Genomic DNA, 113,459 nt, shown 5'->3' with positions numbered 1-113,459 from the left:
CGACTCACCGCCGCTGGGGTGACGCCAGCGCAAAGCGCTGCTGCAGTAAAACTCCCCTCTTCAGCGGCGAGGCAAAAAAGCTCGATGCTGCCAAGCTGAAGGTCATCAAAGTGGCGCTTGACCATTAGTTACACCAAGTATCAACTGAAGTGTAAAATCCTACATTTATCTAAACTCCTAGCACAAATATAGTTCCCCCAACTACGACGGCAGGTACTTGCCGGAGTCGGCCTCATGGCATGAGTTGTTTCGACTGGTGGGCAGGTGCTGATCAAGCTTCTTGCGAATATGGTGCATTGTCTCGCTGGGCCAGCGGCAAGGGTCTGCAACGCCACCTCGCACATGCCGCTGAACCAATGCGGACGTGAAAACGATCAGAAATTACCGGGTTTCCCGAGTCTGACGAGTCCTTCCCGAAGGCCGTTACGGCTGCGGTACTTCTCTTTTGCTACCTGCGAGGAATGCTCACATGCGACTCGACATTGAACACTTACGAACGGCTCTGTCTGCCTATCCGCGAATCGCTCTGCTGGAAAGCGCAACCCCGATCCAGAAACTGTCACGGCTCAGTGCCCTGCCAACGATGAGGGGGTGCAACCTCTACGTAAAACGAGACGACCTCACCGGATTGGGCGGTGGTGGCAACAAACTGCGCAAGCTCGAGTTTCTGCTAGGTGAGGCGATCGCTGCTGGAGCAGATACCTTGGTGACCTGGGGCGGGCTGCAATCCAATCATGCCCGACTGACCGCTGCAGTCGCCGCCCGCCACGGCCTCGCCTGCGAGCTGATTCTGACCCAATCGCCAATCCGCGACGATGAAGACTACCGACTGAACGGCAACGTGCTACTCGATACACTGTTCGGCGCCGGCGTCCATCAACTGCCCGTGGGGGAGGCTGCCGAACCCTACGCGCTGGAGTTGGTCGAGCAATTGCAGCGTCAAGGCCGCAGGACCTTCGTAATGCCTCTCGGTGGCTCCAGTGCGCGCGGGAGCCTGGGCTATGCGGCTTGCGCCGCCGAGATTCTCGGGCAGGCCGACACCTTTGGCCTGCAGTTCGAGCGGATCATTATTCCCAATGGCAGCAGCGGCACCCACTCAGGCCTGTTGGCAGGGCTCACTATCGCCGGCTCATCAACCCAGGTGCAGGGCTATTCCGTGCTAGGCCCGGTGGGGCCAACGCTTGACGTGACCCGGGAAAAAACCCAGGCCGTCCTGAAGCTACTTGGTAGCACTGCGGAGTTGCCCACTGAGGCGCTGCAAATCGACGACTCTCAACGAGGAAGTGCTTACGGCGCCCCGACCGATAGCATGCTGGCGGCAACCAGAACCCTTGCCTCCCAGGAGGGGCTGCTAATCGACCCAGTCTATGGTGGCAAGGCCTTCGCGGGTTTGCTGGAATCCGTCACCCGTGGTGATCACTCTGCCGGCAGCAACCTGCTGTTCATCATGACTGGTGGATTACCTGGGATCTTTGCCTATAGAACCGCCTACAGCTGACAAGCATCGCCCCAGTTAACATGCTGGCGTCATCCTGCCCAAGCCCTTCATCGACTACACCCCGAGGATCTGGAGAGCCTGTTAGATACAAACCCTACAGATCCGGGCGGAACATTCGTTCGCAGCTAGCGTAGATGGGGCCGATGGCGAATTCAGGTGATCGCTATTTATTCAACAAAATCTGCCAAGTGTAGCCGCTGGTACAGTCAAAATAGTCGCCAGTCTGCCAGGGTCAGCTACTTTCGCTTGAAGGCCTTCCAACGAGCCTCGCGTTCGCCAAGGAAGCGATTGCTTATCGACGCTTCGAGGTCCTTGCGTTCCACGGAGACGCCACAGTGAGGGCAAACGTTGGCCACTCCAACGTCATGACCACAATCGCGATGCACGAAACGTACTGCTAATCCCTCATCCCCATTCTTGCACCACTTTTCGCCCCAGGCTCGCAACGCGTAAATCACCGGATAGAAGTCCCCTCCCTTGCCGGTGAGGTGGTATTCGTAGCGCAGCGGCTTTTCGCTGTAAGGCCGACGTTCGACCAGACCGTCGGCTTCCAGCGCTTTCAGGCGCGAGGTCAGCATCTGCGGCGTAGCCCCGGTCTGGATCTGCATTTCCTCGAAGCGTGTCGCGCCCATGTACAGCTCGCGAAGAACCAGAATCGTCCATTTGTCACCTACCACATCCACCGAGCGTGCAACCGGGCACACCGTACTATTCGTCTTGTCCTGCATCGTCATCACGCTGTTTGTCCCACTATAACTATGTTTTTCACAGTAACACTGTCACGCCTGCCAAGCCTCAAGAAACCAGATATGAGACCGATAAATCCGCTGTTACTATGTTTTTCATAGTGTCATGAGTCATACTGAGGTTCACGCCGCCGCAAGGGCAAATTGAAGCAGATGTCCGTGCAGGCAGAAAACCTCTCACTCCAACATCCTTTCAACTGGAACACTGCCATGACTCATCCTGTGTATTCCCCTGCGCGAACCGGCCTGCTACTAGTCGATCCCTATAACGATTTCCTGTCCGAGGGCGGTAAGCTGTTCCCCATGCTGAAAGGCGTCGCGGATGACGTTCATCTGCTCGACAACCTACGCACCTGCCTCGCCGCCGCTCGGGAACACAGCTTCCAGGTGTTCTACGTACCGCATCGGCGCTGGCAGGTCGGCGACTACGATCACTGGGATCACCCCAACCCGACCCAACGCTTGATCCAGCAACGCCATACCTTCGCCAAAGGTACCTGGGGCGGTGAATGGCATCCCGACTTCGTACCGCAACAGGGCGACATCATCATCCAGGAGCACTGGGGTCAGAGTGGGTTCGCCAATACCGACCTCGACTTCCGGCTCAAGCAGCAAGGCATCACGCATGTGATCGTTGTTGGTCTGCTGGCAAACACTTGTATCGAATCGACGGCGCGCTTCGCCATGGAGCTCGGCTATCACGTCACTCTGGTACGCGATGCGACAGCGGCATTCAACAAGGAAATGATGCACGCGGCGCACGAACTGAACGGGCCGACTTTTGCCCACAGTATCGTCGACACCCAAGGGCTTCTACTGGCCCTACTAAAGCAGTAAAGGGGCCACGCCATGCCTGTCTCATCCGCAGCCCCGCAAGCAATCTCCAGTCGCCTTGTCGCCCTGATGGCCTTCTGCTGCGCCCTTGCCGTATCGACAATCTACTATCATCAGCCATTGCTGCCCCAGATAGCTGCGTCGTTTGGCTTGGCGCCAACACACGCTGGCCTGATCGCCACGTTGACACAGCTCGGCTATGCGGCGGGCCTGCTGCTAATCGTGCCACTCGCCGATTGCCGGCAGCCACGCCAGATCGCGCTGCTGGCCATTGCTGTGAATGCCGTTGCTTTGATCGTCTGCGCCGCCGCGCCGAGCTTCACGCTGCTGTGCGTGAGCTGCGTCGTGGTTGGCGTGACCGCTATTACCGCACAGATCATCATTCCAGTACTCTCGGGATTGGCCACACTGACTGAACGCGGGCGGATAGTCGGCGGCCTGCTCAGTGGTCTCTCGGCAGGCCTTCTGCTGGCACGCACAATAGGAGGGGTAGTCGGTGCATACACCGGATGGCGAGTCGTCTTCATAATGGCTTCGCTCACCGATGTACTACTGCTGATAATTGTTGCCAGGAGCCTGCCCGCTACCGCGAACTTGACCGCTATCCCATATGCCGGGCTCATGCGGTCGCTGGGCAGCTTGGTCCTTGAGGAACGAGTATTGCGCTACTGCGCAGCGGGCGGGCTTATGACGTTCGCTGGGTTCAGCGCGCTATGGGCCAGCCTCGCCGCGCTGCTGGCACAGCCACCTTACGAGTTCGACTCTGCCACCATCGGCTTGTTTGGTCTGGTCGCATTGCTGGGCATTGCCCTGTCGCCATGTATCGGTGTCCTGGCTGATCGCCTGGGCGCACGTACCATGGTTCTCGCCGGGGCGGTAGCCCTCACTGTGGGATTTGCGTTCATCGCTGCAGGCGGACAAAGCCTCGGCTCCCTGATCGTCGGCATGGTGCTGCTCGACTTTGGCAATCGTGCCGGCCTGATTGCCAACCAGGCACGCGTATTCACCTTACGCCCTGAGGCCCGAAGCCGACTCAATACCGTGTTCATGGGAGCGTACTTCCTGGGTGGAGCCGTCGGTGCTGCACTAGGGAACTACGGAGTGCACCAGTCTGGCTGGATAGGTCTTGCCGTAGTTGGCACCTTGCTTGCTCTTGGGGCCACGGTGATCAATGTTCTTTCTCCCCGTGAGCCGAGCTCAACGCCCGCAGAGGCTCGCTCATAAGCCAACTGCTCACTATGCGCTTAAAACAAAAGGACAGGCGGCAACGGTATCGCACTCTCTGGGATCCCACGCCGGACGACGGCGCGACCGCCCTTACTAATGCCGATTCACATACCGAGTTGCTTGCCGAATATGCGCTGACGAACCTGGCAAGCATTTCGGACAGGCTCTCATTCAAACTCATTACATCATGTTACTAGTTATATTCTATAACACGCATTTATTGCGAAATAGTTAAGGCTTACATTGCAATCCATCGCCTAGCCCATCCTGTTGATGGGCGGCCACTGGAGAGTAGTTATGCCTTTCGTCAGCGTCCGCATTACCCGCGACGGCATCACTTCCGAGCAGAAAGCTCAGGTGATTGCCGAAATCACAGAAACACTGGAGCGCGTCCTTAACAAACGCCCTGACCTGACCCATATCGTGATTGAAGAAGTCGACACCGATAACTGGGGTTACGCAGGCATCACCACCACCCAATACCGAAAGCAACTAGTTGAAGCGGAGGTTAAGTCATGACTTCCACCGTCAGCATCGATTTCGTCTCTGACGTGGTCTGTCCTTGGTGCGCACTGGGCGCAACGGCACTGGAGCAAGCGATCAAAAACGTGGCAGGTGAAGTGTCGGTGAAACTGACCTACAAGCCTTTCGAGTTAAACCCGGACATGCCGGCCGAAGGCGAGGACGCGGTCCAGCACATGATACGTAAATACGGACGCAGTGCTGAGGAAGTCACAGCGAGAAACCAGATGGTGATTGCCCGCGGTCAGGCCATTGGATTCCGGTTCGATCTGGAGAAGCGTAGCCACTTCTACAACACCTTCGATGCTCACCGATTGTTGTACTGGGCGTTGCAGGAGGGGCGGCAGATCGAGCTCAAGAAGGTCCTGTTTGCTGCTTATTTCACCGACGGTCAGAACCCAAGCGATCGTCAGACGCTGGTGCGTCTAGCCGCTAACGCGGGGTTGAATTCGGCCCGTGCACTTGAGGTATTGGCGTCAGAAGTGTTTGCCAAGGAGGTGCTTGAGCTTGAAAAGTTTTACCGCCAGCGCGGCATCACTTCGGTTCCGGCCATGATCCTCGACGGTCGTCAGCTGGTGTCCGGCGCGCAATCGATCGAGGACTACGAAAAAATTCTGAGACACATGGCGCAGGCACCCGCCCAAGCCTGATTAGTCCCTTTCAACCCATATATCTAGTAGAGGTCCATCATGGGCAATTCGAAAAAAGTCATTGTTATTACTGGCGCATCTCAAGGTCTCGGCGCGGGTATAGCTAAGGCCTTCCGTGATCTCGATTATCGGGTGGTTGCCACCTCGCGCTCAATCAAACCCTCCACCGACCCTGACATCCTCACCGTGGCGGGCGACATCAGCGACCCGGCTGTTGCTCAACAAGTCATCAGTGAAACGATTGCACGTTTTGGCCGCATCGACACTCTGGTCAATAATGCCGGTATATTCATTGCCAAACCGTTCACCTCTTATAGCGCTGAAGACTACGCCAATGTGCTGGCGGTGAATCTGAACGGCTTCTTCTATATCAGCCAACTCGCGATCACCGAGATGGAGAAACAAGGCAAAGGGCACATCGTCAACATCACCACCAGCTTGGTCGATCATGCCATCGACGGTGTACCGTCGGTCCTGGCTTCGCTGACCAAAGGTGGGCTGAACGCGGCGACCAAATCCCTGGCCATCGAATACGCCAAGCGCGGCATCCGGGTGAACGCGGTCTCCCCAGGCATCATCAAAACACCGATGCACGGCGAAGAAACCCACGACGCACTTGGAAGTTTGCACCCGATCGGACACATGGGCGAGATCAGCGACATTGCGCAGGCGGTAGTGTATCTAGAGAGCGCCAACTTTGTTACGGGTGAAATCCTCCACGTCGATGGCGGTCAGAGCGCGGGGCACTGAAGACTGACCTATTCGCACCGCCGTCGATCAATACCGACGGCGTTTTCCTCGGAGAGCGCACCATGAACACCCACGTTCACAAGATTTTTCTGATCACCGGGGTGAGTTCAGGCTTCGGCCTGGCCTTTTCTCAAGCAGTGCTAGCAGCGGGACATACTGTGGTTGGTACGGTACGGCGTGAGTCCGAGCGTACTGCGTTCGAAGCGCTAGACACCGATCGCGCCAAGGCCGTCGTGCTCGACGTCACCGATTACCAGGCGATAGAGCCGCTGGTGGCTGAGATCCTAGGAAATGTGGGCCGGATAGACGTGTTGGTGAACAACGCGGGTTATGGCCATGAGGGAATTCTTGAGGAGTCACCGCTAACGGAGATGCAACGCCAGTTCGCCACCAACGTGTTCGGCGCGGTGGCAATGATCAAGGCGGTTCTGCCAGGTATGCGTGAGCGGCGCAACGGACATATTGTCAACATCACCTCCATGGCCGGTTTTATCACCTTACCGGGCATCGCCTACTACAGCGGTAGCAAATTCGCCCTTGAAGGCATCAGCGAAGCACTGGCCAAAGAAGTGGAACACTTGGGTATCCATGTGACTGCCATGGCCCCAGGCTCGTTTCGTACCGAATGGGCGGGGCGCTCGATGATCCGTTCAGTTCGCACCTTGAGTGACTACGACTCTGTGTTCGATCCGCTTCGCAAGACGCGTGAAGAGAAAAGTGGCAAACAGACGGGCGATCCGCACAAGGCGGCGCAGGCCTTATTGGCTCTGGTGGCTGCTGAGAAGCCTCCCATTCATCTATTGCTCGGTCAGGATGCGTTGAGACTGGTGCGCGAAAAAATCGCGCGTCTTCAAACGGAAATAGCCGCCTGGGAGCGTCTTTCAGAATCAACTGACTTTGACTGACAATTCGGTGCGGGTGCCTTGTTCGACGATGCGTCCATCGTCCATGACGATGAGCATGTCCATCGCCGCAATCGTGGACAGCCGATGGGCGATGGCGATCAGGGTCTTGCCATTTCATCGAGGCTTTCCTGGATGGCTACTTCGACCTCTGAACCCCACGCACTGGTGGCCTCGTCAAGCAGCAGGATCGGGGCTACTTCATGCAGAACGAGCCCATGGTCCAACAAGCGATTCAGAACCTCTCGTTCTACCCGATGCCAATCGGTTCGGCGGGAGTGTCGATGATTGATGCACGCGACATCGCTGACGTCGCCGTGGCGGAGTTATTGCGACCTGACAGGCTCCAGACCCTCATCGGCCACCCGCTACGCACCTATGAAGACTTCGTGCGCGAGGCCGTTGCCGGGGTTTAAGCGGCTACGGCAAAAAAGGGGGTGGATTAGCCAATTGCCCCCTGGCGCGGCGAACTCCTCAGTAAAGTGTGCTCGCAATGCGCCCTGACAGGGCCTTGTCGTAAGCGTCGCCATCTACTTTCGAGGGGCAGATACGTTTGAATACCTCGCCTGCCGTGGGCAGTGCGCTGCGTTCGATCTGCCGCGTCACATCCCACAGCCCCGCCCTGATCACAGCCCTGCTGCACTGGAAATAAACGCTGGCTACGGTGATCTCCAGCACCGTTCGAGGAAGCTGCCCATTTACCGCGAACCGAGCCAGCAGTGCTGGCTCGACCGATATCCTGGCTGTGCCGTTCACGCGCAAGGTTTCCCCTATGCCAGGCACGAGAAAGAGCAGCGCAACCCGGGGGTCCTCAACGATGTTGCGCAGCGAATCGATGCGGTTGTTGCCGCGGCGGTCGGGTAAATACAGGGTCTTGCTGTCGTGGACATGAACGAACCCGGTCGCGTCGCCCCTCGGTGAGGCATCCAGCCCTCCGGGGCCTGAGGAAGCGAGGATCACAAAGGAGGCAGCCTCTATGAAGGGCTGGTAAACCGGATGGATATGATCGACTTCCTTGAGGATCGAGGGCGCCGCGACGGGGCCGTAAAGGCTTTCCAGCGCTTGTGTGGTCGTGATGTAGGCGCTGCTGTCGTTGTCGCGTTCCATGCTCATCTCCTTTGTAGATGTCTAAAAATCACATTCAGTTGATCGCTTCCTGCTCACCCGTTCCGACCAAGTGAGCAGCGGTAGGTTTGGCCAGGAGCAGGTTTGCTGGATTATTCATCGCTCGGTTATGCCCTGGGTTTAGAGCTTGCAACCGGAACGGCAGCTTTTACCGGCTCTAGATTTAACGCAAACACACTCACCAACACGATAACAGCCCCAATAATGACCATCACTGACGGGCGCTCGGCCAGCACCAAAGAAGCCATCAACATCGCGGTGGGCGGTATCAGGTAAAGCGCCATGGAGGCGCGGCTTACATTGCTATGCGCCAGCACGTAAGCCCATGCGAGGTACGCCAGCGCGCTGGGAAAAATACCCAATATCAGCACCGCCAGGTTCACCGAAACAGAAGCGTGTTGTGCTTCAATTAGCAGGCCCGGCGCGAAAATAAATAGCAGGACTGTGCCCGACCAGACGGTGTAGCAAACCATGGTCAATCCATCATATCGCTGGGCATGACGTTTCTGGAGAGAGAAATACAGACTCCAGGACAGCGCCGCCAGCAGGATCAAGAGTCCATGGGCGTTCATATCACCCAAGCCACGATCCCCCGCCACGACCACGGCAGCGCCAAACAAGCCGCACACTACGCACCCCCACTGCCAACCACTGACTCTGTCCTTGAAGAAAAAATGTGCGAGTAAAGCGCTGAACAAAGGCGTGGACTGGGCGAGCACACTGGCGGCCCCGGCACTGACACCACGCTGACCGTAATTGAGCGCAATGTGGTGCAAGCTCACAGCAAAGAAACCCAGCACCGCCAGCAATGGCAGGTCCCTGAGACGCGGCCGGGAAATACCCTTGACCATCGCGACCAGGGCCATGAACACCGAAGCGATGAGAAACCGCATCAGCGCCAAGTGACCCGGCTCGTAAGCCTGCAAGCCGATGCGAATGCCAATCGGAGAATAGGCCCAGCAAAAAATCACGAACGTCGTCGCGAGGATAATTCTCGCACCGGGTTTGCTGGAGGAACCGTCGAACGACACACAACGCGTTTCCATTTAGAAGTCCCTGCCCCATTGAGCGTCTGCCGATTTGCCTCGAAGTATCGAAACCACCCCACATCAGCACAAGTGACTTAAACTCAACCCACCATTCACTTTGGGTGAGCTATGGAACTGTCCCAACTGCGCATGCTCAAGACGGTCTGCGACACCGGCAGCATCGCCCGTGCTGCCGAAGTGCTGCACTGTGTGCCGTCCAACATCACTGCGCGCCTCAAGTCCCTGGAGCGGGAGCTCGGCACGCCGTTGTTCTTCCGCGAAGGTCGCGGACTGCGAGTCAGCCCGGCGGGTGAAGTGTTTGTGGGGTACGCGACAAAAATACTGAACCTGACAGAAGAGGCCCACCGCGCAATAGCCCCTGACAGCGCGCCGAGCGGCCCGTTGCGCATTGGCGCGATCGAGTCCAGCGCCACGGGGCGTCTGCCCCAGTTGCTGGCCAAATACCACGCGCAGTACCCGCAAGTATCCCTGGAACTGAGCACGGGCACCTGGGCTCAGCTGCTGGACGATGTCCAGCATCACCGGCTCGATGGCGTGATCGTAGCGGTGGACATGGAGCGACCTGGACTCAAACGAGCCGTGATGTACCGCGAAGACCTGGTGCTCATCGCCTCCGAGTCTCACGGTCCACTGCGCAGTGCGGCAGATTTGCGAGGCAAAGCGATCTTCATGTGGCCCACGGGCTGTCCGTACCGCTTGGCGCTGGAGCAATGGCTGCTACGCCATGAGCAAACGCAGCCGATCATCAGCATCTCCAGCTACGGCGCCATCGTCGGCTGCGTCAGTGCAGGTGCAGGTGTCTCGCTGGTGCCCCGTGGGATCTATGAGCAATACCGCCAGGGGGCTGGTTGGACGGGGTATGAATTCCCTGAGCTGGCGGGGATCGATAACCTTTTTTATTGGCATGAAAACACCGGTCGGCATCCTGCCAGGGAGGCGTTTTTGGGGATGCTGCAAACGGAGTTCGAAGGCTAGCTGCACCGCCCTTCCATTGTGGCGAGGGGATTTAGCGAAACGTCGTACCGCACCGCTGGGCGGCGAAGCAGCCCCAAGAATATTGTAGGTGATCGACTGGTAAACCGAGATGTAAGCTTTAGTCGCATGTAAGCCCAAACCGAACGATGACAGGGAGTCTATTTTGGAATTAGCACCACGATTCGCCCTCCATGAAACCACCCATTGGATCGTCAACCACCACTTGGCATCCGCCCTGCCCGGCTACCTCATGCTCGGTTCCAAGGTTCACGTAAACTCATTGGCACAATTGCCGGACGCGGCGCTCGCAGAGCTGGGTGGTCTGATGGCAAACATCCAGCGCACTCTCGAAACACACCTGAACCCAAAATGGCTTTATATCAGCCGATTCGGCCACGATCCCCGCTACCCCATCCACTTCCATTTCATCCCGGTTTACGACTGGGTCGAGGAACTGTTTTGGAAAGATGCGCGGTACAGGCTTCTGGAGACCTTTGGGACACTAGAGAACGCCCAGACGTTGACCGATGGCGCAGAGCTAACGTTATTCATTTGGCGTGAATTCGGCGAAAGCCCTACACCTCCGGCAATCCAAGGGCCTTCGATCAGCCAGGTAATTGAACGGTTGCGGGAGGCGTTCAAGACTCGGCCGACACCAAACCTTCCTCCAGCGCAATGGCCATGATGTCTGTTGCTGATACGTTGACCCAGGTTGAAACATCAACCTCGCCCCGCGACGCAAGCCAGCGTCCGGCCATTTGATAACCCAACGAGTAACCGAGCCATTTGGGCTTGTCGCCGAAACCAAAGAACCACTCGTTGTGATCGTAATACCTTGATTCGAGAGCCTGGAGTCCGACCGGTGAGTTTGAAAGATCAGCCAACGCTATGGCACGTTCCCAAGGCTCCGGATCGCTACCGAGCAAATGCCGAACAAATTGACCGGCAAGCCCTTCGCTGACCAGAGCCTCGCCCAAAGTCCAACCATAGCCAGGACCACCCATGCGCAGGCAATGATGAACCTCATGAATAACATGTCGACGCAACGCGCCGGTGCATAGGCTGGAAAGGAAATTGGGATTATCGGGATCAAGGGTCATGGAAAACATGGAACTGCGATACGCCCGCCCTACCAGACCCATTTCCGGAATGGTTTCGCCCGGTAGCCTCTGAATCAGAACATCGAGCCTCGGCGGGGGCATCAGGCGAGCAACGGCCTCGTACGCGGCATCAAATTCGTCAGTCAACTCGCGGCGAAACTCGGCCAGGCTCCCAGAGGCTTCCAGCCAGTGCAGCGTCCATTTCTCCATAACCCTCTCCTTTAATCACAGTACTGGCTCGATAGATCCATGCCGCTCGCGACAGTAAATTTCCCTAGGGCAGCTGTCCAGTGTCGACAGATTCGATCGCCCCTCTGTCTGTAGGCCCTCTCTGGCAAAAAACTATCGCGATTCCTACAAAGCTCTCGGAACCCGGAGCCTTGTCCGTCGAGCGCGGGGAAACCTATAGTCATTCCGTCGCCCAGAATGGCGATCAGGTTTGGCGACCTGTGAATCGGATCAGCCCTTTAACCTGATCGGAGCAATCCCATGCAAAGATACATCCCCATTACCGGCATCGACTGCACGCCTGCCTCTCTACTCATCGATACTCAAGCCCCGCTGGACGTCTTGCACGCAACCGCTGATTACCGCATCCGTGTGGTGACTCAAGTACTGGAAAACATCGCGTTCCGATCCGAGATCGCCAGCGAAACAGTGGTGCTTTCGGACTTGGCGCAACTTCTGGTAATTCCGTTGCGTGATGGGTGTGATTTGCTGGAAGTGATTGGTCGACGGCTTCAGTCGCAGGTTGAACATTGACAGAGTTTCGGGCGCTTAAAGCGCCCGTTTCTGCTTAGCTGGCCGATGAGTTCTGCACGGACTTCCCCCGTGGCATGCATTCGACCATACCTGCCATTTACATCGGATTTGACCACCTATGATTGGCAGAGAATGGCTATGTGCAGACGTTGGTCAAGGTCTGCATTCGGCCGATTCTGTTGAAAAAGTCGGATTTTCAAATGGCCTGAACTCAGGCGCGACCACCACCGGAGAACCTACTCACCACATAGAGTGGTTTTTCGGCCCTTCGTTGACCTTTGCTGCTCTGCTATTGGGTTAATTTGAGGTTTCTTGCTTGGTGCAGGCGCAACTATCCCGTGACTGGTGGCCCTTGAGATGAAAATTTGGCCAGCCGTCGCAGGTTCTGCACCGCAGCGGCCAGCGTGAACTCATCCGTCGCGCCACTCATGCCACGTAGCCGCAGGCGATCCAATTTCAGGATGCGCTTGAGGTGGGCAAACAACATTTCGACCTTTTTACGTTCGTGGCGAGATCGCTGATATGCCGGCGTTGCGGCAATGCGCCGAGCCACATCGCGAGCGGCTTCATGGACGCTGCGAGCGATCTTGCGAATCGAAGTGTTCGGGCAACACTTGGCTTTCATCGGACATGTCGCGCAGTCGGTCTGTCTGGATCGGAAGATGATGGTGTTGGCTTTGGTGACGTGCGAACGCTCGTTCTTGAAGGCTCGCCATTCGCTGCGTAATACGTTGCCGGCTGGGCAGCGGTATTCCTCAGCCTCTTCATTCCAGTGGAAATCGTTACTCGAAAAGCTGTCGTTCTTGCGCTCGGCTTTGTCCCACACCGGCACATGCGGTTCGATGTCTTTTTCCTCCACCATCCAGGCCAGCATCGGCGCTGTGCCGTAAGCGGTGTCGCCAATGAGGCGCTCCGGCTTGATGTCGAACTGCGCCTCGACCCGATTGATCATCGTCTTGGTGCTCTCGACTTCTGCGGTTCGATGAGCCGGTGTGGGCTCGACATCCACGATGACACCGTGCTCGGTATCGATCAGATAATTCGTGGAGTAAGCGTAGAACGCTGGGCCGCCTGGAGCAGCGGTCCAGCGGGCTTGAGGATCCGTCAGCGACAGGCGCTTCGGTAGCGTTTCGGCCAAAGCCTCTTCATCGAGGGCTTCAAGGTACTCACGCACGGCGCGGGTGCTCAGGGCCGGATCGCTCCAGTTGACTGGCTCATCACCCGGTACGCCCCGCTGCCGACTCGCATCCGCTTTGATGATGCTGGCGTCCACGGCAAAGCCTTCGCCTTTAACTAGGCCTGCGTCCATGCAGCGACGCAGCACTTCATTGAACAACCAGCGAAACAGATCACTGTCCCGAAAACGGCCGTGTCTATTTTTGGAAAAGGTCGAGTGGTTGGGGACTTCATCTTCAAGGCTTAACCGGCAGAACCAGCGATACGCCAGGTTCAAATGGGCCTCTTCGCACAGCCGGCGCTCTGAGCGAATGCCGTAGCAATAGCCCACGATCAGCATACGAATCATCAGTTCTGGATCAATCGACGGACGCCCAATCGGGCTGTAGAAATCGGCGAGGTAATGGCGCAGGTCGCTCAGATCGAGACATTGATCAATGCTGCGCAGAAGGTGATTGGCGGGGATGCGATCTTCAAGGTTGAACGAGTAAAACAGTCGCTCCTGCCCACTCGATAACTGTCCCATCATCCTCTGTGATCCCCCGCCGGCCAATGAAGCAATTTTGCCGCAGGTCAAACAGGGGGAGCTACTTTTTCAACAGAATCGGCCAAAAGCGGACATTAGCTCAAATAAAACTAGCGCAGAAACTACCGTGCTCTGCGCTAGCGATAGATGAGTACTCTAAGATGAAGCTACCGGACTCTCGGATAAATCTTCGAATTCCTCTTCGTCGATAAAATCAACTTCGGGAAATTCTTCTTGTGCTTCCTGTTCCTTGAGATGCCTCAAATACTGCACTCCAAATGGCTTAATCTGAGTGAGCATTTTATCTATCCGCACACAGCCCCTTGTCCCCCCACGATTAATAGCGACTTCACGATATTCAGAGATTTTAACGACGAGTTCAGCGTCCCCCCAAACATTACCCGCATGAAAAGCAATAAACAGTGCAGCGCTTCGGTTATGATTGATAGGGTCGCCGACGTCACCTAAAACAACAGCTTGTATGCGTGCTATTTGTTGAGTAGATAACGTCGGCTTCCAAGTATCACGTTGAATGCCGATACAACTATGCAAAGCAAATGAAAACAAATTAGATTTTTCTTCAAAATTCTGCTCGAAGTAGTTGACCAAGAAAAAATTCAGAAAATGTTCACTTACACTATCCACTGTATCAGCATGGTGGAGATTGAGGCTCCACGTCCACAGGGCAACATGTGCGATAGCAGGGTTATCGCTAAATAACAGCGATTCGAGCTTGTGCAAAATTCGCGACCCTATCACTCCATTATTTTCAACCTTACGAACTGAGCCATACCATAAAACTCCAACTGCTGTCATAAGGCCCAAGCAAACCTTTTCACTGTCGGAGTCGTTCAACAAATTATGTATTTCGTCCTGCCCATCTGCACTAAGCCAGTAACTGGTCGGTCGCCTATACGCAGCAAAACAAGCATAGCTATTCCTAACCCAAGCATCTTTTGGAGTGTCTAGGTTTTTGTAAAGCAACCAAGCTTGATGCAAAAGTTCACTAGCGTATGGACCACGGCATAACGCTCTCCAATCTAATCTTGATTTGCACCCTCGGGCAAAATAGGTAATTAAACTTAATGCTTCAGTTAGAGTCTCAGGCCCTGCTTCGGCTTCCTCAATAAGGCTCTGTACCAATCTAGCGGCTGCTCCTGGCAGCACATTTGGATGGCTTAGCCACTCCTGTTTCCCGGCAAACCCCTTTCCCGCATCCATTCTGCGCTTCAGAAGATTAGCTTTATGCACCAATGCTTTGATAATTGAATCAGCTCGCTTACCTGCCAGTACAGCTGTCATTGGTATAACTTCTTTCCATTCGTCAGAAATCAGCCGACTAGTTAAAGGTTTTATCAAGGGCGATTTAGAGTCATAGCCGTCGTAATTACCATCTACAATTGCCAGAGCTGTCAGATACTCTTGAAAGGTTAGATGCCTGAACTGATAAAACGGTACCGCCCGCCCATTTTCAACCTGTCGGCCAGCTTCCAGCAATAAGCTTGAACGTAGTTCTACTCTTTTCAAAAACTGGTAAGGAGTGTCTTTCGCATAGCGCTTGATTTGGGGAACATTTTCGCGTGCTTTCTCAAGCAGCTGAAGAAGCTCTTGCTCGGTTGCGGTTTGTTGTCCCGCCCGCATAAGCTCAAATGCTATATACGAGAGCTGGGGGATTGCCTCTTTAGTGTCCAGGGCGTCATGCCCCTTAATATTCCACGTATCGAGAAGCACTTCCACGGCACGACTATAAAGACGGACCCTATCAGGTGGAAGCCTTCCAGCCCCATGCTTAACCACCAAGAGCATTGTCAGTAAAAGTGGGTTTTCAGCGAGTCTTCTCAACCCCATGTTTGTCGTGAGTATTTTGCCTAGCGAACTTGCTTCCTCCAGCGCTTCTGGTGAATTGCCAACCATCAGCTTATGCCAATGACTGCACAATAACATTATTGCGTCGGAACTGAGAGGCGCCACTCGCCACTGTTCACAATAAGTGGCCAGATATGGAGCGACCAAACTGAATCCAGCCTCGCGACTTGTTACGACCAACTTTGTTTCTGGAAACTGATCCAAAAAAGATCGTAAGTTTTCAACGAATATAGTTCGATCGCCATCATCATGAATCTCATCTAACCCATCAATCAAAAGCAAAACCTTCCCCTGCTTAAATAATGGAATTAGCGCAGAGTGCAATCCATCGAGATCTGGCTGGCCTGTAATATCCGAAAGACTTTTTAGCAAGGTTGCAATAGGGAGCTTGATATAATCCCGCCATTCCCGACACTTAATTAATACGGGAACCAACCCTACATCAGGTAAATTATCATCGCTCTTCAATCTTCTGTCTGGACTTGCATATGCAACAGCAAGCCTCTTCAGCAGCAAGCTTTTCCCTCCACCAGGAAGAGCTAAAAGGGCCACTCCTTTAGTTTTGTTAAAAATATCACCAAACGACTGGGGCTCTTTATTTTTCCTCTTCCAATTAATAAGTTTGCTTTGGCGCGAGGGGTCATCCAAAGAAATATCTGGAGGACAAGGGAGTAATTCAAGTGGCACAAATAATTTTTCAAGGTCAAATCGACGTTGAGCCGTCTCCATATCTGCGCTTACGCCTTCAATGGTCATTTGACCACAATCCCTTATCAGAAACTCTTTATAGCTATCAAGAAGTTTTCGATGCTTTTCGGGCTTGTCTGTTTTCTTTATTTTTGCCTTCGAACTGGGAGCTGGGTTTGTTGATTTGTGAAATAAGCCAGACAGAAATAATGGTAGCTCTGAATGCGCACCGCCGTAACTCAAAGGATCAACAAAACCGTGCCAATTCGGATCTGCATGTCTACCTAAAAATTGCTGATTATTAACCAGTGCATAGTGCTGAAGAGTAGATGCTCCGAACTGTACTTTTAGCCAATCTATCAAAGCACTGAAATTCGGGTCGGAAAATGTATCCCCGCATCCGATAAACAATAACCGCTTGAAGGCACCCAAGTGCCTCTGAAAAATATCTCTAGTTTCGCTACTCAATGTTCTTTCGTAGTCTCTAATTCCTAACACACAAGACTCTGGATGTTGCCAATGACCATGTAAATGCAAAATACCTTGCTCTTCTCCCCTCATCCACTCCGTCGTTTTTCGTATATCAGAAATAACTATTGGCGGAAGACCTGTCACAACTTCTAATAAAGAGTCATAATTTAGAGTGCATATTGGAATGCCCATATTCGATATGGATGCTACAGCTTGCAACATATCGTTATTTTTTGGAGCTACGCCTTTAAAAGATTCATTCAACCATCGAGCATAAAGCTCACCTGTGGGAGCGCCTAGCTTCCGACCCACAAACTCCGCCGCGCTTAAGACATCATCAATATCGCTCGAGTGAAGTTGGTCACTCCAAGACTCAATTTGAGCCTCGGTGATTTTTCCCTTACTCCACCAAATGCAAACCCGCTCTCAATAAGCCCTGTCCATGAAAGCTGTTTGTATTCATTGTTTGTTAATGAAATGCTAACGCCTGTGCCTACGACAACAATTAGTTCACCCTTTGCTATTGATTCTTGGATGCTTTTAACTGCGGAGTCATTTTTCATTATTTTTTTCTTCAACTGGGTCAATTTATTAAAATCCATTTAAAGAGCTTAAGAGCCGAACTCTCTGCTCAACCGCTGGACCGGTGGGTGATCGAGCATACGCGCATAATCTAAACTGAGAAAATACGACCTTTACCTCCCAGTGAAGTTATCATCGCGCGCAAAACGGTGTAGCACAATATTTGTTATGGCCTATGGCCACTGCTGAGGCAGCAGATACGTTTGAACCTCTTCAAAAACTAGCTTCATCGGAGTGACAGCTTTTGGCCGAAAACAGACAAAGGCCCACCCCACCGACCGATCTACTCCACAACCCCATTAAAAACAACAGTCCCATCCCCCTCCTTCTTAACCGTCAACCTATTCCCCTCCACCACAACCTCAACCAACTCAGAACACCCAGCCACCTCCCGCTTCCCATCAACACGCTCGACCTTGGCATCAAAACTAAAAACATAAGTAGACGCCGGGCAAGCATTCCCACCCTCCCCCGTGGAAACAACCACCACATACCGGCTCGGCCCAAACGTATAAGCCTTTTCAATCGCCACATACCCGGTGTACTCAGCCTCCTCGACAATTGCCTCCATGACATTCACCACCCCAGCGCGCGTTTGATAATTCAGCGCGGTCCCCGTCCCTTGGGTCTGGGTCGTGAAAGGCCCGGCACGCTCGGCGGTGACGGGCAAGGTTTCATAGGCAACACCGGGGGGCGCTGGGGGCGCTGGGGGCGCGATTTGAGTCGTGACGGTGGGTTTTGCAACGAGGTTTTGTTGGGGTTCAGGAAGATCGCATAGGCCGTTTTTGCAAATGAAATCCCCTTGGCAATCGATATCTTCCGAGCACTGGTTGGTTTCTTCGAAGGTGCTCTGGTTGGCTTTGGCGTAGCCGACGACGGCCAGTGCAAGGAGGGTGCAGACGAACAGACGCTTCATCGGTGAAGTCCTTTTCTTGGATGGTGATCAGATGATAACTGCAAACCTTCCGGGTTTGTCTCTGGTCACTTTCGATTTTGCAGTGTCGGGTGGTCCAACTTTGCTTTGAATACTAGCCTTGCAAACGTGCGCACAAGGAAGTCGAGAAAACCATGACTAACCGCGATCAACTCCATCGAGATGGTTACGCTCTGCTCCGTCAAGCGATCCCAACCGAATGGCTGGAAGACCTGCGTGCCGCGTTCGATGCTGGTGTTAGGCCGTCGGACCAATGGCCCGTGCCGCGTGGCATGGACTGGCGTCATTCGCTGTTGGACGATGATGCGAAGGTTCAGGCTGTGTGTCGTCTGCCCCAGGTGCTGGCGGTCGCGGGGGAGTTGATCGAGGAGCGATTCTTTCTGTCGCAGGTGGAGGGGCGCGAGCCTCTTGCCGGTGGCGGCCATCAACCGCTGCACCGCGACTTGTCGGCCCAACGGCCAGGCGACATTGCCATGGCCCTGGCTTTTTTTGACGACTATGGCCCTGAGAACGGTGCGACGCGTATCGTGCCTGGCAGCCATCGGCCCGAGCCGGGAGCGCCGCCATTCGATTTCACCAACGAATCACGCTCCGTACAGCTTTCAGGTTGCGCCGGTGACATCCTGGTGTTCGATGTGGACTTGGTGCATGCGGGCAGCCTGAACTCGGTGGGTTCGCACCGTCGTTCGATTTTGATCAGTTATTTTTCGGAGCAGTTGTACGCTTCACACTTGGAAACCGTGGGGCTGCGTAATGTTCGTATGGCCACGAGTGAGCGGTTCGAGCCTTTGGATTTTGGCTTCGGTCTACGCTCGCCTAGGTAAAGATGCAATCATTTGCGCATGACACACCGCCAGAATTTCATCGGCCAGCGCCGAGTCGTCAGGACAGGCGCGCGATAGCATGATCGCGCCGACCGCGTGCGCCAGCAGGTCGATCATTTTCCCCCTCGCCTCACCCGGCGCCGCATCCGGCCCGGTCGGGTATTTTTCGCCGAGTGTTTGCAACATGCGCTCGATGCCTTCAGCGAATGCCGCCTTCAAATCGTCCGACTGACGTGCCGCGTCACCGCACAACGCTGCCATGGTGCAACCCGTGGCGCGCCCGTCGCGATGGTCCCGTGACACATACACATCAATGAAGTCCTTCACGCTCAATGCGTCGACGCCGATCAGTGACTGCTCAAGACTCTTCGCCGAGGCTTCGGCCATCAGGTCAGCCTTCGAACCGAAATGTTTGTAGAAACCACCATGGGTGAAGCCGGCGGCGGCCATCAGGTCGGCCACGCCGACCCCGTCAAAACCGCGCTCGCGAAATACGACTGAGGCTGTTTCGACGATGTGCTCCCGATTTGCCTGGGCCTGGGCTTTGGTCACGCGCATGTTTCGATACCTCGTTACCGCTGGAAATTCATCGACTGATCATACATTGATGTTGATCATAATCAAAACCGTTGACAGTTTAGATTTCGATCATCATCATAATTTCCAACGATCTGACCAGCTACCAACGGACACGGAACAACCTCCCATGAGCGACCTGAATCTGTTTACCGCCTATACCCTTGGCCCAAGCACTGGCTGATCGAGCCTGACTTTTTCTCGTGCATCAATCCCAATCCATGTTTCTCACAAAGAGCTGACATCATGACTACTCGCCCTACCGTTCTCATCACTGGCGCTTCCACCGGCATTGGCGCGGTTTACGCTGAGCGTTTCGCCCAACGCGGACATGATCTGGTGTTGGTCGCCCGCGATCACTCGCGCCTGGAAACGCTCGCCGCGAAGTTGCGTGGCGAGCACAACGTCGCCGTTGAAGTGCTGCAGGCCGACCTGACTCAACTCAGTGACCTGCACAGCGTCGAAGCGCGCCTGCGGGATGATGCGCGCATCGGCATCCTCGTCAACAATGCCGGCGCCGCACAGTCCGGCACCTTCATCGAGCAAAGCACCGACAGCGTTGCACAACTGGTGGCCCTCAACACCACCGCACTGGTGCGGCTCGCCAGCGCCATCGCGCCACGCTTGGCCAAAGCAGGTGAAGGCGCGATCATCAACATCGGCTCGGTGGTGGGTCTGGCGCCTGAGTTCGGCATGACGGTCTATGGTGCGACCAAGGCGTTCGTGCTGTTCCTGTCCCAAGGCCTGAGCCTGGAACTGTCGCCTCAGGGTGTCTATGTGCAAGCCGTACTGCCCGCCGCCACCCGCACGGAAATTTGGGATCGCGCCGGGGTCGACATCAACACTTTGAGCGAAATCATGGAAGTGGGTGATCTGGTCGACGCCGCACTGGTGGGCTTCGACCGTCGCGAACCGGTGACCATTCCTCCGCTGCATGAAGGCGAGCGCTGGGATGCCCTGCAAACCGCGCGTCAGGGTCTTTTGTCGCAGATCAGGCAGTCCGCCGTGGCGCAGCGCTATTTGACTCAAGACTGACCCATGCCGACAGGTCGGCCTCGCCCCACTCTCATTCCCCCGACAAGAGCAGCTGCAACATGAAGGCATTTTTTATCGACCGCTACGGCAAGCAGAACGGAATGATTGGCGAAGTGCCCGACCCTGTGGTCGGTGTGCATGACGTTCTGGTTCAGGTGCATGCAACCAGCGTGAACCCGTTGGACTCGAAGATCAGAACGGGGGAATTCAAACTGATCCTGCCCTATACATTTCCATTGGTATTGGGCAATGACCTGGCCGGAGTGGTTGTTAGCACGGGTTCGGCGGTGAAGCGATTCAAGCCAGGCGACGAAGTCTATGCACGTCCTCCAGAGGCCCGGATCGGGACGTTTGCTGAACTGATCGCCGTGAACGAAAACGCGCTCGCGCTGAAACCCTCCAATCTCGACATGGCCGAAGCGGCTGCCATCCCCTTGGCGGGTTTGACGGCCTGGCAGGTGCTGGTTGAGACCGCCCAACTGAAAAAAGGCCAGAAAGTGTTGATTCATGCTGGATCCGGTGGCGTCGGCACGCTTGCTATCCAGCTCGCCAAACACCTCGGCGCCTTCGTTGCGACCACCACCAGTACGGCGAATGTTCAATGGGTGAAAGCACTCGGGGCGGATGTGGTCATCGATTACAAACAGCAGGATTTTGCAAAGGAGTTGCGCGATTTCGACGTGGTGTTGAACAGCCTCGGCGCCGATGTACTGGAGAAATCGATCAAGGTGCTCAAACCTGGCGGACAGCTCATTTCCCTTTCAGGGCCGCCGACCGCGCAATTTGCTCAAGAACAAGGCCTGTCCTGGGTGCTGGGGCAAGTCATGCGCCTGCTGAGCAGCGGTATTCGCAGAAAAGCCCGCAGACATGGGGTGAGCTATGCATTTTTGTTCATGCGTGCCAACGGGATACAACTGCAGAAAATCACCTCGCTTATCGAGGCTGGGGTCATCAAACCGGTCATCGATCGCTCCTTCCCTTTTGCATCGACCGCAGAGGCCTTGCGCTACGTCGAGCAGGGCAGATCAAAAGGCAAAGTCACCATAACAATCAAATAAGCGCACGACAAAAGATGTCAGTAGATGATGTGTATACCGCCAAGTACCCGACTGCGGCGCCTGAACCAGAGGAGCCGCCAGCGCACGACAAGTCCATAGAAGAGCAGTTGCCACCGGAACCCGCGCGGGTAGAAAAGCCGATCATCTTTTGGCGTGGTTTGATGCTTGAGCAGTAATGGCTTGACGCCGCAGGCAGGCGTTAGGCCAATCACGAGACCGAAGCCAAGAACATTTAGCCGTCTTCAGCCCCCTGCCGCAGGACTTGCAGCATCTGTCCAACCACAAAGGTTTCGACCGCACCTTCACCAGCCCCCCTCTCAAAAGCGGCGCAACAAACCGATGCATCGCCATCGCAGATGCGGTAAACGGCAATGACACTGCCAGGCCCGCAGCCTGTGTGTCCGCAGAGGGAAAATCCGCCGTCAATCGCACCCTGCATCACACCCAGGCCATAGCCAGGCGTGATCCATGGGCGTCCGGGAATCGGGCCGCCCAATGCTCGTACTGCCTGCATTTCCTGGAGCAGGCCCTTGGAGAAAAGATCGGCAGAAAGGAGTCGGTCCAGCAATAGCGCTGCTTGCGAAATCGGGCCGATCAGCAAGCCATGATAGACCCAGGCGGGGTCATATTTTGAGGCGCTTCCAAGAGGGGTCGCTTGTAGGTCTGCTCGCGTTTTAGCGAAGCGAACGTTCGACAGGCCCAGGGGAGTTAGCACGCGTTGACTCACTGCTTCATCGAGCGTCAGATCTGTCAGCCGTTCAATGAGCCGGCCGATGAGCAAGTAGCCCACATTCGAGTAGCGCCAAGCGGTTCCAGGGGTGTATCGAAGTCGAGTGCCGTCAAGGCGTTGCATCATTTCATCGGCCGACCAGGCTGATTCACTGTTCGTAACGGCGGCGTGATACTCCGCAAGTTCGCCATAATCGGCGAGTCCTGCCTCATGCCGTAGCAGCTGGCGTAGCGTGAAAGGCTGATCAGCAAGGGGGTCGTCCAATCCAATCAGCCCATCACGCACCAACGATAGAGCCGTCCCAGCCAGGACAGTTTTCGTAAAACTCCACCAGGGGACCGTCAGTTCAGATGGGGCAGGCGTTTGTGGTTGACCATTTGATATGAGCGAACTGAGCATTGGCTTCCCTGGAATGTTGGGTGGATCGATGCCTCGACTAGATATCTCAGTAGCCAGTCCACAAAATGATCGTTCCAGACTATTTCCCCCTCATACCTACTCCACCGCCTCAGCCACGCCCTGATCCTCCCCCAGAAATCCGCCACTCTGGTGATGCCACAACCGCGCATAGGTGCCGTTTTTCCCGAGCAATTCGGTGTGGGTGCCTTGTTCGATGATGCGTCCATCATCCATGACGATCAGCCTGTCCATCGCCGCAATCGTGGACAATCGATGGGCGATGGCGATCACGGTCTTGCCCTGCATCATTTCATCGAGGCTTTCCTGGATGGCGACTTCGACCTCTGAATCCAGGGCGCTGGTGGCCTCGTCAAGCAGCAGGATCGGGGCATTTTTGAGCATTACCCGGGCAATGGCGACGCGTTGACGCTGGCCGCCCGAAAGCTTGATACCCCGCTCGCCCACCAGGGTGTCGTAGCCGCTGTGGCCTTGCTTGTCGCTCAGTTGGCTGATGAACCCATCGGCTTGGGCACTGGCCGCGGCGCTGCGGATTTGCTCGTCGGTGGCATCGGGGCGTCCATAGGCGATGTTGTCGCGAATGGAGCGGTGCAGCAGCGAAGTATCCTGAGTCACCATGCCGATGGCACTGCGCAGACTGTCCTGGGTGACGTGCGCGATGTTCTGCCCGTCGATGCGAATCTCACCCTTGTCCACGTCGTAAAAGCGCAGCAGCAGGTTGATCAGCGTGGATTTACCGGCACCGGAGCGGCCCACCAACCCGATCTTTCCGCCCGGGCGAATGCTCAGGCTCAGGCCATCGAGCACCTGGCGTTCGCCGTTGTAATTGAAGCTCACATTGTCGAAAGTCACCGCGCCGCCCGTGGTGACCAGCTCGCTGGCGTCCGGGGCATCCTGCACCTTGGGGCCGCAGGCCAGGGTCGCCATGCCATCCTGCACGGTGCCGATGCTCTCGAACAGCGAGGTCATTTGCCACATGATCCAGTGCGACATGCCATTTATGCGCAACGCCATGGCAATAATCGCCGCGACCGCACCCGCGCCCACTTGACCTTGGTGCCATAGCCATAGGGCATAACCGCCTGCCCCCATGATCAACCCGACCACCAATGCCTGATTGACGATCTCGAACTGGCTGACCAGGCGCATCTGGCGAAAGCCGGTCTGCTTGAAATCCTCCATGGCAGCGCGCGCGAAGTGGGCTTCACGTTTGGAGTGGGAGAACAGCTTTACCGTGGTGATGTTGGTGTAGGCGTCTGAGATACGCCCGGTCATTGATGACCGCGCATGGGCCTGCTCCTGCCCTACTTTCTCAAGGCGGGGCACGAAGTAGCGCATGGCAAGACCGAACAACGCCACCCAGACAATGAACGGCAGCATCAGCTTCAAGTCAAAGCCGCCGGCCAGCGCGATGATCGCGATGAAGTACACCCCGATCCCCGGAGCGATCTCGATAATGGTGAATAACACCTCGCGCACCGACAGCGCCGTCTGCATCACCTTGGTGGTGACCCGGCCGGAGAACTCATCGGAGAAGAACGAAAGGCTTTGCCGCAGCATCAGCCGGTGAAAATCCCAGCGCAACCGCAACGGCAGATTGATCGCCAATATCTGGTGCTGCACCATCGTGCGCATCGCTACCAGCCCAATGCTCGTCACCAGCACCACACCGATGCCCCACAGCACGCGACTTTCCTGTCGGGCCGCATCGCCGCCTGCCTGCCAGATCGACAGCATGTCCACGACCTGCCCGAGAAAAGAAAACAGCCAGGCTTCGTAAATCGACACAGCGGCACTGAGCAGCGCGAGCGCGAGAATGTAACCGCGAGCGCCCCGCGTGCAGGCCCACAGGAACCGCGCCAGACCTTCAGGTGGCGGAGGTGCCTCGTCGGGCGGAAAAGGGTCGAGCCGTTGTTCAAATGCGTGAAGCATGGTGATCTCCAAAACCATCTGGTAAAGAGATTCTGGCATTTAAAGGTTGCTTTGAGGGGTTTGGGTGGAGGAAAGGTTGTTCGCCCGGCACAACGAGGGCTCGATCCAAGAAACACAACCCTCGGCGACACGCATGAGTACAAGCTATATCCTACCTCCTGCCCTCCAAGCAATAACGCCTCCCTCAATGGACTTACCGGAGACCTCTGTGCAACGCTCAACCCTTTTCCTCGCCTCCCTGCTGCTAACCGCTTGCGCCAGCCACCAGACGCCGGCCGATAAACAAGCCGCCCTGCTCGCTCAACCGTTGACGCCCAACAGCCTGATGCGCGAGGGCGACGTCATCAACTTCCAGGTGTTTGCACCCCGCGAACCGAATTTGCCGTTCTGGCAAACTGTTCAGTTTTCGGCGGCCTGCTCGAAACCGCAGGTCACCCTGGTTTATTCGTTCATGCTCCGGCGCTCCTACTCCAGCAATACCGCCCAGTATGCCCCGGCGACTGCGTTGCCCGCGCGCTATCACAGCTCGCTGATGAACAACCGGGATTTCACGCAGGCGTGTAAAAGGCTACCCATCCCGGACTGGCGCCAAGTGGCGAAGGGCGAAGGTGAACGGTGGTTGTTGCTCGATAACAGCAGTTTGCAAAAAAATGGCAAACAGGTGCAGTTCTGGATGGCGTACGACGAGCCGAAGACACGTCTCAACCCGATTAGCAACGCACCTTTCACACAGATCCGTGAGCAGTACACGATGGACTGTGCAGCACGAAATGCCAAGCTGTTGGCCCGTTATTACCTCAATTCCAATAACGAAGTAACTGACGGAAAAGTCGAGATGTTTCCCGAGGCCAAGGTTATTGCGGCGGCCGACGAGGATCAGTTGAAGGTGTTTGAACTCGTGTGCAGCGCGACGACAAGCATTGCCGGTCTGCCGGCGCTCAAGTCGCGCACCAAGGCACCGGTGGCGGCTGACGCGCTGCCCGACATCAACCCAGGTGTGTTGAAGAGTATCGAGCAACTGCACATGCCGCCGCCGGCCAAGACGCTGACCTATATAGAGCTGGCAGGCACCGGCAGTAATGCTGAAAAAAGCTGGCCAGAACGCACTGAGTACTTCCTGTCGACCGACCCCGCGACCCAGCAGCTCAACATTGTTCACAAAAGCGAATACCTCAATGGCCGCCAGATCAACTGGCGCGGCCTGATCAGGCTTTCAGGCCGAGAGCAGGCCACCCGCTCGGAAAACACCGTAGTCGTCAACAGCCTGAGCTTTCGGGGTGATTGGCAGCACATGCCTGTGGGCAGTCAGTTGAGTTATACCCAACGGGGCAGCATCACTAGCGATCGGCTTGGAACCATGGGCGATGAGCCGAAAACCGTCGACTGCACCGTCGACAGTGAAGGCCCCGCCAAACGTTTGAACCCAGGCTTGAGCGGCAACGCCAAGGCGTTGAGCTGCCATCGTCAACAGCGCCCAAGCACAACCCCCGTGCCGCTGGAGCATTATTACTATTTGGTTGACTATGGTTTCTTCTATCACGCCAGCACGGACAAAAAGGACTTCATGTCCATCAACATGCGCGTGCAGAGTGTAAAGTGAGGATGTGACGAGCGAGCTTCGTTTATTGCCCGACGGGCCGCTCATACCGCCGCTGAATCCGCTCCACCTCGCCAGAACGCCGCAACTGCTCCAAAGCCTTGGCCCACGCGGCCACCACCTCATCGTCAGAGTCAAGGCTGAAGGCGATGTACAGCGATGACCGATAGAGTTCGATGGGGATTTTGCGCAGTGTGCCCGGTGCGATATTCAACTGGCGGCTGTAGTAAGCCACCCCGGCATCGGTGTCACCTACGATGATCTTGGTCCGCCCGGCGAGCAGCATGCGGTAGAGCAGCTTGCTCTCGGTAGCACTTTTGTCCAGGTTGTTGAAGCCCAGCGACTGCAGCATCTGCGGCACCAGGCCGGCATGTCGCGTGGTGATCTGCGGGGCGTGCAGCAGTTGTTCCAGGGAATTCACCGGCGGCGTACTGGCCAACTGATAGGCATGAATGGACTCTTCCACGATCGGCCCGACCCACTTGTACAACGGCTCGCGCTCCGCCGTGCGAAACAGCGAGAACATGATGGTCTTGCTTCGGGTCCTCAGTACCTGGGTGGCGCGCATGCTGGGCTGCAACAGCACCTCGAAGTCATCCCCGGTCAGTGCCATGATGGCTCGCACGATTTCAGTGGTCATGCCGGTGAGCTGGTTGTTCTCCTGATAGTTGTACGGGGCCCATTCTTCGGTGACCACCTGATACGGCTCGGCCCTGGCAACGCCAGTACCGAGCAGCAGACAGAGCAGCGCTGCGACAGGTGTCGATTGTTTCACGGGTTCTCCTGATGGGCAGCCTGGTGTTTATGGGGGACCTGATAAGCATAGCCTTAAACACGCACCAAACAGTTGGTGCGCCCCCTTCAGCGGAGATAAATCCCCTCGCCACGGGCTCACCCAAGCGCGTCACTGCGCCCAGCCATTAGCCACAACGATGCGTCGTATAACCGAGGCAGGCGTTCCCCCCGCACCGCCGTCGACTTATCTTTGCTCCAGCGATCAATGAGGTTCGCGCTGCCCAGGATTCCTGCCATGCACACCCAATCCATTTTCCATCGCACAACATTGCTAGCTGCCCTTTTTCTCACGGCTGCGATCTACCCCCTGACTTCCACCGCAACGCCAATAGAAGCCTCGCGATCACACAAATCCCAGCTGCCGGGCGTCTATCGATTCCAAGTGGGTGAGGTACAGGTCAGCGCACTGAGCGACGGTACGCTACCGCTTAATCTTCACCCGCTGCTGCGGGGCATCAGCACCGGGCAAATAGACGCGCTTTTGCAAAAAGGCTTCGTCCGTAACCCGGTGGAAACCTCGATCAACGCCTACGTGATCGACACCGGTTCTCATCTGGTACTGGTGGATACAGGCGCCGGCGAACTGTTCGGCAATGTAGCCGGCAAACTGCCCCAGAGCCTGGCCGCCGCTGGCTATCGGCCGGAGCAGATCAGCGACATTCTGATCACCCACATTCACACCGATCATTCCGGCGGGCTGACGCGGGATGGGCAGATGCTATTCCCCAACGCGACCATTCACGTGGGTCAGGCCGATGTGGATTTCTTCCTGGATCCGGCCAACCTGAGCAGCGGACTCCAACCCAAGCACCTGGAAGAAGCGCGCAAGACGATTGGCCCCTACCTTGAGGCGGGCAAGGTCAAGACGTTCACCGCAAAGACCACCCTCCTCCCCGGCATCACCGCCATCCCGACACCGGGCCACACGCCGGGCCATAGCTTCTACAGGGTCGAGAGTCAGGGCCAAAGCCTCGATTTCTGGGGGGATATCCTGCACGTCGGCCTGATCCAGTTCGCCCGGCCCGAGGTGACCATCAGTTTTGACGTCAATCAGGACAACGCACGAGCCCAGCGGCTGCGTCAGTTCGAAACCTCAGCCGATGAAATGCGCCTGTCTGCGGTCGCGCATTTGCCCTTCCCCGGTATCGGCCATATTCGACGCGAAGCCGGAAAGTATGAGTGGGTGCCGGCCCAGTATCGCAATCGCGACTGAAACGCTTGATCTTGTGGGAGCGAGCCTGCTCGCGATGGCGGCGGCACATTCAACATCTTTGCTGACTGATACACCGCTTTCGCGAGCAAGCTCGCTCCCACAGGGGATTTGCGGTGAATGAAGATTCTGCGGCTGGCGGCGATCAAGGGTGGGAGCGAGCTTGCTCGCGATGGCGGCGGCACATTCAACATCTTTGCTGACTGATACACCGATTTCGCGAGCAGGCCCGCTCCCACAGGGGATCTGCAGTGAATGAAGATTCTGCGGCTGGCGGTGATCAAGGGTGGGAGCGAGCCTGCTCGCGAAGACGGCGGCACAGTCCCCATCGGCGCTGACTGACACTCCGCTTTCGCGAGAAGGCTCGCTCCCACAGGGGATATGCGACGAATGAAGAATCTGCGGCTGGCGGCGATCAAGGGTGGGAGCGAGCGTGCTCGCGATGGCGGCGGCACATTCAACATCTGTGCTGACTGATACACCGCTTTCGCGAGCCGGCCCGCTCCCACAGGGGATCTGCGGTGACTGAAGATTCTGCGGCTGGCGGTGATCAAGGGTGGGAGCGAGCCTGCTCGCGAAGACGGCGGCACATTCCCCATCGGCGCTGACTGACACTCCGCTTTCGCGAGCAGGCTCGCTCCCACAGGGGATTTGCGACGAATGACGACTCTGCGGCTGGCGCCGATCAAGAGGGGGAGCGAGCTTGCTCGCGATGGCGGCGGCACATTCAACATCTTTGCTGACTGATACACCGATTGCGCGAGCAGGCCCGCTCCCACAGGGGATCTGCGGTGACTGAAGATTCTGCGGCTGGCGGTGATCAAGGGTGGGAGCGAGCCGGCTCGCGAAGACGGCGGCACATTCCCCATCGGCGCTGACTGACACTCCGCTTTCGCGAGCAGGCTCGCTCCCACAGGGGATTTGCGACGAATGAAGACTCTGCGGCTGGCGCCGATCAAGAGTGGGAGCGAGCTTGCTCGCGATGGCGGCGGCACATTCAACATCTTTGCTGACTGACACACCGCTTTCGCGAGCAGGCTCGCTCCCACAGGGGATCTGCGGTGAATGTAGATTCTGCGGCTGGCGGCGATCAAGAGTGGGAGCGAGCTTGCTCGCGAAGGCGGCGGCCCATTCCCCATCGGCGCGGACGGACACTCCGCTTTCGCGAGCAAGCCCGCTCCCACCGGGGATTTGCGGTGAATGAAGATTCGGCGGCTGGCGGCGATCAAGAGTGGGAGCGAGCGTGCTCGCGATGGCGGCGGCACATTCCCCATCTTCGCTGACGGACACACCGCTTTCGCGAGCAGGCACGCTCCCACAGGGGATCTGCGGTGAATGAAGATTCTGCGGCGGGCGGCGATCAAGGGTGGGAGCGAGCCTGCTCGCGATGGCGGCGGCCCATTCCCCATCGGCGCTGACGGACACTCCGCTTTCGCGAGCAAGCCCGCTCCCACAGGGGATTTGCGGTGAATGAAGATTCTGCGGCTGTCGGTGATCAAGGGTGGGAGCGAGCTTGCTCGCGAAGGCGGTGGCACATTCCCCATCGGCGCTGACTGACACTCCGCTTTCGCGAGCAAGCCCGCTCCCACAGGGGAGTTGCGGTGAATGAATCTTCTGCGGCTGGCGGCGATCAAGGGTGGGAGCGAGCCTGCTCGCGATGGCGGCGGCACATTCAACATCTGGGCTGACTGACACACCGCTTTCGCGAGCAAGCCCGCTCCCACAGGGGAGTTGCGGTGAATGAATCTTCTGCGGCTGGCGGCGATCAAGGGTGGGAGCGAGCCTGCTCGCGATGGCGGCGGCACATTCAACATCTGTGCTGACTGATACACCGATTTCGCGAGCAGGCTCGCTCCCACCTGCGCAACGCTATACAGACCGGCACCTTGTTTGATTTCATGCCCGCACAGCAGCCTGTCTGATGGCGCTGATCGGGAGATGAAGATGAACTACACAGATTTCGACGGAGCGTTGCTGCTGGCACTCAAGGCGCTGCTGCAAGAACGCAATGTCACGCGTGCCGCTGCCCAGTTGGGCATCAGCCAACCGGCTCTGTCGGCACGGCTGGCGCGTCTGCGGGATATCCTGGCGGATCCGTTGTTCGTCCCGGCGGCGAACGGTCGTGGCGTGGTCCCCACACCCCGGGCGCAGGCACTGGAGCAAGAGTTGCTGCAAGTGCTCGAAGGGCTCAAACGCCTGGTCAGTCAACCGGAACGCTTCGATCCGGCCACCACGACCCGCACCTTCGTCATCGCCTTGTTCGAAACGCCGGCGGCCGTTCTGGCGCCGGATCTCTGCGCCCGTCTGAAGCATGAGGCAAAGCATGCAAAGCTGGCGTTCATCCATCCCCCACGCGACGTGTTCGAGCGTCTTGAGCAAGGCCAGATCGATCTTCTGATCACCGTGCCAGGCGCGCTTCGCGACGACCTCATGCAGCGACCTCTTTGGGAGGATGGCTTCCTGACCGCCCAGCGCAAGGGCCATCCTCGCGGCACGGGACCACTTGATCTCGAGACGTTTTGCGCCCTTGATCATGTGCTCGTGTCCTCGGAAGGCGGGCGTTTTGCCGGGGTGGTCGACGAGGCACTGGTGGAGATCAACCAGGTTCGCAACGTCGCCTTCTCCATTCAGAATTACGCACTGGCGCCGCTGCTCGTTGCGTCCACCGATACCCTGTGCACACTGCCCTCGCGCTTCCTCTGCCAGTACCGCGACCGGTTGGACCTGTTCGAACCACCCCTCGAGCTGACGGCGCTGCGCCTGGTGCTGGCCTGGCACCCGCGCAATAACAAGGATGCCGGCCATCAATGGCTGCGCCGCCAGGTCTATCTCAGCGCGGAACTGGAGCCCGCTTGAGTGCTCCAGCGTAGGGGGTCCATCCAAGCGCGCCGCAACCATCGGTTATGCGTATAGCAGCTATCGATAGCGCAGCGGTTCTCGGTAGCAGCCTCTCTCTCTAATCTGCCCACCAACGCGATCGACGGCGGTCGCGACAGGTCAAACCGACCCCTATGGAGAGAGACGATGAACACACTCAACCGCACCATGGCCATCGCGACGCTGGCACTGGCAACCCTCAGCGCAGAAGCTGCCTCCCCCGCCCAGACCGCTGCGAGCATGTCCGCCGTCGGCAGCATGATCCAGTCCGCCAGCTATATCACCACTCGGGATGGCGTGCAGCTGTACTACAAGGATTGGGGTCCACGGGATGGCCAGGTAGTCACCTTCAGTCACGGCTGGCCGCTGAACGCCGACAGCTGGGAAGCGCAGATGATGTTCCTCGCCTCGAAGGGTTATCGCGTCGTTGCCCACGACCGTCGCGGTCATGGCCGCTCCAGCCAGCCGTGGGAAGGCAACGATATGGATCACTACGCCGACGATCTGGCGGCGGTGATTGAAGCGTTGGACTTGAAGGATGTCACCCTGGTGGGTTTCTCGACGGGGGGCGGCGAAGTGGCTCGCTACATCGGTCGCCATGGTACAAGCCGGGTGAAGAAGGCCGTGCTGGTTTCCGCCGTCCCACCGCTGATGCTCAAGACCCAAACCAACCCCGGCGGTCTGCCCATCGAGGTGTTCGACGGGCTGCGCAAGGCGTCCCTGGAGAACCGCTCACAGCTTTACCTGGACATCGCCTCCGGTCCATTCTTCGGTTTCAACCGCGAGGGTGCCAAGCCATCCCAAGGGCTGATCCAGTCGTTCTGGGTGCAGGGCATGCAGGCGGGCAGCAAGAACACCTATGAATCGATCGCGGCCTTCTCGGCGACCGATTTTCGCGACGACCTGAAGAAGTTCGATGTGCCGACGCTGGTCGTTCATGGAGACGATGATCAGATTGTTCCCATTGATGCTTCCGGTCGGGCCTCGGCGGCGCTGATCAAGGGTGCACGTCTGATCGTCTACCCCGGCGCGCCCCATGGCCTGACCGATACGCACAAGGACCGGCTGAACCAGGATCTGCTGACGTTTCTTCAGGAATAAAACAATGACATGCACTGCATGACCTGTGTGGGAGCGAGCCTGCTCGCGATAGCGTCGGAAAATTCACGAGGCCAGGCGACCTAGCGCCATCGCGAGCAGGCTCGCTCCCACCTTTGTCCAGGGGCGCCCAGATTCTGCGCTCACTTTGCAGAGCCCTTCTCAGGAAGGGCTTTTGCGTTCTACGCCTCTCACGTCAAACGGCTTGTGGTCGGCACGCTTATCAATTCATGTGAACCTAGCCGTCCTGCAACCCTCGGATATTCAAGACGTACCAAGGGTGATCCACATGACAATCGAAGACACTTTATTACGTCAACGCAAGGTACTTGCCGAGTTCGGCGAGCTAGCCCTGGTTTCAGACGATTTTGAACACATCCTCGACGAGGCGTGTCGTCTGGTCGGCGAAGCACTGGAAACCCATTTGGCGAAGTTCATGTCGCTGGAAGACGACGGTGTCACTTTCCTGGTGCGCAACGGTGTGGGCTGGTTGCCGGGGGTCGTTGGCGAAGTCCGGGTTCAGGCATTGGAAGGCACCCCGGAACGGTATTCCCTGGACTCCGGCGGCGCCGTCATTTCCACGGACATTGCGACAGAAACACGCTTTCACTATCACGACTTCCAAACGCGCAACGGCGTCCAGGCGTTCGTCAATGTGCTGGTATACGGCGCCACCGAGACGCGGCCCTTCGGCATCTTCGAAGTCGACAGCCGCAGCCCCCGGCAGTTTAGCGAGAGCGACATCGACTTTCTGCGCGTCTACAGCAACCTGCTGGGTGCGGCGTTGAAACGCGCCAAAACCATGCAGGCCATGCGCCTGACTGAAGAAAAATTGCGTGAAAGCGAAAGACACTATCGAATCGCCGCGCAGCTTAATCCACTCTGGCCCTGGACGGCCGACAGCCATGGCGCGGTGACATCGCTGGATCAACGCTGGTATGAATACACCGCACGGTCGCCGGAACAGACACTGGGGCGCCAGTGGTTGAACGCAACGCACCCCGATGACCGCATATCATTTGCCCGGTTGTGGAATCAGTCGCTGGCGAGTTTGCAACCCTTCGACGCACAGATCCAGTTGCGAAAATCCACGGGGGAATATCGATGGTTCAGAATCCGCGCGTTTTGTAGCCTGGATCCCGAGGGACGATGCGAGCGCTGGTATGGCACCGTCGAAGACATCAACGAGCGGGTGCAACTGGAGGCGGCGCTCAGGGACTGGAACGACCTGCTCGAAGACCGGATTGCAACCCGTACCCAGCAGCTTGAAGCCGAACAACAGGAGCGTGCGCTGGCCGAGTCGAAACTGCGGCAAAGTCAGAAGATGGAAGCGGTAGGCCAACTGACGGGGGGTATTGCCCACGACTTCAACAACCTGCTGGCTGGCATCAGTGGCAGCCTTGAGCTGATGCAACGGCACATCGACCGTCAACGCTACGACGAACTGTCTCGCTACAACTCCGTCGCCCTGACCTCAGCGACACGCGCAGCCGCACTGACCCAGCGCCTGCTGGCATTTTCCAGGCAGCAATCGCTAGAACCGGAAGTTCTCGAACCGCGCAAAGTGGTGGCCGGCCTGGAAGAAATGATCCGACGCTCCGTGGGCCCGAGCATTCATGTCGAATGCGCTTTCAGGGGGCATGATCCGATCAAATGCGACCCCAATGGACTGGAGAACGCCCTGCTCAATCTGGCCATCAACGCCCGGGATGCGATGCCCGGTGGCGGAACCTTGAAACTTGACGTGCAACGCTGCGTTATCGACGCGACATCTTCCAGCGAAAAAATGATGCCGCCGGGCCCATATGTGGCGATCTCGGTCACCGACTCGGGCACGGGGATCAGCGCCGACATCCTGTCTCGGGTGTTCGATCCGTTCTTCACCACCAAGCGCATTGGCGAAGGATCCGGCCTGGGCCTGTCGATGATCTACGGGTTTGCCCAGCAATCCGGAGGGCAGGTGAAGATTCAGAGCAGCGTCGGCGTGGGTACGACCGTGACAATGTATTTTCCGGTTGTCAGCCAGTCCCCCATCAGGGTGAAAAGCGCGCATCTGGATGACACCGCACCCTTGCAGCCCGGCGCCAACGAAACCATTCTGGTGGTGGATGACGAAGCGGCGATTCGCCAGTTGGTCTCGGAATTCCTGACTGAAACCGGCTATCACGTCATCGATGCGCTGGACAGCGTCTCTGCCCTCAAGCAGGCCGATAAGACCGAGCATATCGATTTATTGCTGACAGATATCGGCCTGCCGGGAACCATGAATGGCATCAGCCTGGCGAATGAAATGAAGGCCAGATATCCCTCGCTGAAAGTGTTGTTCATCACCGGATTTGCCGAGGGGAAAAATCTGGTTTCGGTCGACACCACGACCCACGTACTGGCCAAACCTTTCAGCTTGACTGACCTGGGCCGACGGGTGAGTGCGTTGATTCACGCCAGTGAGGACAGCGCTGGATGACGGGGCCCCTTTTCCTTTGAATCAGTGCCGCAACAGTTTGCGCAACGGAATCTCGTCCTTGCGTACAGAGGGTACCGTTCGGTGGCTACAAGCGTTCCGGCAATGGCCGTGAGTATGGTCTCCATGGGTTTGAGGAGTACCTGGAGATCAAGGCGATTGTGGGCTTTGGCTAAGACCCGCTACCGCGCCTACTCCTCGGAGCGCCCCTTACCCTCACGATCATGCGGGTAGTGCCTGGTGAACGGAAACGCCGGCAACCAGGACTCACGGCGCACGGTCCAGCTTTCGTAGGTGGGCATCAGTTGATCCGGGGCATCCAGCGTTCCCAGGTTCACTTCCACCTCGTCGCCGCTACGGGCAAACACCGACGAGCCGCAGCGCGGGCAGAAGAAGCGCCCGGCGTAGTCCCGGGTTTCGCCCTCGATCGTCACGGCATCCTGGGGGAACACAGCGGAGGCGTAGAAGAGCGCCCCGTGATGCTTGCGACAGTCGAGGCAGTGGCAAAGACCAACCCGGTATGGGCGGCCCATGGCTTGGATGCGAACGTTGCCGCACAGGCAACCGCCGGTGAATCGGTCCATGGTGCGTCTCCTCTGCAGTCATGCGATCGGGTTTCATAACCCGGACCGGTCGATAACAGGCGCATGCTGCGCCATCAACTCCACGACCCATTCGATAAATACCCGCAACTTGGCGCTGATGTGTCGGTTAGGAGGATAGGCCACGTAGAGCGGCATCGGGTCGAGGCGCCAGTCTTCGAACAGGCGCACCAACTCACCTCGCGCCTGGTGGGATCTGGACATGTACTCGGGTAGCCAGAGCACACCCAACCCCGCCAGACCGGCCGCGAGGTAGGCGTTGCCATCATCGACGGCCAGTGCGTAGCGTCCTTTGATGTGCAAATGCTCGCCGTGGTTGTGCATGGCGTAAGGGAGCGGTTTGCCGGTGCGCGCCCAGAGGAAGCCGACGATGCGATGCTGGGAATCTTCCAGTTCTCGCGGATGCGCAGGCGTGCCCACGCGCTGCAGATAGCTCGGTGCGGCAAACACGCCAAGAGCCAGGTCGCCGACGCGCCGGGCGATCAGCGACTGGTCCGTCAGCTCGCCGCCGCGCACCACGCAATCGACGTTTTCATCGAGCATGTCGACGATGCGGTCGCTTGCGCCCATGTCGATCTGAATGTCCGGGTATCGCGCGTAAAATTGCGGCAATGCCGGCACCAGGATCATGGTTGCCAGCGGGCTTGGCACGTCCACTCGCAGTCGCCCTCTGGGCAGTGCCTGAGCGCCGGACAGGCTGGTCTCGGCATCGTCCATGTCGGCCAGCAGGCGAATCACCCGCTCGTAATAAGCGGCGCCGTCAGCGGTGACGTTGACCTTGCGCGTGGTGCGGTTGAGCAACTTGACGCGCAGCCGGGCCTCCAGTTGCTGCACCAGTTGGGTCACGGTGGTCTTGCTCATATGCAGTGTTTCGGCGGCTTTGGTGAAGCTGCCCGCCTCCACCACTCGAACGAATGCCTGCATCGCGTCGAAACGATCCATTACTGCCCCGGTGTCCGTCAGATTGTTTGGATTTTACAAACAGTGATCGCCAAGGTTGCTCGTTTATCGTCCGCGCACAAGCCCCTAGAGTGTTTTCAACATTGAATCCGACCCTTTGATGGAGGCACCCATGACACAGCGCGATGTAGTTTTCCCCGCCGGACGCCAGGCACTTTATGAGCGTAATCGCTATTCGCCGGCGATTCGTTCCAATGGCTTTTTATTCGTATCGGGGCAAGTCGGCAGCACCGAAGACGGCTCGCCAGAACCCGAACTGGAGGATCAGGTTCGGCGGGCGTTCAACAACCTGAAGGCGATTCTCGCCGCCGCCGATTGCACCTTTGATGATGTGGTTGACGTCACCGTGTTCATCGTCGATCCAGAATCGACATTCGAAACGATCTGGAAAGTGGTGCCCGAATTCTGGGGCAGCGCACCGCATCCAACACTCACGGCGGTGGGGGTGACGTGGCTGTATGGTTTTCAGTTCGAGATCAAGGTGATTGCCAGGTTGCCTGAAGCCGCACAGGGATGAGCTGACTGGCGGTGGGTCAGGTTGCAGCCATGTTGAATGTGCCGCCGTCTTCGCGAGCAGGCTCGCTCCCACAGGGGGTTGTGTTGACCCACCCATCGAGACCGACACAGATCCAATGTGGGAGCGAGCCTGCTCGCGATAGCGGACTGTCAGGCTGCGCCGCTCAACCTTTCAACGCTGCTTCAATGGCCGCGATGTCGATCTTTGTCATCTCCATCATGGCTTCGAACGCGCGCTTGGCGGCTGCCTGATCGGGATTGGCTATCGCGGCAGTCAGCACGCGCGGGGTGATCTGCCAGGACAGGCCCCACTTGTCCTTGCACCAGCCGCAGGCACTGGCCTGGCCACCATTGCCGATAATCGCCTCCCACAAACGGTCCGTTTCGGCCTGGTCATCGGTCGCGACCTGGAACGAAAAGGCTTCGTTGTGCTGGAACGCCGGGCCTCCGTTCAGCCCCAGGCAGGGAATGCCCATTACCGTGAACTCGACCGTCAGCACATCGCCCTGCTTGCCCATCGGGTAGTCACCGGGGGCGTGATGAACAGCCTGCACCGCACTGTCCGGGAACGTCGCGGCGTAGAACTGCGCAGCCTCCAGCGCAGCACCGTCGTACCAGAGACAAATCGTGTTTTTGTTATTCATCCGATCTCTCCGAGAGATAACTGGACGGTAAAGTCTAGCAGTCTCTGCGTCGGCGCAAGGCTAGCGGACCAGTGGACTCATCCGCTCCCCATGACTGACCATCCAGCGAATCATGCTCGCCAGAGGCACCCGGTAATTCTGGATGTCGCACGCGCCAACCTGGTCATGGCTGTACAACTCCAGGTAACGGCTGAGCAGTAAATGTCGGCCATCCTCCGTCAACTGCAACTCGATCTCCCGGCAATGCAGAATGCCTTGCTCAAGGTTTTTCACTCGCCGGTGCAGAACCAATACTGGGTTACTCATCAACGGTCTCTCCCTCCGGGCAAGCGGCGTCGTCCCCCGCCACCGCGCCCAACTTGCCCTGGGCGACAAAATCGGCGCGCCGCTGCGCTACCGCGTCACGAAGCGCCACGTAGTAATCCGGCCGGGCCCGCAACTTGTCCGTCAGCGGGAGCGCCTCGGCACGACCATCAACGACCCCGCCTACGGTATTGATCGTGCCTAACGTATCGACCGTATCGCTGTTGCTGCCGAACGGATCGACCGCAGAACTCAGCAGTTTGCCGGTTGCGTCGCGCAGGCTGGACGTTCCCAGCAGCGGCAGTTCGACGATCGGCCCGGGAGCGATGTTCCAGACGCCGAACGTCTGGCCGAAATCGGCCTTGTGGCGTTCGATACCCAGTTTGCCCGACACATCGATCAGCCCGACGATGCCTGCGGTGGTGTTGATGACGAAGCGACCCAGGGTGTTGACCGAGCGTTGAGCGTTGCCTTGCAGCAGATCGTTGATGAAGACCTTGGGCTCACCGAAGTTCGCGACGAAGTTATGCACCCCCGTCTGCACCACATCCGGAAGCTTGAGATAACCACGGGCAACCGGGGCCAGCGCATAGTCATCGACAGTCCGGTTGAAAGCGAAGATGCCCCGGTTGACGGGCTCTGCCGGATCATCGACGGTGTAGCTCGCACGTTCACAACTGCCAGGGGTTGCAGCGGGCGTGCTGGTGCAGCCGCTGGCGAATGCCACGAGTCCTACGACAACAGTGCAACGAACAAACAGCGGAGCGGGCTTGGTGATCGGCATACAAGGCTATCTCGGCGAGGAATTGGGGCGATACCGGTCAGTTTGGGAAGACACCGCCGTACACAGCTCTGGTGGCGAGGGTTGTGTTGGGTTGGCCGTCGTTTAACTGACTGACATCGGGTGATCCTGCCCCTGATTCTTTGCCTGAAGATTTCCACAACATTGCCCGTCGGCAACTTTATTACCGAGTTGAAATATATGACGCAGGCCCCGGATTGACCCTAGTATCCCCTTCTGTATTCATTGCCCTGCGTGCCCACTGTGAGCCATCTATTACTGGTGGACGACGACCTCGAAGTCCTCGCCCTCTTGCGCAAATTCCTCGAGCAACATGGCTATAGCGTCGAAGTGGCCGCCGACGGTGCCGCCCTGTGGCAGGCGGTGGCGCGTCGCTTGCCGGACCTGATCATCCTCGACGTCATGTTGCCGGGAGACAGTGGACTGGTGCTCTGCCAGCGACTGCGGGCCGAACATACGGTCGGCATCATCATGCTCACGGCCATGGGTGAGCTGAGTGATCGCGTCGTCGGTCTTGAGCTGGGGGCGGATGATTACCTGACCAAGCCGTTCGATGCGCGCGAGCTGCTGGCCCGGGTGCGCGCCGTGCTCAGGCGCACCGGCGAAGCCAGGGGCACATTGAACAACAATTCGCGCCTGATTCTGGAATTCGAAAATTGGCAACTGGACGTCACCCGCCGCGAGTTGCGCTCACCGGACAAAGTCATGATCCCGCTGTCCACCGGCGAATTTGAGTTGCTGCTGGTCTTTGCCGAACACCCGCGCCGGGTGCTCACTCGCCAGCAACTGCTGGACCTGGCCCGCGGCGAAACGTACGACGCGTTCGATCGCAGTATCGACGTCCAGGTCAGCCGGCTGCGCCGCAAGCTGGAGAGCGATATCACTGGTCCATCGATGATCCGCACCATTCGCAACAGCGGCTATCTTTTCAGCCCCCATGTGGTGAAGCGATGAAGCCCCGGCACTCAGCTTTCCATCGGCCACGCGATACGGTAGCCCGCTGGATTGCCCTGACCACCATGCTCGCCATGCTGACTTTACTGGCCCTGAACGAGCTGTTCGGCCTGTTGGCTGGAACCTGGGCGCGCCCTCCCCTGATGGAGACCGGACTGATGGAGAAGGTCGCCGCGATCACTCGCATCATTGACTCGGTGGCGCCGGGACAACGGCCCGATATCGCCAGGGCGGCCAGCGACCAGGCGTTCGCCGCGCAATGGTTGCCCCGTCGTGAAGACGCGCGATTGCCGGTGATCGACGACCCGCAGTTCAGTGAGGGCTCGGCGTTCCTGCGCAAGCAACTGGGCAGGCCCGAGGCCAGGATAGAGGCCTTCGAGCCCGGCGATTGGCCCGCCGATCAGCCAGACAGACGTTACGCGGTCCTCATCCAATTGGCCGACCATTCCTGGGTGGAATTTTCCGTATTCTCTCGCAGTTGGGGCCTGAAAGAGTGGATGCGCAACCTGATCATTATCGGGCTGATTCTTCTATCGACGTTTATCGTCGCCCTGATTGCCACACGGCATCTGGCGACACCGCTGGAACGCTTTGCCGAAGGCGCCAGGCGCTTTGGTGTGGACTTCAAGGCGCCGCCCATCCCGGTGGTCGGGCCTCACGAAATCCGTCAGGCGATCCTCGCGTTCAACGCCATGCAGGCCCAGCTGCAGCACTTCGTCCAGGACCGCACGCAAATGCTCGCGGCCATCTCCCACGACCTGCGCGCGCCCCTGACCCGCATGCGCCTGCGTGGAGAATTCATCGACGACGCCGAACAGCAATCGAGGCTGTTCAGGGACGTGGATGAAATGCAGGCAATGGTCAATAGTGCGCTGGAATTCTTCCGCGACGAAGCTCGACTCGAACACGCCACCGCGTTCGACCTGGCCGAACTGCTGCACACGGTCGTCGACGACTTCAAGGATGCCGGCACCGAGGTTTCATTCGAGGGCGCTCATCGTTTCGTTTACATGGGCCGGCCCATCGGGATCAAGCGAGCCCTGGTCAACCTGATCGACAATGCGAGCAAATATGGCAGCGAGCCGGGTGTTCAGCTCAAGGCGTTCATGGACCGTGTCGAAATTCGCGTCCACGACCGCGGGCCTGGTATCGCCCCGCAGTTCCATGAGCAAGTCTTCGCGCCCTTCTTTCGCATCGAAGGCTCGCGCAACAAGAACACCGGCGGTGTCGGGCTGGGGCTGTCGGCAGCGCGGGCGACGGTGCTGGAGCATGGCGGGACGCTGACCCTCAGGAATCGGCGGGGCGGCGGCCTGGAGGTCAAGGTCTCACTGCCGCTCAATTGACCTCGGCACCATACGCCGGCAAACAATGTTCTAAACAACACGCGCCTTCCTCGGTAGGATGTCCGGCCTTTTGACCAGGACCGGCCTCCCGGAATTGCCCTGATGATTCTGATCATTTACGCCCACCCCTACCCTGACCAATCACGGGTCAACCAGCAAATGCTCCAGCGCGCATCCAGCCATCCGGACGTGGTCATACGGTCCCTCTACGATCTTTATCCGGACTTCGACATCGACGTCGAGGCCGAACAACGCGCCATCGAACAGTGCCAACTGCTCGTCCTCCAACACCCGATGTATTGGTACAGCATGCCGCCGCTGCTGAAATTGTGGATCGATAAAGTGTTCACCCATGGCTGGGCCTATGGCAGAGACGCCACAGCCCTCAAAGACAAGCCTCTGCTGTGGGCCGTCTCCACGGGTGGCAACCACGATCATTTCCAGATCGGCGCCTACCCGGGCTTCCAGGTGCTGGCCCAGCCCCTCCACGCAACGGCCGTCTACTGCCACATGCGCTGGTTGGAGCCGGTCGTGGTACACGGCGCGTATGCGGGCGCGTCCGAAACCCTGGATGCACAAATCGAACACTACAGCGCACGCCTGGCCTCCTGGAAGGAAGATTGATATGGAGACTCACAGCCTGATTGAACTGCTTATCTACCTGGGTTCGGCAGTGTTGATCGTGCCGATTGCCGTCAGGTTGGGCCTGGGCCCGGTGTTGGGTTATCTGCTGGCCGGGTGCGTGATCGGCCCGTGGGGACTCAAGCTCGTTACTGACGTAAAGGCGATTCTGGAATTCGCCGAAATCGGCGTCGTCCTGATGCTGTTCGTCATCGGGCTCGAGCTCGATCCCAAGCGGCTCTGGGCATTGCGCAGGATGGTGTTCGGTGGCGGCGCCTTGCAGATGCTCGCCTGTGGCGGGGCAATCGCGGTGTTCTGCGCGGCCCTGGGGCTGAATTGGACGGCCGCGTTGCTGGTCGGCCTGACCCTGAGCCTGTCCTCCACGGCCATCGCCATGCAAGCCATGAACGAGCGCAACCTGACGTCGACCGCCGTCGGGCGCAGCAGCTTCGCCGTCCTGCTGTTCCAGGACATCGCGGCCATTCCGCTGGTTGCCATGATTCCGTTGTTGGCGGCCCACGGCGACACGCCGTCCGGCACCGCCCTGGTGCTTTCGATTATCAAGATCGTCGTGGCCATCAGCGTCGTCGTGCTGTTGGGACGCTACGTGACACGCCCGCTGCTGCGCTTCGCCGCGCGCTCGGGTCTACGTGAGATCTTCAGCGCCGTGGCGCTGTTTCTGGTGTTCGGCTTCGGGTTTCTGCTGGAAGAGGCCGGCTTGTCGATGGCCATGGGCGCGTTCCTCGCCGGGGTGCTGCTGGCCAGTTCTGAATACCGCCATGCCCTGGAAAGCGACATCGAACCGTTCAAAGGCTTGCTGCTGGGGTTGTTTTTTATCGGCGTCGGCATGTCGATCGATTTCGGCACGCTGATCAATGCACCGCTGAAGGTCATGACCCTGACCCTGGGTTTCATTCTGATCAAATTGCTGGTGATCAAGGCCGTCAGCCGTTTGCTGAACGTCCCTGCCGGCCAACGCTCATGGCAAGCGGTGTTGCTCGGCCAGGGCAGCGAGTTCGCCTTCGTGGTGTTCGGCGCCGCCACGCTGGCCGGCATTCTGACCGACCAGTGGGGCAAGAGCCTGACGCTGGCGGTGGCCCTGTCCATGTGCCTGACGCCGTTGCTGATCCTGCTGCTGGATCGAATAGAGTCCGCCACCAAGAAAGACCGCCAGGAATCCGACCTCGTCGATCAGCAGAACCCACGGGTGATCATCGCCGGGTTCGGCCGCTTCGGACAGATCGCCGGGCGTCTCTTGATGTCCTGCGGCGTCGAGGTGGTGGTGTTGGACCATGACCCCGACAACATCGAGACGCTGCGCAAATTCGGCGTAAAAGTGTTCTACGGCGACGCCACTCGCCTCGATCTGCTCCACGCGGCCGGCGCCGGCCAGGCGGTGGTGCTGATCAATGCGATTGACGACCAGCAGGACAACCTGACGCTGACCCGACTGGCCCAGGAGCACTTCCCCGCGTTGAAACTGATCGTCCGTGCGCGGGACATGGGGCACCTGATCACCCTGCGGCAGATGGGCGTAGAGACCGCCGAGCGGGAAACCTTCGAGAGCGCGCTGGCATTGGGCCGAAATGCGCTGGTGCAGATGGGCGTCGGGGCTTACGAAGCGCGCGAGCGCGCGGATCAGTTCCGTCGTTTGAATCTGCACATGCTGGAGGAAATCGTCGCCCAGCCGGAAGACGACCTCAAGTTCAGGCACGACGCCTACCAGCGCGCCAACGCGTTGCTCACCGAAATGTTCAACGAAGACCGTGCGCGCCCCGTCGACAATTGGCCTGACCATCATCGAAACGAAACGGATGAGGCGCGCAGCTGATCCGTCCCCCGGCGTCACACCCGCCCGAACTGGCGCCGGTACTCCACCGGCGTCAGCCCAGTCAGTGCCTTGAACATCCGTTGCAGGTTGGAACTGCTGCTGAAACCCAGCTCGGCGCCGATGCTGGCGAGGGATAATGATGTCAGCGTCAGGCGTTCGCTGACCTGGTTCAGCTTGATGCTCCGGGCGTACGCTGCGACGGTCTGGCCCGTTTCGCTGCCGACCTTGCGCGCGAGCGTGCGTTCGGACATGGCGAGCCGCTCCGCCAGCGCCTTGACCGTGATGTGCTCCGCTGGCATTTGCTCGATCAGCCCATGCAACCGACGCAGCAACCCATCGGGCTGCTGGACCAGGGCGATCCCTTGGAACGCCGCGTGAGACACCGCTGGGCGCGCAAGCACCATGAGCCGGGTAATGTCGCGCAGCACATCACGGCTGACGCTCTGTTCGATCAATTTTTCCGCGATGGGCAAATAACCATTCACCCCCGAAGCGGTGGCGGTTCGCTCATTGAACACGCAGTTCTGATCGCTTTGCCAACGGACTTTTCGATACTGCGCTTGCATCGCCTGAGCCAGCCACCACGTCACCGTCGCGCCCTGCCCGTCCAGTTGCCTGCAGGCGGCCAGCAGGCAGACGCCTGTGCAGTAAGCCCAGAGCTGAAGGTGTCGGGGACGTTTCGACAGTGCTTTCAACAGTTGGGTCTGCCCGGTAAGTACCGCGTTTACCTGCTCGGCCGATTCGGCCCAGAAACCGGGAACCAGGACGGCGTCGAGTTCGCAGCTGCCCAGGGCCGCCTGCGCTTGCAGGCTTATGCCATGTGCACAGGTTACCGGGCCTGCTTGCAGTGCGACATAAGTCGCCTCGAACAACACCCGGCCGCTTCGGCGGTTGGCCGCATGCAGCAGATCGGCGAACGCAAACAGGCCGGCAGGCATGCAACCGGGAAACAAGAGTAGACCGACACGGAGTTTTTTGGGCATGGCTTGAAATGAATCAATGATGTCAGATTCGGCCATTATGCCCATCACCGCAGATCGACACCATGAAGCGCTCGCCCAAAAAAGGAACGCTCCATGAAAATTCAGCAAGTTCGTAACGCCACGATCATCCTTGAATCCGGCCCGTATCGCGTGCTCGTCGATCCGATGCTGGCCGGCAAAGGCATGCTGCCGCCGCTTCGGTTGTTCGGCGCCACCCAGCGCAATCCGCTGGTGGAACTGCCAGCCGCTACGACTGGCGACCTGGAGACCGTGACTCACTGCCTGATCACGCACTGCCAGAAAGGCCATTTCGATCATCTGGACCGAGCGGCCAAGCGGTGGTTGAGGGAAAAACAGATCCCGGTGATCTGCACGCCTCATGATGCCCCCTACCTCGCCAAGCGGGGCTTGAATGTCCAGCCGCTTGCCAAGGAACACCAACAGCCCGGCGCATTTTTGGGCGGCACGATCCGTACAGTCAGATGCACCCATGGGCAGGGCCTGGTGGGCAAGCTGATGGAACACGGCGTCGGTTACCTGATCGAGCTGCCTGGCGAACCCAGCGTCTACCTCACCGGCGACACCCTGCTTAGCCCCGCCGTGCGCGAGTTCGTCTTGCACCATCAACCGCAGGTCAGCGTGGTGCCGGCAGGCGGGGCCAGGTTCGATTTAGGCGGCGACATCATCATGGGCATCGAGGAAACCCTTGAGTTCGCCCGCTTGTCTCGCGGAACCGTGGTCGCCAATCACCTCGAAGCGCTCAGCCACTGCCCGACGACGCGCAAGGCACTGCGCGACGCCGCCGCGATGGCCGGCCTCGAAGGTCGGATACGGGTACCGGAAGATGGCGAGACGGTGGTGTTCCAGCCTGCCTGAACCAACCCGTCCAACTCGGTCAGCATCTGCACTGGAATCCTCCGCTCGCTTGCCGTGAGGTTTTCCCGCAGGTGCGCCACTGACGACGTACCGGGAATCAACAGGATGTTTGGCGCGCGTTGCAGCAGCCACGCCAACGCCACGTACAACGGCGACGCCTCCAGGCGCGCCGCTACGCTCGAAAGAGCTTCCGACTGCAGCGGCACGCATCGACCCTGGCGTCCATGAGCAGAAAGGAAATCACGAAAGGCTCGACGATGGACGGTAAACTGGCCGCGCAAGGGCCGCTTGCGTCGCGACCGCCCCATTACCCTTTCCTGAACAAGAGGCTTTCATGGCAAACCAAGACATCACGTTCATCCCCGACCCGGACGCGGACTCCATCTCTTCCGACGTCGCCGGCTTCGGCGGCCTGCTGGTTTCCACCCAGATCCCCACTCGCCCTGACGGCAGCCTGGAACTGGGTGACATCACCTTGCAAAGCGAATGCACATTGCAGGCACTCAAGACTGCCCTGGAAGGCGCCGGCAGTTCCATGGACCGGGTCTTGCACCTGACCATCTACCTCACCGACATGGCCGACCGTGCGGCCTTCAACGAGGTGTATCAGCGTTTCTTCGCCAAACCCTGGCCGGTACGCGCCGCAGTGGGCGTGGCGGCGCTGGCGGTTGAAGGAATGCGAGTGGAAGTGACTGCGATGGCGGCCAAAGGCTGAGGTTACGGCTGTTTTTGATCGTTCCCACGCTCTGCGTGGGAATGCATCCCGTGACGCTCTGCGTCACCTTCCAGAAGCGGAACGCGGAGCGTCCCTGGCGACGTTCCTACGCAGGAGCGTGGGAACGATCGATAATCCAAAGTGCCCTTTATGGCGAGGGAGCTTGCTCCCGCTCGGCGGCGCAGCCGTCGCAAACTCAGGTTCTTGATGAGCTCAAACCCGCCGGACCTGTCCCAAATGTGCGATTTCCACGAAAACAGTCATTTGCGCACCTAGCCCAAGCCTCGGCGCCTGTCTAAAGTGCGGCGTTTTCCACCCTCGCGGGCGTATTTATGAATCTCTGGTTCCGACTGTTGCTCATGCTGTTTCGTCGTCCCTGGCGCAAGCCGACCGGCCCCCTGGATACCACCGTGGTGCGCATGCGGGTGTGGCCGTTGGACCTGGACCTCAACCGCCATGTCACCAATGGCCGCTATTTCACCCTGGCCGACGTAGGGCGTATGGATTACGTGCTGCGCAGCGGCGCCTACAAAGTGGCCTTGCGCAACCGGGCAGTGCCGATCGTGGGGGATGTGTGGGGTAAGTTTCGCCGGGAGCTGAAGCTGTTCGAAGCGTTCGAAGTGCACACCCGCCTGCTGGGCTGGGACGAGAAGTGGACCTTCATGGAACACCGCTTCCTGAGCCAGGGGCGCGTGGTGGGCGTGGTGATGATGCGCGGCCTGTTCCGTTCGGCCCAAGGCACGATTGCACCGGGAGAGTTTATTCGCGCACTGGGGTTGGCCGAACACTCACCGGCCATGCCCGAATGGCTCAGCGCCTGGTCGCAAAGCTGCGATGACATGAGCCTTGGGCTTCGGGAGGAGGAAAGTGCTCGTACTGTTGACTAGCAGTGACTGGATCAGATCGATCCGCGCCAGCCGGCACTGCACATCCCTCCCCCACAACAGCGTGAGTCTTACTGAACGGTTTTCAGCTTGACCACATCACCGGACACCTTGGTGGTGTAACCGGTCAGGACCCAGGCCCAGAACCAGTCTTCCTGCACTTGGGTGTTGATCATGGCATCGCCGCCCTTGGCCAGGATCGCGGCATTCTGAGCGCGCACGAAACGGTTGTTCTGGCGGATCGGGATCATGCCGAACAGCAGCAGGCCGGTGGCCTTCGCTTCACTGTGGCCGACCACGGTGTATTGGCTGCTGTCGTACTGCTTGGTTTTCATCGGGGTGCCGGTGCAACCCGCCAAGGCCAGGCCAACCAGTGCGCAGGCGACAATTTTGCTGAGGTGGTTCATTGAATACTCCATGAGAAAACGCCCGGGATCCATCTCTCGGGCGGCGCGTACTCTAACCGATCAGCGTCAAATTGACATCACTGCGCTCAACCGGCCGCAAGGCTCAGCGCAGAGCCATTCGTCAGTTGCCTCTGCAGCTAAACAGGCCCCCGTCGATACCATGGACACTGTGCCACGGAAGGTAATCTTGCCCATTCCGGCTGATGAGTAATGGCCGGTTCCGTCGGAGCATTGACCATGATCGATTTGACTGTCTGGAACATCACCCTGCCCGTGCAGACCCCGGCGCAAGTCGTGGCGACCAAGGCCATGCCGACGCTGCAGAACAAGTATTTCAACCGCTCCGGCGAGCGGATTGTCTTCTGGGCGCCGGTGACCGGCTCCCACACCGGTAAAAGTGACTATCCGCGCTCCGAATTGCGCGAAACCACCAAAGACGGCAAGTTGCGCAACTGGCGTTACAACAGCGGCGTCAATACCCTCAAAGGTACTTTGGCGGTGAACCAGGTCCCTTCCGAGGGCCGTGTAGTCGTGGCGCAGATCCACGCCAAGGATGCCCCTACGCCGCTGTTGAAACTGGTGTATCGCTACGCCAAGGGCACCGGCAACATCGATGTGGAATATCGGGTAAAACCCAAGGACAAGAAGAGCCCGGTGATCTATACCGTGCCGAAAGTGGCACTGAACAAAACCTTCAGCTACTCCCTGCAGATGGACAAGCAAGGCAAGCTCACGGTGCTGATCAACAACGTTGGCAAGCAGGTGAAGCTGGACCGCGCCTGGCATGGCTACAACTTTTACTTCAAGGCCGGCGTCTACACCCTGGACAACGTCGGTTCTTCCAGCGAAGGCGGGAAAGTGACCTACACCAAACTGGACGTCAGCCATAAATGACTGACGTCCAGCCCCTCAGGCCTTTGAAGCGGCCACGACCGCCTGCCGGCCGTTGAAGGTAAACAGGAAGCAGACGAACACCAGCAGCGCAAAACCGGCTGGGAACAACCAGATGCTCTTCCACTCGTGGCCGCCGTCCACGGCATAGTGATCGGTCACCTGCCCCGCCACCCAGAAGCCGATCAGCATGCCCACGCCATAGGTCGCCAACGTAATCAGCCCCTGGGCCGAGCTGCGAAAACGCTCCGGCGCCTTGGCATCGGTGTAGATCTGCCCCGAGACAAAAAAGAAGTCATAGCAGATGCCGTGCAGGGCGATACCGGTGAAGAGCATGAACGCCAGGTCGCCGTTATTGCCGTAAGCGAACAGCACGTAACGCAGCGCCCAGGCCAGCATGCCTACCAGCAGCGCCAACTTGATGCCGAAGCGCTGGATGAACAGCGGCAACAGCAACATGAACAGCACTTCGGAGACTTGCCCGATGGCCATTTTTGCCGTGGGATTGGTCATGCCGGTTTCGGCCAGGAACGGGTTGGCGTTCTGGTAATAGAAGGCCAGGGGGATGCAGATCAGGATCGAGGCGATGAAGAACACCAGGTAGCTGCGATCCTTCAACAGGCCCAAGGCATCCAGGCCCAGCAGCTGTTTGACGCCACCTGCGCTCGCTTGCGCCTTGAGCGGTGCGGTGGCCGGCAACGTGAAGCTGTAGAGTCCCAAGACCAGCGAGGCGATGCCGGCCATCAGGAAAGTATTGCGCAAGCCGCCCGCCGAGATCGCTTCGCGCGAATCCCAGGCAAACACAAAGCTGATCACCACGCCGGCGACGATCCAGCCGATCGTGCCCCACACCCGGATACGGGAGAACTCCTGCGCCGGGTCGCGCATCTGGCGGAACGCCACGGAATTGACCAGGGCCAGGGTCGGCATGTAGATCACCATGTACGCCAGCACGTACGGGTAGAACACGCTGAAATCCGCCGCCGCATACAGCTGATACAACAACACCGCGCCCAACAGATGCAGCACCGCCAGGATGCGTTCGGCATTGAAGTAGCGGTCGGCGATCAGGCCGATCACGAAGGGGGCAATGATCGCTCCCCAGGACTGGGTGGAGAACGCCATGCCGATCTGCCCACCGCTGGCGCCCAGGGTGCTGGACAGAAAGGTCCCCAGGGTGACGAACCAGCCACCCCAGATAAAGAACTGCAGAAACATCATCACGCTCAAGCGTGCGTTCATCGTGGTCATGACAGTCACCGTTTTATTGTTGTTCTTGTGAAGAAAAATGCTCAGGAACGCTGTTGTGGCGAGCCGCTGTGGGAGCAAGGCTGGCCCGCGATGGCCGCGCCGCGGTCCAACCGTTGAATCGCGTTTTCGTTCATCGCGGGCCAGCCTTGCTCCCACAATGAGTTTCCTCGCCATAGGGTTTTGGGTTGGGCCGGTTACCTCAACAGGCCCAACAACCGCCGGTTGGAATCTTCATCGGCCGTTACCCCGGCAAAATCGTCAAACGCCTTTCGGGTCTTGCTGATCATGTGTCGCTCAATGAACGCCGCGCCTTCTGCGGCGCCCTGTTGCGAGTCCTTCAGGCAACACTCCCACTCCAACACCGCCCAGCCGCTGAAATCGTATTGGGTCAGTTTGCTGAAGATCGATTTGAAATCGATCTGGCCATCGCCCAGCGAACGGAACCGCCCGGGACGATCAACCCAGCCCTGATAGCCGCCGTACACGCCGGAACGAGCGTCGGGCCGGAACTCGGCGTCCTTGACGTGGAACATGCGGATGCGCTCGTGATAGCGATCGATGAAGCCCAGGTAGTCCATCTGCTGCAGGAGCAGATGGCTGGGGTCGTAGAGAATCGCTGCCCGAGGGTGATGATCGACGGCCTGCAAAAAGCGCTCGAACGAGGCGCCATCGTGCAGGTCCTCACCCGGATGGATCTCGTAGCACAGGTCCACGCCGGCTGCGTCGAAGCAGTCCAGAATGGGCAACCAGCGTCGGGCCAGTTCGGCGAATCCCTGCTCCACCAGGCCAGAGGGGCGTTGCGGCCACGGGTACAGGTACGGCCACAACAGCGCACCGGAAAACGTCGCATGGGCGGTGAGGCCCAGTCGCTGGCTGGCGCGGGCGGCGAGCTTCAATTGCTCTATCGCCCATTCGGTCCGAGCCTGGGGCTGACCGCGCAGATGGGCCGGGGCGAAGTCGTCGAACAGTGCGTCGAACGCCGGATGCACCGCCACCAACTGGCCTTGCAGGTGCGTCGACAACTCACTGATCTGGACACCGGCCTGGGCGCAAATGGCCTTGAGTTCGTCGCAGTATTCCTGGCTCTCGGCGGCGCGGGCCAGGTCGATGTATTGCGTGCCCGACGTCGGCAGCTGGATGGCCTTGTAACCTTGTGCTGCCGCCCATTGGGCGATGTTCGCCAGGGTGTCGAACGGCGCGTCGGCGGACATGAACTGCGCCAGGAAAATACCTGGGCCACGCAGGCCTGTCGGTGTTTGGGCAATGGGATTCAAGGCGGGGCTCTCCTGATTCATTGTGTGCAGGCCAGTGCGGTCCACTTGGTATCGCCGCGATGGTTGGCAATGGCCGCTTCGATAAAGGCCATGCCCCGCAGACCGGTTTCGATGCCGGGTACGCCGGGGGCGTCTGGCCCTGGCGCGGCGGCCCGTATGGCACGGGCAAAATCGCCATAGAGGTTGGCCATGGCTTCCAGATAACCTTCAGGATGCCCGGCCGGCAGCCGCATCCGTTGGCGGGCGGCCTCACACAGCCAGGACTGGCCCACACCGGACCGCAAGACTCGCAGGGGTTGGTCGAGGGGACGATGGATCAGGCTGGCCGGTTCTTCCTGGCGCCATTCCAAGCCACCCTTATCGCCATACAGGCGGATTTTCAGCGGGTTCTCTTCACCTGCGCAGACCTGACTGGCAATCAGCACGCCGCTGGCGCCACCGGCCATGCGCAACAGCATCGCCGCGTCGTCGTCCAGTTGCCGACCCGGGATGTGGGTGCCCAACGCCGCGCATATCTGCTCGATGGGTTGGTCGGCGACGAACTCCGCCAGGGAAAACGCATGGGTGCCGATGTCGCCAATGCAACCACCCAACCCTGACTGTTGAGGATCGTCGCGCCAGCCGGCCTGTTTGTTGCCTTGCCCGGCGACGTCCTGACTGAGCCAGCCCTGGGGGTATTCGACCAGCACTTTGCGCACCGCACCGATCACGCCGGTGCGCACCATCTCCCGGGCCTGCCAGACCATCGGATAACCCAGGTAGGTGTGAGCCAGGCCGTAGAGCCGGCCGCTGCTTTGAAGCACTTGCTTGAGGGCCAGCAACTCACGCAGGTTCATAGCGGCGGGCTTTTCACTGAACACATGAAAACCCGCCTTCAGCGCCTGGTTGGCGATGGGGGCGTGCAGATGATTAGGAGTGACGATGACCAGCAGTTCCATGCGCAAGTGGGCCGGCAGCGCCGCTTCGCTGTCGAGCATGCCTTGCCAATCGCTGTAGCAACGGGACGCGGCCAGCCCCAGGGCCGCGCCAGTCTGCTGATTGTTGTGCGCATCGCGGCTGAACGCACCGCACACCAGTTCAAAACCACCGTCCAAACCCGCGGCCTGACGGTGGGCCTGGCCGATGAAAGCGCCCTCTCCACCGCCGACAAAGCCCATTCTTATTTTGGCTGCTACAGGATTCATCGCGACTCTCTTATGCTGGGACTGATGACGATGTAACCGGTTACATCATGGCGGAAATCTAGGCTCAGTTTTGCGGCATGTCAAACCCGTTGGCACATGCATGAGCATTTGTGCGACGCGCAACCTGCGGTAAGCTCCCCAACCGTGCCGGCATTCCTGGCGCCGAATCGAGGTGATTTTGTCCAATATCCGTGAAGTAGCCCGGCTGGCCGGAGTTTCGGTGGCCACGGTTTCCAGAACGCTGAAATCTCCCGAACGGGTGCTGCCCCAGACTCGCGACAAGGTTAACGCGGCGGTGGAACAGGCCGGTTATCGGCCCAACCTGATGGCCGTGCAGTTTCGCTCCCGGAGAACCGGCAACCTGGTGATTCTGGTCCCGACCATCGCCAACACCTTTTTCGCCCGGGTCATCAGCGGGGCCCAGCAGGCTGCGCAGGCGGCCGGTTATCGACTGCTGTTGTGCGACACCCAGGGTCAGGAAGAGATCGAGCGCGAATTTGCCGCCCTCGTCTACGCGCACCAAGCCGACGGGGTGATCCAGTTGCGCGCGAGCAACCCTTTCGAATCGCTTCCCGCGGGCGCCGAATCCTTGCCGCTGGTCAACGCCTGCGAAGTGGTCAAAGGCGCCCCCTACCCGACCATCAGCCTCGACAACCGGGCCGCCGCCCAGGCCATGACCGAACACCTGATCGGACTCGGCCACCGGCGCATCGGCATCATCAAAGGGCCGCGAAGCAGTCCCCTGACCCTGGACCGCGTAGCCGGTTATCAGGATGCACTGCACCAGGCCGGTATCGCCGCAGACCCTGGCCTGATATGTCACGGCGACTTCACGTTGAAGGCCGGTTACGACGGGGCCGGCGCGATGCTGGAGCTGGCCGAGCGCCCCAGCGCGCTGTTTTGTGAAAACGACGAGATGGCCATTGGCGCGCTCAAGCGCATCAAGCAAATGGGGTTGCGGGTGCCCGAGGACATTTCACTGGTGGGTTTTGATGACATTCCTTTCGCCGCCTACTGTGATCCGCCGCTGACCACTCTCTCACAACCTGCCGAAACCTTCGGCCAGCGGGCGGTGCAAATGCTGATCGCCCTGATCGAGAAAACACCGCTTGCCGAACGGCATGTCGTGCTGCCGTTCGAGTTGACCGTACGCGGCAGCAGCGCTGCGCCAGGCCCGGCGTTTAACAAGGATGCTTGAAAAAAACGACGCCCATCACCTTTTGATGCGCTATTGACTCGCCACCTGCCGGTCCGTTTCGACTACAGTGGCACTACTCTGCATAAAGCCATAACAAGACGGAGAGTTTCCCATGCGAGTCAACAAGCGCTTCACCCTTCTGGCCGCCGCGGCAGCACTGGTGGTCACGACCACAGCCCAGGCAGCACCGGTGTACATCAACATCCTGACGGGGGGCACCAGCGGGGTTTACTACCCGATCGGGGTCGGCCTGTCGCAGATTTACAGCAACGGGATCGAAGGCTCCAAGACGTCGGTACAGGCCACCAAGGCCTCGGTGGAAAACCTCAACCTGCTGCAGGCCGGTCGCGGTGAGCTGGCGCTGGCGCTGGGCGACTCGGTGGCGGACGCCAAGAACGGCGTGGAAGATGCCGGTTTCAAAGCCCCTCTGACCAAACTGCGGGCCATCGCCGGCGCCTACCCCAACTACATCCAGATCGTTGCCAGCCAGGAGTCGGGTATCAAGACCCTGGCCGACCTCAAGGGTAAATCCATCTCCGTGGGGGCGGCCAAATCCGGTACCGAGCTCAACGCGCGGGCCATCCTCAAGGCCGCAGGGTTGAGCTACAGCGACATGAAGGTCCAGTACCTGCCGTTCGCCGAATCGGTAGACCTGATCAAGAACCGTCAACTGGATGCCACGCTCCAGTCCTCCGGGCTTGGGATGGCGGCCATTCGTGACCTGGCCTCGACCATGGCGCTCAACTACGTGTCGATCCCGGCAGACGTGGTGGCGAAGATCGGCAACCCGGCCTACCAGAGCGCAAATATCCCGGCCAATACCTACGACGGCCAGGCCGAAGCCGTGCCGACCGTGGCCATCACCAACATCCTGGTCACCCGCGCGGACGTCTCGGACGAGGTGGCCTACCAGATGACCAAGCTGATGTTCGATAACCTCACCCGCCTGGGCAACGCCCATTCGGCGGCCAAGGACATCAAGCTGGAAAATGCCGCGAAGAACCTGCCTATCCCTCTGCATCCCGGTGCCGAGCGCTACTACAAGGAAGTCGGCGCGCTGTAGACCGACCCGGTGCAGCGGCGATGATCGCCGTTGCACCCTCCTGGTTCGCACCTTCGATGTAGACAAGAGGCTTTCAGTTAATGAGTGAAATTCAGCACGGTCTTCCCTCCGACCCACGAGACTGGCCCAAGACGCTGTTCTACGTGGCCCTGCTGTTTTCTGTATTCCAGATCATCACCGCCGCCTTCTCCCCCATTTCCAGCCAGGTGCTGCGTGCCGTGCACGTGGGTTTCCTGTTGTGGGTAGTGTTCCTCAGTTACCCCGCCTATGGCGCAAGCCGCCCCTGGCAACCTCTGGCATGGCTGTTGTCCCTGGCCGGCGTGGCCACGGCGGTGTATCAGTGGGTGTTCGAAGCCGACCTGATCCAGCGCTCCGGGGATCTGACGTCCACGGACCTCATCATCGGTATCATTTTGATCGTGCTGGTGTTCGAAGCGGCCCGACGGGTGATGGGGATTGCCCTGCCGCTGATTTGCGGGCTGTTCCTGGCCTATGGGCTGTTCGGAGAATACCTGCCAGGCGACCTGGCCCATCGCGGCTACGGCTTCGATCAGATCGTCAATCAGTTATCCTTCGGCACCGAAGGCCTGTACGGCACGCCCACCTACGTATCGGCCACCTACATTTTCCTGTTCATTCTGTTCGGTTCCTTTCTTGAAAAGGCCGGAATGATCAAGCTGTTCACCGACTTTGCCATGGGCCTGTTCGGCCACAAGCTCGGCGGCCCGGCCAAAGTGGCGGTTGCCTCCTCTGCCTTGATGGGCACCATTACCGGTTCGGGCATCGCCAACGTGGTGACCACCGGGCAATTCACCATCCCGCTGATGAAACGCTTCGGCTACAAGGCCGCGTTTGCCGGCGGCGTGGAAGCCACCTCGAGCATGGGCAGTCAGTTGATGCCGCCGATCATGGGCGCCGTGGCGTTCATCATGGCCGAGACCATCAACGTGCCATTCGTTGAGATCGCCAAAGCAGCGCTGATTCCCGCGTGCCTGTACTTCGGCTCGGTGTTCTGGATGGTTCACCTGGAAGCCAAGCGCTCCAACCTCAAGGGCTTGCCCAAAGACCAATGCCCCAGCGCGCTGGGCGCCGTCAAAGAGAACTGGTATCTGCTGATCCCACTCGCCGTGCTGATCTACCTGCTGTTCTCCGGTCGCACGCCGCTCTTTTCCGGCATGGTCGGACTGGCACTCACCGCCATCGTGATTCTCGGCTCGGCGATCATTTTGCGGGTGTCGAGCTTCGCAATGCGCTGCGCTTTCTGGATTGCCCTGGGCATCCTGTGCGTGGGCTTTTTCCAGTTAGGCATCGGCGTCATATTCGCGGTGATCGCGGTGTTGGTGGCGATCTGCTGGTTCATCAAAGGCGCACGGGAAACCCTGACGGTTTGTCTGCACGCACTGGTGGACGGCGCACGACATGCGGTGCCGGTGGGGATTGCCTGCGCCCTGGTAGGGATCATCATCGGCGTGGTGTCGTTGACCGGTGTGGCGTCGACCTTCGCCGGCTACATCCTGGCCATCGGCAAGGACAACCTGCTGCTTTCGCTGATCCTGACCATGCTCACCTGCCTGGTGCTGGGCATGGGCATCCCGACCATTCCCAATTACATCATCACCAGTTCGATCGCCGCGCCCGCCCTGCTGGAACTGGGCGTGCCACTGATCGTGTCGCACATGTTCGTGTTCTATTTCGGCATCCTCGCCGACCTGACGCCGCCGGTCGCGCTGGCCTGCTTCGCCGCTGCGCCCATTGCCAGGGAAACGGGGCTGAAAATCAGCTTCTGGGCGGTGCGCATCGCCCTTGCCGGTTTCGTCATTCCATTCATGGCGGTCTATAACCCGGCGCTGATGCTCCAGGGCGACAGCCTATGGATGACTGCTTACATGCTGATCAAAACGATGCTCGCGGTCGGGCTGTGGGGCATGGCGTCCACCGGCTACCTGCAACAGAAAATGCCGATCTGGGAACGCCTGATGTGCTTTGCCGCCGGGGCGTTGCTAGTCGTGGCGCTGCCGCTGACCGATGAGATCGGCTTCGTGGTGGGGGCTCTGCTGATCTTTCAACACGTGTGGCGCTCGCGGCGCACCGGACGGGCCTTGGCGTGATCGGTTTGTGCCTGGGCCTGGCCGGTGCGGTCTGGGCCCAGCTTCCTGTCACTGATTTCACCCTGGCGTGGAATCACACCATCGAGAAAATCCGCTGGGAGGAAGATTACCGCGTGACTGAACAAGGCCTGGTTCTGGGCGAAGCCAGGGTCAAGGGCAACGGCGCCGGCATGGAAGTTCCGGACGGTGCCCGGTTGAAAAACGGCAGCTGGCACTATCAGCGCCAGTTGCCGCCCCTGCAACCGCTGAAACTGGGGCGAACACCCGAAGCGGGTGATTACCAGTTGTGCGTCGACGGGGCTTGCCAGCCGATGAGCCATTGGCTCGGACCGCCCAAGGCAAGTCAGCCAACGGTGGAGTTGTGGAGTTGCGGATAACCAGGTCCCCTGGTCCAAACAGAACTCTGTGGCGAGGTTTTTTTGTGGGAGCAAGCCTTGCTCCCACAACTAACCCCCTCACCACAATCAAACCCAGGGTCTGAAGGTCAGTCACTCAGGCAAACGTCGCCCCACGGGTATTCACAAACAGTGCATACAACGAGTGGCTGCCGGCCATGAACAGGCGATTACCCTCCCGTCCGCCGAAGCAGACGTTAGGGCAACGCTCCGGCAGGGAGATGTGGCCGATAGCCTTGCCCTCGGGGTTGAACACCCGCACACCGTCGAGCTTTTCCAGGTCGGCCTTGGGATCGCCATTACCGCCCCACCCGCACCAGAGGTTGCCACTCTCGTCGCATTTGAGCCCATCGATGGCCGCGTAATCCAAGCCTTCGATGTGCTTGCGCCGTTCGCCCAGGGTGCCATCGTCCTTGACCGTGATCGCCCACACCAGGCGGTTCGGCTTGGCCCGGCCTTCGACCACGTAGAGGATCTTCTCGTCTGGCGAAAAGCACAGGCCGTTGGGCCCTGCCATGTCGTCGATCACTCGGGTGACCTTGCCGGTTTCACCGTCGATGCGATACACCGCGTGGGGCTGGGCAGGGGCGACTTTATGCCCTTCGTAGTTGTTGCCGGTCTGGAACGGTGGATCGGTGAACCAGACAGAACCGTCGCGCTTGCAGGCGATGTCGTTGGGCGAGTTGAAAGGCTTGCCCTCGAAACTGTCCGCCAGCACGGTGATGGTGCCGTTGTGCTCGGTGCGGGTGACGCGCCGGCCTTCAGTCGACGTGGTGGAGCCTTCGCAGACCAGCAAGCGCCCTTGGCGATCGCGGCACAGGCCGTTGGAAAAGTTGGAGTTCTCGCGGTAAACCGACAGGCTGTCGGTGACTTCATCCCAGCGCATGATGCGGTTGTTGGGAATGTCACTGACCAGCAAATAACGACCGTCGCCCACCCACACCGGCCCTTCCGCCCAGCGCAGGCCACTGGCGAGCTTTTCAACACTGGCGTTGAACAGCCGCAGGTCCATGAAGCTGGGGTCGAGGATCTTGATCAGTGGGTCAGGGTAGCGCTGGCTCAAGGGTTCTGCCTGAGTCAGCCCGGGCAGGTTGCCCAGGGTTGCGGCGGCGGCCGAAACCACCAAGGATTTTTTCAGGAATACCCGGCGGCCCTGATGGGCAGTCGTTGCAGGTTGCGAAGCATCCATCGTGCGTCTCCGTTAATTATTATTGGACGGCGACGACAGTTTTACTCCGTGATAGGACATCGTACAAGTATGCGCTCTGCCCTGCGCAAGAAAAAATTCAGTTGCCGTGGAGCGGGATCCGTACGGTGAAGGTGGTGCCCGATCTGGCCTTGGAATGAACCTCGATAGTGCCCTTATGGGCGGATACGATGGCGGACGCGATGTGCAGGCCCAGCCCGAGCCCAGCCGCAGAGCCATACTGCATGTCACCGCTGCGCAATTGCCGGACCATCGGGTTGAAGATGCTGGCAATGGCGTCCTTCTCGATAAGCTTGCCCTGGTTGTTGATGGCAATCACCGCCGTATCCTCTTCGGTACTCAACGAAACAGTAATCGGCGCACCCTCGCTGCCATGCTGGACGGCATTGCCAATCAGGTTGGCGAACACTTGCTCCATACGCGCCTGGTCAAACAGGCCTTCAAGGGCGCCCGTCGTTTCAAAGATGATTCTGCTTTCCGGATGATAGGCCCGCGCCTCTTCCACCATGCCCTCGCAGGCCGCTACCAGGTCACCGTTGAAGCGCTGCACCGGAATGCCCGCCCCCAGTTGGGTACGGGTAAAGTCCAGCAGATCGCCGACAATCTTGTTGGCCCGTTTGACGCTGGTGTAGATGCGCGAAGAGATCTTGGTGGCTTTGGCGGGCAAGTCGCCTGCCCGCAGCAGCACTTCGGAACTCAGCAGGATCGCGCCCAGGGGGCTGCGCAAGTCATGCCCCAGAATCCCGAGGAAGATATTGCGGCCCGCATCGACGGCGCCCGAATAGCTGACCACGGACTCCGCCAGGGCCTGGTCTACGGCCTCGTTGAAGCGGATCACGTCGGACACCACTTGCTCGTGGTCCAGTTGGGTCTGCGGCATCCAGAGCATCAGCACGCTGGTGCGCAGCGCCCGGTATTCCGAAACCATCTGCTCCACCGTAAACCCCGAGGACTGGCGAATGACCGCATGGGTTTCGGCTGCAGTTTCAGCCTCTGCCGCCGGCGCATCGCCTTGGGATTTGGCGATCTGCTCCTTGACGGTTTGCGAAGTGCGCAGGTCAGCGGCAATGGTGCGCAGCATCTGCTCGGCGTGATCGCGCAGAGCCACCGAATCCATGCCATGGGAGGCGGGTGTGATGGTTTTGGCGAAGTCTTCCCACGCCTGAAGAATCGGCTCGATATTGTCGAGGATGAAATCAGCCAGGCGCATGGGTTGCTCCGCAGGAAGGAATAATCGAGGGTTAGTATCGCAACAACGCAAGGGACTGCCGGCCTCGGTTCCATTGTTGTACAGCAAACCCAGGGCGATAGGGGATTCATCGTGGCGCGCGCGCAGCTGACGCCGCACTGCATAGGCGCTTGAATGAACAGCCTTGCGCCAAAATAGGGCACTTGTCTCTTGCAACGCTATACGGTACAAATCCCTTTTGATGTTGTACGACAACCTATAACTATATTTGCCGTTCCGAAGCGTCTTGCTTCGGCGGCCTGCCTTTGAGACCCCCTGCCATGACCCGCTCCACGGCTGCACCTGACACCCCCACTCCGCTCCCTCGGCACCTCGCCGTGCTGGTTCTGCTATGCATGGGATGTGCCTTCGCCGGCAACCATGTCGCCGCCAGGGCAGCATTTGATGACGGTGCCGGGGTCTTGCTGGCGATCCTGCTGCGCTCGGGCGGCACCTTGCTGGTGCTGGCCGCAATGGTGCTCTGGCAACGCCAGAACCTGCGCCTGCCGCAGGGGGTCTGGCGCTGGCAATTGGCTCTGGGGCTGTTGATTGCCGCCCAGAGTCTGTGCCTGTATTCCGCCGTGGCTCGGGTCCCGGTCGCCCTGGCGCTGTTGGTGGGCAATGTCTTTCCGATCCTCTTGGCGTTGCTGACCTGGGCACTCGGCGGGCCACGCCCGACCGCGCGCACTGCCGCGTTGATGGGCATGATTCTGGTTGGCCTGGTGTTCGTGCTGGAAGTACCGGCCCGGCTGTCGTCGCAAGAAAGCGTCGGCCCGCAGTGGTTGCTCGGCGTGGGCCTGGCCTTCTGTGCCGCCTGCGTGTTCGCCTGCGCGCTATGGATCACCGACCACAAACTGTCCCAGGTGCGCGGTTCGGTCCGCAGCCTGCTGACCATTTTCATCGTGTTCAGCAGCGTCAACCTCGCCGGCCTGACCGGCGCCCTTCCCGGTGGCTTCGACCTGCCGGCCAGCAGCACCGGCTGGTTTGCCCTGGCGACCCTGGTGGTGCTCTATGGCACCGGGTTTATCGTGCTGTTCATTTCCGTGCCCCGCCTGGACATGCCGCGCAACGCCCCGGTGATGAACATCGAACCGCTGGCGACCCTGCTGATCGGCTGGCTGGTGCTGGACCAGATGCTCAACCCGGGCCAGGTGATTGGCGGCGCGATTGTGGTCACTGGCATCGTATTGCTGACGTATCGCAAGGTCGAGCGCATCAAGGCGCCGGTTGCAGAAGCCGCTGGACGCAGCTGAAACACATCAGCATCCATCCCCGCTGTATGGGAGCAAAAGCTGCTCCCACACACGCTTCAGGCCGGCCGACGCACCGCCCTCACCTTCGCGCTATTGCCACCGCCGCAAAAGAACCGCTCGCCGCCGTCTGACTCAAGCCCCGACACGCCAATCCCCGGCGGCATGGTCACGCTTTCCAGCACTTCTGCGGTTTGCGGGTCGATGCGCCGCAGATCGCTTTCATCGTTTTCCCAGGTGCCGTGCCAGAGTTCGCCGTCGACCCAGGTCACGCCCGTGACGAAGCGGTTGGATTCGAGGGTGCGCAGGATCTTGCCAGTGGAGGGATCGATCTGGAGGATTTTGCGCGCCTTGTACTGGCCGACCCAGAGTGATCCTTCGGCCCAGGCCAGTCCTGAATCATCACCACTATTGGGCGCCGCAATGGTAGCCAGTACCTGGCCGTTGCGCGGGTCGATCTTGCGAATGGTGTCTCCGGCGATCTGGAACAGGTGTTCACCGTCAAAAGCCGTTCCGGCGTTTGCCGGAACGTCCAGCGAACGCAACGTCTGGCCGCTGGCCGGATCGAGGGCATGCAGCTTGTCGCCGGAAGCGAACCAGACGAGCTCGCCGTCATGACTGACACCATGCACGCAATCGACGCCGGGAAAAGGGCCGTATTCACGCAGGATCTGCGCATCTGAACGTTTCATCTTGCAAGCCTCCTCGTTGGGGTGTGACTGCATCCTAACCATCGGGCAGCAGCGCGGTGAGTAACAATACCGTCGTGAATCCGGGCAGCGGTGGCGCCAGCCAGCGACAGGCCCGCCCACGCCCGACCGCCTGCACCTTGCCCGACGCGGCCAGCGTGTCGAGGGCTCGTTGCACGGTGCGCTGGCTGGCCTCCAGGGCCAGCGCCAGGGCGGAACTGGACCAGGATTGGCCATCGGCCAGCAACGCCAGCACTGCGGCGTGGGGCTCTTCTACAGGACGCGCCAGCACCACCACTTCGCCGCCCTTGCGCGGCATCAGGGCAAACCCACGCTGGGTCGCCGTCACCTCGGCCAGCGGGCGCAGCGCCACCCGCAAGCGGCCGACTTCGACCCGCAGTCGGGCGCGATGGGAATCATCCGTCAGTTTCAAGCCAAAGGCCTGGGCAACGAGGGTTTCCCTGGACACATCGGCAGGCCAGGCTTGAGCCAATTGCCTGGCGAGGGTGAACAACACCGGGCGCCTGGCAAGGGAGATCCGCAGGCTCGCCCTGTTCACGCCATTGCGACATGCGTCCACCACCAACGCGTCGCTGGACAGGAGTGCTTCAACCTCCTCAAGGGTCAGCAAGCGCTCCTCGCCCCCTGCAATCAGACGCGCCGCCGGAGCCTGCAGGACGCGCCAGGCGCTTTCGACTTCGGCAGTCAGCGCGCCAATGCCGGCTTGTCGCGCAGCCTGGGTGGCACGTTCAAGTGCCGCTCGTGCGGTTTTCGTTTGTAACCGCCGCATGGCGATGCCCGCCACCACCAGTTCGCAAGCGGCTCTGGACGGCGGTGGAAGACAGCCCGGGTCAAGGTCAACCAGCCTCGCCTCGGCCTCGTCGAGATGGCCTAGCAGCAGTAAGCGGCGGATTTCGATTGAGCGTGCGTGGGCGACGTTCGTCCGGTCGCCCTGGCGTTCAAGCACGGCCCGCGCAGCCTCCAGGCGCTTCACCGGCCAAGCCAGATCACGGGACGCCAGGGCGATCTCCCCTTCGGCCACCACGCACCGCGCCTGTGCCACGGCCTCCCGGGGCCCGAAGGCCCGAGCCGCCCGCCGCATCAGCACCCTGGCCCGCTCCAGTTCGCCCAACTGCGCCATGGCAATGCCGCGAAGCGCCAAGGCTGGGGCATCGTCACGCAGGGAAACGCGATTGAGCGCGGCCACCGGATCCCCCGCCGCCAGTGCTCGTGCTGCGGCGCTGATCAACGCATCCGATGCCATCGTCCGGTTTCCCTCGCCACAGGTTTGGGTGTCGCGATCAGAGACGGATTTCCCCCGCCGGCAGCACATCGATCCGCGACACCGCGCTGCTCAGGCGTCCCAGCCGGTTGTTGTGGTTGGCAATGATCTGCTCGGCCGCCATGCTGCCGTTGTCCACGGTGGAATGGGCGTCCGCGGCCAACACCACGTCATAACCCAGGGCATGGGCCTGGCGTACGGTGGCGTTGACGCAATAGTCGGTTTGCAATCCGCAGATCACCACGCGATCAATCATCCGCGCTTGCAGCAGCGACAGCAGGTCGGTTTGGTAGAAGGCGTCCGGCGTGGTCTTGCGTACTCGCAGGTCATCCGGTGCGGTCAACAGGCCATCGGCCAGTTGCCAGGCGCTGGAACCATAAGTCAGCGACCCCTCCAGCTCTTCGTGCTGGATCAGGATCACCGGCAAGCCGACGGCCCTGGCCCTGGCGCTGAGCTCGTTGATTGTCCGGATCATGCGTGGGCTGTCGAAACACTCCTCTTGGCCGCTGCACAGCGCGCTCTGGACATCGATGATCAGCAATGCGGTGTTCATGACGTTCCTCTTCAAAACGTGTTGGATCCCGACAACAGATTAACAACCTGGCGATCATTCCCTGTCGCGGATCGCTTCAAAACACTAGGCAGTATGGCCCGGTTTGCGTAGTACGCCTGTTCGCCGTCGCTTGGGTGACGCAAAAGCCAGGTTTGAGATAGGCTCGTGCGGCTCATCCCCCACCGCACAAGGACATTGCCGATGACGCTACGAATCGAACGTACGGACACCCCCACCGCAGAAGACCGCGAGGCGATCCTCGTCCCGCTGCGCGCCTACAACACGGCCATGACCGGCGGGACGGTGCCTGAGTTGGTCGCCTGGCTGGTGCGCGACGAACACAGCGGCGAAACCGTGGGCGGGCTCTACGGTCGAGTGTTCTTTCAATGGTTTTATATCGAGTTGCTGGTGGTGCCGGAACAGGCCCGTGGCCAGGGCACCGGTTCGACGTTGATGCAGATGGCCGAAGACTTTGCCCAAGAGAAAAACTGCGTGGGCATGTGGCTGGACACCTTCGACTTCCAGGCGCCCGCGTTCTACAGGCAACTCGGCTTCACGGAAATCGGCCAGATCGACGATTACCCGCCGGGCCACCAGCGCTTCTTCTTCCAGAAGCGCCTGAGCCAGACCGAGTGAAATACAGGCTCTTGTGGACTTACTCGCGATAGCGGTGGGTCAACTGCGGTGATGTGGGCTGTGCCGGCCTCATCGCGAGCAGGCTCGCTCCCATATGGGTTGCGAGTGTTCACAGGATCTGCAAACGACACAAAAACCTGTGGGAGCGAGCCTGCTCGCGATAGCAGTGCAAGTGGTCTACAGACAAGTCGCCAACGCCGCCAACCGACGCTTGGCAACAAAGTCGTCATGCCGGGCGTAGTAGTTCAGCGCCGTGCCGGAAGCGCTGGTTTGCAGATCCACAAACGACTCGGCCGAGCGGGTGTACACGGTCATGCCACCCGTCTTGCCGGGTTGCAGATAGGCACCGGCATCGACGCCAAACACAGCTTCGTCCTGCCAGGAAAACTGCACACACTCGGCCACCACCTGCTGCGGCTTGTCCGAAGTCAATGTCTTATAGGGTGCTTGAGTACGGGCCTGGTTCATCGCCGAACCCGCGCAGCCAACCAGCAACGTTGCGGCCACGGCCACCATCAGCATTCGCATTGCGTTCACTCATAGAGAAAAAAACCGACTGTAGCACTGCGGCCTGGGCCTTCATGCTGCTTTACTGAAATTTATACGCGACACCGGGCGATGATTCGCGCAACCTGTCGCGCCATTGCCACTTGCCCGCGCGGAACAACCCATGACACCCAATGCCGAGTTCTACAAACCCAGCACCGAATACGCTGACAAACTGATCAGCCAGATCGGCCAGACCCCGGCCTGGATCGCCAAGCGAATCGGCGTCACCGATAAGCGGATTCGCTACATCCTCGACGGCGAACGCACCGTCAAGGGCGAAACCACGCCGATACAGATGACCTACACCGAACAGTTCGCCCTCGAATGCCTGGCCGCTGCGGCCAAGGCCAGCAAGAAACAACCCCCGGCACCCAAGGAGTGACCATGGCGGCAACCGAACAGCAACATGAACGAGCGCTGGAAAAATTTCTCGATGCACGCCCCGACCTGCGCGTCGAGCTGGACAACCTCAACCCGCTGTTGGCCCAGGCCAAGGGCGAGACCGCCGCGCAATATCGCGCCGAGCGCTTGCATGAAGCATTCGAAGCCGAGGCTGAGCACCAGGGCCTGTTCGCTTGGGAACTGACCCTGCAACTGACCGCCACCTCGCCCCAGGACTATGAAAACCAGCGCATGGAAGTCCACAAGGAGGTGGCGCAGATGGCAGGGATGGAGTGGGCGGAGTATTGCGAGTTGAATGGTCTCAAAAACCAAGGCTGAGTACTTCCTGTGGCGCTCGCCCCTTTCCTGGCAATCGCCCCCCCGTCCATAAAGCTTTATCATGGCCGCAGTTTTGCTGATCGGGTCTGTCATGAAGTTTGCCATCGCGTTGTTTTCCGCCGCCCATGCGCCCTCCTCGCGCCGCGCCCTGTTGTTTGCCCAAGCCGCGCTGGCCGGTGGGCATGAAATCGTGCGGCTGTTCTTCTATCAGGATGGCGTCTATAACGCTGCCGACAGCCTCGTAACGCCCCAGGATGAACAGGATCTGCCCCGACAGTGGCGCGCCTTTGTCAGCGACAACCAGCTCGACGGCGTGGTTTGCATCGCAGCGGCGTTGCGCCGAGGCGTGCTGAACGATGAAGAGGCCCAGCGCTACCAGCGTTCGGCGGTCAGCGTCGGCGCCCCTTGGGCCTTGTCCGGCCTGGGCCAGTTGCACGATGCGATCCAGGACGCCGACCGCTTGATCTGTTTTGGAGGCGCGTAATGGCCAAATCCTTGTTACTCATCAGCCGCCAGGCTCCCTGGTCGGGCCCCGGGGCCCGGGAAGCGCTGGACATCGTGCTGGCCGGCGGCGCGTTCGACCTGCCCATCGGCCTGCTGTTTCTCGACGACGGCGTCTTTCAGCTCGCCAACGGCCAGAACGCCAAGGCGCTCCAGCAAAAGAACCTGAGCGCGAACTTGCAGGCGTTGCCCATGTTTGGCGTCGAGGACCTCTACGTTTGCGCCGACAGTGTCGCCGAACGTGGCGTCGCAACCGCTGCCCTGGCGTTGGACGAGCTGAAAATACTCAGCGCGCCGCAGATCGCCGCGCTCATTGATCGTTATGACCAGGTGATCACCCTCTGATGTCGACTTTGCATGTGTTGTCTCATTCCCCCTTCGGCGATAGCCGCTTCGCCAGCTGCCTGCGGGTACTGGGCGAGCAGGACGCACTGCTGCTGTGCGGCGACGCGACATACGCCTTGCGAGCCGCCACGGTGCCGTTTGCAGAACTGCAGCGCAGAGGCCTGAAGCTCTTCGTGCTTGGCGAAGACGCACAAGCCCGGGCACTGGACATTCCGCAATGGGCCGAGGCCATCGACTACACGGCGTTCGTCGCGCTGTCGCTCCACCATGACAAGGTCAACACCTGGTTATGAACGTGCTGAACGTGGGCCAACGCGCCATTGCGCTGGACAAGGACGGCTACCTGGCCGATCTCAATGACTGGTCGGCCGAAGTCGCCACGGCCCTGGCGGCCGCCGAAGACATCCAGTTGGGCCCCGAGCACTGGGAAGTCCTCGAACTGCTGCGCGGCTTCTATAACGAATTCCAGCTCTCCCCCGCGACCCGGCCGCTGATCAAGTACACGGCGCTGAAACTGGGCGCCGACAAGGGCAACAGCCTGCACCTGAACCGATTGTTCAAAGGCACCCCCGCCAAACTCGCCGCCAAGCTGGCGGGCCTGCCCAAACCGACGAACTGCTTATGACCGACTTCCCACCGCTGACCCTTGAGACCCCGGCCGAACATCCGTTCGCCCAATTCGTGCGCATCCTCGGCAAAGGCAAGCGCGGCGCCCGTGACCTGACCCGCGAAGAAGCGCGGCAAGCCATGGGCATGGTGCTGGACGAGCAAGTCGAGGACACCCAGCTCGGCGCCTTCCTGATGCTATTGCGGCACAAGGAAGAAAGCGCCGAAGAAATGACCGGTTTTACCCAAGCCTTGCGTGAGCGCCTGCAGACCCCGGCGTTGGCGGTGGATCTGGACTGGCCGACCTACGCCGGCAAGAAGCGTCATTTACCGTGGTACCTGCTGGCGGCCAAATGCCTCGGGCAGAACGGTGTGCGGATTTTCATGCATGGCGGCGGCGCGCATACGGCGGGCCGGCTTTACACCGAGCAACTGCTTGGCTTCCTGAACATCCCTCTGTGCCGCGACTGGGAGCAAGTTGGCGCAGCGCTGGACGACGGTGGCCTGGCCTTCATGCCATTGGTGGACTGGGCACCGCAGATGCAACGGATGATCGACCTGCGCAACACCCTGGGCTTGCGTTCGCCGATCCATTCCCTGGCGCGGATCCTCAACCCCCTGGGCGCCCGTTGCGGGCTGCAAAGCATTTTCCATCCGGGCTACCAGGCGGTCCACCGCGATGCCAGCGGTTTGCTGGGAGACACCACCATCGTGATCAAGGGCGACGGTGGCGAGATCGAGATCAACCCGGACGCCGACAGCCACCTGTATGGCACCCGCGACGGTGTGAGCTGGGATGAGGAATGGCCGCGACTGGCCGAACAGCGCCACGTCAAACCGCAAAGCCTCGACCCTGAGCACCTCAAAGCCATCTGGCGAGGCGATGTGGAAGACAGCTACCCGCAACTGGCGCTGATCGCCACCATGGCCCTGGCCTTGCGCGGCCTGGGTCTGGCTCGGGAAGACGCGTTAGAGCAAGCCCGCCAATACTGGGCCGCGCGGGATCGATCGATTTAACCGATCATCAACGCCCAACCTTTGCGCTTTTTGTTCGAACCTATGGGAATAGACTCCTCTCCAACGTTTATTGGTAGAGGAGATCGAGATGGGTTTGTTAGTCGAAGGTCGCTGGCAGGACCAGTGGTATGAAAGCAAGGACGGCACCTTCCAGCGTGAACAGGCGCAACGCCGCCATTGGATCACCGCCGACGGCAGCGCCGGCCCCACGGGCGACAGCGGGTTTGCCGCCGAGTCCGGGCGCTACCATTTGTATGTATCCCTGGCCTGCCCCTGGGCCCACCGGACGCTGATCTATCGCAAGCTCAAAGGCCTGCAAGACCTGATCGATGTCTCGGTGGTCAGCTACCTGATGCTGGAAAACGGCTGGACCTTCGACAAGCGCCATGGCTCCACTGGCGACAAACTCGATCACCTGGATTTCCTGCACCAGCGCTACACCGCCGATACGCCGCACTACACCGGTCGCGTCACCGTGCCAGCGCTGTGGGACAAACGGCAACAACGCATCGTCAACAACGAATCAGCGGAAATCATCCGCATGTTCAACAGCGCCTTCGACGGCTTGACCGGAAACGACCTGGACCTCTACCCCGAGCACCTGCGCAACGATATCGATGCATTGAACGAACGCATTTACCCGGCAGTGAACAATGGCGTGTACCGCGCCGGGTTCGCCACCACTCAGGCGGCCTACGAAGAAGCGTTCGATGGTTTGTTCACTGAGCTGGACCGCTTGGAAGCATTGCTGCAAACCCGACGCTACCTGGCCGGTGAATACCTGACCGAAGCCGATATCCGCCTGTTCACCACCATCATCCGCTTTGACGCGGTGTATTTCGGCCATTTCAAATGCAACCTGCGGCGCATTGCGGATTATCCGAACCTGTCGAACTGGTTGCGGGAGTTGTACCAGTGGCCGGGGATTGCCGAGACTGTGGACTTCACCCATATCCAGCGCCATTACTACGGCAGCCACAAGACCATCAACCCCAACGGAATCGTGCCCAAGGGGCCGGAGCAGGACTTCAGGGTTGCCCATGATCGGGAGCGGTTGAGTGGGAAAGGGATTTGGCGGGGGGTTGAGAACTGATCCAGGATCTTTGTTGATTCTGAAGGCCAATCGCGAGCAGGCTCGCTCCCATATGTGATCGTTGTTCAACCATGAATCTGCGGTTGTACACGATCACGGTGGGAGCGAGCCTGCTCGCGATTGGAGCGACACGGTCTGTCTAGACCTGCCCCTGAGCCCCTTCAAACCACGCCAGTTTCTCGCGCAGTTGCACCACTTCCCCAACGATCACCAGGGTCGGTGCATGAACCTCATGCTCGGCCACCATTTTCGGCAAATCTGCCAGGGTGCCGGTGAACACCCTCTGGTTGGAGGTGGTGCCTTGCTGGATCAGCGCCGCCGGTGTGTCCGCCGCGCGACCGTGCTTGATCAACTCGTCGCAGATGATCGGCAGCCCCACCAACCCCATGTAGAACACCAACGTCTGCGCCGGCGACACCAAGTCCGCCCACGGCAAGTCACTGGTGCCGTCCTTCAGATGACCGGTGATGAATCGCACCGACTGGGCATAATCGCGATGGGTCAGCGGGATCCCGGCGTAGGCCGCGCAGCCGCTGGCGGCGGTGATGCCCGGAACCACCTGGAACGGGATGCCATGGGCCGCCAATTCTTCGATTTCTTCACCGCCACGACCGAAGATGAACGGATCACCGCCCTTCAATCGCACCACCCGCTTGCCTTGCCGGGCCAGATCGACCAACTGCTGGTTGATCTGCTCCTGGGGCACCGCGTGCTCTGAGCGACGCTTGCCGACGTAGATCCGCTCGGCGTCACGCCGGCACAGCTCAAGGATCGCCGGAGCCACCAGACGGTCGTAAAGCACCACGTCCGCCTGCTGCATCAGGCGCAAGGCGCGGAAGGTCAGCAGGTCCGGATCACCAGGGCCTGCGCCCACCAGATAGACTTCACCCGGTGCATTCGGCGCCTGGCCTGCAATCTTTTCACGCAACAGGCGCTCGGCCTCGGCGCCCTGCCCGGCCAACTGCCGGTCAGCGATCGGCCCCTGGAACACCTCTTCCCAGAACGCCCGGCGTTGCTGCACATCCGGGAACAGCCCTTTGACCTGGCTGCGAAAACGCGCCGCCAGCCCGGCCAGTTGCCCGTAGGTCGAAGGAATCCAGGTTTCCAGCTTGGCCCGGATCAACCGCGCCAGCACCGGCGCATCGCCGCCGCTGGACACCGCGATCACCAGCGGCGAGCGGTCGACAATCGCCGGGAAGATCACGCTGCACAGGGCCGGTGCGTCCACCACGTTGACCGGCACGCAACGCTTGTGGGCGTCGGCCGACACCTGGGCGTTGAGCGATTCGTCGTCGGTGGCGGCGATGATCAGGCCACAGCCGTCCAGGTCCGCTTCCACGTAGCCACGCAGGATGCATTCACCGCCGCTGCCACTGACCAGTTCCCGCAACTGCGGTTCGATATCGGGTGCGACCACCCGCAACAACGCGCCGGCATCGGCCAACAGGCGAGACTTGCGCAAGGCAATCTCGCCGCCGCCGACCACCAGCACGCGACTGCCGCGCAGGTTGTGGAACAGTGGCAAATAGTCCATTTAGCCGATGACCTCGATGCCGCCCATGTAGGGCTTCAACACCTCGGGCACACGGATCGAACCGTCGGCCTGCTGGTAGTTTTCCAGGACCGCCACCAGGGTGCGGCCCACGGCCAGGCCGGAGCCATTGAGAGTGTGGACCAGCTCCGGCTTGCCGGTTTCCGGGTTGCGGAAACGCGCCTGCATGCGGCGGGCCTGGAAGTCGCCACAGTTGGAGCACGAAGAAATCTCGCGGTACTTGTCCTGGCTCGGGATCCAGACTTCCAGGTCGTAAGTCTTCACCGCACTGAAGCCCATGTCGCCAGTGCACAGCGCCAGGGTCCGATACGGCAGCTCCAGCAGTTGCAAGACTTTCTCGGCGTTGGCGGTCAGGCTTTCCAGCGCTTGCATGGACACCGAGGGCTCGACGATCTGCACCATCTCGACCTTGTCGAACTGATGCTGACGGATCATGCCCCGGGTATCACGGCCCGACGCCCCGGCTTCACTGCGGAAACACGGTGTGTGGGCGACGAACTTGATGGGCAGTTGCTTGGCGTCGACGATCTCGCCCGCGACGATGTTGGTCAGCGACACTTCGGCGGTAGGGATCAGGTACAGGTCGGCCTCGCCTTCGCGGCTGATCTTGAACAGGTCTTCCTCGAACTTCGGCAACTGGCCAGTGCCCTGCAAGGCTGGCGCCTGAACCAGGTAAGGCGTGTAGGCTTCTTCGTAGCCGTGCTCGGTGACGTGCAGGTTGATCATGAACTGCGCCAGGGCGCGATGCAGACGGGCAATCGGCCCGCGCAACAAGGCAAAACGGGCGCCCGACAGCTTGGCGGCGGTTTCGAAATCGAGCCAGCCGAACTTCTCGCCCAGGGCGACGTGGTCCTGCACCGGGAAATCGAAGACTTTGGGCGTGCCCCAACGGCGCACTTCGACGTTGCCGTCTTCATCTTCACCGACCGGGACCGATTCATGCGGCAGGTTGGGGATACCCAGCAGGATCGAATCCAGTTCGGTCTGGATCGCGTCCAGCTCGACCTTGCCGGCACTCAACTCACCCGCCATGCGCTCGACATCGGCCATCAGCGGTGCGATGTCTTCGCCGCGCTGCTTGGCCTGACCGATGGATTTGGAGCGCGCGTTACGTTCAGCCTGCAGGGCTTCGGTGCGGGTCTGGACGGTCTTGCGCTGTTCTTCCAGCGCTTCGATGCGCGCGACGTCCAGGGCGAAGCCACGGGATGCCAGGCGGTCCGCTACGTCCTGAAGGTTGCTACGTAACAGTTTGGAATCGAGCATGTCGGTCTCTCGTTATCAAAGTTTGGTCAGGGACAGGCCGGCCCAGGTGGCGAGCAGCCCGCCGAATACGCTGATGGCCGCGTAGCCCAGGGCCAGCGGCACCTGCCCGCTTTCCAGCAGGCGCACCGTATCCAGTGAAAAGGATGAAAAAGTCGTCAGGCCGCCAAGAAAGCCGACCAACAGCCCCGCGCGCACCTCGATGGGCACCTCGGGGCGAATCAAAAACAGACCGTATAGAACGCCGATCAGCAGACAGCCCACGATATTAACGGCCAGCGTGGCGGTATAGAAGTGCCGCGGCCAATTTGCGTTGACCCAATTGCCAGTCGCAAAGCGCAACAACGTGCCGGCAACGCCACCAGCAGAGACTGCGAGGATCAAGGGGATCAAGGTTTTCTCCGCTGTCGTGGACTCAGACGGTCCAGTTGTGCCAAATGATTGAGTTTCTCGCCAATCTTCAGTTCAAGGCCACGGGGCACCGGCTGATAGAACGGCTGGGGTTCGAGTTCTTCGGGAAAATAGTCTTCACCGGCGGCATAGGCGTCCGGTTCGTCGTGAGCGTAACGGTATTCATCGCCATAGCCCAATTGCTTCATCAGTTTGGTCGGCGCGTTGCGCAGGTGCAGCGGCACTTCCAGGGAGCCATGCTCGGTGGCGCTGCGCATCGCGGCCTTGAAGCCCATGTACACCGCATTGCTCTTTGGCGCGCAAGCCAGGTAGGTGATGGCCTGGGCCACGGCGAGTTCGCCTTCCGGGCTGCCGAGGCGCTCCTGCACATCCCAGGCGGCCAGGCACAGGCTCAGGGCGCGGGGATCGGCATTGCCGATGTCTTCGCTGGCCATGCGTACCACTCGACGCGCCAGGTACAGCGGATCGCAGCCGCCGTCGATCATGCGCGCAAACCAGTACAAGGCCGCGTCGGGGTTGGAGCCACGGATGGATTTGTGCAGCGCCGAAATCTGGTCGTAGAACGCCTCACCGCCCTTGTCGAAGCGTCTACGGGTATCGCCCAACAGGCTTTGCAGCAGTTCGACGCCAATCTCGCTGTTGTCTTCGGCCAGGTCCGAGGCGTTTTCCAGCAGGTTGAGCAAGCGCCGGCCATCGCCATCGGCGGCCGAAAACAGGATCTGGAAGCCTTCGTCGCTGAGGCTCAACTGGCGTTTGCCCAGGCCGCGTTCCTCGGTCAGCGCCCGGTGCACCAACTTGCGCATCGCCGCCTCGTCGAGGCTCTTGAGCACATAGACCCGCGCCCGGGACAGCAAGGCGTTATTGAGTTCGAACGAAGGGTTTTCGGTGGTCGCGCCAATGAAGATCAGCGTCCCGTCTTCGACGTAGGGCAGGAACGCGTCCTGCTGCGACTTGTTGAAACGGTGCACTTCATCGACAAACAGGATGGTGCGCTTGCCGTATTGCCCGGCCTGCTGCTTGGCGACTTCCACCGCCTGGCGGATTTCCTTGACCCCGGCCAGCACCGCCGAAACCGTTTCGAAATGGGCATCCGAGACTTCGGCCAGCAACCGCGCCAGGGTGGTCTTGCCCACGCCCGGCGGGCCCCAGAAAATCATCGAGTGCAACACACCCTGCTCCAAGGCCTCGCGCAGAGGCTTGCCGCGGGCGAGCACATGTTCCTGGCCGACGTACTCATCCAGGTTGGTCGCGCGCAGGCGGGCGGCCAATGGCTGGGCAATCGGGGCGCTTCGAAACAGGTCCATCACTACTTATGCAACCTCCGCTGGGTCCTGGTGCCGATCCTCTCTACCGGAGCAGATCTGTGGGAGCATCTGTGGGAGCAAGGCTTGCCCGCGATACAGACACCTCGGTGCGTCTGGTAGACCGAGGCGATGCAATCGCGGGCAAGCCTTGCTCCCACAAGCCTTGCTCCCACAGGCCATTTCCGACAGGGGCTTTATGTTTACTCCTGGATCACGTCCGCACCCTTGGGGATGTCGAACTTGAACTTGGACGCAGCGATCGGCTCGTTGGCCTTGACCCCGGTGAACAGGATATTGGTGCGCTGACCGACACTGTCGATCAGTTGCATGTCGTTGACCAGACCGTTGCGAAAGGACAGGCGCAGGCTGTCGAACAGGCTGTCCCGGGTCTTGGGCTTGAGGGTGAAGTCAATCACGCCACCGGCCTCTTTGGAGCTTATGTCGAAACTCTGGCTGATCTTGGAAACATCGCCGGAGAGCAGCAACGCCGGCGTCTGGGTCAGGCGCTGATCCAGGGTCTTGATGGTGACCTGTTCCAGGTCCGGGTCCCACAGCGAGACTTTCTTGCCATCGGAAACCATCAGTTGTTCAGCCGGTGCATCGGTGTGCCAATAGAACAGGCCCGGACGCTGCAAGGCCATCTCACCGGCGGTTTCCTGCAACTGGGTACCACTGCCGTCGAGGGTCAGTTGGGAGAAGCGAGCGGTCAGGGTCTGGGAACGTTCCAGCAACTGGGTCAGGCGGGCCACGTCCTTTTCATCGGCATGGGCCGACAAGGTGGTCAGGGCCAGTACGGGCAACAGCAACATGCGAATCAGGCGCATGGGAGTCCTCTTGAAGTCGTGGGAGGTCGAGCGGCGTGTCGCCAGGCCGCTCAGGTCATTAATCGCGCATCGGGCCCGGCGCCAGTACTTCGCGCGAGCCGTTGGTGTTCATCGCCGTCACGACCCCGGCCATTTCCATGGCCTCGATCATGCGTGCGGCACGGTTGTAGCCGATCTTGAGCTTGCGCTGAACGGCGGAAATCGAGGCCCGGCGGCTTTCCAGGACAAACTGCACCGCTTCGTCATAGAGCGCATCGGTTTCGGCATCGTCATCGCCACCACCGCTGCTGCCCTCAAAGCCGCTGCCGGCCTCCTCGACACCATTGAGGATGTCGTCGTTGTATTCAGGGGCGCCACGCAGTTTCCAGGCTTCAACGACCCGGTGCACTTCATCGTCGGACACGAACGCACCGTGCACACGAATCGGCAGGCTGGTGCCCGGCGGCATGTAGAGCATGTCACCGTGGCCCAGCAACTGCTCGGCGCCACCCTGGTCGATGATGGTCCGCGAGTCGATCTTGCTCGACACCTGGAACGCCATGCGGGTCGGAATGTTGGCCTTGATCAGGCCGGTGATCACGTCCACCGACGGCCGCTGCGTCGCGAGAATCAGGTGGATACCAGCGGCACGGGCCTTCTGGGCGATCCGGGCGATCAGTTCTTCGACCTTTTTGCCGACGATCATCATCATGTCGGCGAATTCGTCCACCACCACCACGATGGTCGGCAGCTTGTGCAGCAGCGGCGCTTCGTCGTGGATGTTCTCGCGGTGGTACAGCGGGTCGCTCAACGGCGTACCGGCCTCTTCGGCCTCCTTGACCTTGGCATTGAAGCCCGACAGGTTACGCACGCCCATCTTTGCCATCAGCTTGTAGCGGCGCTCCATCTCGGCAACGCTCCAGCGCAGGGCGTTGGCGGCGTCCTTCATGTCGGTCACCACCGGGCACAGCAGGTGCGGAATGCCTTCATAGATCGACAGCTCGAGCATTTTCGGGTCGATCATGATCAGCTTGGCGTCTTCCGGGCCGGACTTGAACAGGATCGACAGGATCATCGCGTTCACACCCACCGACTTACCGGAACCGGTGGTACCGGCCACCAGCAGGTGCGGCATTTTCGCCAGGTCAGTGATGACAGGCTTGCCGCCGATGTCATGGCCCAGGGCCAGGGTGACCGGCGACTTGTGGTTGTCGTATTCAGGGGTGGAGAGCACTTCGGAGAAGCGCACGATCTGCCGGTCTTCGTTGGGAATCTCGATGCCCACGGTGGTCTTGCCGGGAATCACTTCCACTACCCGCACGCTGGTCACGGCCAGAGAACGTGCCAGGTCCTTGGCCAGGTTGGCGATACGGCTGACCTTCACGCCGGCGGCCGGCTGGATTTCGTAACGGGTAATCACCGGGCCCGGGTGGATCGAATCCACCGAAACCTCGACGCCGAACTCCTTGAGCTTGATTTCCAGCAGGTGACCGACGGCCGCCAGGGATTCGGGGGAATAGTTGAGCTGTTTCTTTTCGGCCGGATCCAGGATCGAGATCGGCGGCAAGGTGCCTTCCACTGCACTGTCGACGAACAGCGGCGCCTGTTTCTCTTTCTGCACGCGCTTGCTCTGCTCCGGCGCCTTGGCCGGAGCCATGGTGATGACCGGCGGCACCTGTTTCTCGCGCTCGGACATGTGCTTGCTCAGGGCCTGTTCACGTTCGATCAGGCGTTCCTTGACCTTGGCCTGCTCGCGCTTGTCCGTGACGGTCGGGGCCACCACGTCGTGGACGCGGTCATCCACCTCGCGCAGTTGCGCCACCAGTTGCTTGCGCTCGGTGCGCGCCGCCCACCAGCGATTCATCGCTCCCTGGATCAGCTCGATCAGGTCCAGGGTGATCTTGCCGGTGACATCCATCACCTTGAACCATGACAAATCGGTGAACACCGTCAGGCCGAACAGGAACAGGGCGATGAACAGCAGCGTACTGCCCTGGATGTTCAGGGCGTTTTTGGCCAGCTCGCCAAGACTTTCCCCCAGCGCACCGCCCGCTCCGGCCGGCAGGCCGGTGGGTGCGTGAAAATGGATATGGGCCAGCGCGGCGCCCGACAGCACCAGGAACACCAGGCCGATCAGGCGCCAGGAAAACAGCCAGCCACTCCACTGCCAGGGCTCGTGGCGTTGACGGAAAATCTGATAGGCCTTGATCGCCAGCAAAAGCGGAAAGATGTAGGCGAAATAGCCCAGCACCATGAACAGGATGTCAGCGCTGTAGGAACCGGCCGGACCGCCGAAATTCTGCACATCGTCGATCTTGCTGTTGTGGCTCCAGCCCGGATCGTCCTTGCCATAGGTCAGCAAGGCCATCATCAGGAACAGGCACAAGGCGCCGATGGCGATCAACGCACCTTCCTTGAGCCGGTAGTGCAATTGCTGGCGCCAGAGCGGAACGACTGTTTTAGGTGCTGCGGTGGATTTCTTCAAAACGCTTCTTTTCCTGCGCCAAAGGCGCGTCCATCTGTTGAATGACTATAAAAAACTGCTCATCACGAGCAGGCAAAAAAGTGAATGTGCACAACCGGTACTACTTTTACCACTGTGACGTGCATCCAGAAAACCGCAGGTGTTGCCGAAGATTTTGATCTTTTGCCTCTCCTGCGTTCAAAACTCAAGCATTGTACGGGTTTGTCAGCCCCAAGGCATTGCCCGCACGATGGGCTACAGCATAGCCAAAAACCAGCTGTGTTGGCGTCAATTGGAGCATGCATTCTCTTTCGTGACAAAGGCTTATGAGGTGTTTTTATGAGCGAAGTGAAGCATTCACGCCTGATCATTCTCGGTTCCGGCCCTGCGGGATACAGCGCCGCTGTCTATGCCGCCCGTGCCAACCTCAAACCCGTTGTCATTACTGGCCTGCAGGCCGGTGGCCAGCTCACTACCACCGTCGAAGTCGACAACTGGCCCGGCGATGTCACGGACTTGACCGGTCCGGTGCTGATGGAACGCATGCAACGCCACGCCGAGCGCTTCGACACGCAGATCGTCTACGACCATATCCACACCGCCAAGTTGCAACAGCGCCCTTTCGAACTCATCGGCGACAGCGGCACCTACACCTGCGACGCGCTGATCATCGCCACCGGCGCTTCAGCCCAATACCTGGGCCTGGCCTCAGAGCAGACCTTCGCCGGCAGGGGCGTTTCCGCCTGCGCAACCTGCGACGGATTCTTTTACCGCAATCAGGTAGTGGCGGTGGTCGGTGGTGGCAATACGGCGGTTGAGGAGGCTTTGTACCTGTCCAACATCGCCCGCGAGGTACACCTGATTCACCGCCGGGACAAACTGCGCGCAGAGAAAATACTGCAGGACAAGCTGTTCGAAAAAGCCCGCCACGGCAATGTGAAACTGCACTGGAAGCAGAATCTGGATGAAGTGCTGGGTGACGCCAGCGGCGTCACCGGCGCGCGTCTGCGCCAAAGTGAGACCGGCCAGACCAGCACCTTGTCCCTGGCCGGCGTGTTTATCGCTATCGGCCATCAACCCAACACCGAGCTGTTCCAGGGCCAACTGACAATGCGCGACGGCTACCTGATCGTCCGCGGCGGCAGCGAGGGCAATGCCACTGCAACCGATATCGAAGGCGTGTTCGCCGCCGGCGACGTGGCCGATCACGTGTATCGACAGGCCATTACATCGGCCGGCGCCGGTTGCATGGCCGCACTCGACGCCGAGAAGTATCTCGATGACATTCCGGTGGTTTGACGGTTAACCTTTAGGCGGCCTCTTGTCTGCGCACAAGACCCGCCCTCCCCTTCTGCAAGCCCGGATGACCATGCTGACTTGGCTACAACGCAACACGTTCGATTTTCCGCCACTGGCCAAAGCCCTGAGCGACCCCAATGGCTTGCTGGCCGCCGGTGGCGACCTGTCCGCCGATCGGCTGATCCGGGCCTATCGCCACGGCTGTTTCCCGTGGTTCTCCGAAGGCCAGCCGATCTTGTGGTGGTCACCGGATCCACGCACCGTATTGTTTCCCGACGAACTGCATGTATCGCGCAGCCTCGGCAAGCTCCTGCGCAAGCAACGCTATGCCGTGACGTTCGACAAGGACTTTGCCGCTGTCATCGAGGCCTGCGCCGCGCCCCGGGACTATGCTGACGGCACCTGGATCACCGAGGCCATGCAAACCGCCTATCTGGAGCTGCATCGACGCGGTTTCGCCCATTCAGTGGAGGTATGGGACCAGGGTATATTGGTGGGCGGCCTGTATGGCCTGGCCATGGGGCAGCTGTTTTTTGGCGAGTCCATGTTCAGTCGGGCCGATAACGCCTCGAAATTCGGCTTCGCCACCCTGGTCCAACATCTCAAAGCGGCCGGTTTCGTGCTGATCGACTGCCAAATGCCCACCGAACACCTGCACAGCCTCGGCGCCCGGTCGATCCCAAGGGCTGAGTTTGCCGGCTACCTCAAGGCGCATCTGGACCAGCCCAACCACGCAACCTGGGTTTGCTGAGCGACAATGGCGCTCCTGGCTTACACTTAATCCAAAGCTTACTCCCGAGGGTTGATCATGACCGAGTTGGCGCGCTTGAAGTTCTATGCCACTCAACCCCACTCTTGCAGTTACCTGCCCGAGGAGCAGGCCACGACGCTGTTCCTCGACCCTAGCCAGCCCATGGATGTGCATGTCTACGCAGATCTGTCGGAGATGGGCTTCCGTCGCAGCGGCGATCATCTCTACCGGCCCCATTGCCAACATTGCAATGCGTGCGTGCCGGCGCGCATTCCCGTGGCTCAGTTTGTACCCAATCGCCAGCAGAAGCGGATTTTCAAGCGCAACGCCGACCTACAGGTCCGGCCAGCCAAGCCGCAGTTCAGCGAGGAGTATTTCGATCTGTACCAGCGCTACATCGAGCAGCGCCACGCCGACGGCGACATGTACCCGCCCAGTCGTGATCAGTTTTCGACCTTTCTGGTCCGCGACCTGCCCTTTTCCCGCTTCTATGAGTTCCGCCTCGAAGGGCGACTGGTGGCCATCGCCGTCACAGACCTGCTGCCCAACGGGCTTTCGGCGGTGTACACCTTCTATGAGCCCGACGAAGAACGGCGCAGTCTGGGGCGTTTTGCCATCCTCTGGCAGATCAACGAAGCCCGGCGCCTCGGGCTGGAAGCGGTGTACTTGGGCTACTGGATCAAAAACTGCAAAAAAATGAATTACAAGACCCAATATCGCCCCATCGAATTGCTGATTAACCAGAGATGGGTCGTCCTCAGTTAGAACCCCTTGGCTTAAACCCCCTTTTTCGGGCACAATGCACGCCGCTTTTGCCTGGCGCAGTTGCACCGGGCCATTCACTGGATACCGAGGGCTTTACTGCATGTCGAAAGAAGACAGCTTCGAAATGGAAGGCACTGTCGTCGACACCCTGCCCAACACCATGTTTCGTGTGGAGTTGGAAAATGGGCACGTCGTAACCGCGCACATCTCCGGCAAGATGCGCAAGAACTACATTCGTATTCTTACCGGTGACAAAGTGCGCGTCGAGCTGACGCCCTATGACTTGAGCAAAGGGCGCATCACTTACCGCGCTCGCTAACAAGTCAATACAAAACGCCCGGCTGATGCCGGGCGTTTTTGTTTGTCCGCGCCAATAATCACCTCACAACCCTGTGGGAGCGAGCCTGCTCGCGATGAGGCCGGCGCATTCGACATTACAGCCAACTGACCCACCGCTTTCGCGAGCAGGCTCGCTCCCACAGGAAATTTGTGGCGGATACAAATCCTGCAGTTATCCAGACCCGGAGGGGCCAGGTGTTTCTGAAGTCAGCAAAAAGGCGCCTTTCGGCGCCTTTTGCTTTTCCTGCGTGTAACGATCAGGCCATTTCAGCCGTGGTTTCGAAGTCGAAGGTCAGCTCGCCGTCCTTGATGTCGATGTGGACCACACCGCCATGTTCGGCCAGTTCGCCAAAGAGGATCTCCTCCGCCAGTGGACGCTTGATCTTGTCCTGGATCAGGCGAGCCATCGGCCGTGCCCCCATCGTCACATCGTAACCACCGGCCGCCAGCCAACTGCGGGCCGCATCGGTGACTTCCAGCAGCACACGCTTGTCTTCGAGCTGCGCCTGAAGTTCGGTAAGGAACTTGTCCACCACACTCTTGATGACCTCATGGCTGAGGCGACCAAACTGGATAATGGTGTCCAGGCGGTTGCGGAATTCAGGCGTGAAGCTCTTCTTGATCACTTCCATCGCATCGGACGAATGGTCCTGATGGGTGAAACCGATCGAAGCGCGAGCCGCGGTTTCGGCGCCGGCGTTGGTGGTCATGATGATGATCACATTGCGGAAATCCGCCTTGCGCCCGTTGTTGTCGGTCAGCGTACCGTGATCCATGACCTGCAGGAGCAGGTTGAAGACTTCCGGATGCGCCTTCTCGATTTCATCGAGCAAGAGCACGCAATGCGGCTGCTTGGTGATGGCCTCGGTCAGCAGGCCGCCCTGGTCGAAACCGACATATCCCGGAGGCGCACCAATCAGACGCGATACGGTGTGACGCTCCATGTACTCGGACATGTCGAAGCGAACCAGCTCGATCCCCATCGCCTTGGCCAATTGCCGTGCGGCCTCGGTCTTGCCGACACCGGTGGGACCTGCGAACAGGAAAGAACCCACTGGTTTGTCCGGCGACTTGAGTCCGGCGCGAGACAACTTGATGGCGGTGGACAGCGAATCGATGGCTGCATCCTGACCGAACACGGTCAGCTTCAGGTCACGCTCCAGATTACGCAGCAGCTCCTTGTCGGAACTGGTGACGTGCTTGGGCGGAATCCGCGCGATTTTCGCCACGATGTCTTCGACCTGTGGCACTTCGATGCGCTTGACGCGCTTCTCCACTGGCTGAAGCCGCTGATAGGCACCCGCCTCGTCGATAACATCAATGGCCTTGTCCGGCATATGCCGGTCATTGATATAGCGCGAGGCCAGCTCAGCAGCGGCGCGCAGGGCTTCATCGCTGTATTCGATATTGTGGTGCAGTTCGAAACGCCCCTTCAGCCCACGCAGGATACCGATGGTGTCTTCCACCGAAGGCTCCGACACATCGACTTTCTGGAAACGCCGGGCCAGGGCACGGTCTTTTTCGAAGATCCCGCGAAATTCCTGGAACGTGGTCGAACCGATGCAACGGATATCACCCGAAGACAGCAGCGGCTTGAGCAGGTTCGAGGCATCCATGACCCCACCGGACGCGGCACCGGCACCAATGATGGTGTGGATTTCGTCGATGAACAGGATCGCCTGCGGACGCTTTTTCAGCTCGCCCAGCAATGCCTTGAAGCGCTTCTCGAAATCACCGCGGTACTTGGTGCCCGCCAGCAAGGCCCCCAGATCGAGGGAATACACCACACTGTTGGCGAGCAGGTCCGGCACCTGGTTATCAACGATGCGCTTGGCCAGGCCTTCGGCGATCGCAGTCTTGCCCACGCCCGCCTCGCCCACCAGCAGCGGATTGTTCTTGCGGCGTCGGGCCAGGATCTGCGCGACCCGCTCGACTTCCGCCTCGCGTCCGACCAGTGGATCGATACGCCCCTGGCGCGCCAGTTCATTCAGATTGCTGGCATAGGCGTCCAGCGGATTGCCCGAAGAAGAAGACTCACCGCCCTCGTCATCCTGCATATCCTGTTCACCTTCGGAGTGATCGCCGTGCCCAGGTACCTTGGAAATGCCATGGGCGATGTAATTGACGACATCGATGCGCGCAACACTCTGCTGCTTGAGCAGGAAAACCGCCTGGCTTTCCTGTTCGCTGAAGATGGCGACCAGCACGTTGGCGCCGGTCACTTCACGCTTACCCGAGCTCTGTACATGAAAGACAGCACGCTGCAGGACACGCTGGAAGCCCAGGGTTGGCTGGGTTTCGCGATCCTCGTCATGAACGGGGATCAATGGCGTGGTGGAGTCGATGAACTCCTGCAAATCATGCTTGAGTTTATCGAGGTTTGCGCCGCAGGCACGCAAAACGGTGGCGGCAGCCTCGTTATCCAATAGGGCCAGCAGCAGGTGCTCGACGGTCATGAATTCATGACGCTTCGAACGAGCCTCCTTGAAGGCAAGATTGAGGGTGACTTCGAGCTCGCGGTTTAACATAGCTTCACCTCATACCCAAGTGGTCGGCGTTAACCGTCCTTCTCGATTTCACAGAGTAGCGGATGCTGGCTTTCCCGGGCGTACTGGTTGACCTGCATGGCCTTCGTCTCGGCGATGTCGCGGGTAAACACTCCACATACTGCCCGTCCCTCTGTATGGACGGCCAGCATGACCTTGGTCGCCAGCTCGCGATTCAGGTTAAAAAACACCTCGAGCACTTCGACGACGAAATCCATCGGTGTGTAGTCATCGTTGAACAAAACCACCTTGTACATCGGTGGCGCCTGTAATGCAGGCTTTGCTTCCTGAACAGCAATGCCTGCGGAATCGTCGTCATGTAGATCCGGGCGATCCTGATTGAATGTTAGTCGAATCTGGCTGATTGCATGCATGGAAAGAAAGGTTCGTTTAGTTGGCAAATACAGTGATGGGGGCGCTTGTAGGCGATTTCAACCACGTTCGCCGGGTCACCTTGACTATCGGGAAAACGGTGTTACAACCAATAGAGCCCATCGTGGGTTAAAAAGGTCCGTGGAATCGATCCTGTTTTCCAAGATTAGCCTGCGGATGGATTGGATGATACTCCACTGACGGAGTGTGTTGCAGAGGGATATGGCCTATGTCGGTCGTCAAGATGAGTGGCAAAGTCAAATGGTTCAACAATGCCAAGGGCTACGGTTTCATTATCGCAAACGGCAGGGATGAAGACCTTTTCGCCCATTACTCGGCGATTCAGATGGATGGCTATAAAACCCTGAGAGCCGGACAACGCGTCACGTTCGAAGTCATCCAGGGGCCCAAGGGCCTGCACGCGGTCAATATTGCACCCGACACCGTCGAAGATACCTCTTGCGCTACCCCCGTCAATGCCATGACCACTGAAGCCCATTGATCGGCACAAGCCTCCCCTGACAACAACAATGCCCGACTCGATCACTCGAGCCGGGCATTTTTTTGCTGACTGCCGATCCGCTTACATGTGCGAGATCAGTGCATCACCGAAGGCCGAGGAAGACAACAGCGTAGCGCCGTCCATCAGGCGCTCGAAGTCATAGGTCACGGTCTTGGCGGAAATCGCGCCGTTGGTGCCCTTGATGATCAGGTCGGCCGCTTCGGTCCACCCCATGTGTCGCAGCATCATTTCCGCCGACAGGATCAGCGAACCCGGGTTGACCTGGTCCTTGCCGGCATACTTGGGTGCCGTGCCGTGGGTGGCTTCGAACATCGCCACGGTGTCGGACAGGTTGGCGCCCGGTGCAATACCAATGCCCCCCACTTCCGCCGCCAGGGCGTCGGAGAGGTAGTCGCCGTTGAGGTTCAGGGTCGCGATCACATCGTATTCGGCCGGGCGCAGCAGGATTTGCTGGAGCATGGCATCGGCGATAGCGTCCTTGACGATGACGTTCTTGCCGGTTCTCGGGTTCTTGAACTGCATCCAAGGCCCACCGTCGAGCAGGGTCGCGCCGAATTCCTCGGCCGCCACTTCGTAGGCCCACTCCTTGAAGGCACCTTCGGTGAACTTCATGATGTTGCCTTTATGCACGATGGTCAGCGAATCGCGATCGTTATCCACTACATATTGCAAGGCCTTGCGGGCCAGACGCTGAGTGCCCTGCTTGGAAACCGGCTTGACGCCGATGCCGCAATTCTCGTCGAAACGGATCTTGGTAACGCCCATTTCTTCTTTCAGGAACTTGATGACCTTGGTGGCTTCGGGCGAACCGGCTTTCCACTCGATACCGGCGTAGATGTCTTCGGAGTTCTCACGGAAGATCGTCATGTCCACGTCGCCAGGCTTCTTGACCGGGCTTGGCACGCCTTCGAACCAGCGCACCGGACGCAGGCATACATACAAATCGAGCTGCTGGCGCAGGGCGACGTTCAGCGAGCGAATACCACCACCGACCGGCGTGGTCAGCGGGCCCTTGATGGAAACCACGTAGTCTTTGACCGCGTCCAGGGTTTCCTGGGGCAGCCAGGTGTCCTGGTCGTAAACCTGAGTTGCTTTCTCACCGGCGTAGACTTCCATCCAGGAAATCTTGCGCTTGCCGCCATAGGCCTTCTGAACCGCAGCGTCCACCACCTTGATCATGACCGGGCTGATATCGACGCCAATGCCGTCGCCTTCAATGAAGGGGATGATCGGGTTGTCGGGAACATTAAGAGAATGGTCTGCATTGACGGTGATTTTGTCACCGACGGCTGGAACCTGAATCTTTTGATACCCCATGCTGAACTCCATTGCTTGGATTGAACATCTGGCTGCGTTCGAGCGTACCCCAGTTGTATCGGCGCGCAAACCCTACGTTAGGCTCATCCGGGGAAAAGCGTTGCAGTTCGCGGTGTACAACCCTGAAAAATAAGGGAAAAGCGCCAAACGTGAGCATAGTCTGCTCCTCTAGCACTGCGACGTTTAGACCAATGGACGAGTACGCAAGTATATGAACCATCGGCAGATCGCCAGCTACCTATGTATAATGCCGCCGCTGACCACAGGGTCACGACGGCTGATGGCTCTATCACAAGACTTTCGGCCCGTTGAAAGCCGGACCGTTACCGCGGCCCGACCGCTTGACGCTCGACTGATGCACCCAACATCACCGCGAAGAAACCTCGACATTCGACTCACGGATGACTTTGAACGAACGCGCTTACCCGGCGCCCCTCGAGTTTCTGCGCATGCTTTAGCAAAGAAGAGAGTTAATCCGAATATGCCCACCCGCTCGAAGATCATCTACACCTTCACCGACGAAGCTCCCGCCCTCGCCACCTATTCGCTGCTGCCGATCGTCGAAGCCTTTACCGCCTCGGCCGACATCGCCGTGGAAACCCGCGATATCTCCCTTGCAGGGCGCATCCTGGCCAGCTTCCCCGAGCAACTGGGTGACAAAGCCGTCGCCGACCACCTCGCCGAACTGGGCGACCTGGCCGTGACGCCTGAAGCTAACATCATCAAGCTGCCGAACATCAGCGCCTCGGTGCCGCAACTGCAGGCCGCGATCAAGGAATTGCAGGCCCAGGGCTATGCACTGCCGGACTACCCGGAAACCGTGACCAGCGACGCCGAGAAAGACGCACGCGCCCGCTACGACAAGGTCAAGGGCAGCGCCGTGAACCCGGTCCTGCGTGAAGGCAACTCCGACCGCCGCGCACCGCTGTCGGTCAAGAACTACGCGCGCAAGCACCCGCACAAAATGGGCGCCTGGGCAGCCGACTCCAAGTCTCATGTGGCCCACATGAGCACCGGTGATTTCTACGGCAGCGAAAAAGCCGCCCTGATCGACGCCGCCGGCAGCGTGAAAATCGAGCTGATCGCTCAGGACGGCACTGCCACTGTCCTGAAAGAAAAAACCACCGTACAAGCCGGTGAGATCCTCGACTGCGCCGTGATGAGCAAGAACGCCCTGCGCGACTTCATCGCCGCTGAAATCGAAGACGCCAAGCAAAAAGGCGTCCTGCTGTCGGTCCACCTCAAGGCCACCATGATGAAGGTCTCCGACCCGATCATGTTCGGTCAGATCGTCGCCGAGTTCTACAAAGACGCCCTGGCCAAGCACGCACAAGTGCTGGAGCAGATCGGCTTCAACCTGAACAACGGCATCGGCGACCTGTACGCCCGCATCAAGGCCTTGCCGGCCGAGCAGCAGGCGCAGATCGAAGCCGACATCCAGGCGGTCTACGCGGCGCGCCCATCCCTGGCGATGGTCAACTCCGATAAAGGCATCACCAACCTGCACGTACCGAGCGATGTCATCGTCGACGCCTCGATGCCGGCCATGATCCGTGACTCCGGCAAGATGTGGGGCACCGACGGCCAGTTGCACGACACCAAGGCCGTGATCCCGGATCGCTGCTACGCCACCATCTACCAGGCGGTGATCGAGGACTGCAAGCAACACGGTGCCTTCGATCCGACCACCATGGGCAGCGTGCCGAACGTCGGCCTGATGGCCAAGAAAGCCGAAGAATACGGTTCCCACGACAAGACCTTCCAGATCAAGGCCGACGGCGTGGTCCGTGTTTCGGACAATACCGGTCGCACCCTGCTGGAGCAGAACGTCGAGGCGGGCGATATCTTCCGCATGTGCCAGACCAAGGACGCGCCGATCCAGGATTGGGTCAAGCTGGCCGTCAACCGTGCCCGCGCCAGCAGCACCCCGGCGATTTTCTGGCTGGACCCGATGCGCGCCCATGACGGCGTGGTGATCGAGAAAGTCCAGGCTTACCTGAAGAACCACGACACTGCCGGCCTGGACATCCGCATCATGTCGCCGGTCGACGCGATGAAATTCACCCTGGCCCGCACCCGCGAAGGCAAGGACACCATCTCGGTGACCGGCAACGTACTGCGCGACTACCTGACCGACCTGTTCCCGATCATGGAACTGGGCACCAGCGCCAAGATGCTGTCGATCGTGCCGCTGATGAACGGCGGTGGCCTGTTCGAAACCGGCGCCGGCGGTTCGGCACCCAAGCACGTTCAGCAGTTGCTGGAAGAAAACTTCCTGCGCTGGGATTCCCTGGGCGAGTTCCTGGCCCTGGCCGCGTCCCTCGAACACCTGGGCGTGACCTACAACAACCCTAAAGCCCTGGTGCTGGCCAAGACCCTGGATCAGGCTACCGGTGAGTTCCTGGACCGCAACAAGTCGCCTTCGCGCAAGGTCGGCGGCATCGACAACCGCGGCAGCCACTTCTACCTGACCCTGTTCTGGGCCCAGGCATTGGCCGCGCAAAACGACGACGCAGCCCTCAAGGCCCAGTTCACTGCCCTGGCCAAGACACTGACCGACAACGAAGAAAAAATCGTTGCCGAGCTCAATGCCGTCCAAGGCAAACCGGTGGACATCGGCGGTTACTACTTCGCCAACCCGGAGCTGACCAGCAAGGCCATGCGCCCAAGCAACACCTTCAACGCGGCGATTGCTGCGCTGGTGTAAGGTTGTAAAGGAACACCACAAACCCCGGCCCTGGTGCCGGGGTTTGTGTTTCCAGACACAACGCATCCCCCCGTGGGAGCGAGCCTGCTCGCGATAGCGGTATAACATTCAACACTGACGCTGACTGACACACCGCTATCGCGAGCAGGCTCGCTCCCACATTTGACCGTGTTCAACCTTTGAATCGAGAACGCTTCATGGACTGGAACCCCCACATCACCGTCGCCACCATCGTCGAAGACAACGGCCGCTTCCTGATGGTGGAAGAATCCAAGGGCGGACGAGCGGTGCTCAACCAGCCTGCAGGCCACCTGGACCCGAACGAAACCCTGATCGAAGCCGCCGTGCGCGAAACCCTGGAAGAAACCGGCTGGGACGTCGAACCTACCAGCGTGGTGGGCATTTACCTGTACACCGCCCCCAGCAATGGCGTGACCTACCAACGGGTCTGTTTCGCCGCCAAGGCCTTGAACCACCGTCCGGACTATCCACTGGATGATGGCATCCTGGGCGCCAAGTGGCTGACCCGCAACGAGTTGCTCGAACAGCGTGAACACTGGCGCAGCGAGCTGATCATCCGTTGCATCGACGATTATCTGGCCGGTCATCGCCACAGTCTGACACTGATCCGTCCTTCTCTTTAGCCTTGCGCGTCCGGGCCTGATAGAATCGCGTCCTTTTTCAAGACACTCATTGAACTGCTATGCGTGATCCAGCCCCTTCTGACACCACCAACAAGCGCGTCATTGTCGGCATGTCCGGCGGCGTGGACTCTTCCGTTTCCGCCCTTCTGCTGATCGAGCAGGGTTATGAGGTGGAAGGCCTGTTCATGAAGAACTGGGAAGAAGACGACGGAACCGAATACTGCACCGCCATGGACGACCTGGCGGACGCCCAGGCCGTCTGCGACAGGATCGGCATCAAGCTGCACACCGCCAACTTCGCCGCCGAGTACTGGGACAACGTGTTCGAGCACTTCCTGGCCGAATACAAGGCCGGTCGTACGCCGAACCCGGACATCCTCTGCAACCGGGAAATCAAGTTCAAGGCGTTCCTCGACTACGCCATGATGCTCGGCGCTGACCTGATCGCTACCGGTCACTATGTGCGCCGCCGCGACATCGACGGCCGCACCGAACTGCTCAAGGGCCTGGACCCGAACAAGGACCAGAGCTACTTCCTGCACGCCGTCGGCGGCGTGCAGATCGCCAAGACCCTGTTCCCGGTGGGCGAGCTGGAAAAGCCGCAAGTGCGCGCGATCGCCGAAAAACACGCCCTGGCCACCGCCAAGAAGAAAGATTCCACCGGCATCTGCTTTATCGGCGAGCGGCGTTTCAGCGACTTCCTCAAGCAGTACCTGCCGGCCCAGCCAGGCGAAATCAAGACCACCGAAGGCGAAGTCATCGGCCGCCACCATGGCCTGATGTACCACACCATCGGCCAGCGCCAGGGCCTGGGCATCGGCGGGCTGAAGGACGCCGGTGAAGAGCCGTGGTACGTGCTGGTCAAGGACCTGGAGCACAACGAGCTGATCGTCGGCCAGGGCAACGACCATCCGTGGTTGTTCTCCCGCGCCCTGCTCGCCTCCGACATCTATTGGGTCAACCCGATCGACCTCAGCCAACCGCGCCGTCTGACGGCCAAGGTTCGCTACCGCCAGAGTGATCAGCCCTGCATGCTGGAAAAAACCGCCACGGGCTATCGCGCGACGTTCGATGACCCACAACGAGCAGTCACACCCGGCCAGTCCGTGGTGTTCTACGACGGGGAAATCTGCCTGGGCGGCGGCGTGATCGAAGTCGCAGAGCCCTGGAGCAGCAAGGCATGAGCCCGACCCAGGAGCAACTGACGGCATTGGGCGGGGTGTTTCTCGCCGCCGTGCTGGTGGATCGGATCGCCAAGACCGGCCAAGCCACCGAAGCGGGCCTGAGCTGCATGCTCGGCAGCCTGCTGATTCGTGATCCCAAGGACACACTTGAAGTCTATGGCGGCGATGACCTGAACCTGCGCGAGGGTTATCGCGCACTGATCGGCGCCCTGGAGCGCGACCCCAGCACTCTGCAACGCGAGCCGCTGCGCTACGCCCTGTCGATGCTGGGCCTGGAACGTCAATTGGCCAAGCGCGACGACCTGCTGGATACCATCGGCAATCGCCTGCCGCAGATTCAGTCCCAGGTTGAACACTTCGGTCCCGCCCACGAAAACGTCATCGCCGCTTGCGGTGCGCTGTACCAGGACACCCTGAGCACCTTGCGCCAGCGCATCCAGGTACACGGCGACATGCGCAATCTGCAACAACCGAGCAATGCCTCGAAGATCCGCGCCCTGTTACTGGCCGGAATTCGCTCGGCGCGGTTGTGGCGGCAGTTGGGTGGTCATCGCTGGCAGCTGGTGATCAGCCGACGCAAATTGCTGAAAGAGCTTTACCCGTTGATGCGCAACGAATAAGTCGCCTCAACCCGTTTTTTTTGTGGCGAGGGAGCTTGCTCCCGCTGGACTGCAACGCAGTCCTTTGAGTCCGGCTGATCCAGCGGACTGCCTGGACTCAGGGCCGCTTCGCGCCCCAGCGGGAGCAAGCTCCCTCGCCACAGGTGGTAAATAGTGTTCCGTTACGCGTAATACGCCGGTCAGTTGGCGACGGACCGGCGATTGTTTTCATGTATGATACGCGCCCCATTTCGTTGCCCGACTGTCCGAGAACACCCCATGCAGCTTTCTTCGCTCACTGCGGTTTCCCCTGTTGACGGCCGCTACGCCGGCAAAACCCAGGCCCTGCGCCCGATTTTCAGCGAGTACGGCCTGATCCGCGCTCGCGTCCTGGTTGAAGTGCGCTGGCTCCAGCGCCTTGCCGCTCACCCTGGCATTGCCGAAGTCCCGGCGTTTTCCGCGCAAGCCAACGCGGTGCTGAACGCCCTGGCTGAAAACTTTGTGCTGGAGCACGCCGAGCGCGTCAAAGAGATCGAGCGCACCACCAACCACGACGTCAAAGCCATTGAATACCTGCTCAAGGAGCAGGCGGCCAAGCTGCCGGAACTGGCCAACGTCAGCGAATTCATCCACTTTGCCTGCACCAGCGAGGACATCAACAACCTGTCCCACGCCCTGATGCTGCGCGAAGGCCGTGATGACGTGATGCTGCCGCTGATGCGCCAGACCGCCCAGGCCATCCGCGAGTTGGCAATCCGCTTCGCCGACGTACCGATGCTATCGCGCACCCATGGTCAACCGGCTTCGCCGACCACCCTGGGCAAGGAACTGGCGAACGTGGTGTACCGCCTGGAGCGCCAGATCGCCCAGGTCGCCGCCGTGCCACTGCTGGGCAAGATCAACGGCGCCGTGGGCAACTACAACGCGCACCTGTCGGCCTACCCGGACATCGACTGGGAAGCCAACGCCCGCGCCTTCATCGAAGACGAGCTGGGCCTGAGCTTCAACCCGTACACCACCCAGATCGAACCGCACGACTACATTGCCGAGCTGTTCGATGCGATCGCCCGTTTCAACACCATCCTGATCGACTTCGACCGTGACATCTGGAGCTACATCTCCCTGGGTTATTTCAAGCAGCGCACCATCGCTGGCGAAATCGGTTCCTCGACCATGCCGCACAAGGTCAACCCGATCGACTTCGAAAACTCCGAAGGCAACCTGGGCATCGCCAACGCGCTGTTCCAGCACCTGGCGAGCAAGCTGCCGATCTCCCGCTGGCAGCGCGACCTGACCGACTCCACAGTGCTGCGCAACCTGGGCGTGGGCTTTGCCCACAGCGTCATTGCCTATGAAGCCAGCCTCAAGGGCATCAGCAAGCTGGAACTCAACGAGCAGAAAATCGCCGCCGACCTGGACGCCTGCTGGGAAGTCCTGGCCGAGCCGATCCAGACCGTGATGCGTCGCTACAACATCGAAAACCCGTATGAAAAGCTCAAAGAACTGACCCGTGGCAAGGGCATCAGTCCTGAAGCGTTGCAGACTTTCATTGATGGCCTGGACATGCCTGCCGAGGCCCGCGCCGAGCTGAAAAAGCTCACGCCGGCCAACTACATCGGCAACGCAGCGGCACAAGCCAAGCGCATCTGATCCACCGTTTTGCCCTGAGACGCCCGGCCGCGCCGGGCGTTTTTATTCGCGTCTGAAAAGTATATTTTTTCAATAGGTTACACATGAATCCTGATATTCCTCTGCAACTCTTGGGCGGCATCACGGCACGGGAGTTCCTGCGCGACTACTGGCAGAAAAAACCACTGCTGATCCGCCAGGCGATTCCAGACTTCCAAAGCCCGATCGATGCCGACGAACTGGCCGGCCTGGCCCTGGAAGAAGAAATCGAATCGCGCTTGGTCATCGAGCACGGCGAACGTCCTTGGGAATTGCGTCGCGGCCCGTTTGCCGAAGACGAATTCAGCAAATTGCCGGAGCGCGAGTGGACCCTGCTGGTGCAAGCTGTCGATCAATTCGTACCCGAAGTCAGTGAACTGCTGGAAAACTTCCGTTTCCTGCCGAGCTGGCGCATCGACGATGTGATGATCAGCTTCGCCGCCCCGGGTGGCAGCGTCGGTCCGCATTTCGACAATTACGATGTGTTCCTGCTGCAGGGCCATGGCCAGCGCAACTGGAAAATCGGCCAGATGTGCGACTCCGAGAGCCCGCTGCTGCAACACGCCGACCTGCGCATCCTCGCCGACTTCGAGGCCACCGACGAGTGGACCCTGGAACCGGGCGACATGCTTTACCTGCCGCCACGCCTGGCGCACTGCGGCGTGGCCGTGGATGACTGCATGACCTACTCGGTAGGCTTCCGCGCGCCGAGCGCCGCCGAAGTGCTGACCCACTTCACCGACTTCCTCAGCCAGTTCCTGCCGGACGAAGAACGCTACACCGACGCCGATGCGCGCCCGGTGGCCGACCCGCACCAGATCCAGCACGACGCCCTCGATCGCCTCAAGGGCCTGCTGGCCGAGCACATGAGCGACGAGCGCCTGCTGCTGACCTGGTTCGGCCAGTTCATGACCGAGCCGCGCTACCCGGAGCTGGTGGTAGGTCCGGAACTGGAAGAAGACGACCTGCTGGCCGGCCTGGAACAGGGCGCAGTGATCATCCGCAACCCAAGCGCCCGCCTGGCCTGGTCGGAAGTCGATGATGACCTGCTGCTGTTTGCCAGCGGCCAGAGCCGTTATCTGCCGGGCAAGCTGCGCGACCTGCTGAAAATGATCTGCGCCGCCGATGCCTTGCACAGCGAAAACCTCGGCCCGTGGCTGGCCGACGAAGACGGTCGCGGCCTGATCTGCGAGCTGGTCAAGCAAGGCAGCCTGGGGTTCGCTGATGAATAAAATCCACGTTCGTGTCGCAGACTGGCAAAAGGATAACGCCGAGATCCGGCGCATTCGTGAGACTGTGTTCATTGCCGAGCAGTCCGTCCCGCCTGAACTGGAATGGGATGCCGATGACCAGAGCGCGGTGCATTTTCTGGCGTTTGAAGGCGACTTCCCCATCGGCACCGCGCGCCTGTTGACTGACGGCCATATCGGTCGCGTCTCGGTCCTCAAGGACTGGCGCGGCCTGAAGGTGGGTGACGCGCTGATGCACGCCGTGATCGCCGAAGCCGAGAAGCGCGGGCTCAAGCAGCAGATGCTCAGCGCCCAGGTGCATGCCACGCCGTTCTACGAGCGGCTGGGTTTTGCCGTGGTCAGCGAGGAGTTCCTGGAAGCCGGGATTCCTCATGTGGACATGGTTCGCCATTCGACCTGACCCCTGTGGCGAGGGAGCTTGCTCCCGCTGGGCTGCGCAGCAGCCCTGTATTTTGGGGTCGCTTCGCGACCCAGCGGGAGCAAGCTCCCTCGCCACAAAAGCATCATGCAGCACCACAAAACGCCCCGCCATCCACCGATGCCGGGGCGTTTTGCCGTCTAACATTCAACTTGCCCCACCCCAGGCCGACAAACTGGCAATATCAAGCCTTTGTCTCGCGGAGAAATGGACATGTCCTTACGCACCCTGCTCGCCACCCTGCTGCTCGGCTGCAGCCTGTCGGTGATGGCCGCTACTGAAATCGTCCCGCTGAACTACCGAACCAGCGCCGACCTGTTGCCGGTGGCGCAGAATTTCATCGGCAAGGACGGCCAGGTCAGCGCCTATGGCAACCAACTGATCGTCAATGCCGAGCCCAGTAAAATCGAGGAGCTCAAGGCATTTCTCGCCCAACTGGACACCGCCCCCAAGCGCCTGCTGATCACGGTCGACACCAACGAAAACAACTTGCAGGGCGACCAGGGCTATTCGATCAACGGCGCCGCTCCCAGCCAGACCCGCATCATCAACCGCAGCACCGCCAGCCGCGAAGGCGGCGTGCAGCAGGTACAAGCCAGCGAAGGCCAGCCGGCGCTGATTCAGGTCGGCCAGAGCGTGCCGTTCACCAGCACCCAGACCGACACCTACGGCCGCCTGCAAAGCCAGACCGAATACCGCAACGTCACCCAAGGCTTTTATGTCACGGCCAGCGTCACCGGCGAGACCGTTCATCTGAACATCAGTACCAACCGTGACCGCATGAGCCAGGAACGTCCCGATGTAGTGAACGTTCAAAGTACCGACACAACGGTCAGCGGCCGCTTGGGTGAATGGATCACCCTGGCCGGGGTCAATCGCCAGACTCAGGCCGATAAACAGGGGCTGAGCCGCAGCTACTCGACCCAAGGCCGGGACGACATGATTCTGCGGGTCAAGGTGGATACCCTGAACTGAAGCACCAAAAACTGACTGACGAGTCGTATTAGACCAAAGATGTAGTGCTATAAAAAAAGCACTACAAAACGTTTGACGAGCCAAAAAACCGAAGGCATGATGGCCTCGCTCCCGCTAATCAGGGGCCCTGGCAAGGGCCTTCGGGTCGACGCTTGCAACTACCCTGCGAGCCGATTCGTGTCTGTACCGCCCACAAGGTGTGTTTGACGAGGTTGCGACTGGAACGAAGTTGTCCCGAGGGACGGAAGCGTAACTAGGTAACCCGGCATCACTCTGAGTTCGTATAAAGGCCCACGACGCCCGAATGCGCCCGCAGTTCGCCTCTACCTGCTCACTTTCCCCTCGAGCCCATCGTTCATCCCGTCGCCTCCCCGCCTGAACCGACTTGACCGTCCAACCCCTGGTCGGCAGGAGCAGGAATTTTCCACCCCAGACCTATGCGACGAGGTTTATCTCCATGGCACTGACACGCGAACAGCAAATTGCAGCCCTTGAAAAAGATTGGGCTGAAAACCCGCGCTGGAAAGGCGTGAAGCGCAATTACTCCGCTGCTGACGTCGTCCGTCTGCGTGGCTCGGTTCAACCTGAGCACACTTTTGCGAAAATGGGCGCCGAGAAACTGTGGAACCTGGTCACCCAGGGCGCCAAGCCAGCCTTCCGTCCCGAGAAAGATTTCGTCAACTGCATGGGCGCCCTGACCGGCGGCCAGGCTGTACAGCAAGTCAAGGCCGGTATCCAGGCGATCTACCTGTCGGGCTGGCAAGTGGCTGCGGACAACAACTCCGCCGAGTCGATGTACCCGGACCAGTCGCTGTACCCGGTGGATTCGGTTCCAACCGTGGTCAAGCGCATCAACAACTCGTTCCGTCGTGCCGACCAGATCCAGTGGAAAGCCGGCAAGAACCCAGGCGACGAAGGCTACATCGACTACTTCGCGCCAATCGTGGCCGACGCTGAAGCCGGTTTCGGCGGCGTACTGAACGCCTACGAGCTGATGAAGAGCATGATCGAAGCAGGCGCCGCCGGCGTTCACTTCGAAGACCAACTGGCTTCGGTGAAGAAATGCGGCCACATGGGCGGCAAAGTATTGGTCCCGACCCAGGAAGCCGTGCAGAAGCTCACCGCTGCCCGCCTGGCCGCCGACGTTGCCGGCGTACCGACCATCATCCTGGCCCGTACCGACGCCAACGCCGCTGACCTGCTGACTTCCGACTGCGACCCGTACGACCAGCCGTTCGTGACCGGCACCCGCACCCAGGAAGGCTTCTACAAGGTTCGCGCCGGTCTCGACCAGGCGATCGCCCGTGGCCTGGCCTACGCGCCGTACGCCGACCTGATCTGGTGCGAAACCGCCAAGCCGGACCTGGACGAGGCGCGCCGCTTCGCCGAAGCGATCAAGAAGGAATACCCGGACCAACTGCTGTCGTACAACTGCTCGCCTTCCTTCAACTGGAAGAAAAACCTGGACGACGCGACCATCGCCAAGTTCCAGCGCGAACTGTCCGCCATGGGCTACAAGCACCAGTTCATCACCCTGGCCGGCATTCACAACATGTGGCACAGCATGTTCAATCTGGCGCACGACTACGCCCGCAACGACATGACCGCCTACGTGAAACTGCAAGAGCAGGAGTTCGCTGACGCCGCCAAGGGCTACACCTTCGTGGCTCACCAGCAGGAAGTGGGCACCGGCTACTTCGACGACATGACCACCGTGATCCAGGGCGGCACCTCCTCGGTAACCGCGCTGACCGGCTCCACCGAAGAAGAGCAGTTCCACTGATCCTCGGCATGCCTTGAGTCAACGGCCCTTGCGGACCGAATAAAAGCTAACCGCAAAGCCGACGTTCTACAGCCCCGACTGGTTCGGGGCTTTTTTTCGCCGTTTTTCCAGCTTTCACCAACCGTTGATCGTCAAGGCCATGCGGTTTTTTGGTATGAGTGGGGATCGGAACGACCATTGCTGGAATTACCAGTTGGAGCATGGCCGCCAGAACCCCCCCCCTTTCACACCTTGAAGTGACTGACCAACTGCTGCAACTGGTTACCCAGGCGCGCCAATTCGATGCTGGAGGCTGCGGTTTCTTCGCTGGCTGAGGCGGTCTGTTCGGATACATCGCGCACACTCAGGACACTGCGACTGATTTCCTCGGCCACCGAGCTTTGTTGCACCGCGGCGGCGGCAATCTGTTGGTTCATGGCCTGAATGCCAGAAACCGCCTGGGTGATGTTGCCCAGGGATGTGCCGGCCTTGCATGCCAATTCCACGCTGCTGTCGGTCAGTTCACGGCTGCTCTGCATAATGCTCGATACCTGACGCGTGCCGCTCTGCAAGCCCGCCACCAGGCTCTCGATCTCTTCGGTGGAATGCTGGGTACGCTGGGCCAGCCCACGTACTTCGTCGGCGACCACGGCAAAACCGCGCCCGGCGTCACCCGCGCGAGCGGCCTCAATGGCGGCGTTAAGGGCCAGCAAGTTGGTCTGCTCAGCCACCGCCCTGATCACGTCCATGATCTTGCCGATGCGACCGCTTTCTTGCTCCAGCTCGTTCATGGCGTCGACTGAGCGCCCGACCTCGCTGGCCAAGCGCTCGATCTGAACGATGGCTTGCGCGACCACTTGGTCGCCAATACGGGCTTGTGCATCGGCCTCTGAGGCGGCTGCGCGAGCCTGTTCGGCATTACGCGCGACTTCATGCACGGTAACCGACATTTCGTGCATGGCGGTCGCCACCTGATCGGTCTCGATCTTCTGACTATTGACCCCGGCACTGGTCTGCTCAGTAACAGCCGATAGCTCTTCGGCGGCACTGGCGATTTGGGTGACACCATCGCGGATGCCACCGATCAGGTCGCGCAAGGTGCTGCCCATACGCTGAATACCCTGCTGCAAAACACCCAGCTCATCACGACGAGTCACGATCATGTGTTGCGTGAGGTCGCCTGCCGCAATGCGATCGACCACAGCCAATGTGTCTTGCAACGGCCGTGTAATCTGGCGGGTGATGATCAGGGCGGCGAAAATCCCCAACAACATCGCCAAGGCAGTACAGCTCAGCTGCAGAATGCGAGCCTGGGCGCTGTCTTCGTCACGGGACGCCAGTTGGCTGGCATACATTTCGTCAGACAGACGGGTGATGGTTTCACCCAAATCGGTGGTGTCCTGCACAGCCTTGCCTATGGCCTGATTACTGGCCGTGAAGTCCTGTACCGAACGACGGTAAGCAATCAGCGCGGTTTCCAACTGCTTGATGGTGTCGGCATAGGTTGGGCCGAAAGCGCTGTTGAGCGCTTCAATGCTCTTGAACGCATTTTCGAGCTGGCGGGTGGCGGCTTGTTCGGTGGCGCTGTTGGGGTTGCCGGTATAGCCACGCACTTCATAACGCACCAGCGCCACGTCCTCTTTGGCCTTGAGAATGAGCTTGTAAAGGTCAAAGCGGCGCTCATCCGAGGCGGGCAGTGCTTCCACGTCAGCGATGACCCTGGCAATCAGCGCGGCGCCCTTGACCGCATTGACGCCCATTTCCTTGCGCATGGCTGCGTCATTGCGATAAGCCTCGCGCATCGTATTGAGTGCCACTTGATACTGCGTGCTGGCCTGCTCGATCAGAGCAAGTTTCTTCAGGTTTTCCGGTTTTCTCAGTTCTTTTGCGAGGCTTTTCTGCTGGGCGACAAACTGCTCCAGCGACGCCTGGATCAATGCACCTTTTTGTTCATCACCCCGGTCCAACTGGTACTGCAAGCGAGCTCTGCGCAGGTGATCAAGGCGGTTGCCCAGTTCGGTAATGCTGGTCATTCGATCCGTGCGCTCGATCATTTTCCCCAGGCTGAACCAGCCGGTCGCAGCGAGAATAGCGGTCAGAAGCAGCACAACAGCAAAGCCCAAAGCCAGCTTGAGCATAACGCTCATATTCGCGATCCAAGAGTTCATGACTTTCCTTTGGTATCAGCCACGAACGATGAAACTGACGCGGCTATCTAAGAAGGGGCCGAAAATCTAACCAGTATTGATATAGATGATTAGATGAATGAAGCATAAAGATAGCCATTTGATATCACCTCTTCAAGACCTTAAACCCAACCTCGTGCCGTTTTTTTGCTCGCACGACGGTGGTCGCTTAAACACGAAATTCCCTGGCCATAGGATTTGCGCGGGGTTAGCTGAGCGACATTGATCGGACGCCCACGGCTTTTTTGAGCCGTTTTTTTTCAAGCAATCTACTCTGTAGGAGCTAGCCTGCATCTGTGGGTGCCAAGCTTGCCCGTAATGAACGATTGCGCAGTCTGCCTCGGGACAGCGTTGCCGGCATCGCGAGCAAGCTTGGCTCCCACAGGAGCAGTCCCCATGCAGATCCAACCTTCACCGAGCCCGCCCCCCAAAAAAACTGCGGCGCACGGTTAGAAAAATTGATCGAACGCAGTATTGGGCAGTCCGAAAAGGAGTAAAACGTCCGACGCTGACAATTGCAGTAGCGGCAATGTAAGGCTGCCCCTCGGACACAACACTAAGTGCGTAGCAGAAAGGCCGCCACAGATAATAATAATTATCATTTGAAAGCCATTATCATTGTTGCATTCCGCACGAAATATTATTGATCAACAGCCGGCCAACGCCCACGGGGCCGGGGCCGCAGGGTCCTGGAGGTACGCTATGTGCTTATTCCAATAAATAATTTCGCTATAGGAATTTTACTTGCCCGGTGTTTAGCCATAAAATCACCGCGATTGATTGCTGCGACATATCGTCACTGCGTTATTTCTTTTCAAGCTCAGAGACCTTTGCTCTCTGTTAAGGATTTCCAGCATGCCCGAAGCGACAGGACTCATGGCCCACAACTGGGGCTTTGCCATTTTCCTTCTGGGCGTTGTCGGCCTGTGTGCCTTCATGCTCGGCGTGTCGAGCCTGCTCGGGTCAAAAGCCTGGGGCCGCAGCAAAAATGAACCGTTCGAGTCCGGCATGCTGCCTACCGGTGGCGCCCGCTTGCGGCTCTCAGCCAAATTCTATCTGGTCGCGATGCTCTTCGTGATCTTCGATATCGAAGCCCTCTTTCTCTTTGCATGGTCTGTGTCCGTCCGCGAAAGCGGCTGGACCGGATTCGTCGAAGCTCTCGTTTTCATAGCAATTCTGTTGGCAGGTCTTGTCTACCTTTGGCGGGTGGGGGCTCTTGATTGGGCTCCGGAAGGTCGTCGTAAGCGGCAAGCGAAGCTGAAACAATGAGGCTTTGGCAATGCAATACAATCTCACCAGGATCGACCCCGATGCTCCTAACGAGCAGTATCCGATTGGCGAGCGGGAAACCGTTTCCGATCCGTTAGAAGATCAAGTCCACAAAAACATCTTCATGGGCAAGCTCGAAGACGTGCTGAACAACACGGTCAACTGGGGTCGCAAGAACTCCCTGTGGCCGTACAACTTCGGCCTTTCGTGCTGCTACGTGGAAATGACCACCGCCTTCACGGCGCCCCACGACATCGCGCGCTTTGGCGCCGAGGTGATCCGGGCATCGCCGCGCCAGGCGGATTTCATGGTTATTGCCGGGACCTGCTTCATCAAGATGGCGCCGATCATCCAGCGTCTCTACGAGCAAATGCTCGAACCGAAGTGGGTTATCTCCATGGGTTCGTGCGCCAACTCCGGTGGCATGTACGACATCTATTCCGTCGTTCAAGGGGTGGACAAGTTCCTGCCCGTGGACGTCTACGTGCCTGGCTGCCCGCCTCGCCCTGAAGCTTTCCTGCAAGGCTTGATGCTGTTGCAGGAGTCGATTGGCCAGGAGCGTCGCCCACTGTCCTGGGTCGTTGGTGATCAAGGCGTCTATCGCGCCGAGATGCCATCGCAAAAGGAACAGCGTCGCGAACAGCGTATCGCAGTCACCAACCTGCGCAGCCCCGACGAAGTCTGATCCAGCTCTGCTCTGCATAAGAAACGAGAACCTGGCTTCATTCTTTACGTTGACCGAAAGCGATAAATAACCATGACTACAGGCAGTGCTCTGTACATCCCGCCTTACAAGGCAGACGACCAGGATGTGGTCGTCGAACTGAACAACCGTTTTGGCCCCGAGGCGTTCACCGCCCAGCCGACCCGCACCGGCATGCCGGTGCTTTGGGTTGCCCGCGCCAAACTCGTCGAAGTCCTGACTTTCCTGCGCAACCTGCCCAAGCCGTACGTCATGCTCTATGACTTGCATGGCGTGGACGAGCGTCTGCGCACCAAGCGTCAAGGGCTGCCCGACGGCGTCGATTTCACCGTGTTCTATCACCTGATGTCGATCGAACGTAATAGTGACGTGATGATCAAGGTCGCCTTGTCCGAGAGCGACCTCAGCGTGCCGACCGTGACCGGTATCTGGCCGAACGCCAACTGGTACGAACGTGAAGTGTGGGACATGTTCGGGATCGATTTCCCCGGCCACCCGCACCTGACGCGCATCATGATGCCGCCGACCTGGGAAGGTCACCCGCTGCGCAAGGACTTCCCGGCCCGCGCCACCGAGTTCGATCCGTTCAGCCTGTCCCTGGCCAAGCAACAGCTCGAGGAAGAAGCCGCGCGCTTCAAGCCGGAAGACTGGGGCATGAAACGCTCCGGGGCGAACGAGGACTACATGTTCCTCAACCTGGGCCCGAACCACCCTTCGGCCCACGGTGCATTCCGCATCATCCTGCAGCTGGACGGCGAAGAGATCGTCGACTGCGTCCCGGACATCGGTTACCACCACCGTGGCGCCGAGAAAATGGGCGAGCGCCAGTCCTGGCACAGCTACATTCCCTACACCGACCGCATCGATTACCTCGGCGGCGTGATGAACAACCTGCCGTACGTGCTTTCGGTCGAGAAACTGGCCGGGATCAAGGTGCCGGAAAAGGTCGACGTCATCCGCATCATGATGGCCGAGTTCTTCCGGATCACCAGCCACCTGCTGTTCCTGGGTACCTACATCCAGGACGTTGGCGCCATGACCCCGGTGTTCTTCACCTTCACCGACCGCCAGAAGGCCTACACGGTGATCGAAGCCATCACCGGTTTCCGCCTGCACCCGGCCTGGTACCGCATCGGTGGGGTTGCCCACGACCTGCCGCGGGGCTGGGAAAAGCTGGTCAAGGATTTCGTCGAATGGATGCCCAAGCGCCTGGACGAATACACCAAGGCCGCCTTGCAGAACAGCATCCTCAAGGGCCGTACCATCGGGGTCGCCGCCTACAACACCAAAGAGGCCCTGGAATGGGGTGTCACCGGTGCGGGCCTGCGTTCCACCGGTTGCGACTTCGACCTGCGCAAGGCGCGTCCTTACTCCGGCTATGAAAACTTCGAATTCGAAGTACCGCTGGCAGTCAATGGTGATGCCTATGACCGCTGCATGGTTCGCGTCGAGGAGATGCGCCAGAGCATCAAGATCATCGACCAGTGCATGCGCAACATGCCGGAAGGCCCGTACAAGGCGGATCACCCGCTGACCACGCCGCCGCCCAAAGAGCGCACGCTGCAACACATCGAGACCCTGATCACGCACTTCCTGCAGGTTTCGTGGGGCCCGGTCATGCCGGCCAACGAGTCCTTCCAGATGATCGAAGCGACCAAGGGCATCAACAGTTATTACCTGACGAGCGACGGCGGCACCATGAGCTACCGCACCCGGATTCGCACCCCAAGCTTCCCACACCTGCAGCAGATCCCTTCGGTGATCAAAGGCAGCATGGTCGCGGATATGATTGCGTACCTGGGTAGTATCGATTTCGTTATGGCCGACGTGGACCGCTAAGCATGAATAGCACGCTTATCCAGACAGACCGTTTCGCCCTGAGCGAAACCGAGCGCTCGGCCATCGAGCACGAGCTGCATCACTACGAAGACCCGCGCGCGGCGTCGATCGAAGCCCTGAAGATCGTTCAGAAGGAGCGTGGCTGGGTGCCTGACGGCGCGCTCTACGCCATCGGCGAGATCCTCGGCATCCCGGCCAGCGACGTCGAAGGTGTTGCCACCTTCTATAGCCAGATCTTCCGCCAGCCAGTGGGTCGCCACATCATTCGCGTCTGCGACAGCATGGTCTGCTACATCGGCGGCCACGAGTCCGTGGTCGGCGAGATCCAGAACAAGCTGGGCATCGGCCTGGGCCAGACCACCGCAGACGGGCGCTTCACCCTGCTGCCGGTGTGCTGCCTGGGCAACTGCGACAAGGCCCCGGCGCTGATGATCGACGACGACACCTTCGGTGACGTCCAGCCTGACGGCGTCGCCAAACTGCTGGAGGGCTACGTATGACCCTGACTTCCTTCGGGCCCGCCAACCGCATCCAGCGTTCGGCCGAAACCCATCCCCTGACCTGGCGTCTGCGTGACGACGGCGAAGCGGTGTGGCTGGACGAATACCAGGCCAAGAATGGCTACGCCGCCGCGCGCAAGGCATTCACCGACATGGCCCAGGACGACATCGTCCAGACCGTCAAAGACTCCGGCCTCAAGGGTCGCGGCGGTGCCGGCTTCCCCACTGGCGTGAAGTGGGGCCTGATGCCCAAGGACGAGTCCATCAACATCCGCTACCTGCTGTGCAACGCGGATGAAATGGAGCCCAACACCTGGAAAGACCGCATGCTGATGGAGCAACTGCCCCATCTGCTGATCGAAGGCATGCTGATCAGTGCCCGTGCGTTGAAAACCTACCGTGGCTACATCTTCCTGCGCGGCGAATACACCACCGCCGCCAAGCACCTGAACCGTGCCGTGGAAGAAGCCAAGGCCGCTGGCCTCTTGGGCAAGAACATCCTGGGTTCGGGCTTTGATTTCGAGCTGTTCGTCCACACCGGTGCCGGGCGCTACATCTGCGGTGAAGAAACCGCACTGATCAACTCCCTGGAAGGCCGCCGCGCCAACCCGCGTTCCAAGCCGCCCTTCCCTGCCGCCGTCGGCGTGTGGGGCAAGCCGACCTGCGTGAACAACGTCGAGACCCTGTGCAACGTGCCGGCGATCATTGCCGACGGCGTCGACTGGTACAAATCCCTGGCCCGCGACGGCAGCGAAGACATGGGCACCAAGCTCATGGGCTTCTCCGGCAAGGTCAAGAACCCTGGCCTGTGGGAACTGCCATTCGGCGTAACCGGCCGCGAGCTGTTCGAAGACTACGCCGGCGGCATGCGCGACGGTTACAAGCTCAAGTGCTGGCAGCCCGGCGGCGCTGGCACCGGTTTCCTGTTGCCGGAACACCTGGACGCACAGATGTACGCCGGCGGCATCGCCAAAGTGGGCACCCGTATGGGTACCGGTCTGGCCATGGCGGTGGACGACAGCGTCAACATGGTTTCCCTGCTGCGCAACATGGAAGAATTCTTCTCCCGTGAATCGTGCGGTTTCTGCACCCCTTGCCGCGATGGCCTGCCGTGGAGCGTCAAGCTGCTGCGCGCCATTGAAAACGGCGAAGGCCAGGCCGGCGACATCGAGACCCTGCTGGGTCTGGTGGGTTTCCTCGGCCCGGGCAAGACCTTCTGTGCTCATGCACCGGGTGCCGTGGAGCCGTTGGGCAGCGCGATCAAATACTTCCGCTCTGAATTCGAGGCCGGCATCGCGCCAACGCGCGCAGGCGATCTCAATCAGGTGGTCACGCCGACCATGGTCGGCGCGTAACGACGCTTTAAAAGGCGAAGGGTCCGTGCCCTTCGCCTTTCGTCCGATGACGCCTTTGAAAGGCTGTTTGGATTCGGACGAATAACAAGATTCCATTAGCCACGCCCGCTGACACCGGGCCAACGAAGAACTTTGAACCATGGCCACTATCCACGTAGACGGCAAAGAGCTCGAAGTCGATGGCGCAGACAACCTGTTACAGGCATGTCTGTCCCTGGGCCTCGACATCCCTTATTTCTGCTGGCACCCCGCCCTTGGCAGCGTAGGCGCCTGTCGCCAATGCGCGGTCAAGCAGTACACCGACGAAAACGACAAGCGTGGTCGGATCGTCATGTCCTGCATGACCCCCGCCACCGACGGCAGCTGGATCTCCATCGACGACGAAGAAGCGAAAGTGTTTCGCGCCAGCGTCGTCGAATGGCTGATGACCAACCACCCTCACGACTGCCCGGTCTGTGAGGAAGGCGGCCACTGCCACCTGCAAGACATGACGGTGATGACCGGCCACAACGAGCGCCGTTATCGCTTCACCAAGCGCACCCACCAGAACCAGCAACTGGGCCCGTTCATCTCCCACGAGATGAACCGCTGCATCGCCTGCTACCGCTGCGTGCGTTTCTACAAGGACTATGCCGGCGGCACCGACCTGGGCGTGTTCGGCGCCCACGACAACGTGTACTTCGGTCGCGTTGAAGACGGCACCCTGGAAAGCGAGTTCTCCGGCAACCTCACCGAGGTCTGCCCGACCGGTGTGTTCACCGACAAGACTCACTCCGAGCGCTACAACCGCAAGTGGGACATGCAGTTTTCGCCGAGCATCTGCCATGGCTGCTCCAGCGGTTGCAACATATCCCCGGGCGAACGCTACGGCGAACTGCGTCGCATCGAGAACCGCTTCAACGGTTCGGTGAACCAGTACTTCCTGTGCGACCGTGGCCGTTTCGGCTATGGCTACGTCAACCGCAAGGATCGTCCGCGCCAGCCATTGCTCGCCAACGGCGCCAAGCTGAGCCTGGACGAAGCGCTGGACAAGGCCGCCGAACTGCTGCGCGGGCGCAACATCGTCGGTATCGGTTCGCCACGTGCCAGCCTGGAAAGCAACTACGCCCTGCGTGAACTGGTCGGCGCCGAGCACTTCTACAGTGGCATCGAAGCCGGTGAGCTGGAACGCATCCGCCTGGTCCTGCAAGTGCTCAAGGACAGCCCGCTGCCCGTGCCGACGATGCGTGACATCGAAGACCACGATGCGGTGTTCGTCCTGGGTGAAGACCTGACCCAGACCGCCGCGCGCATGGCCCTGGCCCTGCGCCAGTCGGTCAAGGGCAAGGCTGAAGACATGGCCGACGCCATGCGCGTACAGCCATGGCTCGATGCCGCCGTGAAGAACATCGGCCAGCACGCGCTGAACCCGCTGTTCATTGCCAGCCTGGCTGAAACCAAGCTCGACGACGTCGCCGAAGAATGCGTCCACGCAGCACCGGATGACCTGGCGCGCATCGGTTTTGCCGTGGCCCACGCCCTGGACGCCAGTGCCCCGGCCGTCGAAGGTTTGGACAGTGAAGCGGCCGCGCTGGCCCAGCGTATCGCCGACGCCCTGCTCGCGGCCAAACGCCCACTGATCATCGCCGGCACCTCGTTGGGTTCCAAGGCACTGATCGAAGCCGCCGCCAACATCGCCAAGGCGCTGAAGCTGCGCGAGAAGAACGGTTCCATCAGCCTGATCGTGCCGGAAGCCAACAGCCTCGGCCTGGCCATGCTCGGTGGCGAGTCGCTGGACGCGGCCCTGCAAGCGGTGATCGACGGCAGCGCCGACGCCATCGTGGTGCTGGAAAACGACCTGTACACCCGCACCGACAAGGCCCGGGTGGACGCTGCCCTGAATGCCGCGAAAGTGCTGATCGTTGCCGACCACCAGAAAACCGCCACCACCGACCGCGCCCACCTGGTGCTGCCGGCGGCGAGCTTCGCTGAAGGCGACGGTACGCTGGTCAGCCAGGAAGGTCGCGCCCAGCGCTTCTTCCAGGTGTTCGACCCGACTTACCTGGACGCCAGCATCCTGGTCCATGAAGGCTGGCGCTGGCTGCATGCCCTGCGCGCCACCTTGCTGAACCAGCCGATCGACTGGACGCAACTGGACCATGTCACCGCCGCCGTCGCTTCGAGCAGCCCGCAACTGGCTCGCATCGTCGATGCCGCGCCATCGGCCGCGTTCCGCATCAAGGGCCTGAAGCTGGCCCGCGAACCGCTGCGCTACTCCGGTCGCACCGCGATGCGCGCCGACATCAGCGTCCACGAACCACGGACCTCCCAGGACAACGACACTGCGTTCTCGTTCTCCATGGAAGGTTACTCGGGCTCCGCCGAACCGCGCTCGCAAGTGCCGTTCGCCTGGTCGCCGGGCTGGAACTCGCCGCAAGCCTGGAACAAGTTCCAGGACGAAGTCGGCGGTCACCTGCGTGCCGGTGACCCGGGCACTCGCCTGATCGAAAGCCAGGGCGATGGCCTGAGCTGGTTCGCCAGCGTGCCGCGCGCCTTCAACCCGGCACCGGGCACCTGGCAGGTCGTACCGTTCCATCACCTGTTCGGCAGTGAAGAGAACTCTTCCAAAGCCGCTCCGGTCCAGGAACGCATCCCGGCCGCCTACGTGTCGCTGGCCAAGTCCGAAGCCGATCGCCTGGGCGTCAACGACGGTGCCCTGCTGAGCCTGAACGTCGCGGGCCAGACCTTGCGTCTGCCGCTGCGCATCAATGAAGAACTGGGCGCCGGCCTGGTGGCCCTGCCGGCTGGCCTGGCGGGTATTCCACCGGCGATATTCGGCAAAACCGTCGACGGTCTGCAGGAGGCAGCGCAATGAGCTGGTTTACCCCTGAAGTGATCGACGTGATCCTGACGGTTCTCAAGGCCATCGTGATTCTGCTGGCCGTGGTGGTCTGCGGTGCGCTGCTGAGTTTCGTCGAACGTCGCCTGCTGGGCTGGTGGCAGGACCGTTACGGTCCGAACCGCGTCGGCCCGTTCGGCATGTTCCAGATCGCCGCCGACATGATCAAGATGTTCTTCAAGGAAGACTGGACGCCGCCGTTTGCCGACAAGGTGATCTTCACCCTGGCACCGGTCGTGGCCATGAGCGCCTTGCTGATCGCCTTCGCGATCATCCCGATCACCCCGACCTGGGGCGTGGCGGACCTGAACATCGGCCTGCTGTTCTTCTTCGCCATGGCGGGTCTGTCGGTGTATGCGGTGCTGTTCGCCGGCTGGTCGAGCAACAACAAGTTCGCCCTGCTGGGCAGCCTGCGGGCCTCGGCCCAGACTGTGTCCTACGAAGTGTTCATGGGCCTGGCGCTCATGGGCGTGGTGGTCCAGGCCGGCTCGTTCAACATGCGCGACATCGTCGAGTACCAGGCCCAGAACCTGTGGTTCATCATTCCGCAGTTCTTCGGTTTCTGTACCTTTTTCGTGGCCGGCGTGGCCGTGACTCACCGTCACCCCTTCGACCAACCGGAAGCGGAACAGGAACTGGCCGACGGTTATCACATCGAATATGCCGGCATGAAATGGGGCATGTTTTTCGTCGGTGAATACATCGGCATCATCCTGATCTCGGCACTGCTGGTGACGTTGTTCTTCGGTGGCTGGCACGGTCCGTTCGGCATCCTGCCGCAACTGTCCTTCGTCTGGTTCGCCCTGAAGACCGCGTTCTTCATCATGCTGTTCGTCCTGCTGCGCGCCTCGATCCCGCGCCCGCGCTACGACCAGGTGATGGACTTCAGCTGGAAATTCTGCCTGCCGCTGACCCTGATCAATTTGCTGGTGACCGCTGCGATCGTGTTGATGAACACGCCTGCGGCCGCGGTTCAGTGAGGATTTGACCCATGTTCAAATATATTGGCGACATCGTTAAGGGTACCGGTACCCAACTGCGAAGCCTGGTCATGATCTTCGGCCATGGCTTTCGCAAGCGCGACACCCTGCAATACCCTGAAGAAGCGGTCTACCTGCCGCCGCGTTATCGCGGCCGCATCGTCCTGACCCGCGACCCCGACGGCGAAGAACGCTGCGTGGCCTGCAACCTGTGCGCCGTAGCGTGCCCGGTGGGCTGCATCTCGTTGCAGAAAGCCGAAACCGAAGACGGTCGCTGGTACCCGGACTTTTTCCGTATCAACTTCTCGCGCTGCATTTTCTGCGGCCTCTGCGAGGAAGCGTGCCCGACCACCGCGATCCAGCTCACGCCGGATTTCGAAATGGCCGAGTTCAAACGTCAGGACCTGGTGTACGAGAAAGAAGATCTGCTGATTTCCGGTCCCGGTAAAAACCCTGATTACAACTTCTATCGTGTTGCAGGTATGGCCATTGCCGGTAAGCCAAAAGGCGCCGCGCAAAATGAAGCCGAACCGATCAACGTGAAGAGCTTGCTGCCTTAAGGAAGAAAGATGGAATTCGCTTTCTATTTCGCATCGGGTATCGCGGTGGTCTCCACGCTTCGAGTGGTCACCAACACCAACCCTGTGCACGCCCTGCTCTACCTGATCATCTCGCTGATCGCCGTGGCCATGACCTTCTTCAGCCTCGGTGCGCCGTTTGCCGGTGCGCTGGAAGTGATCGCCTACGCCGGCGCCATCATGGTGCTGTTCGTGTTCGTGGTGATGATGCTGAACCTGGGCCCGGCCTCGGTGCAGCAAGAACGTTCCTGGCTCAAGCCGGGCATCTGGGCGGGGCCGGTGATTCTCGCCGCGCTGCTGCTGGGTGAACTGCTGTATGTACTGTTCGCTCACCAGAGCGGCCAGGCCATCGGCCACACCACCGTAGACGCCAAGGCCGTGGGCATCAGCCTGTTCGGTCCGTACCTGCTGGTGGTCGAACTCGCCTCGATGCTGCTGCTTGCCGCAGCCGTCACGGCGTTCCATTTGGGCCGTAACGAGGCGAAGGAGTAATCACATGCCTGCTATCCCTCTCGAGCATGGTCTGGCGGTTGCCGGCATCCTGTTCTGCCTCGGTCTGGTCGGCCTGATGGTCCGCCGCAACATTCTGTTCGTGCTGATGAGCCTGGAGGTCATGATGAATGCCTCCGCCCTGGCCTTCATCGTCGCGGGCGCTCGCTGGGCGCAGCCGGATGGACAAGTCATGTTCATCCTGGTGATCAGCCTGGCAGCCGCTGAGGCCAGTATCGGCCTGGCGATTCTGTTGCAGCTGTATCGCCGCTTCCACACTCTCGATATCGACGCTGCCAGCGAGATGCGCGGATGAACCTACTCTTTCTGACTTTCGTATTTCCCCTCATCGGTTTCCTGCTGCTGTCGTTCTCTCGTGGACGCTGGTCGGAAAACCTTTCGGCGCTGGTTGGCGTGGGGTCCATCGGCCTGTCTGCCATCGTCACGGCCTACGTGATCTGGCAGTTCAACGTCGCCCCGCCTGAAGGTGGCGCGTACGTGCAGGTGCTGTGGCAGTGGATGGCGGTGGAAGGCTTCACGCCGAACTTCGCCCTGTACCTGGATGGCCTGTCGGTGACCATGCTGGGCGTGGTGGTCGGCGTGGGTTTCCTGATCCACCTGTTCGCCTCCTGGTACATGCGCGGCGAAGCCGGTTACTCGCGCTTCTTCGCCTACACCAACCTGTTCATCGCCAGCATGCTGTTCCTGGTGCTCGGCGATAACCTGCTGTTCCTGTACTTCGGCTGGGAAGGCGTGGGCCTGTGCTCGTACCTGCTGATCGGTTTCTACTACAGCAACCGCAACAACGGTAACGCGGCGCTCAAGGCGTTCATCGTGACCCGGATCGGCGACGTGTTCATGGCCATCGGCCTGTTCATCCTGTTCCAGCAACTGGGCACGCTGAACATCCAGGAGCTGCTGGTACGTGCTCCGCAGCACTTCCAGGCCGGCGACTTCTGGATCGTCCTGGCGACCCTGATGCTGCTGGGCGGCGCTGTCGGTAAATCCGCGCAACTGCCGTTGCAGACCTGGCTGGCGGATGCGATGGCTGGCCCTACCCCGGTTTCGGCACTGATCCACGCCGCAACCATGGTGACCGCCGGTGTCTACCTGATCGCCCGTACCCACGGCCTGTTCGCCCTGGCGCCAGACATCCTGCACCTGGTCGGCATCGTCGGCGGCGTGACATTGGTGCTGGCCGGTTTCGCAGCCCTGGTCCAGACCGACATCAAGCGTATCCTCGCCTACTCGACCATGAGCCAGATCGGCTACATGTTCCTGGCCCTGGGCGTCGGCGCCTGGGAAGGCGCGATCTTCCACCTGATGACCCACGCCTTCTTCAAGGCGCTGCTGTTCCTTGCTTCCGGTGCGGTGATCGTTGCCTGCCACCACGAGCAGAACATCTTCAAGATGGGCGGCCTGTGGAAGAAACTGCCACTGGCCTACGCCAGCTTCATCGTCGGCGGCGCGGCCCTGGCGGCCCTGCCACTGGTCACCGCCGGTTTCTACTCCAAGGACGAGATCCTCTGGGAAGCGTTCGCCAGCGGTAACCAGGGTCTGCTCTATGCCGGCCTGGTGGGTGCGTTCATGACCTCGCTGTACACCTTCCGCCTGATCTTCATCGCGTTCCACGGTGAAGCCAAGACCGAAGCCCACGCTGGCCACGGCATTGCCCACTGGCTGCCACTGTCGGTGCTGATCGTGCTGTCGACCTTCGTCGGCGCAATGATCACGCCACCGCTGGCCGATGTCCTGCCGCAAAGCGTCGGCCATGCCGGCGGCGACGCCAAGCACAGCCTGGAAATCGCTTCGGGCGCCATCGCCCTGGCCGGTATCCTGCTGGCCGCCCTGCTGTTCCTGGGCAAGCGTCGCTTCGTCACGGCGATCGCCAACAGCGGCATCGGGCGGTTCCTTTCGGCCTGGTGGTTCGCTGCCTGGGGATTCGACTGGATCTACGACAAACTGTTCGTCAAGCCATACCTTGCGATCAGCCACATTCTGCGCAAAGACCCGCTCGACCAGACCATTGGCCTGATCCCGCGCATGGCCAAGGGCGGCCACACTGCCCTGAGCCGTACCGAGACCGGTCAACTGCGTTGGTATGCGGCTTCCATGGCGGCTGGCGCCGTGCTGGTTATCGGCGCCATCGTGCTGGTAGCGGTCTGATATGAACCTTGCGAACTTGCGAAAGGAAACGAGCCCGTCATGATTCTGCCCTGGCTAATCCTGATCCCCTTCATCGGCGGCCTGCTGTGCTGGATGGCGGAGCGTTCAAGCTCCACCCTCCCGCGCTGGATTGCGCTGCTGACCATGTCCCTGGAACTCGCACTCGGCCTCTGGCTCTGGGCGACCGGCGACTATTCATTTGCTCCGGCCCCTGGCGCCGATCCAACCTGGGCGCTTGAGTTCAAGCACATCTGGATCGAACGCTTCGGTATCAGCGTGCATCTGGCTCTCGACGGCCTGTCGCTGCTGATGATCCTGCTGACCGGCCTGCTGGGTATCCTCTCGGTCCTGTGCTCCTGGAAAGAGATCCAGCGTCACGTCGGTTTCTTCCACCTGAACCTGATGTGGATCCTGGGCGGTGTCGTCGGCGTGTTCCTGGCGCTGGACCTGTTCATGTTCTTCTTCTTCTGGGAAATGATGCTGGTGCCGATGTACTTCCTCATCGCGCTCTGGGGTCACAGTTCTTCGGACGGCAAGAAAACCCGGATCTACGCGGCGACCAAGTTCTTCATCTTCACCCAGGCTTCCGGCCTGATCATGCTGGTGGCGATCCTTGGCCTGGTGCTGGTCAACTTCAACAACACCGGCGTGATTACCTTCAACTACGCCGACCTGTTGAAAGTGCAGATGTCGCGCACCACCGAGTACGTGCTGATGCTGGGCTTCTTCATCGCCTTCGCGGTGAAGCTGCCGGTGGTGCCGTTCCACTCCTGGCTGCCGGACGCCCACGCCCAGGCGCCGACCGCAGGTTCCGTGGACCTGGCCGGTATCCTGCTCAAAACCGCCGCCTACGGCCTGCTGCGCTTCGCCCTGCCGCTGTTCCCCAATGCCTCGGCCGAGTTCGCGCCGATTGCCATGACCCTGGGTCTGATCGGGATTTTCTACGGTGCGTTCCTGGCGTTCGCCCAGACCGACATCAAGCGCCTGATCGCCTTCTCCAGTGTTTCGCACATGGGCTTTGTGCTGATCGGGATCTACTCCGGCAGCCAGTTGGCCCTGCAAGGCGCGGTGATCCAGATGCTGGCCCACGGCCTGTCGGCTGCGGCACTGTTTATCCTCAGCGGCCAGTTGTACGAGCGTCTGCACACTCGGGACATGCGTGAGATGGGCGGTATCTGGTCGCGCATCGCTTACCTGCCGGCCATCAGTCTGTTCTTCGCCGCGGCGTCCCTGGGCCTGCCGGGCACCGGTAACTTCGTCGGCGAGTTCCTGATCCTGATCGGCTCGTTCGTCAGCGCTCCGTGGATCACCGCCATCGCCACCTCTGGCCTGGTGTTCGGTTCGGTCTACTCGCTGATCATGATCCACCGCGCCTACTTCGGCCCGACCAAGTCGGATGAAGTGCTGCGCGGCATGGACGGTCGCGAACTGATCATGGTGCTCGGCCTTGCGGTGCTGCTGGTTTACCTCGGCGTCTACCCGCAACCGTTCCTCGACACCTCTGCCGCCACGATGCATGGCGTGCAGCAGTGGCTCGGCACCGCCTTCTCTCAACTCGCTTCGGCCCGGTAAGAGCGCTATGGAATTCACGATTCAACACTTTATCGCGCTTGCGCCGCTGTTGATCACCAGCGCCACGATCATCGTGGTGATGCTGGCGATCGCTTGGCGGCGCAATCACTCACAGACCTTCCTGCTGTCGGTGGCGGGGCTGAACCTGGCCCTGCTGTCGATTTTGCCGGCCCTGAAAGTCGCGCCGCTGGCGGTCACCCCGCTGTTGCAGATCGACAGCTTCGCGTGCCTGTACATGGCGCTGATCCTGGTCGCCACCCTCGCCTGCGTCACCCTCGCCCACGCCTACCTCGGCGATGGCGGTACGGGTTACCCGGGCAACCGTGAAGAACTGTACCTGCTGATCCTGATGGCCGCCGCCGGTGGCCTGGTCCTGGTCAGCGCGCAGCACCTGGCCAGCCTGTTCATCGGTCTGGAGCTGCTGTCGGTGCCGGTCTACGGTCTGGTGGCCTATGCCTTCTTCAACAAGCGCTCCCTGGAAGCCGGCATCAAGTACATGGTGCTGTCGGCCGCCGGTTCCGCGTTCCTGTTGTTCGGCATGGCCCTGCTCTACGCCGAAGCCGGCACCCTGAGCTTCGTCGGCATCGGTCAGGCCCTGGCGGCCACCGGCCTGCCTAGCCCGATCGCGCAACTGGGCCTGGGCATGATGCTGATCGGCCTGGCGTTCAAGCTGTCGCTGGTGCCTTTCCACCTCTGGACCCCGGACGTCTACGAAGGCGCCCCAGCACCGGTGGCGGCGTTCTTGGCCACCGCGTCGAAAGTCGCAGTGTTCGCGGTGATGGTGCGGTTGTTCCAGATCTCGCCAGTGGCCAGCAGCGGTGTGCTGAGTGACGTGCTGACCATCATTGCCATCGCGTCGATTCTGTTCGGTAACCTGCTGGCGCTGACCCAGAGCAACCTCAAGCGTCTGCTGGGTTACTCGTCCATCGCCCACTTCGGTTACCTGCTGATCGCGCTGATCGCCAGCAAGGGCCTGGCGGTAGAAGCCATCGGCGTGTACCTGGTCACCTACGTGATCACCAGCCTCGGCGCGTTCGGCGTGATCACCCTGATGTCCTCGCCGTACAACGGCCGTGACGCCGACGCACTGTACGAATACCGCGGCCTGTTCTGGCGCCGTCCGTACCTGACCGCCGTGCTGACCGTGATGATGCTGTCCCTGGCCGGCATCCCGCTGACCGCCGGCTTCATCGGCAAGTTCTACATCATCGCCACCGGCGTCGAGGCTCACCAATGGTGGCTGGTCGGCTCCCTGGTGCTGGGCAGTGCCATCGGCGTGTTCTACTACCTGCGCGTCATGGTCACCCTGTACCTGATGGAACCGAACCTGCGTCGCCACGATGCCGAGTTGCACTGGGAACAGAAGGCAGGCGGCGTGATGCTGCTGGCTATCGCCGTACTGGCGTTCTTCCTCGGTGTGTACCCGCAGCCGTTGCTGACCCTGGTTCAGCAGGCCGGCCTGACGGGTTGATCACCCGAACGCTGTAGCATCAAAAAATGCCCGTATCGCTTGATACGGGCATTAATGAGATGGTCACCCCCACACCCTGCGAGGGCT

At 59.9% G+C, this 113,459-nt stretch carries 108 protein-coding genes and 4 pseudogenes (1 of these 112 running past the window's edge); 70 read left to right on the top strand and 42 right to left on the bottom strand.

Annotated elements, in window-relative coordinates; all coding sequences use genetic code 11:
• Positions 1–125: the 5' end (the start) of a LysR family transcriptional regulator gene (locus MKS85_RS14120; RefSeq protein ID WP_188252378.1), read on the bottom strand. Its footprint begins 799 nt before the window's first position; the window shows 125 of its 924 coding nt (coding positions 1–125); its start codon is at positions 123–125; the stop codon falls past the left edge of the window.
• Between the two features lie 344 nt (positions 126–469).
• On the opposite strand from MKS85_RS14120, the gene MKS85_RS14115 reads away from it, so the two are divergent.
• Positions 470–1,498 carry a D-cysteine desulfhydrase family protein gene (locus MKS85_RS14115; protein WP_310662976.1) on the top strand — a complete coding sequence of 343 codons (1,029 nt, stop codon included), beginning with the start codon at positions 470–472 and terminating at the stop codon, positions 1,496–1,498.
• 236 nt (positions 1,499–1,734) lie between these two features.
• Here MKS85_RS14115 and MKS85_RS14110 read toward each other — a convergent pair whose 3' ends face one another.
• Entirely contained in the window at positions 1,735–2,232 is a 498-nt protein-coding gene (locus MKS85_RS14110; protein WP_171061393.1) for a helix-turn-helix domain-containing protein, read from the bottom strand.
• Positions 2,233–2,454: 222 nt separating this feature from the next.
• On the opposite strand from MKS85_RS14110, the gene MKS85_RS14105 reads away from it, so the two are divergent.
• The 6 genes from MKS85_RS14105 (at position 2,455) to MKS85_RS14080 (ending at position 7,132) form a co-directional block, all read left to right on the top strand.
• The gene (locus tag MKS85_RS14105; RefSeq protein ID WP_139050600.1) at positions 2,455–3,081 is read left to right on the top strand and encodes an isochorismatase family cysteine hydrolase; all 627 of its coding nucleotides are present in this window, start codon (positions 2,455–2,457) and stop codon (positions 3,079–3,081) included.
• A gap of 12 nt (positions 3,082–3,093) precedes the next feature.
• Entirely contained in the window at positions 3,094–4,302 is a 1,209-nt protein-coding gene (locus tag MKS85_RS14100) for an MFS transporter (protein ID WP_139050601.1), read from the top strand.
• 300 nt (positions 4,303–4,602) lie between these two features.
• Entirely contained in the window at positions 4,603–4,824 is a 222-nt protein-coding gene (locus MKS85_RS14095; protein WP_139050602.1) for a 4-oxalocrotonate tautomerase family protein, read from the top strand.
• Positions 4,821–5,477, top strand: a complete 657-nt coding sequence (locus tag MKS85_RS14090) for a DsbA family oxidoreductase (protein WP_139050603.1) — start codon at positions 4,821–4,823, stop codon at positions 5,475–5,477. Before MKS85_RS14095 ends, MKS85_RS14090 begins: the two co-directional genes overlap by 4 nt.
• Before the next feature lie 39 nt (positions 5,478–5,516).
• Entirely contained in the window at positions 5,517–6,227 is a 711-nt protein-coding gene (locus tag MKS85_RS14085; RefSeq protein WP_139050604.1) for an SDR family NAD(P)-dependent oxidoreductase, read from the top strand.
• Between the two features lie 62 nt (positions 6,228–6,289).
• Complete coding sequence (locus MKS85_RS14080) at positions 6,290–7,132, top strand: oxidoreductase (protein ID WP_139050605.1); 843 nt, start codon at positions 6,290–6,292, stop codon at positions 7,130–7,132.
• Here MKS85_RS14080 and MKS85_RS14075 read toward each other — a convergent pair.
• Positions 7,115–7,341: pseudogene (locus MKS85_RS14075) on the bottom strand (multidrug ABC transporter ATP-binding protein); the annotation flags it as partial. The gene MKS85_RS14080 and the pseudogene MKS85_RS14075 sit on opposite strands and share 18 nt — an antisense overlap.
• Between MKS85_RS14075 and MKS85_RS14070 the strand changes: the two are divergent.
• Positions 7,327–7,545, top strand: a pseudogene (locus MKS85_RS14070) (NmrA/HSCARG family protein); the annotation flags it as partial. The pseudogenes MKS85_RS14075 and MKS85_RS14070 overlap by 15 nt on opposite strands.
• Before the next feature lie 58 nt (positions 7,546–7,603).
• Here MKS85_RS14070 and MKS85_RS14065 read toward each other — a convergent pair.
• Both MKS85_RS14065 and MKS85_RS14060 read right to left on the bottom strand, forming a co-directional pair.
• Positions 7,604–8,236 carry a pyridoxamine 5'-phosphate oxidase family protein gene (locus MKS85_RS14065; protein ID WP_139050606.1) on the bottom strand — a complete coding sequence of 211 codons (633 nt, stop codon included), beginning with the start codon at positions 8,234–8,236 and terminating at the stop codon, positions 7,604–7,606.
• A gap of 125 nt (positions 8,237–8,361) precedes the next feature.
• Positions 8,362–9,300: a DMT family transporter gene (locus MKS85_RS14060; RefSeq protein WP_310662975.1), complete on the bottom strand. Its 939-nt coding sequence runs from the start codon at positions 9,298–9,300 to the stop codon at positions 8,362–8,364.
• A 111-nt stretch (positions 9,301–9,411) separates the two neighbouring features.
• Between MKS85_RS14060 and MKS85_RS14055 the strand changes: the two genes are divergently transcribed.
• Positions 9,412–10,278, top strand: coding sequence for a LysR substrate-binding domain-containing protein (locus tag MKS85_RS14055; protein ID WP_310662974.1), 867 nt, complete (start codon positions 9,412–9,414; stop codon positions 10,276–10,278).
• Between the two features lie 163 nt (positions 10,279–10,441).
• Positions 10,442–10,963, top strand: coding sequence for an HIT family protein (locus tag MKS85_RS14050; RefSeq protein WP_139050609.1), 522 nt, complete (start codon positions 10,442–10,444; stop codon positions 10,961–10,963).
• On the opposite strand, the gene MKS85_RS14045 is transcribed toward MKS85_RS14050, so the two are convergent.
• Entirely contained in the window at positions 10,917–11,588 is a 672-nt protein-coding gene (locus MKS85_RS14045; protein ID WP_139050610.1) for a DUF2268 domain-containing putative Zn-dependent protease, read from the bottom strand. The genes MKS85_RS14050 and MKS85_RS14045 overlap by 47 nt on opposite strands.
• Positions 11,589–11,867: 279 nt before the next feature.
• Here MKS85_RS14045 and MKS85_RS14040 point away from each other — a divergent pair, with 279 nt between their 5' ends.
• Positions 11,868–12,140 carry a hypothetical protein gene (locus MKS85_RS14040; RefSeq protein WP_310662973.1) on the top strand — a complete coding sequence of 91 codons (273 nt, stop codon included), beginning with the start codon at positions 11,868–11,870 and terminating at the stop codon, positions 12,138–12,140.
• A 331-nt stretch (positions 12,141–12,471) separates the two neighbouring features.
• Here the strand turns inward: MKS85_RS14040 and MKS85_RS14035 are convergent, their stop codons facing one another.
• From MKS85_RS14035 to MKS85_RS14020, 4 genes are all read right to left on the bottom strand, one after another.
• Positions 12,472–13,845, bottom strand: coding sequence for an IS1182 family transposase (locus tag MKS85_RS14035; RefSeq protein ID WP_310662972.1), 1,374 nt, complete (start codon positions 13,843–13,845; stop codon positions 12,472–12,474).
• A 153-nt stretch (positions 13,846–13,998) separates the two neighbouring features.
• Positions 13,999–17,130 (bottom strand): SIR2 family protein, encoded by a 3,132-nt coding sequence (locus tag MKS85_RS14030; RefSeq protein ID WP_310662971.1) that lies wholly within the window; start codon positions 17,128–17,130, stop codon positions 13,999–14,001.
• 62 nt (positions 17,131–17,192) lie between these two features.
• Complete coding sequence (locus MKS85_RS14025) at positions 17,193–17,453, bottom strand: hypothetical protein (protein ID WP_310662970.1); 261 nt, start codon at positions 17,451–17,453, stop codon at positions 17,193–17,195.
• 278 nt (positions 17,454–17,731) lie between these two features.
• Positions 17,732–18,364, bottom strand: a complete 633-nt coding sequence (locus MKS85_RS14020) for a hypothetical protein (RefSeq protein WP_139050614.1) — start codon at positions 18,362–18,364, stop codon at positions 17,732–17,734.
• A gap of 152 nt (positions 18,365–18,516) precedes the next feature.
• Between MKS85_RS14020 and MKS85_RS14015 the strand changes: the two genes are divergently transcribed.
• Positions 18,517–19,206 (top strand): phytanoyl-CoA dioxygenase family protein, encoded by a 690-nt coding sequence (locus tag MKS85_RS14015; RefSeq protein ID WP_139050615.1) that lies wholly within the window; start codon positions 18,517–18,519, stop codon positions 19,204–19,206.
• On the opposite strand, the gene MKS85_RS14010 is transcribed toward MKS85_RS14015, so the two are convergent.
• Positions 19,189–19,764 carry a TetR/AcrR family transcriptional regulator gene (locus MKS85_RS14010; RefSeq protein ID WP_107322767.1) on the bottom strand — a complete coding sequence of 192 codons (576 nt, stop codon included), beginning with the start codon at positions 19,762–19,764 and terminating at the stop codon, positions 19,189–19,191. The two genes, MKS85_RS14015 and MKS85_RS14010, sit on opposite strands and share 18 nt — an antisense overlap.
• Before the next feature lie 264 nt (positions 19,765–20,028).
• On the opposite strand from MKS85_RS14010, the gene MKS85_RS14005 reads away from it, so the two are divergent.
• Positions 20,029–20,817, top strand: coding sequence for an SDR family oxidoreductase (locus MKS85_RS14005; RefSeq protein ID WP_274091209.1), 789 nt, complete (start codon positions 20,029–20,031; stop codon positions 20,815–20,817).
• Positions 20,818–20,876: 59 nt separating this feature from the next.
• A complete protein-coding gene (locus MKS85_RS14000; RefSeq protein WP_310662969.1) occupies positions 20,877–21,875 on the top strand; it encodes an NADP-dependent oxidoreductase in 999 nt (332 codons plus the stop codon).
• 232 nt (positions 21,876–22,107) lie between these two features.
• On the opposite strand, the gene MKS85_RS13995 is transcribed toward MKS85_RS14000, so the two are convergent.
• A complete protein-coding gene (locus tag MKS85_RS13995; protein ID WP_281459350.1) occupies positions 22,108–23,004 on the bottom strand; it encodes a serine hydrolase in 897 nt (298 codons plus the stop codon).
• Between the two features lie 96 nt (positions 23,005–23,100).
• Positions 23,101–24,954 (bottom strand): ABC transporter ATP-binding protein, encoded by a 1,854-nt coding sequence (locus tag MKS85_RS13990; protein ID WP_310662968.1) that lies wholly within the window; start codon positions 24,952–24,954, stop codon positions 23,101–23,103.
• 133 nt (positions 24,955–25,087) lie between these two features.
• On the opposite strand from MKS85_RS13990, the gene MKS85_RS13985 reads away from it, so the two are divergent.
• Entirely contained in the window at positions 25,088–26,554 is a 1,467-nt protein-coding gene (locus MKS85_RS13985) for a surface-adhesin E family protein (RefSeq protein ID WP_310662967.1), read from the top strand.
• Positions 26,555–26,576: 22 nt separating this feature from the next.
• Here the strand turns inward: MKS85_RS13985 and MKS85_RS13980 are convergent, their stop codons facing one another.
• Positions 26,577–27,326, bottom strand: coding sequence for an ABC transporter substrate-binding protein (locus MKS85_RS13980; RefSeq protein WP_107322769.1), 750 nt, complete (start codon positions 27,324–27,326; stop codon positions 26,577–26,579).
• 402 nt (positions 27,327–27,728) lie between these two features.
• On the opposite strand from MKS85_RS13980, the gene MKS85_RS13975 reads away from it, so the two are divergent.
• The 5 genes from MKS85_RS13975 (at position 27,729) to MKS85_RS13955 (ending at position 35,168) form a co-directional block, all read left to right on the top strand.
• Positions 27,729–28,559, top strand: coding sequence for an MBL fold metallo-hydrolase (locus tag MKS85_RS13975; protein WP_310662966.1), 831 nt, complete (start codon positions 27,729–27,731; stop codon positions 28,557–28,559).
• A 1,941-nt stretch (positions 28,560–30,500) separates the two neighbouring features.
• A complete protein-coding gene (locus tag MKS85_RS13970; RefSeq protein WP_083714446.1) occupies positions 30,501–31,412 on the top strand; it encodes a LysR family transcriptional regulator in 912 nt (303 codons plus the stop codon).
• A gap of 168 nt (positions 31,413–31,580) precedes the next feature.
• A complete protein-coding gene (locus MKS85_RS13965) occupies positions 31,581–32,534 on the top strand; it encodes an alpha/beta fold hydrolase (protein WP_076385384.1) in 954 nt (317 codons plus the stop codon).
• 286 nt (positions 32,535–32,820) lie between these two features.
• Positions 32,821–34,995: an ATP-binding protein gene (locus MKS85_RS13960; protein ID WP_281459355.1), complete on the top strand. Its 2,175-nt coding sequence runs from the start codon at positions 32,821–32,823 to the stop codon at positions 34,993–34,995.
• Between the two features lie 20 nt (positions 34,996–35,015).
• Positions 35,016–35,168, top strand: coding sequence for an aldehyde dehydrogenase family protein (locus MKS85_RS13955; RefSeq protein WP_310663005.1), 153 nt, complete (start codon positions 35,016–35,018; stop codon positions 35,166–35,168).
• A gap of 15 nt (positions 35,169–35,183) precedes the next feature.
• Here the strand turns inward: MKS85_RS13955 and MKS85_RS13950 are convergent, their stop codons facing one another.
• Together MKS85_RS13950 and MKS85_RS13945 are read right to left on the bottom strand one after the other, a co-directional pair.
• Entirely contained in the window at positions 35,184–35,576 is a 393-nt protein-coding gene (locus tag MKS85_RS13950; protein ID WP_310662965.1) for a GFA family protein, read from the bottom strand.
• Between the two features lie 33 nt (positions 35,577–35,609).
• Complete coding sequence (locus tag MKS85_RS13945) at positions 35,610–36,536, bottom strand: LysR family transcriptional regulator (protein WP_139050625.1); 927 nt, start codon at positions 36,534–36,536, stop codon at positions 35,610–35,612.
• 130 nt (positions 36,537–36,666) lie between these two features.
• Between MKS85_RS13945 and MKS85_RS13940 the strand changes: the two genes are divergently transcribed.
• A complete protein-coding gene (locus MKS85_RS13940) occupies positions 36,667–37,071 on the top strand; it encodes a RidA family protein (RefSeq protein ID WP_139050626.1) in 405 nt (134 codons plus the stop codon).
• A gap of 163 nt (positions 37,072–37,234) precedes the next feature.
• Here the strand turns inward: MKS85_RS13940 and MKS85_RS13935 are convergent, their stop codons facing one another.
• Genes MKS85_RS13935 through MKS85_RS13925 form a run of 3 tightly spaced genes read right to left on the bottom strand, consistent with a single transcriptional unit; the run spans position 37,235 to position 38,801 of the window.
• A complete protein-coding gene (locus tag MKS85_RS13935; protein WP_139050628.1) occupies positions 37,235–37,714 on the bottom strand; it encodes a VOC family protein in 480 nt (159 codons plus the stop codon).
• Positions 37,715–37,774: 60 nt separating this feature from the next.
• Positions 37,775–38,020, bottom strand: coding sequence for a hypothetical protein (locus MKS85_RS13930; protein WP_047227683.1), 246 nt, complete (start codon positions 38,018–38,020; stop codon positions 37,775–37,777).
• Positions 38,013–38,801: a VacJ family lipoprotein gene (locus MKS85_RS13925; RefSeq protein WP_139050629.1), complete on the bottom strand. Its 789-nt coding sequence runs from the start codon at positions 38,799–38,801 to the stop codon at positions 38,013–38,015. The genes MKS85_RS13930 and MKS85_RS13925 overlap by 8 nt, the downstream gene beginning before the upstream one ends.
• A 261-nt stretch (positions 38,802–39,062) precedes the next feature.
• On the opposite strand from MKS85_RS13925, the gene MKS85_RS13920 reads away from it, so the two are divergent.
• The 4 genes from MKS85_RS13920 to kefC all read left to right on the top strand — a co-directional run bounded on the left by MKS85_RS13920 (position 39,063) and on the right by kefC (position 43,568).
• Positions 39,063–39,773, top strand: coding sequence for a response regulator (locus MKS85_RS13920; RefSeq protein WP_047227685.1), 711 nt, complete (start codon positions 39,063–39,065; stop codon positions 39,771–39,773).
• Positions 39,770–41,116, top strand: a complete 1,347-nt coding sequence (locus MKS85_RS13915; RefSeq protein WP_310662964.1) for an ATP-binding protein — start codon at positions 39,770–39,772, stop codon at positions 41,114–41,116. The genes MKS85_RS13920 and MKS85_RS13915 overlap by 4 nt, the downstream gene beginning before the upstream one ends.
• A gap of 102 nt (positions 41,117–41,218) precedes the next feature.
• Positions 41,219–41,740, top strand: coding sequence for a glutathione-regulated potassium-efflux system oxidoreductase KefF (gene kefF, locus MKS85_RS13910; protein ID WP_047227687.1), 522 nt, complete (start codon positions 41,219–41,221; stop codon positions 41,738–41,740).
• Between the two features lies 1 nt (position 41,741).
• Positions 41,742–43,568 carry a glutathione-regulated potassium-efflux system protein KefC gene (gene kefC, locus MKS85_RS13905; protein ID WP_139050632.1) on the top strand — a complete coding sequence of 609 codons (1,827 nt, stop codon included), beginning with the start codon at positions 41,742–41,744 and terminating at the stop codon, positions 43,566–43,568.
• Between the two features lie 14 nt (positions 43,569–43,582).
• Here the strand turns inward: kefC and MKS85_RS13900 are convergent, their stop codons facing one another.
• Positions 43,583–44,659 carry a GlxA family transcriptional regulator gene (locus MKS85_RS13900; protein WP_257220821.1) on the bottom strand — a complete coding sequence of 359 codons (1,077 nt, stop codon included), beginning with the start codon at positions 44,657–44,659 and terminating at the stop codon, positions 43,583–43,585.
• Here MKS85_RS13900 and MKS85_RS13895 point away from each other — a divergent pair.
• The gene (locus tag MKS85_RS13895; protein ID WP_160892915.1) at positions 44,645–45,427 is read left to right on the top strand and encodes an MBL fold metallo-hydrolase; all 783 of its coding nucleotides are present in this window, start codon (positions 44,645–44,647) and stop codon (positions 45,425–45,427) included. The two genes, MKS85_RS13900 and MKS85_RS13895, sit on opposite strands and share 15 nt — an antisense overlap.
• On the opposite strand, the pseudogene MKS85_RS13890 reads toward MKS85_RS13895, so the two are convergent.
• Positions 45,427–45,630: pseudogene (locus tag MKS85_RS13890) on the bottom strand (aldo/keto reductase); the annotation flags it as partial. The gene MKS85_RS13895 and the pseudogene MKS85_RS13890 sit on opposite strands and share 1 nt — an antisense overlap.
• Before the next feature lie 131 nt (positions 45,631–45,761).
• Between MKS85_RS13890 and MKS85_RS13885 the strand changes: the two are divergent.
• Positions 45,762–46,142, top strand: coding sequence for a RidA family protein (locus MKS85_RS13885; RefSeq protein WP_047227689.1), 381 nt, complete (start codon positions 45,762–45,764; stop codon positions 46,140–46,142).
• A gap of 332 nt (positions 46,143–46,474) precedes the next feature.
• Positions 46,475–47,029 carry a thioesterase family protein gene (locus MKS85_RS13880; protein WP_047227690.1) on the top strand — a complete coding sequence of 185 codons (555 nt, stop codon included), beginning with the start codon at positions 46,475–46,477 and terminating at the stop codon, positions 47,027–47,029.
• Positions 47,030–47,097: 68 nt separating this feature from the next.
• Here MKS85_RS13880 and MKS85_RS13875 read toward each other — a convergent pair whose 3' ends face one another.
• Positions 47,098–47,433, bottom strand: coding sequence for a lipoprotein (locus tag MKS85_RS13875; protein WP_047227691.1), 336 nt, complete (start codon positions 47,431–47,433; stop codon positions 47,098–47,100).
• A 237-nt stretch (positions 47,434–47,670) separates the two neighbouring features.
• Between MKS85_RS13875 and MKS85_RS13870 the strand changes: the two genes are divergently transcribed.
• Positions 47,671–48,327, top strand: a complete 657-nt coding sequence (locus MKS85_RS13870; protein WP_047227751.1) for a polysaccharide lyase family 7 protein — start codon at positions 47,671–47,673, stop codon at positions 48,325–48,327.
• Between the two features lie 15 nt (positions 48,328–48,342).
• Here the strand turns inward: MKS85_RS13870 and MKS85_RS13865 are convergent, their stop codons facing one another.
• The 3 genes from MKS85_RS13865 to MKS85_RS13855 all read right to left on the bottom strand — a co-directional run bounded on the left by MKS85_RS13865 (position 48,343) and on the right by MKS85_RS13855 (position 52,033).
• Positions 48,343–49,575, bottom strand: a complete 1,233-nt coding sequence (locus tag MKS85_RS13865) for a nucleoside permease (RefSeq protein ID WP_310662963.1) — start codon at positions 49,573–49,575, stop codon at positions 48,343–48,345.
• A 194-nt stretch (positions 49,576–49,769) separates the two neighbouring features.
• Complete coding sequence (locus MKS85_RS13860; RefSeq protein WP_310662962.1) at positions 49,770–50,870, bottom strand: sugar phosphate isomerase/epimerase family protein; 1,101 nt, start codon at positions 50,868–50,870, stop codon at positions 49,770–49,772.
• On the bottom strand, positions 50,867–52,033 hold the full coding sequence (locus MKS85_RS13855; RefSeq protein WP_310662961.1) for a Gfo/Idh/MocA family oxidoreductase: 1,167 nt from the start codon (positions 52,031–52,033) through the stop codon (positions 50,867–50,869). The genes MKS85_RS13860 and MKS85_RS13855 overlap by 4 nt, the downstream gene beginning before the upstream one ends.
• 178 nt (positions 52,034–52,211) lie before the next feature.
• Here MKS85_RS13855 and MKS85_RS13850 point away from each other — a divergent pair, with 178 nt between their 5' ends.
• The 4 genes from MKS85_RS13850 to MKS85_RS13835 all read left to right on the top strand — a co-directional run bounded on the left by MKS85_RS13850 (position 52,212) and on the right by MKS85_RS13835 (position 56,779).
• Positions 52,212–53,231 (top strand): LacI family DNA-binding transcriptional regulator, encoded by a 1,020-nt coding sequence (locus tag MKS85_RS13850; RefSeq protein ID WP_139050637.1) that lies wholly within the window; start codon positions 52,212–52,214, stop codon positions 53,229–53,231.
• 112 nt (positions 53,232–53,343) lie between these two features.
• Positions 53,344–54,294 (top strand): TAXI family TRAP transporter solute-binding subunit, encoded by a 951-nt coding sequence (locus MKS85_RS13845; protein WP_047227696.1) that lies wholly within the window; start codon positions 53,344–53,346, stop codon positions 54,292–54,294.
• Between the two features lie 80 nt (positions 54,295–54,374).
• Positions 54,375–56,402 carry a TRAP transporter permease gene (locus MKS85_RS13840; RefSeq protein ID WP_047227697.1) on the top strand — a complete coding sequence of 676 codons (2,028 nt, stop codon included), beginning with the start codon at positions 54,375–54,377 and terminating at the stop codon, positions 56,400–56,402.
• Positions 56,399–56,779 carry a DUF1850 domain-containing protein gene (locus tag MKS85_RS13835; RefSeq protein WP_107322309.1) on the top strand — a complete coding sequence of 127 codons (381 nt, stop codon included), beginning with the start codon at positions 56,399–56,401 and terminating at the stop codon, positions 56,777–56,779. Before MKS85_RS13840 ends, MKS85_RS13835 begins: the two co-directional genes overlap by 4 nt.
• 115 nt (positions 56,780–56,894) lie before the next feature.
• On the opposite strand, the gene MKS85_RS13830 is transcribed toward MKS85_RS13835, so the two are convergent.
• Together MKS85_RS13830 and MKS85_RS13825 are read right to left on the bottom strand one after the other, a co-directional pair.
• Entirely contained in the window at positions 56,895–57,986 is a 1,092-nt protein-coding gene (locus MKS85_RS13830) for an SMP-30/gluconolactonase/LRE family protein (protein WP_188251549.1), read from the bottom strand.
• Between the two features lie 97 nt (positions 57,987–58,083).
• Positions 58,084–59,214: a sensor histidine kinase KdpD gene (locus tag MKS85_RS13825; protein ID WP_188251548.1), complete on the bottom strand. Its 1,131-nt coding sequence runs from the start codon at positions 59,212–59,214 to the stop codon at positions 58,084–58,086.
• 299 nt (positions 59,215–59,513) lie between these two features.
• Between MKS85_RS13825 and MKS85_RS13820 the strand changes: the two genes are divergently transcribed.
• Complete coding sequence (locus tag MKS85_RS13820) at positions 59,514–60,485, top strand: DMT family transporter (RefSeq protein ID WP_188251547.1); 972 nt, start codon at positions 59,514–59,516, stop codon at positions 60,483–60,485.
• Positions 60,486–60,541: 56 nt separating this feature from the next.
• On the opposite strand, the gene MKS85_RS13815 is transcribed toward MKS85_RS13820, so the two are convergent.
• The 3 genes from MKS85_RS13815 to MKS85_RS13805 are packed head-to-tail and all read right to left on the bottom strand — an operon-like array spanning position 60,542 to position 63,006.
• The gene (locus MKS85_RS13815; RefSeq protein ID WP_107322306.1) at positions 60,542–61,174 is read right to left on the bottom strand and encodes a DUF5074 domain-containing protein; all 633 of its coding nucleotides are present in this window, start codon (positions 61,172–61,174) and stop codon (positions 60,542–60,544) included.
• Between the two features lie 34 nt (positions 61,175–61,208).
• Positions 61,209–62,435 (bottom strand): helix-turn-helix domain-containing protein, encoded by a 1,227-nt coding sequence (locus MKS85_RS13810; RefSeq protein WP_188251546.1) that lies wholly within the window; start codon positions 62,433–62,435, stop codon positions 61,209–61,211.
• A 37-nt stretch (positions 62,436–62,472) separates the two neighbouring features.
• A complete protein-coding gene (locus tag MKS85_RS13805) occupies positions 62,473–63,006 on the bottom strand; it encodes a cysteine hydrolase family protein (protein WP_076385459.1) in 534 nt (177 codons plus the stop codon).
• A 201-nt stretch (positions 63,007–63,207) separates the two neighbouring features.
• Between MKS85_RS13805 and MKS85_RS13800 the strand changes: the two genes are divergently transcribed.
• Entirely contained in the window at positions 63,208–63,642 is a 435-nt protein-coding gene (locus MKS85_RS13800; RefSeq protein WP_310662960.1) for a GNAT family N-acetyltransferase, read from the top strand.
• A gap of 177 nt (positions 63,643–63,819) precedes the next feature.
• Here MKS85_RS13800 and MKS85_RS13795 read toward each other — a convergent pair whose 3' ends face one another.
• The gene (locus tag MKS85_RS13795; protein ID WP_047227705.1) at positions 63,820–64,170 is read right to left on the bottom strand and encodes a hypothetical protein; all 351 of its coding nucleotides are present in this window, start codon (positions 64,168–64,170) and stop codon (positions 63,820–63,822) included.
• 142 nt (positions 64,171–64,312) lie between these two features.
• Here MKS85_RS13795 and MKS85_RS13790 point away from each other — a divergent pair, with 142 nt between their 5' ends.
• The 8 genes from MKS85_RS13790 (at position 64,313) to MKS85_RS13755 (ending at position 68,473) form a co-directional block, all read left to right on the top strand.
• The gene (locus tag MKS85_RS13790; RefSeq protein WP_047227706.1) at positions 64,313–64,573 is read left to right on the top strand and encodes a hypothetical protein; all 261 of its coding nucleotides are present in this window, start codon (positions 64,313–64,315) and stop codon (positions 64,571–64,573) included.
• A 2-nt stretch (positions 64,574–64,575) separates the two neighbouring features.
• Positions 64,576–64,911 carry a DUF6388 family protein gene (locus MKS85_RS13785; protein WP_076385463.1) on the top strand — a complete coding sequence of 112 codons (336 nt, stop codon included), beginning with the start codon at positions 64,576–64,578 and terminating at the stop codon, positions 64,909–64,911.
• 91 nt (positions 64,912–65,002) lie between these two features.
• Positions 65,003–65,395: a sulfurtransferase complex subunit TusD gene (gene tusD, locus MKS85_RS13780; protein WP_256228968.1), complete on the top strand. Its 393-nt coding sequence runs from the start codon at positions 65,003–65,005 to the stop codon at positions 65,393–65,395.
• Positions 65,395–65,757 carry a sulfurtransferase complex subunit TusC gene (gene tusC, locus MKS85_RS13775; RefSeq protein ID WP_310662959.1) on the top strand — a complete coding sequence of 121 codons (363 nt, stop codon included), beginning with the start codon at positions 65,395–65,397 and terminating at the stop codon, positions 65,755–65,757. The genes tusD and tusC overlap by 1 nt, the downstream gene beginning before the upstream one ends.
• A complete protein-coding gene (gene tusB, locus MKS85_RS13770; protein ID WP_310662958.1) occupies positions 65,757–66,050 on the top strand; it encodes a sulfurtransferase complex subunit TusB in 294 nt (97 codons plus the stop codon). The genes tusC and tusB overlap by 1 nt, the downstream gene beginning before the upstream one ends.
• On the top strand, positions 66,047–66,382 hold the full coding sequence (locus MKS85_RS13765) for a TusE/DsrC/DsvC family sulfur relay protein (RefSeq protein ID WP_188251543.1): 336 nt from the start codon (positions 66,047–66,049) through the stop codon (positions 66,380–66,382). Before tusB ends, MKS85_RS13765 begins: the two co-directional genes overlap by 4 nt.
• On the top strand, positions 66,379–67,380 hold the full coding sequence (locus MKS85_RS13760) for a glycosyl transferase family protein (protein WP_310662957.1): 1,002 nt from the start codon (positions 66,379–66,381) through the stop codon (positions 67,378–67,380). Before MKS85_RS13765 ends, MKS85_RS13760 begins: the two co-directional genes overlap by 4 nt.
• Positions 67,381–67,468: 88 nt before the next feature.
• Positions 67,469–68,473 carry a glutathione S-transferase family protein gene (locus MKS85_RS13755; protein WP_047227712.1) on the top strand — a complete coding sequence of 335 codons (1,005 nt, stop codon included), beginning with the start codon at positions 67,469–67,471 and terminating at the stop codon, positions 68,471–68,473.
• Between the two features lie 139 nt (positions 68,474–68,612).
• Here MKS85_RS13755 and cysG read toward each other — a convergent pair whose 3' ends face one another.
• The 6 genes from cysG to MKS85_RS13725 all read right to left on the bottom strand — a co-directional run bounded on the left by cysG (position 68,613) and on the right by MKS85_RS13725 (position 76,288).
• On the bottom strand, positions 68,613–70,007 hold the full coding sequence (gene cysG, locus MKS85_RS13750; RefSeq protein WP_047227713.1) for a siroheme synthase CysG: 1,395 nt from the start codon (positions 70,005–70,007) through the stop codon (positions 68,613–68,615).
• The gene (gene serS / locus MKS85_RS13745; RefSeq protein ID WP_047227714.1) at positions 70,008–71,288 is read right to left on the bottom strand and encodes a serine--tRNA ligase; all 1,281 of its coding nucleotides are present in this window, start codon (positions 71,286–71,288) and stop codon (positions 70,008–70,010) included. It abuts the gene before it with no gap.
• Positions 71,289–71,303: 15 nt separating this feature from the next.
• Positions 71,304–71,678, bottom strand: a complete 375-nt coding sequence (gene crcB / locus MKS85_RS13740) for a fluoride efflux transporter CrcB (RefSeq protein ID WP_047227715.1) — start codon at positions 71,676–71,678, stop codon at positions 71,304–71,306.
• Entirely contained in the window at positions 71,675–73,000 is a 1,326-nt protein-coding gene (locus MKS85_RS13735; protein WP_107322301.1) for a replication-associated recombination protein A, read from the bottom strand. Before MKS85_RS13735 ends, crcB begins: the two co-directional genes overlap by 4 nt.
• 200 nt (positions 73,001–73,200) lie before the next feature.
• Entirely contained in the window at positions 73,201–73,824 is a 624-nt protein-coding gene (gene lolA / locus MKS85_RS13730; RefSeq protein ID WP_047227717.1) for an outer membrane lipoprotein chaperone LolA, read from the bottom strand.
• A 58-nt stretch (positions 73,825–73,882) separates the two neighbouring features.
• A complete protein-coding gene (locus tag MKS85_RS13725; protein WP_076385477.1) occupies positions 73,883–76,288 on the bottom strand; it encodes a DNA translocase FtsK in 2,406 nt (801 codons plus the stop codon).
• A gap of 318 nt (positions 76,289–76,606) precedes the next feature.
• Between MKS85_RS13725 and trxB the strand changes: the two genes are divergently transcribed.
• The 4 genes from trxB to infA all read left to right on the top strand — a co-directional run bounded on the left by trxB (position 76,607) and on the right by infA (position 79,401).
• A complete protein-coding gene (gene trxB / locus MKS85_RS13720) occupies positions 76,607–77,566 on the top strand; it encodes a thioredoxin-disulfide reductase (protein ID WP_107322300.1) in 960 nt (319 codons plus the stop codon).
• Between the two features lie 70 nt (positions 77,567–77,636).
• Positions 77,637–78,317, top strand: coding sequence for a leucyl/phenylalanyl-tRNA--protein transferase (gene aat / locus MKS85_RS13715; protein ID WP_047227754.1), 681 nt, complete (start codon positions 77,637–77,639; stop codon positions 78,315–78,317).
• Between the two features lie 57 nt (positions 78,318–78,374).
• Positions 78,375–79,082, top strand: a complete 708-nt coding sequence (locus tag MKS85_RS13710; protein WP_047227720.1) for an arginyltransferase — start codon at positions 78,375–78,377, stop codon at positions 79,080–79,082.
• A 100-nt stretch (positions 79,083–79,182) separates the two neighbouring features.
• Positions 79,183–79,401, top strand: coding sequence for a translation initiation factor IF-1 (gene infA / locus MKS85_RS13705; RefSeq protein WP_002553999.1), 219 nt, complete (start codon positions 79,183–79,185; stop codon positions 79,399–79,401).
• A 277-nt stretch (positions 79,402–79,678) separates the two neighbouring features.
• Here the strand turns inward: infA and clpA are convergent, their stop codons facing one another.
• Both clpA and clpS read right to left on the bottom strand, forming a co-directional pair.
• Entirely contained in the window at positions 79,679–81,949 is a 2,271-nt protein-coding gene (gene clpA / locus MKS85_RS13700) for an ATP-dependent Clp protease ATP-binding subunit ClpA (RefSeq protein WP_047227721.1), read from the bottom strand.
• Between the two features lie 29 nt (positions 81,950–81,978).
• Positions 81,979–82,341 (bottom strand): ATP-dependent Clp protease adapter ClpS, encoded by a 363-nt coding sequence (clpS, locus tag MKS85_RS13695; protein WP_015094394.1) that lies wholly within the window; start codon positions 82,339–82,341, stop codon positions 81,979–81,981.
• A 227-nt stretch (positions 82,342–82,568) separates the two neighbouring features.
• Between clpS and cspD the strand changes: the two genes are divergently transcribed.
• The gene (cspD, locus tag MKS85_RS13690) at positions 82,569–82,841 is read left to right on the top strand and encodes a cold shock domain-containing protein CspD (protein ID WP_047227722.1); all 273 of its coding nucleotides are present in this window, start codon (positions 82,569–82,571) and stop codon (positions 82,839–82,841) included.
• An 81-nt stretch (positions 82,842–82,922) separates the two neighbouring features.
• On the opposite strand, the gene icd is transcribed toward cspD, so the two are convergent.
• Positions 82,923–84,179 (bottom strand): NADP-dependent isocitrate dehydrogenase, encoded by a 1,257-nt coding sequence (gene icd, locus MKS85_RS13685; RefSeq protein WP_047227723.1) that lies wholly within the window; start codon positions 84,177–84,179, stop codon positions 82,923–82,925.
• 481 nt (positions 84,180–84,660) lie between these two features.
• Here icd and MKS85_RS13680 point away from each other — a divergent pair, with 481 nt between their 5' ends.
• The 9 genes from MKS85_RS13680 to aceA all read left to right on the top strand — a co-directional run bounded on the left by MKS85_RS13680 (position 84,661) and on the right by aceA (position 95,407).
• Complete coding sequence (locus MKS85_RS13680; RefSeq protein WP_047227724.1) at positions 84,661–86,886, top strand: NADP-dependent isocitrate dehydrogenase; 2,226 nt, start codon at positions 84,661–84,663, stop codon at positions 86,884–86,886.
• 197 nt (positions 86,887–87,083) lie between these two features.
• On the top strand, positions 87,084–87,530 hold the full coding sequence (locus MKS85_RS13675) for an NUDIX hydrolase (protein WP_047227725.1): 447 nt from the start codon (positions 87,084–87,086) through the stop codon (positions 87,528–87,530).
• A 59-nt stretch (positions 87,531–87,589) separates the two neighbouring features.
• A complete protein-coding gene (mnmA, locus tag MKS85_RS13670) occupies positions 87,590–88,714 on the top strand; it encodes a tRNA 2-thiouridine(34) synthase MnmA (RefSeq protein ID WP_310662956.1) in 1,125 nt (374 codons plus the stop codon).
• A complete protein-coding gene (gene hflD / locus MKS85_RS13665) occupies positions 88,711–89,334 on the top strand; it encodes a high frequency lysogenization protein HflD (protein WP_047227727.1) in 624 nt (207 codons plus the stop codon). The genes mnmA and hflD overlap by 4 nt, the downstream gene beginning before the upstream one ends.
• 258 nt (positions 89,335–89,592) lie before the next feature.
• Positions 89,593–90,963, top strand: coding sequence for an adenylosuccinate lyase (gene purB / locus MKS85_RS13660; protein WP_310662955.1), 1,371 nt, complete (start codon positions 89,593–89,595; stop codon positions 90,961–90,963).
• Positions 90,964–91,046: 83 nt separating this feature from the next.
• A complete protein-coding gene (locus tag MKS85_RS13655) occupies positions 91,047–92,213 on the top strand; it encodes a cupin domain-containing protein (protein WP_310662954.1) in 1,167 nt (388 codons plus the stop codon).
• Positions 92,206–92,631 carry a GNAT family N-acetyltransferase gene (locus MKS85_RS13650; RefSeq protein ID WP_188251538.1) on the top strand — a complete coding sequence of 142 codons (426 nt, stop codon included), beginning with the start codon at positions 92,206–92,208 and terminating at the stop codon, positions 92,629–92,631. The genes MKS85_RS13655 and MKS85_RS13650 overlap by 8 nt, the downstream gene beginning before the upstream one ends.
• Before the next feature lie 231 nt (positions 92,632–92,862).
• The gene (locus MKS85_RS13645) at positions 92,863–93,624 is read left to right on the top strand and encodes a secretin N-terminal domain-containing protein (protein ID WP_047227731.1); all 762 of its coding nucleotides are present in this window, start codon (positions 92,863–92,865) and stop codon (positions 93,622–93,624) included.
• 457 nt (positions 93,625–94,081) lie between these two features.
• Positions 94,082–95,407, top strand: a complete 1,326-nt coding sequence (gene aceA, locus MKS85_RS13640; protein ID WP_014337679.1) for an isocitrate lyase — start codon at positions 94,082–94,084, stop codon at positions 95,405–95,407.
• Between the two features lie 224 nt (positions 95,408–95,631).
• Here the strand turns inward: aceA and MKS85_RS28975 are convergent, their stop codons facing one another.
• Positions 95,632–96,336, bottom strand: a complete 705-nt coding sequence (locus MKS85_RS28975; protein WP_409078013.1) for a methyl-accepting chemotaxis protein — start codon at positions 96,334–96,336, stop codon at positions 95,632–95,634.
• A 198-nt stretch (positions 96,337–96,534) separates the two neighbouring features.
• Positions 96,535–97,419: pseudogene (locus MKS85_RS28970) on the bottom strand (methyl-accepting chemotaxis protein); the annotation flags it as partial.
• Between the two features lie 1,008 nt (positions 97,420–98,427).
• Between MKS85_RS28970 and MKS85_RS13630 the strand changes: the two are divergent.
• The 13 genes from MKS85_RS13630 to nuoN all read left to right on the top strand — a co-directional run bounded on the left by MKS85_RS13630 (position 98,428) and on the right by nuoN (position 113,372).
• Complete coding sequence (locus MKS85_RS13630; protein WP_011062185.1) at positions 98,428–98,841, top strand: NADH-quinone oxidoreductase subunit A; 414 nt, start codon at positions 98,428–98,430, stop codon at positions 98,839–98,841.
• Positions 98,842–98,851: 10 nt separating this feature from the next.
• Positions 98,852–99,526 carry an NADH-quinone oxidoreductase subunit B family protein gene (locus tag MKS85_RS13625; protein ID WP_047227733.1) on the top strand — a complete coding sequence of 225 codons (675 nt, stop codon included), beginning with the start codon at positions 98,852–98,854 and terminating at the stop codon, positions 99,524–99,526.
• A 72-nt stretch (positions 99,527–99,598) separates the two neighbouring features.
• Positions 99,599–101,383 (top strand): NADH-quinone oxidoreductase subunit C/D, encoded by a 1,785-nt coding sequence (nuoC, locus tag MKS85_RS13620; RefSeq protein ID WP_047227734.1) that lies wholly within the window; start codon positions 99,599–99,601, stop codon positions 101,381–101,383.
• A 2-nt stretch (positions 101,384–101,385) separates the two neighbouring features.
• A complete protein-coding gene (gene nuoE, locus MKS85_RS13615) occupies positions 101,386–101,883 on the top strand; it encodes an NADH-quinone oxidoreductase subunit NuoE (protein WP_003203372.1) in 498 nt (165 codons plus the stop codon).
• A complete protein-coding gene (gene nuoF, locus MKS85_RS13610; RefSeq protein ID WP_076385483.1) occupies positions 101,880–103,238 on the top strand; it encodes an NADH-quinone oxidoreductase subunit NuoF in 1,359 nt (452 codons plus the stop codon). The genes nuoE and nuoF overlap by 4 nt, the downstream gene beginning before the upstream one ends.
• A 139-nt stretch (positions 103,239–103,377) precedes the next feature.
• Entirely contained in the window at positions 103,378–106,092 is a 2,715-nt protein-coding gene (nuoG, locus tag MKS85_RS13605; RefSeq protein WP_047227736.1) for an NADH-quinone oxidoreductase subunit NuoG, read from the top strand.
• Positions 106,089–107,096 (top strand): NADH-quinone oxidoreductase subunit NuoH, encoded by a 1,008-nt coding sequence (gene nuoH / locus MKS85_RS13600; protein ID WP_047227737.1) that lies wholly within the window; start codon positions 106,089–106,091, stop codon positions 107,094–107,096. The genes nuoG and nuoH overlap by 4 nt, the downstream gene beginning before the upstream one ends.
• An 11-nt stretch (positions 107,097–107,107) precedes the next feature.
• On the top strand, positions 107,108–107,656 hold the full coding sequence (gene nuoI / locus MKS85_RS13595) for an NADH-quinone oxidoreductase subunit NuoI (protein WP_047227738.1): 549 nt from the start codon (positions 107,108–107,110) through the stop codon (positions 107,654–107,656).
• A 9-nt stretch (positions 107,657–107,665) separates the two neighbouring features.
• Positions 107,666–108,166 (top strand): NADH-quinone oxidoreductase subunit J, encoded by a 501-nt coding sequence (gene nuoJ / locus MKS85_RS13590; RefSeq protein WP_047227739.1) that lies wholly within the window; start codon positions 107,666–107,668, stop codon positions 108,164–108,166.
• Positions 108,167–108,170: 4 nt separating this feature from the next.
• A complete protein-coding gene (gene nuoK, locus MKS85_RS13585; protein WP_044463936.1) occupies positions 108,171–108,479 on the top strand; it encodes an NADH-quinone oxidoreductase subunit NuoK in 309 nt (102 codons plus the stop codon).
• Entirely contained in the window at positions 108,476–110,329 is a 1,854-nt protein-coding gene (gene nuoL / locus MKS85_RS13580; RefSeq protein WP_107322295.1) for an NADH-quinone oxidoreductase subunit L, read from the top strand. Before nuoK ends, nuoL begins: the two co-directional genes overlap by 4 nt.
• A gap of 39 nt (positions 110,330–110,368) precedes the next feature.
• The gene (nuoM, locus tag MKS85_RS13575; RefSeq protein ID WP_047227741.1) at positions 110,369–111,901 is read left to right on the top strand and encodes an NADH-quinone oxidoreductase subunit M; all 1,533 of its coding nucleotides are present in this window, start codon (positions 110,369–110,371) and stop codon (positions 111,899–111,901) included.
• A 7-nt stretch (positions 111,902–111,908) separates the two neighbouring features.
• The gene (gene nuoN, locus MKS85_RS13570; RefSeq protein WP_047227742.1) at positions 111,909–113,372 is read left to right on the top strand and encodes an NADH-quinone oxidoreductase subunit NuoN; all 1,464 of its coding nucleotides are present in this window, start codon (positions 111,909–111,911) and stop codon (positions 113,370–113,372) included.
• Positions 113,373–113,459: the final 87 nt, after the last annotated feature.

This window comes from Pseudomonas sp. JL2 (genome assembly GCF_031570495.1).
GTDB lineage: Bacteria > Pseudomonadota > Gammaproteobacteria > Pseudomonadales > Pseudomonadaceae > Aquipseudomonas > Aquipseudomonas rhizophila.
Note: the sequence above shows the minus strand (reverse complement) of the source record. Positions and strands in the feature narration are given on the sequence as shown.

Coding starts and splice junctions, on each gene's coding strand:
- MKS85_RS14115 (WP_310662976.1), top strand. CDS start 470: ATGCGACTCGACATTGAACACTTACGAACGGCTCTGTCTGCCTATCCG.
- MKS85_RS14110 (WP_171061393.1), bottom strand. CDS start 2,232: ATGACGATGCAGGACAAGACGAATAGTACGGTGTGCCCGGTTGCACGC.
- MKS85_RS14105 (WP_139050600.1), top strand. CDS start 2,455: ATGACTCATCCTGTGTATTCCCCTGCGCGAACCGGCCTGCTACTAGTC.
- MKS85_RS14100 (WP_139050601.1), top strand. CDS start 3,094: ATGCCTGTCTCATCCGCAGCCCCGCAAGCAATCTCCAGTCGCCTTGTC.
- MKS85_RS14095 (WP_139050602.1), top strand. CDS start 4,603: ATGCCTTTCGTCAGCGTCCGCATTACCCGCGACGGCATCACTTCCGAG.
- MKS85_RS14090 (WP_139050603.1), top strand. CDS start 4,821: ATGACTTCCACCGTCAGCATCGATTTCGTCTCTGACGTGGTCTGTCCT.
- MKS85_RS14085 (WP_139050604.1), top strand. CDS start 5,517: ATGGGCAATTCGAAAAAAGTCATTGTTATTACTGGCGCATCTCAAGGT.
- MKS85_RS14080 (WP_139050605.1), top strand. CDS start 6,290: ATGAACACCCACGTTCACAAGATTTTTCTGATCACCGGGGTGAGTTCA.
- MKS85_RS14065 (WP_139050606.1), bottom strand. CDS start 8,236: ATGGAACGCGACAACGACAGCAGCGCCTACATCACGACCACACAAGCG.
- MKS85_RS14060 (WP_310662975.1), bottom strand. CDS start 9,300: ATGGAAACGCGTTGTGTGTCGTTCGACGGTTCCTCCAGCAAACCCGGT.
- MKS85_RS14055 (WP_310662974.1), top strand. CDS start 9,412: ATGGAACTGTCCCAACTGCGCATGCTCAAGACGGTCTGCGACACCGGC.
- MKS85_RS14045 (WP_139050610.1), bottom strand. CDS start 11,588: ATGGAGAAATGGACGCTGCACTGGCTGGAAGCCTCTGGGAGCCTGGCC.
- MKS85_RS14040 (WP_310662973.1), top strand. CDS start 11,868: ATGCAAAGATACATCCCCATTACCGGCATCGACTGCACGCCTGCCTCT.
- MKS85_RS14035 (WP_310662972.1), bottom strand. CDS start 13,845: ATGATGGGACAGTTATCGAGTGGGCAGGAGCGACTGTTTTACTCGTTC.
- MKS85_RS14020 (WP_139050614.1), bottom strand. CDS start 18,364: ATGAAGCGTCTGTTCGTCTGCACCCTCCTTGCACTGGCCGTCGTCGGC.
- MKS85_RS14015 (WP_139050615.1), top strand. CDS start 18,517: ATGACTAACCGCGATCAACTCCATCGAGATGGTTACGCTCTGCTCCGT.
- MKS85_RS14010 (WP_107322767.1), bottom strand. CDS start 19,764: ATGCGCGTGACCAAAGCCCAGGCCCAGGCAAATCGGGAGCACATCGTC.
- MKS85_RS14005 (WP_274091209.1), top strand. CDS start 20,029: ATGACTACTCGCCCTACCGTTCTCATCACTGGCGCTTCCACCGGCATT.
- MKS85_RS14000 (WP_310662969.1), top strand. CDS start 20,877: ATGAAGGCATTTTTTATCGACCGCTACGGCAAGCAGAACGGAATGATT.
- MKS85_RS13995 (WP_281459350.1), bottom strand. CDS start 23,004: ATGCTCAGTTCGCTCATATCAAATGGTCAACCACAAACGCCTGCCCCA.
- MKS85_RS13990 (WP_310662968.1), bottom strand. CDS start 24,954: ATGCTTCACGCATTTGAACAACGGCTCGACCCTTTTCCGCCCGACGAG.
- MKS85_RS13985 (WP_310662967.1), top strand. CDS start 25,088: ATGAGTACAAGCTATATCCTACCTCCTGCCCTCCAAGCAATAACGCCT.
- MKS85_RS13970 (WP_083714446.1), top strand. CDS start 30,501: ATGAACTACACAGATTTCGACGGAGCGTTGCTGCTGGCACTCAAGGCG.
- MKS85_RS13965 (WP_076385384.1), top strand. CDS start 31,581: ATGAACACACTCAACCGCACCATGGCCATCGCGACGCTGGCACTGGCA.
- MKS85_RS13960 (WP_281459355.1), top strand. CDS start 32,821: ATGACAATCGAAGACACTTTATTACGTCAACGCAAGGTACTTGCCGAG.
- MKS85_RS13950 (WP_310662965.1), bottom strand. CDS start 35,576: ATGGACCGATTCACCGGCGGTTGCCTGTGCGGCAACGTTCGCATCCAA.
- MKS85_RS13945 (WP_139050625.1), bottom strand. CDS start 36,536: ATGGATCGTTTCGACGCGATGCAGGCATTCGTTCGAGTGGTGGAGGCG.
- MKS85_RS13940 (WP_139050626.1), top strand. CDS start 36,667: ATGACACAGCGCGATGTAGTTTTCCCCGCCGGACGCCAGGCACTTTAT.
- MKS85_RS13935 (WP_139050628.1), bottom strand. CDS start 37,714: ATGAATAACAAAAACACGATTTGTCTCTGGTACGACGGTGCTGCGCTG.
- MKS85_RS13930 (WP_047227683.1), bottom strand. CDS start 38,020: ATGAGTAACCCAGTATTGGTTCTGCACCGGCGAGTGAAAAACCTTGAG.
- MKS85_RS13925 (WP_139050629.1), bottom strand. CDS start 38,801: ATGCCGATCACCAAGCCCGCTCCGCTGTTTGTTCGTTGCACTGTTGTC.
- MKS85_RS13915 (WP_310662964.1), top strand. CDS start 39,770: ATGAAGCCCCGGCACTCAGCTTTCCATCGGCCACGCGATACGGTAGCC.
- kefF (WP_047227687.1), top strand. CDS start 41,219: ATGATTCTGATCATTTACGCCCACCCCTACCCTGACCAATCACGGGTC.
- kefC (WP_139050632.1), top strand. CDS start 41,742: ATGGAGACTCACAGCCTGATTGAACTGCTTATCTACCTGGGTTCGGCA.
- MKS85_RS13895 (WP_160892915.1), top strand. CDS start 44,645: ATGAAAATTCAGCAAGTTCGTAACGCCACGATCATCCTTGAATCCGGC.
- MKS85_RS13885 (WP_047227689.1), top strand. CDS start 45,762: ATGGCAAACCAAGACATCACGTTCATCCCCGACCCGGACGCGGACTCC.
- MKS85_RS13880 (WP_047227690.1), top strand. CDS start 46,475: ATGAATCTCTGGTTCCGACTGTTGCTCATGCTGTTTCGTCGTCCCTGG.
- MKS85_RS13875 (WP_047227691.1), bottom strand. CDS start 47,433: ATGAACCACCTCAGCAAAATTGTCGCCTGCGCACTGGTTGGCCTGGCC.
- MKS85_RS13870 (WP_047227751.1), top strand. CDS start 47,671: ATGATCGATTTGACTGTCTGGAACATCACCCTGCCCGTGCAGACCCCG.
- MKS85_RS13865 (WP_310662963.1), bottom strand. CDS start 49,575: ATGACCACGATGAACGCACGCTTGAGCGTGATGATGTTTCTGCAGTTC.
- MKS85_RS13860 (WP_310662962.1), bottom strand. CDS start 50,870: ATGAATCAGGAGAGCCCCGCCTTGAATCCCATTGCCCAAACACCGACA.
- MKS85_RS13855 (WP_310662961.1), bottom strand. CDS start 52,033: ATGAATCCTGTAGCAGCCAAAATAAGAATGGGCTTTGTCGGCGGTGGA.
- MKS85_RS13845 (WP_047227696.1), top strand. CDS start 53,344: ATGCGAGTCAACAAGCGCTTCACCCTTCTGGCCGCCGCGGCAGCACTG.
- MKS85_RS13840 (WP_047227697.1), top strand. CDS start 54,375: ATGAGTGAAATTCAGCACGGTCTTCCCTCCGACCCACGAGACTGGCCC.
- MKS85_RS13830 (WP_188251549.1), bottom strand. CDS start 57,986: ATGGATGCTTCGCAACCTGCAACGACTGCCCATCAGGGCCGCCGGGTA.
- MKS85_RS13825 (WP_188251548.1), bottom strand. CDS start 59,214: ATGCGCCTGGCTGATTTCATCCTCGACAATATCGAGCCGATTCTTCAG.
- MKS85_RS13820 (WP_188251547.1), top strand. CDS start 59,514: ATGACCCGCTCCACGGCTGCACCTGACACCCCCACTCCGCTCCCTCGG.
- MKS85_RS13815 (WP_107322306.1), bottom strand. CDS start 61,174: ATGAAACGTTCAGATGCGCAGATCCTGCGTGAATACGGCCCTTTTCCC.
- MKS85_RS13810 (WP_188251546.1), bottom strand. CDS start 62,435: ATGGCATCGGATGCGTTGATCAGCGCCGCAGCACGAGCACTGGCGGCG.
- MKS85_RS13805 (WP_076385459.1), bottom strand. CDS start 63,006: ATGAACACCGCATTGCTGATCATCGATGTCCAGAGCGCGCTGTGCAGC.
- MKS85_RS13800 (WP_310662960.1), top strand. CDS start 63,208: ATGACGCTACGAATCGAACGTACGGACACCCCCACCGCAGAAGACCGC.
- MKS85_RS13795 (WP_047227705.1), bottom strand. CDS start 64,170: ATGCGAATGCTGATGGTGGCCGTGGCCGCAACGTTGCTGGTTGGCTGC.
- MKS85_RS13790 (WP_047227706.1), top strand. CDS start 64,313: ATGACACCCAATGCCGAGTTCTACAAACCCAGCACCGAATACGCTGAC.
- MKS85_RS13785 (WP_076385463.1), top strand. CDS start 64,576: ATGGCGGCAACCGAACAGCAACATGAACGAGCGCTGGAAAAATTTCTC.
- tusD (WP_256228968.1), top strand. CDS start 65,003: ATGAAGTTTGCCATCGCGTTGTTTTCCGCCGCCCATGCGCCCTCCTCG.
- tusC (WP_310662959.1), top strand. CDS start 65,395: ATGGCCAAATCCTTGTTACTCATCAGCCGCCAGGCTCCCTGGTCGGGC.
- tusB (WP_310662958.1), top strand. CDS start 65,757: ATGTCGACTTTGCATGTGTTGTCTCATTCCCCCTTCGGCGATAGCCGC.
- MKS85_RS13765 (WP_188251543.1), top strand. CDS start 66,047: ATGAACGTGCTGAACGTGGGCCAACGCGCCATTGCGCTGGACAAGGAC.
- MKS85_RS13760 (WP_310662957.1), top strand. CDS start 66,379: ATGACCGACTTCCCACCGCTGACCCTTGAGACCCCGGCCGAACATCCG.
- MKS85_RS13755 (WP_047227712.1), top strand. CDS start 67,469: ATGGGTTTGTTAGTCGAAGGTCGCTGGCAGGACCAGTGGTATGAAAGC.
- cysG (WP_047227713.1), bottom strand. CDS start 70,007: ATGGACTATTTGCCACTGTTCCACAACCTGCGCGGCAGTCGCGTGCTG.
- serS (WP_047227714.1), bottom strand. CDS start 71,288: ATGCTCGATTCCAAACTGTTACGTAGCAACCTTCAGGACGTAGCGGAC.
- MKS85_RS13735 (WP_107322301.1), bottom strand. CDS start 73,000: ATGGACCTGTTTCGAAGCGCCCCGATTGCCCAGCCATTGGCCGCCCGC.
- lolA (WP_047227717.1), bottom strand. CDS start 73,824: ATGCGCCTGATTCGCATGTTGCTGTTGCCCGTACTGGCCCTGACCACC.
- trxB (WP_107322300.1), top strand. CDS start 76,607: ATGAGCGAAGTGAAGCATTCACGCCTGATCATTCTCGGTTCCGGCCCT.
- aat (WP_047227754.1), top strand. CDS start 77,637: ATGCTGACTTGGCTACAACGCAACACGTTCGATTTTCCGCCACTGGCC.
- MKS85_RS13710 (WP_047227720.1), top strand. CDS start 78,375: ATGACCGAGTTGGCGCGCTTGAAGTTCTATGCCACTCAACCCCACTCT.
- infA (WP_002553999.1), top strand. CDS start 79,183: ATGTCGAAAGAAGACAGCTTCGAAATGGAAGGCACTGTCGTCGACACC.
- clpA (WP_047227721.1), bottom strand. CDS start 81,949: ATGTTAAACCGCGAGCTCGAAGTCACCCTCAATCTTGCCTTCAAGGAG.
- clpS (WP_015094394.1), bottom strand. CDS start 82,341: ATGCATGCAATCAGCCAGATTCGACTAACATTCAATCAGGATCGCCCG.
- cspD (WP_047227722.1), top strand. CDS start 82,569: ATGTCGGTCGTCAAGATGAGTGGCAAAGTCAAATGGTTCAACAATGCC.
- icd (WP_047227723.1), bottom strand. CDS start 84,179: ATGGGGTATCAAAAGATTCAGGTTCCAGCCGTCGGTGACAAAATCACC.
- MKS85_RS13680 (WP_047227724.1), top strand. CDS start 84,661: ATGCCCACCCGCTCGAAGATCATCTACACCTTCACCGACGAAGCTCCC.
- MKS85_RS13675 (WP_047227725.1), top strand. CDS start 87,084: ATGGACTGGAACCCCCACATCACCGTCGCCACCATCGTCGAAGACAAC.
- mnmA (WP_310662956.1), top strand. CDS start 87,590: ATGCGTGATCCAGCCCCTTCTGACACCACCAACAAGCGCGTCATTGTC.
- hflD (WP_047227727.1), top strand. CDS start 88,711: ATGAGCCCGACCCAGGAGCAACTGACGGCATTGGGCGGGGTGTTTCTC.
- purB (WP_310662955.1), top strand. CDS start 89,593: ATGCAGCTTTCTTCGCTCACTGCGGTTTCCCCTGTTGACGGCCGCTAC.
- MKS85_RS13655 (WP_310662954.1), top strand. CDS start 91,047: ATGAATCCTGATATTCCTCTGCAACTCTTGGGCGGCATCACGGCACGG.
- MKS85_RS13650 (WP_188251538.1), top strand. CDS start 92,206: ATGAATAAAATCCACGTTCGTGTCGCAGACTGGCAAAAGGATAACGCC.
- MKS85_RS13645 (WP_047227731.1), top strand. CDS start 92,863: ATGTCCTTACGCACCCTGCTCGCCACCCTGCTGCTCGGCTGCAGCCTG.
- aceA (WP_014337679.1), top strand. CDS start 94,082: ATGGCACTGACACGCGAACAGCAAATTGCAGCCCTTGAAAAAGATTGG.
- MKS85_RS28975 (WP_409078013.1), bottom strand. CDS start 96,336: ATGTCGGTTACCGTGCATGAAGTCGCGCGTAATGCCGAACAGGCTCGC.
- MKS85_RS13630 (WP_011062185.1), top strand. CDS start 98,428: ATGCCCGAAGCGACAGGACTCATGGCCCACAACTGGGGCTTTGCCATT.
- MKS85_RS13625 (WP_047227733.1), top strand. CDS start 98,852: ATGCAATACAATCTCACCAGGATCGACCCCGATGCTCCTAACGAGCAG.
- nuoC (WP_047227734.1), top strand. CDS start 99,599: ATGACTACAGGCAGTGCTCTGTACATCCCGCCTTACAAGGCAGACGAC.
- nuoE (WP_003203372.1), top strand. CDS start 101,386: ATGAATAGCACGCTTATCCAGACAGACCGTTTCGCCCTGAGCGAAACC.
- nuoF (WP_076385483.1), top strand. CDS start 101,880: ATGACCCTGACTTCCTTCGGGCCCGCCAACCGCATCCAGCGTTCGGCC.
- nuoG (WP_047227736.1), top strand. CDS start 103,378: ATGGCCACTATCCACGTAGACGGCAAAGAGCTCGAAGTCGATGGCGCA.
- nuoH (WP_047227737.1), top strand. CDS start 106,089: ATGAGCTGGTTTACCCCTGAAGTGATCGACGTGATCCTGACGGTTCTC.
- nuoI (WP_047227738.1), top strand. CDS start 107,108: ATGTTCAAATATATTGGCGACATCGTTAAGGGTACCGGTACCCAACTG.
- nuoJ (WP_047227739.1), top strand. CDS start 107,666: ATGGAATTCGCTTTCTATTTCGCATCGGGTATCGCGGTGGTCTCCACG.
- nuoK (WP_044463936.1), top strand. CDS start 108,171: ATGCCTGCTATCCCTCTCGAGCATGGTCTGGCGGTTGCCGGCATCCTG.
- nuoL (WP_107322295.1), top strand. CDS start 108,476: ATGAACCTACTCTTTCTGACTTTCGTATTTCCCCTCATCGGTTTCCTG.
- nuoM (WP_047227741.1), top strand. CDS start 110,369: ATGATTCTGCCCTGGCTAATCCTGATCCCCTTCATCGGCGGCCTGCTG.
- nuoN (WP_047227742.1), top strand. CDS start 111,909: ATGGAATTCACGATTCAACACTTTATCGCGCTTGCGCCGCTGTTGATC.